Origin of the sequence: Propionivibrio sp. (assembly GCF_047602565.1) — a bacterium.
In the GTDB taxonomy this organism is placed as follows: domain Bacteria; phylum Pseudomonadota; class Gammaproteobacteria; order Burkholderiales; family Rhodocyclaceae; genus Propionivibrio.
Map to the genome: position 1 here is coordinate 4,725,311 of NZ_JASGGX010000001.1, position 112,519 is coordinate 4,837,829.

106 protein-coding genes, 2 tRNA genes, 3 pseudogenes and 1 riboswitch (2 of these 112 cut by a window edge) are annotated in these 112,519 nt (G+C 66.8%); of the genes and pseudogenes, 52 read left to right on the forward strand and 59 right to left on the reverse strand.

Going from position 1 to position 112,519, the window contains the following annotated elements:
- From QM701_RS22340 to QM701_RS22385, 10 genes and pseudogenes are all read right to left on the reverse strand, one after another.
- Positions 1-513: the start of a phage tail length tape measure family protein gene (locus QM701_RS22340; RefSeq protein ID WP_415169193.1), read on the reverse strand. 1,647 nt of this gene lie to the left of the window's left edge; the window shows 513 of its 2,160 coding nt (coding positions 1-513); it begins with the start codon at positions 511-513; its stop codon lies beyond the left edge, outside the window.
- Positions 506-739 carry a DUF1799 domain-containing protein gene (locus QM701_RS22345; protein WP_415169194.1) on the reverse strand — a complete coding sequence of 78 codons (234 nt, stop codon included), beginning with the start codon at positions 737-739 and terminating at the stop codon, positions 506-508. The genes QM701_RS22340 and QM701_RS22345 overlap by 8 nt, the downstream gene beginning before the upstream one ends.
- 71 nt (positions 740-810) lie before the next feature.
- Positions 811-1,158 (reverse strand): hypothetical protein, encoded by a 348-nt coding sequence (locus tag QM701_RS22350; RefSeq protein ID WP_415169195.1) that lies wholly within the window; start codon positions 1,156-1,158, stop codon positions 811-813.
- Between the two features lies 1 nt (position 1,159).
- A complete protein-coding gene (locus tag QM701_RS22355; protein ID WP_415169196.1) occupies positions 1,160-2,383 on the reverse strand; it encodes a phage tail tube protein in 1,224 nt (407 codons plus the stop codon).
- A gap of 3 nt (positions 2,384-2,386) precedes the next feature.
- Positions 2,387-2,614 carry a hypothetical protein gene (locus tag QM701_RS22360; RefSeq protein WP_415169197.1) on the reverse strand — a complete coding sequence of 76 codons (228 nt, stop codon included), beginning with the start codon at positions 2,612-2,614 and terminating at the stop codon, positions 2,387-2,389.
- A 10-nt stretch (positions 2,615-2,624) separates the two neighbouring features.
- A complete protein-coding gene (locus QM701_RS22365) occupies positions 2,625-2,990 on the reverse strand; it encodes a hypothetical protein (protein WP_415169198.1) in 366 nt (121 codons plus the stop codon).
- Positions 2,991-3,134: 144 nt separating this feature from the next.
- Positions 3,135-3,530 (reverse strand): hypothetical protein, encoded by a 396-nt coding sequence (locus tag QM701_RS22370; RefSeq protein WP_415169199.1) that lies wholly within the window; start codon positions 3,528-3,530, stop codon positions 3,135-3,137.
- 226 nt (positions 3,531-3,756) lie between these two features.
- Positions 3,757-4,104, reverse strand: a pseudogene (locus QM701_RS22375) (DUF5675 family protein); the annotation flags it as partial.
- 81 nt (positions 4,105-4,185) lie between these two features.
- Entirely contained in the window at positions 4,186-4,596 is a 411-nt protein-coding gene (locus QM701_RS22380; protein ID WP_415169200.1) for a hypothetical protein, read from the reverse strand.
- Complete coding sequence (locus QM701_RS22385) at positions 4,593-4,808, reverse strand: hypothetical protein (protein WP_415169201.1); 216 nt, start codon at positions 4,806-4,808, stop codon at positions 4,593-4,595. Before QM701_RS22385 ends, QM701_RS22380 begins: the two co-directional genes overlap by 4 nt.
- A gap of 64 nt (positions 4,809-4,872) precedes the next feature.
- Between QM701_RS22385 and QM701_RS22390 the strand changes: the two genes are divergently transcribed.
- The gene (locus QM701_RS22390; protein WP_415169202.1) at positions 4,873-5,109 is read left to right on the forward strand and encodes a hypothetical protein; all 237 of its coding nucleotides are present in this window, start codon (positions 4,873-4,875) and stop codon (positions 5,107-5,109) included.
- Here QM701_RS22390 and QM701_RS22395 read toward each other — a convergent pair.
- The 17 genes from QM701_RS22395 to QM701_RS22475 form a co-directional block, all read right to left on the reverse strand.
- Complete coding sequence (locus QM701_RS22395; protein WP_415169203.1) at positions 5,070-5,693, reverse strand: hypothetical protein; 624 nt, start codon at positions 5,691-5,693, stop codon at positions 5,070-5,072. The genes QM701_RS22390 and QM701_RS22395 overlap by 40 nt on opposite strands.
- Positions 5,694-5,696: 3 nt before the next feature.
- Complete coding sequence (locus QM701_RS22400) at positions 5,697-6,134, reverse strand: hypothetical protein (protein WP_415169204.1); 438 nt, start codon at positions 6,132-6,134, stop codon at positions 5,697-5,699.
- A 68-nt stretch (positions 6,135-6,202) separates the two neighbouring features.
- On the reverse strand, positions 6,203-8,725 hold the full coding sequence (locus QM701_RS22405; protein ID WP_415169205.1) for a phage protease: 2,523 nt from the start codon (positions 8,723-8,725) through the stop codon (positions 6,203-6,205).
- A 130-nt stretch (positions 8,726-8,855) separates the two neighbouring features.
- Positions 8,856-9,179 (reverse strand): hypothetical protein, encoded by a 324-nt coding sequence (locus QM701_RS22410; protein ID WP_415169206.1) that lies wholly within the window; start codon positions 9,177-9,179, stop codon positions 8,856-8,858.
- A 79-nt stretch (positions 9,180-9,258) separates the two neighbouring features.
- A complete protein-coding gene (locus QM701_RS22415; RefSeq protein ID WP_415169207.1) occupies positions 9,259-9,402 on the reverse strand; it encodes a hypothetical protein in 144 nt (47 codons plus the stop codon).
- Between the two features lie 40 nt (positions 9,403-9,442).
- Complete coding sequence (locus tag QM701_RS22420; protein ID WP_415169208.1) at positions 9,443-9,886, reverse strand: HNH endonuclease signature motif containing protein; 444 nt, start codon at positions 9,884-9,886, stop codon at positions 9,443-9,445.
- Positions 9,883-10,203 (reverse strand): zinc ribbon domain-containing protein, encoded by a 321-nt coding sequence (locus QM701_RS22425; RefSeq protein WP_415169209.1) that lies wholly within the window; start codon positions 10,201-10,203, stop codon positions 9,883-9,885. The genes QM701_RS22420 and QM701_RS22425 overlap by 4 nt, the downstream gene beginning before the upstream one ends.
- Before the next feature lie 38 nt (positions 10,204-10,241).
- Positions 10,242-10,589, reverse strand: coding sequence for a hypothetical protein (locus QM701_RS22430; RefSeq protein WP_415169210.1), 348 nt, complete (start codon positions 10,587-10,589; stop codon positions 10,242-10,244).
- Positions 10,579-12,432 (reverse strand): hypothetical protein, encoded by a 1,854-nt coding sequence (locus QM701_RS22435; RefSeq protein ID WP_415169211.1) that lies wholly within the window; start codon positions 12,430-12,432, stop codon positions 10,579-10,581. Before QM701_RS22435 ends, QM701_RS22430 begins: the two co-directional genes overlap by 11 nt.
- Positions 12,422-13,780 carry a hypothetical protein gene (locus tag QM701_RS22440; protein ID WP_415169212.1) on the reverse strand — a complete coding sequence of 453 codons (1,359 nt, stop codon included), beginning with the start codon at positions 13,778-13,780 and terminating at the stop codon, positions 12,422-12,424. Before QM701_RS22440 ends, QM701_RS22435 begins: the two co-directional genes overlap by 11 nt.
- 1 nt (position 13,781) lies before the next feature.
- Positions 13,782-14,030: a hypothetical protein gene (locus tag QM701_RS22445; protein WP_415169213.1), complete on the reverse strand. Its 249-nt coding sequence runs from the start codon at positions 14,028-14,030 to the stop codon at positions 13,782-13,784.
- A complete protein-coding gene (locus QM701_RS22450; protein WP_415169214.1) occupies positions 14,027-15,676 on the reverse strand; it encodes a hypothetical protein in 1,650 nt (549 codons plus the stop codon). Before QM701_RS22450 ends, QM701_RS22445 begins: the two co-directional genes overlap by 4 nt.
- Positions 15,677-15,678: 2 nt before the next feature.
- Positions 15,679-16,134 (reverse strand): DUF2829 domain-containing protein, encoded by a 456-nt coding sequence (locus tag QM701_RS22455; protein WP_415169215.1) that lies wholly within the window; start codon positions 16,132-16,134, stop codon positions 15,679-15,681.
- Positions 16,131-17,078, reverse strand: a complete 948-nt coding sequence (locus QM701_RS22460) for a hypothetical protein (RefSeq protein WP_415169216.1) — start codon at positions 17,076-17,078, stop codon at positions 16,131-16,133. Before QM701_RS22460 ends, QM701_RS22455 begins: the two co-directional genes overlap by 4 nt.
- Positions 17,078-17,368: a hypothetical protein gene (locus QM701_RS22465; protein ID WP_415169217.1), complete on the reverse strand. Its 291-nt coding sequence runs from the start codon at positions 17,366-17,368 to the stop codon at positions 17,078-17,080. The genes QM701_RS22460 and QM701_RS22465 overlap by 1 nt, the downstream gene beginning before the upstream one ends.
- A complete protein-coding gene (locus QM701_RS22470; protein ID WP_415169218.1) occupies positions 17,365-19,986 on the reverse strand; it encodes a hypothetical protein in 2,622 nt (873 codons plus the stop codon). Before QM701_RS22470 ends, QM701_RS22465 begins: the two co-directional genes overlap by 4 nt.
- A 27-nt stretch (positions 19,987-20,013) precedes the next feature.
- Positions 20,014-20,493, reverse strand: a complete 480-nt coding sequence (locus QM701_RS22475; protein WP_415169219.1) for a hypothetical protein — start codon at positions 20,491-20,493, stop codon at positions 20,014-20,016.
- A gap of 569 nt (positions 20,494-21,062) precedes the next feature.
- On the opposite strand from QM701_RS22475, the gene QM701_RS22480 reads away from it, so the two are divergent.
- Positions 21,063-21,527 carry a DUF1870 family protein gene (locus QM701_RS22480; RefSeq protein WP_415169220.1) on the forward strand — a complete coding sequence of 155 codons (465 nt, stop codon included), beginning with the start codon at positions 21,063-21,065 and terminating at the stop codon, positions 21,525-21,527.
- Positions 21,528-21,576: 49 nt separating this feature from the next.
- Positions 21,577-21,822, forward strand: coding sequence for a transcriptional regulator (locus tag QM701_RS22485; RefSeq protein WP_415169221.1), 246 nt, complete (start codon positions 21,577-21,579; stop codon positions 21,820-21,822).
- Positions 21,823-21,853: 31 nt separating this feature from the next.
- On the opposite strand, the gene QM701_RS22490 is transcribed toward QM701_RS22485, so the two are convergent.
- The 3 genes from QM701_RS22490 to QM701_RS22500 form a co-directional block, all read right to left on the reverse strand.
- Positions 21,854-22,546, reverse strand: a complete 693-nt coding sequence (locus QM701_RS22490) for a DUF599 domain-containing protein (RefSeq protein WP_415169222.1) — start codon at positions 22,544-22,546, stop codon at positions 21,854-21,856.
- Positions 22,547-22,587: 41 nt separating this feature from the next.
- The gene (locus tag QM701_RS22495; protein ID WP_415169223.1) at positions 22,588-23,358 is read right to left on the reverse strand and encodes a class II glutamine amidotransferase; all 771 of its coding nucleotides are present in this window, start codon (positions 23,356-23,358) and stop codon (positions 22,588-22,590) included.
- Positions 23,359-23,483: 125 nt separating this feature from the next.
- On the reverse strand, positions 23,484-24,686 hold the full coding sequence (locus QM701_RS22500; protein WP_415169224.1) for an aromatic amino acid transaminase: 1,203 nt from the start codon (positions 24,684-24,686) through the stop codon (positions 23,484-23,486).
- Between the two features lie 109 nt (positions 24,687-24,795).
- Here QM701_RS22500 and uvrB point away from each other — a divergent pair, with 109 nt between their 5' ends.
- Positions 24,796-26,892, forward strand: coding sequence for an excinuclease ABC subunit UvrB (uvrB, locus tag QM701_RS22505; protein ID WP_415169451.1), 2,097 nt, complete (start codon positions 24,796-24,798; stop codon positions 26,890-26,892).
- Positions 26,893-26,943: 51 nt separating this feature from the next.
- Here the strand turns inward: uvrB and QM701_RS22510 are convergent, their stop codons facing one another.
- Positions 26,944-29,661, reverse strand: coding sequence for an Rne/Rng family ribonuclease (locus QM701_RS22510; protein ID WP_415169225.1), 2,718 nt, complete (start codon positions 29,659-29,661; stop codon positions 26,944-26,946).
- 405 nt (positions 29,662-30,066) lie between these two features.
- On the opposite strand from QM701_RS22510, the gene QM701_RS22515 reads away from it, so the two are divergent.
- The 3 genes from QM701_RS22515 to QM701_RS22525 all read left to right on the forward strand — a co-directional run bounded on the left by QM701_RS22515 (position 30,067) and on the right by QM701_RS22525 (position 32,765).
- On the forward strand, positions 30,067-31,050 hold the full coding sequence (locus QM701_RS22515) for an RluA family pseudouridine synthase (protein WP_415169226.1): 984 nt from the start codon (positions 30,067-30,069) through the stop codon (positions 31,048-31,050).
- Complete coding sequence (locus QM701_RS22520; RefSeq protein ID WP_415169227.1) at positions 31,034-31,690, forward strand: HAD family hydrolase; 657 nt, start codon at positions 31,034-31,036, stop codon at positions 31,688-31,690. Before QM701_RS22515 ends, QM701_RS22520 begins: the two co-directional genes overlap by 17 nt.
- A 121-nt stretch (positions 31,691-31,811) precedes the next feature.
- Complete coding sequence (locus QM701_RS22525) at positions 31,812-32,765, forward strand: S49 family peptidase (RefSeq protein WP_415169228.1); 954 nt, start codon at positions 31,812-31,814, stop codon at positions 32,763-32,765.
- Positions 32,766-32,810: 45 nt separating this feature from the next.
- Here QM701_RS22525 and QM701_RS22530 read toward each other — a convergent pair whose 3' ends face one another.
- Both QM701_RS22530 and QM701_RS22535 read right to left on the reverse strand, forming a co-directional pair.
- Positions 32,811-33,092, reverse strand: coding sequence for a hypothetical protein (locus QM701_RS22530; protein ID WP_415169229.1), 282 nt, complete (start codon positions 33,090-33,092; stop codon positions 32,811-32,813).
- 65 nt (positions 33,093-33,157) lie between these two features.
- Positions 33,158-33,793 carry an MlaC/ttg2D family ABC transporter substrate-binding protein gene (locus tag QM701_RS22535; RefSeq protein WP_415169230.1) on the reverse strand — a complete coding sequence of 212 codons (636 nt, stop codon included), beginning with the start codon at positions 33,791-33,793 and terminating at the stop codon, positions 33,158-33,160.
- 224 nt (positions 33,794-34,017) lie between these two features.
- On the opposite strand from QM701_RS22535, the gene QM701_RS22540 reads away from it, so the two are divergent.
- The gene (locus QM701_RS22540; protein ID WP_415169231.1) at positions 34,018-34,653 is read left to right on the forward strand and encodes a response regulator; all 636 of its coding nucleotides are present in this window, start codon (positions 34,018-34,020) and stop codon (positions 34,651-34,653) included.
- A 9-nt stretch (positions 34,654-34,662) separates the two neighbouring features.
- Entirely contained in the window at positions 34,663-35,058 is a 396-nt protein-coding gene (locus QM701_RS22545) for a response regulator transcription factor (protein ID WP_415169232.1), read from the forward strand.
- Positions 35,059-35,128: 70 nt separating this feature from the next.
- On the opposite strand, the gene QM701_RS22550 is transcribed toward QM701_RS22545, so the two are convergent.
- Complete coding sequence (locus QM701_RS22550) at positions 35,129-36,526, reverse strand: CHASE3 domain-containing protein (RefSeq protein ID WP_415169233.1); 1,398 nt, start codon at positions 36,524-36,526, stop codon at positions 35,129-35,131.
- Between the two features lie 176 nt (positions 36,527-36,702).
- Between QM701_RS22550 and QM701_RS22555 the strand changes: the two genes are divergently transcribed.
- Entirely contained in the window at positions 36,703-36,984 is a 282-nt protein-coding gene (locus QM701_RS22555) for an EF-hand domain-containing protein (RefSeq protein ID WP_415169234.1), read from the forward strand.
- Positions 36,985-37,062: 78 nt separating this feature from the next.
- On the opposite strand, the gene QM701_RS22560 is transcribed toward QM701_RS22555, so the two are convergent.
- Positions 37,063-37,139: transfer RNA gene (locus QM701_RS22560), tRNA-Arg, on the reverse strand.
- 272 nt (positions 37,140-37,411) lie between these two features.
- Between QM701_RS22560 and hfq the strand changes: the two genes are divergently transcribed.
- The 8 genes from hfq to QM701_RS22600 all read left to right on the forward strand — a co-directional run bounded on the left by hfq (position 37,412) and on the right by QM701_RS22600 (position 44,863).
- Positions 37,412-37,651, forward strand: a complete 240-nt coding sequence (gene hfq / locus QM701_RS22565) for an RNA chaperone Hfq (protein ID WP_415169235.1) — start codon at positions 37,412-37,414, stop codon at positions 37,649-37,651.
- Positions 37,652-37,756: 105 nt separating this feature from the next.
- Positions 37,757-38,923 carry a GTPase HflX gene (hflX, locus tag QM701_RS22570; protein ID WP_415169236.1) on the forward strand — a complete coding sequence of 389 codons (1,167 nt, stop codon included), beginning with the start codon at positions 37,757-37,759 and terminating at the stop codon, positions 38,921-38,923.
- A gap of 20 nt (positions 38,924-38,943) precedes the next feature.
- Entirely contained in the window at positions 38,944-40,206 is a 1,263-nt protein-coding gene (gene hflK / locus QM701_RS22575) for an FtsH protease activity modulator HflK (RefSeq protein ID WP_415169237.1), read from the forward strand.
- Positions 40,206-41,096: a protease modulator HflC gene (gene hflC / locus QM701_RS22580; RefSeq protein ID WP_415169238.1), complete on the forward strand. Its 891-nt coding sequence runs from the start codon at positions 40,206-40,208 to the stop codon at positions 41,094-41,096. Before hflK ends, hflC begins: the two co-directional genes overlap by 1 nt.
- The gene (locus QM701_RS22585; protein WP_415169239.1) at positions 41,093-41,278 is read left to right on the forward strand and encodes a DUF2065 domain-containing protein; all 186 of its coding nucleotides are present in this window, start codon (positions 41,093-41,095) and stop codon (positions 41,276-41,278) included. The genes hflC and QM701_RS22585 overlap by 4 nt, the downstream gene beginning before the upstream one ends.
- Positions 41,275-42,429 carry an ATP phosphoribosyltransferase regulatory subunit gene (locus QM701_RS22590; RefSeq protein ID WP_415169240.1) on the forward strand — a complete coding sequence of 385 codons (1,155 nt, stop codon included), beginning with the start codon at positions 41,275-41,277 and terminating at the stop codon, positions 42,427-42,429. Before QM701_RS22585 ends, QM701_RS22590 begins: the two co-directional genes overlap by 4 nt.
- 5 nt (positions 42,430-42,434) lie before the next feature.
- A complete protein-coding gene (locus tag QM701_RS22595) occupies positions 42,435-43,742 on the forward strand; it encodes an adenylosuccinate synthase (RefSeq protein WP_415169241.1) in 1,308 nt (435 codons plus the stop codon).
- A gap of 98 nt (positions 43,743-43,840) precedes the next feature.
- Positions 43,841-44,863, forward strand: a complete 1,023-nt coding sequence (locus tag QM701_RS22600) for a hypothetical protein (RefSeq protein WP_415169242.1) — start codon at positions 43,841-43,843, stop codon at positions 44,861-44,863.
- Positions 44,864-45,137: 274 nt separating this feature from the next.
- On the opposite strand, the gene QM701_RS22605 is transcribed toward QM701_RS22600, so the two are convergent.
- Both QM701_RS22605 and QM701_RS22610 read right to left on the reverse strand, forming a co-directional pair.
- Positions 45,138-45,425, reverse strand: a complete 288-nt coding sequence (locus tag QM701_RS22605; RefSeq protein ID WP_415169243.1) for a hypothetical protein — start codon at positions 45,423-45,425, stop codon at positions 45,138-45,140.
- A gap of 55 nt (positions 45,426-45,480) precedes the next feature.
- Positions 45,481-45,567: transfer RNA gene (locus QM701_RS22610), tRNA-Leu, on the reverse strand.
- A 39-nt stretch (positions 45,568-45,606) separates the two neighbouring features.
- Here QM701_RS22610 and rnr point away from each other — a divergent pair.
- Together rnr and rlmB are read left to right on the forward strand one after the other, a co-directional pair.
- Positions 45,607-47,871 (forward strand): ribonuclease R, encoded by a 2,265-nt coding sequence (gene rnr, locus QM701_RS22615; RefSeq protein ID WP_415169244.1) that lies wholly within the window; start codon positions 45,607-45,609, stop codon positions 47,869-47,871.
- 53 nt (positions 47,872-47,924) lie between these two features.
- Positions 47,925-48,674, forward strand: coding sequence for a 23S rRNA (guanosine(2251)-2'-O)-methyltransferase RlmB (gene rlmB / locus QM701_RS22620; RefSeq protein ID WP_415169245.1), 750 nt, complete (start codon positions 47,925-47,927; stop codon positions 48,672-48,674).
- Positions 48,675-48,684: 10 nt separating this feature from the next.
- On the opposite strand, the gene QM701_RS22625 is transcribed toward rlmB, so the two are convergent.
- Positions 48,685-49,158 carry a YbaK/prolyl-tRNA synthetase associated domain-containing protein gene (locus QM701_RS22625; RefSeq protein ID WP_415169246.1) on the reverse strand — a complete coding sequence of 158 codons (474 nt, stop codon included), beginning with the start codon at positions 49,156-49,158 and terminating at the stop codon, positions 48,685-48,687.
- Positions 49,159-49,281: 123 nt separating this feature from the next.
- On the opposite strand from QM701_RS22625, the gene QM701_RS22630 reads away from it, so the two are divergent.
- Positions 49,282-49,716: a DUF1178 family protein gene (locus QM701_RS22630; RefSeq protein WP_415169247.1), complete on the forward strand. Its 435-nt coding sequence runs from the start codon at positions 49,282-49,284 to the stop codon at positions 49,714-49,716.
- 160 nt (positions 49,717-49,876) lie between these two features.
- A complete protein-coding gene (locus QM701_RS22635; RefSeq protein ID WP_415169248.1) occupies positions 49,877-50,239 on the forward strand; it encodes a cupin domain-containing protein in 363 nt (120 codons plus the stop codon).
- Positions 50,240-50,246: 7 nt separating this feature from the next.
- Here the strand turns inward: QM701_RS22635 and QM701_RS22640 are convergent, their stop codons facing one another.
- From QM701_RS22640 to tpx, 4 genes and pseudogenes are all read right to left on the reverse strand, one after another.
- Positions 50,247-51,032 carry a helix-turn-helix domain-containing protein gene (locus tag QM701_RS22640; protein WP_415169249.1) on the reverse strand — a complete coding sequence of 262 codons (786 nt, stop codon included), beginning with the start codon at positions 51,030-51,032 and terminating at the stop codon, positions 50,247-50,249.
- Positions 51,033-51,121: 89 nt separating this feature from the next.
- Positions 51,122-53,866, reverse strand: a complete 2,745-nt coding sequence (acnA, locus tag QM701_RS22645) for an aconitate hydratase AcnA (RefSeq protein WP_415169250.1) — start codon at positions 53,864-53,866, stop codon at positions 51,122-51,124.
- A 138-nt stretch (positions 53,867-54,004) separates the two neighbouring features.
- On the reverse strand, positions 54,005-54,595 hold the full coding sequence (locus tag QM701_RS22650; RefSeq protein ID WP_415169251.1) for a DOMON-like domain-containing protein: 591 nt from the start codon (positions 54,593-54,595) through the stop codon (positions 54,005-54,007).
- A gap of 49 nt (positions 54,596-54,644) precedes the next feature.
- Positions 54,645-55,149: pseudogene (gene tpx / locus QM701_RS22655) on the reverse strand (thiol peroxidase).
- Between the two features lie 185 nt (positions 55,150-55,334).
- Here tpx and pepN point away from each other — a divergent pair.
- Positions 55,335-57,959: an aminopeptidase N gene (gene pepN, locus QM701_RS22660; RefSeq protein WP_415169252.1), complete on the forward strand. Its 2,625-nt coding sequence runs from the start codon at positions 55,335-55,337 to the stop codon at positions 57,957-57,959.
- A 27-nt stretch (positions 57,960-57,986) separates the two neighbouring features.
- Here the strand turns inward: pepN and QM701_RS22665 are convergent, their stop codons facing one another.
- Together QM701_RS22665 and QM701_RS22670 are read right to left on the reverse strand one after the other, a co-directional pair.
- Complete coding sequence (locus QM701_RS22665; protein ID WP_415169253.1) at positions 57,987-59,153, reverse strand: mandelate racemase/muconate lactonizing enzyme family protein; 1,167 nt, start codon at positions 59,151-59,153, stop codon at positions 57,987-57,989.
- 22 nt (positions 59,154-59,175) lie between these two features.
- Complete coding sequence (locus QM701_RS22670; RefSeq protein WP_415169254.1) at positions 59,176-59,886, reverse strand: RraA family protein; 711 nt, start codon at positions 59,884-59,886, stop codon at positions 59,176-59,178.
- A 139-nt stretch (positions 59,887-60,025) separates the two neighbouring features.
- On the opposite strand from QM701_RS22670, the gene QM701_RS22675 reads away from it, so the two are divergent.
- The 6 genes from QM701_RS22675 (at position 60,026) to QM701_RS22700 (ending at position 71,093) form a co-directional block, all read left to right on the forward strand.
- Entirely contained in the window at positions 60,026-60,313 is a 288-nt protein-coding gene (locus QM701_RS22675) for a putative quinol monooxygenase (RefSeq protein WP_415169255.1), read from the forward strand.
- A 363-nt stretch (positions 60,314-60,676) separates the two neighbouring features.
- Complete coding sequence (ilvB, locus tag QM701_RS22680; protein WP_415169256.1) at positions 60,677-62,359, forward strand: acetolactate synthase large subunit; 1,683 nt, start codon at positions 60,677-60,679, stop codon at positions 62,357-62,359.
- A 2-nt stretch (positions 62,360-62,361) separates the two neighbouring features.
- The gene (ilvN, locus tag QM701_RS22685) at positions 62,362-62,673 is read left to right on the forward strand and encodes an acetolactate synthase small subunit (protein WP_415169257.1); all 312 of its coding nucleotides are present in this window, start codon (positions 62,362-62,364) and stop codon (positions 62,671-62,673) included.
- Positions 62,674-63,066: 393 nt separating this feature from the next.
- Positions 63,067-63,228, forward strand: a complete 162-nt coding sequence (locus tag QM701_RS22690) for a hypothetical protein (RefSeq protein ID WP_415169258.1) — start codon at positions 63,067-63,069, stop codon at positions 63,226-63,228.
- A 30-nt stretch (positions 63,229-63,258) separates the two neighbouring features.
- The gene (locus QM701_RS22695) at positions 63,259-68,250 is read left to right on the forward strand and encodes a 2-oxoacid:acceptor oxidoreductase family protein (RefSeq protein ID WP_415169259.1); all 4,992 of its coding nucleotides are present in this window, start codon (positions 63,259-63,261) and stop codon (positions 68,248-68,250) included.
- Positions 68,247-71,093 carry a sulfide/dihydroorotate dehydrogenase-like FAD/NAD-binding protein gene (locus QM701_RS22700; RefSeq protein WP_415169260.1) on the forward strand — a complete coding sequence of 949 codons (2,847 nt, stop codon included), beginning with the start codon at positions 68,247-68,249 and terminating at the stop codon, positions 71,091-71,093. The genes QM701_RS22695 and QM701_RS22700 overlap by 4 nt, the downstream gene beginning before the upstream one ends.
- Positions 71,094-71,297: 204 nt before the next feature.
- On the opposite strand, the gene QM701_RS22705 is transcribed toward QM701_RS22700, so the two are convergent.
- Positions 71,298-71,591, reverse strand: coding sequence for a hypothetical protein (locus QM701_RS22705; protein ID WP_415169261.1), 294 nt, complete (start codon positions 71,589-71,591; stop codon positions 71,298-71,300).
- Positions 71,592-71,598: 7 nt separating this feature from the next.
- Here QM701_RS22705 and QM701_RS22710 point away from each other — a divergent pair, with 7 nt between their 5' ends.
- Together QM701_RS22710 and QM701_RS22715 are read left to right on the forward strand one after the other, a co-directional pair.
- Positions 71,599-72,825 carry a C13 family peptidase gene (locus tag QM701_RS22710; RefSeq protein WP_415169262.1) on the forward strand — a complete coding sequence of 409 codons (1,227 nt, stop codon included), beginning with the start codon at positions 71,599-71,601 and terminating at the stop codon, positions 72,823-72,825.
- A gap of 21 nt (positions 72,826-72,846) precedes the next feature.
- Complete coding sequence (locus tag QM701_RS22715) at positions 72,847-73,158, forward strand: hypothetical protein (protein WP_415169263.1); 312 nt, start codon at positions 72,847-72,849, stop codon at positions 73,156-73,158.
- 54 nt (positions 73,159-73,212) lie between these two features.
- Here QM701_RS22715 and QM701_RS22720 read toward each other — a convergent pair whose 3' ends face one another.
- On the reverse strand, positions 73,213-74,355 hold the full coding sequence (locus QM701_RS22720; protein ID WP_415169264.1) for an acyltransferase family protein: 1,143 nt from the start codon (positions 74,353-74,355) through the stop codon (positions 73,213-73,215).
- A gap of 333 nt (positions 74,356-74,688) precedes the next feature.
- A riboswitch (cobalamin riboswitch) is annotated at positions 74,689-74,986 on the forward strand.
- 207 nt (positions 74,987-75,193) lie between these two features.
- Here QM701_RS22720 and QM701_RS22725 point away from each other — a divergent pair.
- Genes QM701_RS22725 through QM701_RS22740 form a run of 4 tightly spaced genes read left to right on the forward strand, consistent with a single transcriptional unit; the run spans position 75,194 to position 80,173 of the window.
- Complete coding sequence (locus tag QM701_RS22725) at positions 75,194-77,248, forward strand: TonB-dependent receptor (protein WP_415169265.1); 2,055 nt, start codon at positions 75,194-75,196, stop codon at positions 77,246-77,248.
- A gap of 52 nt (positions 77,249-77,300) precedes the next feature.
- On the forward strand, positions 77,301-78,305 hold the full coding sequence (locus tag QM701_RS22730) for an ABC transporter substrate-binding protein (RefSeq protein WP_415169266.1): 1,005 nt from the start codon (positions 77,301-77,303) through the stop codon (positions 78,303-78,305).
- Positions 78,306-78,329: 24 nt separating this feature from the next.
- Positions 78,330-79,403 (forward strand): FecCD family ABC transporter permease, encoded by a 1,074-nt coding sequence (locus QM701_RS22735; protein ID WP_415169267.1) that lies wholly within the window; start codon positions 78,330-78,332, stop codon positions 79,401-79,403.
- Positions 79,400-80,173, forward strand: a complete 774-nt coding sequence (locus QM701_RS22740; RefSeq protein ID WP_415169268.1) for an ABC transporter ATP-binding protein — start codon at positions 79,400-79,402, stop codon at positions 80,171-80,173. Before QM701_RS22735 ends, QM701_RS22740 begins: the two co-directional genes overlap by 4 nt.
- Here the strand turns inward: QM701_RS22740 and QM701_RS22745 are convergent.
- A complete protein-coding gene (locus QM701_RS22745) occupies positions 80,118-81,566 on the reverse strand; it encodes a tetratricopeptide repeat protein (protein WP_415169269.1) in 1,449 nt (482 codons plus the stop codon). The genes QM701_RS22740 and QM701_RS22745 overlap by 56 nt on opposite strands.
- A gap of 117 nt (positions 81,567-81,683) precedes the next feature.
- On the opposite strand from QM701_RS22745, the gene QM701_RS22750 reads away from it, so the two are divergent.
- Positions 81,684-82,097, forward strand: coding sequence for a cupin domain-containing protein (locus QM701_RS22750; RefSeq protein WP_415169270.1), 414 nt, complete (start codon positions 81,684-81,686; stop codon positions 82,095-82,097).
- A 62-nt stretch (positions 82,098-82,159) separates the two neighbouring features.
- Here the strand turns inward: QM701_RS22750 and QM701_RS22755 are convergent, their stop codons facing one another.
- A complete protein-coding gene (locus QM701_RS22755; protein WP_415169271.1) occupies positions 82,160-83,041 on the reverse strand; it encodes a LysR substrate-binding domain-containing protein in 882 nt (293 codons plus the stop codon).
- 92 nt (positions 83,042-83,133) lie between these two features.
- Between QM701_RS22755 and QM701_RS22760 the strand changes: the two genes are divergently transcribed.
- From QM701_RS22760 to QM701_RS22785, 6 genes are all read left to right on the forward strand, one after another.
- Positions 83,134-84,135, forward strand: coding sequence for a YeiH family protein (locus QM701_RS22760; RefSeq protein ID WP_415169272.1), 1,002 nt, complete (start codon positions 83,134-83,136; stop codon positions 84,133-84,135).
- Between the two features lie 81 nt (positions 84,136-84,216).
- On the forward strand, positions 84,217-84,879 hold the full coding sequence (locus tag QM701_RS22765) for a response regulator (RefSeq protein ID WP_415169273.1): 663 nt from the start codon (positions 84,217-84,219) through the stop codon (positions 84,877-84,879).
- Complete coding sequence (locus QM701_RS22770; protein ID WP_415169274.1) at positions 84,876-86,186, forward strand: ATP-binding protein; 1,311 nt, start codon at positions 84,876-84,878, stop codon at positions 86,184-86,186. Before QM701_RS22765 ends, QM701_RS22770 begins: the two co-directional genes overlap by 4 nt.
- A gap of 198 nt (positions 86,187-86,384) precedes the next feature.
- On the forward strand, positions 86,385-88,106 hold the full coding sequence (locus QM701_RS22775) for an ammonia-forming cytochrome c nitrite reductase subunit c552 (RefSeq protein ID WP_415169275.1): 1,722 nt from the start codon (positions 86,385-86,387) through the stop codon (positions 88,104-88,106).
- A gap of 70 nt (positions 88,107-88,176) precedes the next feature.
- The gene (locus QM701_RS22780) at positions 88,177-90,078 is read left to right on the forward strand and encodes a heme lyase CcmF/NrfE family subunit (protein WP_415169276.1); all 1,902 of its coding nucleotides are present in this window, start codon (positions 88,177-88,179) and stop codon (positions 90,076-90,078) included.
- Entirely contained in the window at positions 90,075-90,788 is a 714-nt protein-coding gene (locus QM701_RS22785; RefSeq protein WP_415169277.1) for a tetratricopeptide repeat protein, read from the forward strand. The genes QM701_RS22780 and QM701_RS22785 overlap by 4 nt, the downstream gene beginning before the upstream one ends.
- 136 nt (positions 90,789-90,924) lie before the next feature.
- Here QM701_RS22785 and QM701_RS22790 read toward each other — a convergent pair whose 3' ends face one another.
- A complete protein-coding gene (locus tag QM701_RS22790; protein WP_415169278.1) occupies positions 90,925-91,539 on the reverse strand; it encodes a c-type cytochrome in 615 nt (204 codons plus the stop codon).
- A gap of 149 nt (positions 91,540-91,688) precedes the next feature.
- Here QM701_RS22790 and QM701_RS22795 point away from each other — a divergent pair, with 149 nt between their 5' ends.
- Complete coding sequence (locus tag QM701_RS22795) at positions 91,689-93,143, forward strand: DegQ family serine endoprotease (protein ID WP_415169279.1); 1,455 nt, start codon at positions 91,689-91,691, stop codon at positions 93,141-93,143.
- Between the two features lie 135 nt (positions 93,144-93,278).
- Here QM701_RS22795 and QM701_RS22800 read toward each other — a convergent pair whose 3' ends face one another.
- Genes QM701_RS22800 through QM701_RS22820 form a run of 5 tightly spaced genes read right to left on the reverse strand, consistent with a single transcriptional unit; the run spans position 93,279 to position 99,322 of the window.
- The gene (locus QM701_RS22800; RefSeq protein ID WP_415169280.1) at positions 93,279-94,415 is read right to left on the reverse strand and encodes an ABC transporter permease; all 1,137 of its coding nucleotides are present in this window, start codon (positions 94,413-94,415) and stop codon (positions 93,279-93,281) included.
- On the reverse strand, positions 94,412-95,542 hold the full coding sequence (locus QM701_RS22805) for an ABC transporter permease (RefSeq protein WP_415169281.1): 1,131 nt from the start codon (positions 95,540-95,542) through the stop codon (positions 94,412-94,414). The genes QM701_RS22800 and QM701_RS22805 overlap by 4 nt, the downstream gene beginning before the upstream one ends.
- Positions 95,539-97,386 (reverse strand): ATP-binding cassette domain-containing protein, encoded by a 1,848-nt coding sequence (locus tag QM701_RS22810; protein WP_415169282.1) that lies wholly within the window; start codon positions 97,384-97,386, stop codon positions 95,539-95,541. Before QM701_RS22810 ends, QM701_RS22805 begins: the two co-directional genes overlap by 4 nt.
- 3 nt (positions 97,387-97,389) lie before the next feature.
- Positions 97,390-98,424 carry an efflux RND transporter periplasmic adaptor subunit gene (locus QM701_RS22815; RefSeq protein ID WP_415169283.1) on the reverse strand — a complete coding sequence of 345 codons (1,035 nt, stop codon included), beginning with the start codon at positions 98,422-98,424 and terminating at the stop codon, positions 97,390-97,392.
- 55 nt (positions 98,425-98,479) lie between these two features.
- A complete protein-coding gene (locus QM701_RS22820; protein WP_415169284.1) occupies positions 98,480-99,322 on the reverse strand; it encodes an acid phosphatase in 843 nt (280 codons plus the stop codon).
- Positions 99,323-99,686: 364 nt separating this feature from the next.
- Here QM701_RS22820 and pruA point away from each other — a divergent pair, with 364 nt between their 5' ends.
- From pruA to QM701_RS22845, 5 genes and pseudogenes are all read left to right on the forward strand, one after another.
- A complete protein-coding gene (pruA, locus tag QM701_RS22825) occupies positions 99,687-101,318 on the forward strand; it encodes an L-glutamate gamma-semialdehyde dehydrogenase (protein WP_415169285.1) in 1,632 nt (543 codons plus the stop codon).
- Between the two features lie 118 nt (positions 101,319-101,436).
- The gene (locus tag QM701_RS22830; RefSeq protein ID WP_415169286.1) at positions 101,437-102,732 is read left to right on the forward strand and encodes an MFS transporter; all 1,296 of its coding nucleotides are present in this window, start codon (positions 101,437-101,439) and stop codon (positions 102,730-102,732) included.
- 96 nt (positions 102,733-102,828) lie between these two features.
- On the forward strand, positions 102,829-103,152 hold the full coding sequence (locus QM701_RS22835) for an NAD(P)-binding domain-containing protein (RefSeq protein WP_415169287.1): 324 nt from the start codon (positions 102,829-102,831) through the stop codon (positions 103,150-103,152).
- Positions 103,153-103,227: 75 nt separating this feature from the next.
- Positions 103,228-103,275, forward strand: a pseudogene (locus tag QM701_RS22840) (hypothetical protein); the annotation flags it as partial.
- A 22-nt stretch (positions 103,276-103,297) separates the two neighbouring features.
- A complete protein-coding gene (locus QM701_RS22845; RefSeq protein ID WP_415169288.1) occupies positions 103,298-103,705 on the forward strand; it encodes an Lrp/AsnC ligand binding domain-containing protein in 408 nt (135 codons plus the stop codon).
- A gap of 101 nt (positions 103,706-103,806) precedes the next feature.
- On the opposite strand, the gene QM701_RS22850 is transcribed toward QM701_RS22845, so the two are convergent.
- The 5 genes from QM701_RS22850 to QM701_RS22870 all read right to left on the reverse strand — a co-directional run bounded on the left by QM701_RS22850 (position 103,807) and on the right by QM701_RS22870 (position 107,937).
- Complete coding sequence (locus tag QM701_RS22850; protein ID WP_415169289.1) at positions 103,807-104,646, reverse strand: metallophosphoesterase family protein; 840 nt, start codon at positions 104,644-104,646, stop codon at positions 103,807-103,809.
- Positions 104,647-104,744: 98 nt separating this feature from the next.
- Positions 104,745-105,146: a diacylglycerol kinase gene (locus tag QM701_RS22855; protein WP_415169290.1), complete on the reverse strand. Its 402-nt coding sequence runs from the start codon at positions 105,144-105,146 to the stop codon at positions 104,745-104,747.
- 66 nt (positions 105,147-105,212) lie between these two features.
- Positions 105,213-105,911 (reverse strand): class I SAM-dependent methyltransferase, encoded by a 699-nt coding sequence (locus QM701_RS22860; protein ID WP_415169291.1) that lies wholly within the window; start codon positions 105,909-105,911, stop codon positions 105,213-105,215.
- Positions 105,912-105,992: 81 nt separating this feature from the next.
- A complete protein-coding gene (locus tag QM701_RS22865) occupies positions 105,993-107,264 on the reverse strand; it encodes a sensor histidine kinase (protein WP_415169292.1) in 1,272 nt (423 codons plus the stop codon).
- On the reverse strand, positions 107,254-107,937 hold the full coding sequence (locus QM701_RS22870) for a response regulator transcription factor (protein ID WP_415169293.1): 684 nt from the start codon (positions 107,935-107,937) through the stop codon (positions 107,254-107,256). The genes QM701_RS22865 and QM701_RS22870 overlap by 11 nt, the downstream gene beginning before the upstream one ends.
- 235 nt (positions 107,938-108,172) lie before the next feature.
- On the opposite strand from QM701_RS22870, the gene QM701_RS22875 reads away from it, so the two are divergent.
- The 4 genes in view from QM701_RS22875 to QM701_RS22890 are tightly spaced (at most 47 nt apart) and all read left to right on the forward strand, a layout consistent with a single transcriptional unit that may run on beyond the window.
- Positions 108,173-109,795, forward strand: coding sequence for an ArnT family glycosyltransferase (locus QM701_RS22875; RefSeq protein WP_415169294.1), 1,623 nt, complete (start codon positions 108,173-108,175; stop codon positions 109,793-109,795).
- Complete coding sequence (locus QM701_RS22880; RefSeq protein WP_415169295.1) at positions 109,792-110,514, forward strand: glycosyltransferase family 2 protein; 723 nt, start codon at positions 109,792-109,794, stop codon at positions 110,512-110,514. Before QM701_RS22875 ends, QM701_RS22880 begins: the two co-directional genes overlap by 4 nt.
- A gap of 14 nt (positions 110,515-110,528) precedes the next feature.
- Complete coding sequence (locus QM701_RS22885) at positions 110,529-111,242, forward strand: TVP38/TMEM64 family protein (RefSeq protein ID WP_415169296.1); 714 nt, start codon at positions 110,529-110,531, stop codon at positions 111,240-111,242.
- Positions 111,243-111,289: 47 nt separating this feature from the next.
- Positions 111,290-112,519, forward strand: partial view of an ArnT family glycosyltransferase gene (locus QM701_RS22890; RefSeq protein ID WP_415169297.1) — the 5' portion only. The gene runs 303 nt beyond the window's last position; only the first 1,230 of its 1,533 coding nucleotides appear in the window; it begins with the start codon at positions 111,290-111,292; the stop codon falls past the right edge of the window.

Consider the following 112,519-nt stretch of genomic DNA (forward strand, 5'->3'; position numbering starts at 1 on the left):
CTTCAGGGTTTCCTCGGCGACGCCGCCTGCGCGCACCAGCTGGGTGAGCGCCGCGGTGGTTTCGCTCTTCGCGTCGCCGGTTGCTCGGGCGACCTCGCCGGACAGATCGTAGAGGCGGTCGACGGTCGAGCCGACGGCGTTGCCGGTCGTGATCAGGGTGTTGGAAAGCGCGACGGTCTCCTTGTTGCCGTCGTAGAACGCCTTGCCCATCACCCCGGCCGCGGCCGCCAGCGCGGCGAATGGGCTGAGCAGGCTGACGAGGCGCAGGGACAGTTCCGGCGCGGCCAGCGCCGCCTCGCCGATCGATGCCGGTATCCGGGAAAAATCTCCGTTGACCACTTCACGTCCGACCTGGCCGAGCGCCTCGGCCGCCTTGCGCGAGGCGGCGGTGATCTCGCCGCTCGATTTCGCCACCGAGGTGGCGTATTCCTGCGTGCGCTTCTCGGCGTGGTCGAAGCCCTGGTCGAGACCGGTGACGCCGGCGGTGATATCGACGCGGATCGGGTCAACCATCAGACGTCTCCCCGTCCGTCAGCTCCTGCCGTTCGACGCATTGCAGCAGTTCGAGCGCGAAGGGCAGGTTCCAGCCCAGCGCGCGGATGATGGCGATGGCCGGACCGTAGTCCAGCCCGGTGCGCCGGCCGAAGGCCGTGACGCGCCACTGCGTCTGCACGCGCAGGTACAGCCACCAGATGCCTTTTTCCCAGGCGAGCTCCGGCGGCAGATCGTCCGGGTGCACCGGGCGCCCGGACTTCCTGATGGCCTCGACGTACTCGCGTCCGCCGTTGAATTCCCAGCGGGCGCGAGCGGTCAGGCGTTTTTTCCGGCTTCGGCCTCATCGCTGAACAGGGCCGGATCGACGGCCTTTTCGATCAGGAATCCGACGATGCGCCCGAAGCGCTCGCCGAAGCGGATGCGCGCCTCCGGCGTACAGGGCGTGGCCACGCCCTTGTCGCCGACGCCGTCCCAGTCGCGGACGATGTGCTCGGCGACCAGGCCGTTGTAGGTGACGTGGTCGATCTCGCCGGTCTTCTTGTTGCGGGCAGCCTGGAGCAGACGCTGGCCGTCGCGCGGCTGCAGCGGCTGGATCAGGTAGCGCGTGCCGGTGTCCTCGTGCGTGACCCAGACCTGGGGAATGATGTCGCCGATGCTCAGCATGTCAGTACCCCGCCACGTCGTTGATCAGGGTGACCACCGGCAGGCTGCCGGCGGTGTCGCGGTGCGCCGACCAGTCGAGTTCGACGAAGAGCCCGGACTTGCCTTCCTTGGGCACGGCCTGCTCGACCAGCTCGGTGTTGGGAATGTCCCAGTACAGCGCGAAGGTGTCGGCGCCCTCGACCGATGTCGAACCCACGCGCAGACGGGTGCTGGTGCTGGTGCGCGCGAGCTGGTAGGCGCCGGCGCCGTCGAAGATGGTCTTGATCTTGCCGCCGATGTTGAGCTCGCCCTGATCGATCAGGCCGTAGCCTTCGCGGCCGTCGACCAGCGGATAGCCGGTCATGTTGTTGTTGATCTCGATGGTGCCGCTGACGATGGTGCCCAGCGTGGCGTCGACGCCGTTGCTGATCACGCCGCCCGAGCCGCAGGCGCGCACGCTGGCGTAGGCCGTGGGCGCGGCGTCGTGGACGGTGGCGTACTCGGTCTCGTCGCCAGCCAGCACGTCGAGGGTGATGTTCTGCTCGCGCGCGGTCAGGTCGTAGGACAGCTTGTTGATCTTGGCGCCGAGCGTGCGGTAGTACGTGCCGGTGTCCAGGTGCCCGAGCTCGAGCAGGGCGGACGGGCGCACGCCGAGATTGATCGGGAAGACGTGGCACTTGAGCGCGGTGCTCACCGCGATGTCGGTGTCCGACTTGTCGGCGGAAGCCAGCGCGCCGGCATTGACGGTGACGGTCAGCGCGTGCGAGCCGGTGCCGGACTGCAGCGTGAAGGTGCCGCCGGCCGAGACATCGACCGCCGTGCCGGCGGTGGCGTCGCCCTGGGCCTTCCAGGACAGCGTCTTCGCGGCGCTGACGTAGGTCAGCGTGCCGGCGCCGGCGGGCGCGGCGCTCTGCGCGTATTGCGCAGTGACGCCGGTGACGTTGGTCGGCTGCTTGGTCACCGCCTTGCCGGTGGTCGGCACGCCGAGCAGCAGGGCCAGTAGGTGGCCGATGCTGCGCAGGTCGAGGATGGACTCGATGCTGCCCTGGACGACGGCATCGCCCAGGCCCGACTTGCCGGGCAGCGGCGAGGACGAGATCGACGGGTCGCGCACTTTCTGCGGGTCGCGGCCCATGTTGTACTTGGTGAACGGCAGCTTGAACGCGGCGGCGGGCGTCGGCCGCACGCGGAAGCTGGCTTCGCGCTGCAGCAGCAGCTGCATCATCGCGCCGATGGCTTGGGCCATGTCTTACTCCTCGGAAACGGGGGCGGGGATGGCGAGCGGGTCGCCGGTGAAGGTGAAGCCGAACTGCGCGGCGTCGGGGCGCGCCTGCAGGGCGGCGAATTCGGCGTCGGACAGCGGCTGCGCACGGCCGCGCAGCCAGCGGCGGCCGACGAACTCGATCTCCGGCGGGCCGTCGTGGTAGGCCGCCTGTCCGGTGGCGGCGGCGGCGGGGGATGCGGTTTTCTTGGTCATGGGATTCCTCTCAAAAGCGCAGAGACAGCTTGATGGCGGCGAACAGGACGAGGCCGACCAGGGAGATGACGCCGGCCTTGACCCAGCCGGAGGTCTCGCGCACCGCCGGCATATCGGCTTCCAGCGAGCGCAGGCGGCGATCGATGTCCTTCTCCAGCCCCTTCATCTCGTCGCGGGTGCGGGAGATCGCGGAAAACGCCCGCTCCAGCGCTTCGCGCGTCTCGCTGTGGCGTTCCTCGAGCCGGGCGATCTTCTCCGTGGTCTCGGCGATGCTCTTCACGGCCCGACTGATTTCCTCGATCGACTTCTCGAGCGCCTGGATGCGGTACTCGACCACGTCGGCGTTGAAGGGGCAGCGCACGTCGTCGTCGTTCATGGCGCGCTCCGGTAGGCGGGCTGGCGTTCGATGTCGGCCTGCAGGTCGTTGAGCTGCAGCGTGGCGCGGGCGCAGTCGGCGACTACTCCGGGCTCGTCCGCCGCATGTCCTCCTGCAGCAGGTACTGCGTCGGCGCCGGCCGCATCAGGTCCGGCGGCGGCCGGTAGAACGGAGGGTCGGACCACAACCTCCGGCGGACACGTCGCGCACGACTGCACCGCACTTGCCAGCAGCCACACAGCGGCGATACGCGTCGCCCGCGGCAATCCGTTTTTCCAGTTCATCGCTCAACCTCCGGTGATCGTCGGCCGCTCGGCGCCGTGCGGCGTCGGCGCGCTGCGCCTCTTCCTCTTCCTGCAGGGCCAGCGCGGCCTTGAAGCGGGTGAAGGCCTGGCGCGCTTCGGCGAGGTCGTCGCGCGCCTCGTCCAGGCGTACGCCCTGGATCGACCAGGCCGCCCAGGCGCCGAACGCCGCGCCGGCCACGAGCAGGGCGATCGACAGCCAGTTGCGGCGCAGCAGGTCAAGCAGCAGGGGCAGCACGATTGGCCTCCACCTGTTTGCCGTTCGACGTAGCTGTAGCCGGCCAGCCCGGCGAGCGGCACCGAGACGGCGCCGAGCTCGCCGGCGACGGGATGGCCGAGCAGCGCCGCCACCGAGAGCACGACGACCGAGACGGACAGGGCCGCGCCGCCCATCAGCATGACGATGCGCTTGCTCGATGCCTTGCCGGTGCGGCCGTCGTTGATCGCTTCGCGCAGCCAGCCCATCAGAGCACCTCCATCCACGCATCGCGCCCGGCGGCGAGCGCCTGGGCGACGGTCTTTTCCAGGTGGGCGAGGACGTCGGCGCACAGGGCGATGCCGTCGCCCCGCCGCACGGCGCCGACGCCGATGCAGCCCCGCACGTCGCGGTCGGTGTTGGCACCGTGCACGCGGATGCCGGTGAAGCCCGGCACGTCGAGGAGGTGCAGCATCGGCCGGCCGAAGCGCGCGGAGTCGTCGATGACCACGCGGTAACGGCCGCGCGGGATGGCGGTATGTCCGGCGATCTTCCACTCCGCGACCGGCACGCCGGGCCGCTCGCGCAGCGTGTCCTCCAGCGTTTCGCAGAAGCGGCGGCCGTCGAACGTAGAGGGTGCCGAGCGTGCTGTGCGCGCCGGCCTTGTCGCGCACGAGGCGCAGTTCGAGCGGCTCGCTCATGACGGCATCTCCAGATCCACGGCGATCCAGCCGTAGGGGTGCTCGACCTGGCCGCTCTGGCGGAACGCCTTCATTTCCAGGCAGGCGAAGCCGGCCGGCAGGTCGCGCATGACGTCCTTGATCTGCTCGACCATGGCGAACTCGGCGTCCTCGACGGCCTCGGCGTCGGCCGATTCGTGCACCTGGATCTGGCCGACCAGCAGCAGCCGGTGGCGGCCGTCCATCGCGGCGCGCTCGCGCAGGTTGGCGTAGTCGGATTCGCCCAGGCTGAGCAGGGTGTAGATGCCGCGCTTGAGCTCGGCCGGCTGGCGCTCGGCGAAGTCGCGCAGCGAGCGCGTGACGCGGCGTGACGGGCAGCGTTCGGCCAGCAGCGCGGCCAGGGCCTCCATGCGTTCGGCGAGGGTCATGCCATCACCTCCCGCACGCCCTGGGCCACGGCGTAGCGCACCAGATCGACGACGCGGCTGGTCTGCGCTTCGGCGGCCGGCGCCAGGTACGGCTGCGGCTGGATGCCGCGGCGGCCGATGGCGCGGGCGATGAGGAACGTGGTGCGGTCGAGCTCGCGGCCCTGCAGCCCGGTACGGAAGCGCACCCATTCGGTGAGTCCGGCGCCGGGCATGACGCCGGGGCGGCGGCCTTCCTCGACCGGACGTGCGTAGTTCGACGCCCGGCTGCACGCGCCAGTGCAGCGGCCCGACCCGGGTCGCCAGGATCGAATTGACCAGCAGGGAAAACGCCTTGGGCGCGCGCTGGCGGGCGTCGCGCGCCACTTCCTGCGCGCCGCGCGCGAGCCCCCCGTCAACGTGCCGGTGCATCACCTCCGGCGCCTTCCTGAACGCGGCGACGGCGCGGGCGTGATCGACCTTGACCGTGATGCCGTTCATGCCGCCACCCTGAATTCGTCGAGCAGCGCCTGGTAGAGCGCCGCAGGCGTGCCGTTGCGCGGCGCGCTGTTGAGACCGTCGCGCAGCGCCACGGGCTTGCCGATGTTGCGCATGGCGAGCTCGCGCATGGCCTCGGCCTGGGCGCGCAGCAGCAGCAGGCCGCGGTCGCCGGCGTCGAGGGTGGTCTGCGCGGCCGCCTCGCCGATGAGGTGGCGGGCGAAGTAGTAGTAGCGGAAGGCGCTGCCCCAGGCGGCGATCTGTTCCCAGGTCGGCGCCGGGAAGAAGATCAGCCGCTGCACGCCGTCGATGAAGGCCACGGCGATCCGGGGCGCGGGGCCAGCGTAGTGCTTCTCCCACGGCTTGCCGGCGCGCGCGGGATCGATCCACAGGTCCGTCTTGTAGGCGTGGAAGTCGTCGGGCAGGGCGTAGTCGGCGGTGCCGGCGGCGAGCAGCACGCTGCCGATCAGCGTGCGCGGGCGCGGGCGGGCGAAGTCCAGCGCGGCGAGGTCGAGCAGCCGGGCGAAGTCCGCCCCGCCGGCGGCCGTGAACACCTCGGCGGCGTCGTGCAGCGACGCCTTGAGGTCGGCCACCAGGTCGGCGCGGCTCATCGTCCCGGACATGGCCTACTCCGCGGGGCCTTCGGGTTCGTCCGGCGGCGGCGCGGCCGGGTCCTGCGCAGCGGGATCGGCGGGGGCCGGCTCTGACGGCGGCGGTACGGCGGGGTCCTGCGCGGCATCCAGCTTCTTCGCGGCGCGGTCGAGCGTGACCGCGGCGATCTCGGCGAGCAGGGTCTTGCGCTTCTGCCCGGCTTCCTCGATGGCCTTGAGGCGCGCCAGGTCCTCGTCGGAGAGGTCGGCCAGGATCGGGATGATGACCTTGATCGCGAGGCCGGCGATTTCGGCGAGGCGGTCGGGCGGCGGCGCCTCGGGTTCGGGTGCCGGTGCCTCGCGGTGTTCGGGGGGCAGCTCGGCCTCCTCGAAGACCAGCGACTCGCCCGGGGGAATCATGCGGCCGCCCACGTACAGCGGGCCGCAGCCGTTGTTGGTGATGGTTTTTTGCATCGTGCGCTCCTGTCGGTCGGGAAAAGGCCCCGGCCTGAAGGCCGGGGCAAGCCGGGGGACGGCGGGAGTTACGCGGCGCGGGCCACGCGGCCCGTGGCGGAATACAGCACGACGCTGGTGTAGCAGCCCTTCAGCGGCGCCGGCGTGTGCAGGAAGACGAACTGGTCGCCGTACGCTTCCTTCTTGCCGGTGAAGCGGCCGTTGCTGTCGCGCTGGTCCTGCAGCTCGCCCATGGCCCAGGGCTTGGCCATGCGGTAGCGGGTGTTGGCGCGCTCGCCGATCAGCACGCGCGTGTCCGCCAGTTGCAGCCCGGGGGCGAAGCTCTTGTAGTTCGGCACGCTGCGGACCGGGCCCAGGTCGCCGGCGGCGTTGACCGCGGTCTGGCCGCGGGCGTCAGAGGCTTTGAACTGGTTGGCCAGCAGGATCATCTCGTGTATGGTGCCGGCCATCAGGCCGAAGTTGGCGCGGTAGAAGCGCTGGTCTTCCAGCACCGAGCGGCGCAGGCCGTAGCGGTAGAGGAAGTCGTCCCACTTGGCGCCGGCGGTGAGCGAGCCGAGATCGGTGTCGAACTTGTAGACGTTGGTGGTGTAGCCGTAGCCGACCACCAGCGCCCAGGCGCTGGTCGGCGCGACCGCCACGCCGGCCTCGGTGACGAAGCGCAGTTCGCCGAGGTTGTAGTCCAGCGTCCAGTAGGTGCCGGCGGCCTGCGTACCGGTGCCGTCGTACTCGAGACGCGCCACGCTGTTGAGCGTGACGGTGATCGGGTTGGCCGTGCTGCCGACCTGGTTGCCCTGCAGGTCGAAGATCTTGCGCGGCTTGACCACCGGGAAGTTGGCCAGGACGAAGACCTTGTTGGTGCCGTTGACCTGCGAGGTGAGCGTCTCGGTGGCCACGGTGGTCACCGCGAACTCGTCGCCGGCGTTGACCATTTCGTTGAGCAGCAGGCGCTCGGTGTCCTCGCCGATGATGCGCGCGGCGTTGCGCACGTTCTCGGCGACGGCCTCGAAGTCGATGCGGCCGGTGGCGGTGAGGTAGCGCAGTTCGTCCGAGACCTCGAAGGCGAGCTTCTGCGGCAGCGGGTAGGCGGTATCCATCGCCTGCTTGATGCCGGCGCGGGCGATGCCCTGGCCCTCGTACTTGCGCGTGGCGTCGCGTCCGGCGGCCGTGGTGTCGCGGTAGCTGTACGGGATCTGCAGCGAGCCGCCGAATTCGGCGGTGCCGACGTTCACGAACTGCAGGGCGACGAGCGGGTAGAGGGCCTCGCGGATCACCGTGCGCTCGAAGGCGGCCGGCACCGAGACGTCAGAGATGATGCCGTCGCCGCCGGCGAGCTGCTTGTGCTCGCGGTGCAGCTGGGCAGCGTGCTCGGCGTCGTAAAGCGCCAGCGCGGCGTCGACCAGTTCCTTGTTCGCCGAATCCTTCGGCGGCGAGAGGCGCAGGCGCTTGTCGACGGCTTCCTGCAGCGCCTTGATGGAGTTGGAGTCGTCGACCGTGATGTGCGCGGTGCCGGCGATGCGGAAACCCTGCGCGGAGAGCTGGCGGGCGACGGCGAGATCGTTGCCGACGCGCACCATGTGCTCGGCCAGACGCTTGACCTGGTCGGCGCTCATCGCGGCGGTGACGAGCTCGGCCGCGTCGGCGAGCAGCTTGGCCTTGGTGTCGGCGTCAAAACCGGTGGCGGCGTTGATCGCGTCGGCGAGGATCTTGCGGTGGCCGTCGAGCGTCTCGGCCAGTTTCTTTGCGGCATCGTCCTTCCGGGCCTCGGTTTCGGCCAGGATGCGGGTGACGTCGGTGGCGGTGAGCCCGCCGCCGGTGATGTTGATGACCGGCGCGGTGCCTTCGGCGAGCTTCACGGCGCCGTCGAGCAGCGCGTCGCACAGCGACTTCATCGTCGCGTCGTCGCTCATGCCGGTGAGCGCCTGCCGGGCGGCGGCCAGGATAGAGGTGATCGCGGCGTCGGAGAGCTTGCGGGCGCGCAGTTGTTCTTCCAGCTGCTTGAGATGTTTTTCCATGGTGTGCTTGACCTCGGAGAGAAGTTCGGTAAGGAGGGTCGGATGCAGCAGGACGGCCGCGCCCTTGGCGCCGGCGTCCGCTTCGCTCAACTGGACCGGATCGAGCCGCTTGATGCAGGGCCGGGTCACAAGCCCCGCGCCCAGGAGCACGCATCCATGGGCGGTACCGGTTTCGTTGTCGCGGAAATTCTCGTGATACTCGGCGGAGAGGTAGGCCATGCCCTTGTTCTTCACCGCGTCGATGCCGTACGGCGTCCACTCGACCTGCGCGCGCAGGCGGTCGCCTTCGACGGCCAGCCTGACGACCTTGGCCGCGGCGCCGTCCTGCGGCTTGTGCCCGACGTCGACGAAGATGTCCTGCCCGTAGGTGTTGGCCTCGAAGTTGGCGACCATCGACAGGAGCATCTCGCGCGTGATGTCGAACTTGCCATAGCGCGGATCGGTGAATGTGCCGGTGCGGGTGATGGTCACCCAGGAGCGCGTGACGCCGTCCTCCAGCTGCACATGGAGTCCGGACAGGAATCGCACTGTCCGTTCGGCCGGCGCTTCCAGCCGGATGATGCGTGATTTACATGACATGCCCGCCTCGCGTGAAAGCGCGCAGCGGGAGCAGGAGCGAACTGGACCCCCGCCGCGCCGACCTGAAAGGGTCAGGGGCGAGTTTCAGCCGGGGGGCAAGACAAAAACAGGGAGAGGTATGTCGGGGAGATTACTCGGGACGAATCCACCACTCCTGAATGAACTCGGTGATGACCGGCTCGCCGTTGACGGTGCGAGCGGAGAGCTGGCATCCGCGCAGCACGAAGCCATTGTCGCCCGGCTTGGCCCGCACCGCCACCGGGTCGGATAGCGGCGGCAGCATCGGGCGCGTGTAGCCGGGCTTGTGCTCCTTCAGCTCGGCCAAGCGTGTCCAGCGAGGCGAGCGCCGGCAGTTTTCAATGACCAAATCACCGACGAGCGGCTCGGCCGCCAGCACCTCGTGAGGATCGCGGCGGACCCCGTGAGTATAGAGTTCGACAAGACGGCATTTCATACTGTAATTTTATACAGTAATTTACCGGCAAGGGGAAATGGTGGCCAGCAAAAACCCCGCCGGAGCGGGGTTTGGTTGGTCAAGCGGCGCGCCGCTGGCAAATCCTGTCCGCGAACACGCGGTAGCGTTTTCCGTGCAGGCGTTCAGCCCCGTCCAGGAATTGGTGCACGCCGTCCAGCGCCTCGCGCTGCGAAACCGCCGCGACGACGATCTGGACGATCATATTCTCGCGGACCAACGACACTATATAGGGTTTGCGAGGGTCATCCATGGCGTGCGACCCGGCTTTGAACGACGATGCTGAACGGCGTGGTGCCGGAGAGCCGCAGGAACGCATCGGCCAAGGCGTGCCCGGCGCTACGGGCAATGGCCGAGTACCGCGTTGACCGCCCGCCCTGAGTGATTTTGACGATGAAGTGGCCCTTCGGCGGACGACACCACCGAGCCTCCCGCCGCGTCTTAGCCTTGTGTTCCTCGATCGTCAGCCACTGCATATTGTCCGGCCGATCCGGACCACCGCATTTGAGCGGCAGTACATGGTCGATCTGATACCCCGGACATTTCCTTGAGGATTTCCCTGTGGCCGGGCACGGCTGCGCTGCCTTGAACTCAGCGATTGCACGGGAACTCCGGGCAGAAGCGGCTTCAGCAGACGGCAGGAAAGCCAGTATGAGGGCAGATATCGCCAAGACACGAAAAAGCTTCACGGACGGCTTCCGTACGCCTTCTGAAAGTCCCGTTCCATCATTTCACACGTCGAGGCAATGAAACGCTTTTCCGCAGGGTCCAGGGATTTCCGTTCGTACTGCGTCCAGCACATCGCAATGGCGTCACGCGCATGCCGCTTTTCTTCTCCCTTTGGATCGGCCTTCCCAAGGAAATAGATGCCAAGGGGAACAAGAACGACCAGTACAAGAATCAGTATCCACCAATTGGACTCCAGGGGTTTTGCCCCGCATTTCGGACAGGTCTTCGCACTGTCGCTGACTTCGTTCCCACATTCCCTGCATTTTATAAGCGCCATTTTTTTCTCCCTTTGTCCCGACGCGATTATATGCTTATTTAATATATTGGACGAAACTCCGACGGCCGTTCCTGCCCGTCGCTGTCGATCTCGATCAACAGGTCGTCGCCGTCCGCGGCAGGATAGGCCGCTTGCAGGAAGTCGTCGAGCCGCCAGTCGTTGCCCAGCACGACCGCCAGTTCGGCCGGACGGCGCAGCGGGTCGGTGAGCTCGTACGGCGTCGGGTAGGGGTGGCCGAGGACCGTGCGCGCGCGCACCGCGTCTTCCGCCAGCGCGCGGACCCGGGCGGCGTCCTGGCCACGCAGGCTGCCAGAGTCCATATCCCACTCGAAGACGAGCGGCCGCTCGTGGGCGGTGAGCGGTTCGAGGCGGACGCTACGGAACATAGTGGAAGAGCACCCCCAGCACCAGGTTGAACATTTCGCGGTCGTCCCGGACCAGCTTTTCGACGACGTCGGGGCGGTTGCCGAAGACGCTTTCGAAGGCCATGGTGATGACTTCCATGGCGCCGTGCTTGCCCAGGTAGCGATTGCCGCCCGAGTAGATCTTGCCCTGGTAGACGTGGATGTACTTGTCCTCCCGGGTGACCTCATTACTAGCATAGCCGGACCCGGGGATCAAATCGCGCAGCCGTTTCAGCGGGTCGCCCGCGGTGCGCCGCTGGTGGAGATCCTGGAAATAGTCGTCGAGCGCTGGCAGCGCGTGCTGCAGCCGGTGGCTGTACTCGTGCAGGGCGGATTTATAGTCGCGGGCGGCGATCAGCCCGTCGTTGCCCTGGGCGACGAAGCGGAAACCCTTGACGGCGAAGGAGCGGCCGGCACTGGCGGAGGGCAGGGTGATGTGCCAGGCGCGGCCGGCGGTGCCGCGCACGTAGAGCGGACCGAAACGGTCGGCCGCCTGCGTCCAGTCGTCGGGGAACAGGCGGGAGACGGCGCGCACCAGGTCGGCGCCCTTGCCGCCGTTGGCGATCTTGGCCTCGGCATCGATGGTGCGGGCGGCGCGCAGGGCTTGAAGGAGGGTGCCGGGAAGCGCCTCGCCGAGCCGCCCGCTGGCGGCGGCCTGGGCGATCAGCGTCTCGGCGCGGGTGTTGCCCAGGGTGATCATCTCGTCGAGGGCGAGACGGCCTTTGGGCGGTTTTTGCACTTTCGGGACCGCCTTGGCCGCGGCCGGCGCGGGGGGCTGGCCGATGCGCTTCCGCACGGCCCGCCACGGGGCGCGGATCATGCCCTGGGTGAGCTGCCCGGCGTTGTAGACGGCGGCCTTGGCCTGGCCCAGCACGCCGGCGCGCTGCGCGGCGGTGAGGCGCGCCAGGGCCTGCAGCGGCGTTTCCTGGCCCTGGCGGTCGGCGTCGGTGATCTCGTCCTTGAACACGATCTCCAGAAACGACAGGGTGTTGGGGTGCGCGGGCCAGGGGCATTTCTCGCGCGAGGGATAGACGCCCTGGCCGAGGCCGTGCAGGTTCTGCGCGGACAGGAGGTCGCAGATGTCCGGCTCGGGGTGCGCCGGCGAGAGCAGGAAGCGCCATCCGGCGAAGTCGGGATGATCCTCGCCGGACATCATGTAGGCCTCGCCGTGCGCGCGGTTGAGTTCGGTGCGCATCAGGCGCATGGCGTTGTCGAGCGGGTTGCCCTGTCCAGTGAGCAGCTGGTCGACGGCGCCGCGGGCGAGGCGCGGGGCATTGGCCGAGTCGAGCCGGGCCTGCACGTCGAGCGGCACCGGCTGGCCGCGCGAGAGGAAATCGCGTGCGGCCTCGGCGGCGCCGTGGCCCTGGATGACGGCCTGCTCGATGGCATTCACCAGCGTGTCGCGCGCGCCGCGGTCGAGGCGCCAGATGCGGTCGGAGAGCTGCAGGCCGTCCTCGGCGACGAAGTTGCGCACGAAGCGCAGCGCCTCGTCGGCCGCGCGCATCGCGGCCGGGCTGTCGACCGAGGCGGCGAAGGGCTGGGCGCCGAGCCGGGCGGCCTGGTCGAGGCCGGCGTCGACGACGGCGTTGCGGTCCACCGACAGCTGCCGCAGGCGGGTTTCGATCTGGTCGAGCAGCGAGCGCAGTTCGTAGAGGGTCACCGTGTCGTCGCCGCCCGCGTGCGCGCGGATCTGCGCGGCGACGTCCTCGGCGGCCTGCGCGTAGATCCGCTTCAGCTCCTTCAGCGAAGCGGAATCGAGTTCCTCGACGGCGCGGTGCGCGGCCAGGGTGGCGCGCTTGATCGCCGCCTGTTCGCTATTGGCCATGCGTGCCCATGCTGGTCATGCTCTCGCCCTTCGGCGCGTTGCCGGGGGTGACCTTGACCGCCGGCGTGCCGGCGGGCTTGATCGCTGACGGGTCGGGGTACGGGTCGTAGTGCTTCTGCTCGTAGTCGCGGCGCTGGCGCACGTAGGTGGCGTCGTAGCCGAGCTCTTCCCAGACCATGCCTTCGGGCAGCCCCATGGCCTTCAGCTTGAGGCCGCGGTCGACGGTCTGATTCGGCGTCTCGGTGCGCCGCTCGGCGAAGCCGACAGTGAAATCCTCGCCGGACGGGTTGATGCCCTTGAACAGCAGTTGCAGGCGAAAAGCGTGGGCATAGGCGTAGGCCTGGGTGTCCTGCACCGAATCGACTTCCTCGTAGTAGTCGCGCTTCAGGTCTTCCAGGATGTCGCGCGCCATGTCCTTGGTGTAGCCCATCAGTCCCTTGGGCAGCGGCGAGCCGGAGAAGAAGGTGTCGAGCAGGTAGACGACGTCCTCGATCTGGTCGAGGTTGCTGTCGCCCTGCACCGCGGTGACGCCCCCCTTCTTGTTGAGGAAGAAGTCGGTAGTGATTTCGTTCTGGCGGTTCTCGATGGTTTTCTGGTAGGCGTCGAGTTCAGGACCGGAAGCGCCTTCCAGTGTGTGCGCCAGGCGCAGCGGGGCGCGGGTGCGGCGGCGGATGACGAGGTCTTCCTCGGTCATGCGGAGCTTGCGCCATACCGAGCGGTCGGCGTCGAGGAACGGCCGGCCGAGGGCGCCCATGTCGTCGAAGTTGTCCGGGTCGAAGCGGCAGAGGAACAGCTGCCACAGCGGGAAGGCGGCCAGTTCGGTGCCGGTGGCGAGGTCGAACTGGAAGTAGGCGCGGGTGACGTCCTTGAAACGGCCAGCGTCGTCGACGTTGGGCAGGATCGTTTCCGAGGGCATGCGGATCAGGTTGACAACGTTTCGAGCGTCGTCCAGCACGACCTGCAGCGGCAGGTTGCCCTCCATCACGAAGCCGCGGGCGTCGGACTTGAGCTTTTCGGCGCGGTCGAGCTGCAGGCGGCGGGAGAAGTCGTCCCACAGCTGCGCGATGCGCGGGTTGTCCCTGGTCTGCTGCAGGACCAGGCCGCCCTTGATGGTGTCGCGCGCCAGGCGGTTGTGGATGCGCTTGACCCGGCCGTCGAGGCGATCCATCTCGCGGATGTCGAGGATGGCCTGGCGCAGGTCGGGATCGACCCACAGGGTGCGGTAGAGGTACTTGAGCGAGTTCTCCGGGGTGGGGCGCTTGCCTTTTTCGCTCGAGCGGTCAGCCGGTTCGTTGGGCAGGGTGAATCCGCTTTTAAGTGCGCCGAAGGCGCGTTGCAGCAGGCCCATGTCAGGACTCCTTGAGGGGGTGGGTGTCGACGCGCACGATGGCTCGCAGGCCGTCGATCAGCCCGGCCGCGTGCAGTTCCTTGATGAACGGCCAGAACTCGGGCAGGTACGCCTTGACGGCGTCGACGTTGGCGCGGATACGCGCGTGCTCGGCTTCGTCGATCAGCGCGGCCGGGCGGGCCGGGCGGCGCACTTCCGGTTTTGCGTCGAACAATGAGGGCGTGCGGCCCTTGACCTTGGCGTAACTCATGCGGCGCGCCTCCCGAGCAGCTGCTCGCGGGTCTGGGTGCGCGCGCCGATCACTGCCGGGACGAGGTCGGCGCCGCGTGTTACCAGGCCCCAGTTGGCGGCCATGGCGGCGTCGAACAGGTCGTCGCCGAGGCGCGGCTCGGCCATCTTGAAGCTGAGATAGCCGGCCCGGGTCTCCTCGGTCTTGATGTTGCCGAGCTGGCGGCAGAAGAGGAGCCAGTCGGCGGCGGCTTCCTTGTCGCTCCAGATCTCTTTCGGCGTCCACACCACGTTGGCGTCATCGCGCACGGCGTCGGCACCGGTGTCGACGTAGGGGATGGCGGCGTTGCCGTTGTGGAAGACGGCCTTCAGCGCGCTGGCCATGCTGTGTTTGACCATGCCCTCGAAGCGCAGCGGGGCGAACGGCCATTCGCCCCAGGTGCTGGCGGTGCTCTGGCCGTCGCCGATGGTGCGCCGGTCGATGTCGGTCAGTCCGCCCTTGAACAGCCGGTCGTTGAGGCTGGTGAGCATGCCGACGCCGAACGCGTCGCCGATGGCGACGTCGGGGCGGAAGTAGTCGTACAGGGCGTAGAGGTCGTTTTCGATGATTTTGTCGTCGGTGCCGGCCGGCCAGGTGCGCACGTAGGGGAAGGTGACGAAGGCGCCGATCTGCTCGGCGACGACCAGCGCGGATTTCGACGCGGTGAGGCTTTCGCCGTGGCCGGTGTGGTCGTAGCCGAGCGAGACGAGGCCGCGCTTCTTGTAGCGTGCGCCCGGCAGCGGCCCGGCCAGCTGCAGGCCCGCCTGCAGCCCCAGGGCCAGGGCGCGGCGGATGTGCTTTTCCCAGATGAAATTCTGGCTGCCGATGTTCATGCACAGGAACTGTCGGATGAATTCGCCCTCGGGCAGTTGCGCGCGCATCTCGAGCATGAATTTCTCGTTGAGGATGCCCAACTCGATGCCGAGGTAGACGTTGACCGCCGGCAGCAGCTTGTACTGCCCCGTGTCGAGCAGCGTCTGCAGCACGTCCGCGCCCTTGAACACTCCGGTGATGCGGATCTGTGGCTTGAAGCTGGCGGCGCCCGGATCGACGCCGAGCCGGCGCGCGGCGCCGAGCATGGGCAGGAAGCGCGAGAGCAGGCGCTCGGCCGGCATGTCGTCGGTTTCCTCGAGCGAGGCGGCGGTCAGCGAATCGCCGTCGATCTGGCTCATGATGCCGTAGGCCGAGGCGCCGCTACCGTTGGCGAATTCATACTTGGTGTCGGACTTCTGCTTGCGGCCGTTCTTGTAGCCGATGTAGCTGGCCAGCATCTCGGAGCGCTGGATGGCGTCAAGGTGATAAGAGAGGTTGTTCTGCGCCTGCTGCTGCCGCGGGGCGACGACGCCGAGATCCTGGTGCGGCATGGTGGCCAGGTGCTCGAGCAGGTACATCTCCTTGCCCGCCGTCTTGCCGGTGCGCCGGCAGGAGACGTCGATGGTGTTCGGGTGCTGGTCCATCTCGACCATCTTGAGCACCTGCACGGGATCGAGCGTCACGTTGTGCACGTGCTTGTGCCAGAGGGCGTGCGGCCGCAGCCCCGTCTCCGGGTCGACGCGGGCGAACTTCATGATCGCCGCCTCGGCCCGGCTGGCGATCTGGATGCGTTCAGCGGCGGCGATTCGGGGCATCGCTACGGGACAACCATCCAGTCTTCGGACAGCATGTCCGTCTGAGAGGCTAGCCACGGCACGAATTTGTCGTCCGCCGTCTTCATGCCAATCCACGGCAAGGTATCAACGTCGTCGGGCAATGAAAGAACCATCGCCGTCGGTGCTTGTGGCGGGCGATTGCTGTGCGGAACAACCAACTGAAGCCACATGCCCTTGCCGTTCCATCCGGCTCGGCAGACCTTTTTCCCGGCCTTGAGCGCATCGAGCGCCATTCCGAAATCCATGTCGATATCGGCCTGCAGCACATGTTCAAACATTTGCTTGGCCTGTTCTGCCGTCAGTAAATTCGTGCCGACTGGCCACCCGCCGGGCTGTCCGGATAGCTTTGTTGGCTTGAACGAAATTCCAGCGTCCGGTGCGAAGTCCTTTGGTAGATCCCAGCCAAGGAAGCGGTTAACGAGATTCTTAACGTTCATGAGTTCCCTCCGTTCTGTTGCTGATACTCAATAAGGATCGGATCGGCCTTCCGGTTCTCTCTGGCCTTTTCCATCATGCTGCGCAAGGCGTCGAGCGAGGCGGCCTGCTGCTTCGAAAAATCGGAAAGCGCCTGACGGGCGTCATCCTGCGTCTGCAGGCGGCCCATTTCCTGTTCCTCTTCCTTGATGACCTTGGCGGTCATGCCCATGTCGGCGAGCGACAGGCTGTTGCGCGAGAGCAGCTCGCCGAGCGGCTTGAATAGCGGATGCGCCTCGATTTCGGTCAGCACGCGCCGCTCGCCGTTCTCGTCGATGTACTCGGCGATGATGACTCGACCCGTTTCCTTGTCGGTGTACCACTGCGGGCAGGTGATCTTGACGCCGTCGGCGATGATGGTCTGCAGGATCTGCTGCAGCACGGCCATGATGGCGCCCTGCAGGTCGGCGTAGATGCCCTTGAGGTGCTTCGGGTCGCCCGACTCGAACGCGGCGTGGTGCTGCATGAACAACTGCGTCTGTCTGGCGCACGCCGGCTGGTCGGCGCACCAGTCGCGGTCGATGTCGCAGGCCTTGCAGAAGGCGTAGCCGTCCGGCTTGGCCGGGAAATACGTCGCCGTGCGCGCGGCCAGGCCATGTTTCATGGCGTTGAAGCGGGTGCGCCGTGCTTCCTCCGGCGTCGGGTGACCTTCGAGGTTCTTGGCCGTGGCAGCCAGGCCTTCGGGGGTCTTCGGCCCGGTGGCGGACGTCCAGGCCTTGAGCAGCGCCTTTTCCCAGTAGGCTTGCCCGGCGCGCGCGTCGCACACCGGGCAAGCGGCGTAATAGTCCCAGGGATGATGCTCGCGCTCCGGCGCGTCGACGACCTCGGCCGGGCGCGCGTTGAAGACGTGCCGGCACACGCCGCAGCGGAACGTGACGTCGTCCATCGGCTGCGAGCGGCGCGCCATCAGGCCTCCACGATGATGCGGAAGGTACGCTTCGGGGCCAGCTCTTCGGCCTGGATCGTGTTGCCGATCACGTAGGTGCCGGGGCTGTTCGCCGTGATGGTGACCGAGGTCGAGATATCGTCATGGCCATCGGAAACCTTGGTCAGCCCGGACGGCACCTCCCACGTGCTCGACTGGATCGCACGGCCGGCAAGCCAGTCGCGCCAGAAAAACCCGTAGTTGACTGTCGTACCGGCCTTCACCTCGATGTAGTAGCCGTCCTGGTCGCACACAAATCCATCGCCGATCATTGGATCCTCACTCGTCGATTTTCGAAGGGGACGACGACTAGGCGCGAGCGGGGCGGGCGGACGAACTGCTGGTTTCCTGATCCGAACGCAGAACCCCCTGATCCGCTGCCGTGGCCAGTGCCCGTGCCGCCGCTGGCTACCGCATCTGCGGTACCGCCGATGGCATCGCCGCCGGACCCTGATCCATACCCAGTCCCCATGCCGCCGGACGCAACGCCGTTGATCTGTCCGGCCGCGGCGCCGCCTGATCCCGATCCGTGGCCGGTGCCCGTGCCGCCGGACGCCGTGGCCGAGCCGCCAGCCGCCCCAGCGGCGTCTCCTCCGCTGCCACTGCCGCTTCCGGTTCCAGCGCCACCCGATGCCGTGCCACTGATCTGCCCGTCCGCCCCTCCGCCGAATCCCGACCCGTGGCCGGTCCCGACGCCGCCCGATGCCGTGACCGAGCCGTCCCCCATAACCGTCGCATCACCACCGCTACCGCTGCCGACGCCGATTCCGGTGCCGCCGCTGGCCACGGCGCCGAATACCCCGGATTGGAGCAGGGAATACAGTGTCCTGACGATCCCGGAACCCTGCGTGACGATCGCAGCGTCAGACATGGGGGCGAGATCGCCGCACTCGTGCGTGAGGCCCAGCCGCGCGCCGAGGCTTTTGAAATAAAGGTTGAGGTTGCCGCCGACCGACACCCCTTCATTAACAATCGTCTGGCCGCTCAGCGACTGCAGCGTCGTACGGAACAACTCCTGCACGGCATCGCCGCTATCCACGTAGACCGACCAGGTGTTGGCGAACGTGCCGTGAAAATCTATCGTCCAATCGGGAACTATCCCTGCCCGGTCGGTAGTGAACGAGACCTTGGGTTTGTTGACGATTTCCAGACCCGAACCGGATTCGGAGAAATGCCGATTGGCATCATCAGCCCCCGACGTCCCTTGCGTCCACGATCCACGCCATCCGCCCCCGGCACGGCCGGGGGCATTGATGCAGAGGTAGATCAGGATTCGCCATTCGCTCCGGAGGGCGATGGCCGCCTCCGACGCCCCGCAGAGGTAGTCGAGCACGGCTTGCAGCACATAATTGGCGTAGTCCTCGCCGGCGTGCACCGCGCTGGTGAATACGGCAACACGCTTTGCCCCACCCGACAATGGCGTCAGCGAAGTATCGTTTATCTGCGCGGCGTAGAACGGCGTAATGGGTACAGCAGCCCCGAGGCTGTCGGTCTGCGCGGAGAATTCGTCGGCGATGAAGGCCTGGGCGGCGTAGTCCGCGACGGCGCTGCTTGGGGTATAGGCCAAGGCCGATGGCGCCGGGACGAAGAAATCAGGGTACGCGGCCGCACGGGCGGCGATCCAGTCGCCAATGAGATGTACCGAGGCCTGCCGGCTCCGTGAGATGCGGACCTTGTTTTGCGTGAACGCCGCGGAGTGGCGGAACTGTACCCACTGATTCGCAGAGTCGAGCGTGACGGCGGTGTCGAAGTAGTTCCACGTCGCGCCGTCGTCGTAGGAGTACATGGGGCGCCGAGACGCCGTCCAGGGGTAGGCATGCATTCCCCCGGCGCCGCTCTTGTAGTCGAGGAATCGGAATGTCGGGCGCAGGCCGTTGACCCCGACGACATCGACGCTCGGCTCGAGCCAGCGCGTCTCCGACGAGACGACTTCGCTTTCCTGGACCTTGGGCTTGATGGCGATGATGGCTGAATCGCCTGATCCCGAGACGCTGGAGCCGGTCAGATTGACGCTCGATCGCTCATATGCGGCGGAGAGCGTGATCGTCGATCCGACGGCATCACCGCCGGAGCCGCTGCCGACTCCAGCACCGGTACCGCCGTCCGCCGTCGCATCTCCGGAAACTGTCTCGCCGGTCGCCGAGCCGCCCGAACCTGACCCCGCGCCGGCGCCTGTGCCGCCGCTCGCCGTAGCATCCGTCGCCAAAGTCCCCAACGCCGTGTTGGTCGGGGTGCTGCCGGTCACGCGCGTCGACCGATCGGCATACGTCAGCGCATTGGTCGAGTAGTCCTGGTCGTTCGCAAAACAGAATACCAGTCCCGAGGCCACGGAAAGCGGTCCATTGGCGCGAACGGTCGCGCGGTCCGAGTCTGATAGCACGCGGTTCCACACCGCTACGTACGCGGTATCGCCAATGATTCCGCGCCCGAGGCCCGGGCGGTTGAGAACATAGACCGGATTCGCGGTGTCGCTGCTGATCGAACCGGAGCCGTCCACCGCTGAACTCGGTGTATCCGCCGCGCCGGCGTCGATGTAGATCTTGATCTGCGCAGCGAGCAGAGAGCCATTACCGGTCGCAGTCGCCTGGACATGACACCACGACGTGGTTGGAACCGCGGCCGTGCCAACAACGGAGGGGTTGATCGATCCGGCGACGGAATAGGGTGAGAACGCGATCTGCCGGGCGCTATTCAGCGCGAGGCGGAGGCCGACCCCCGCCGAATCGCACTTCCCGAAGATGTAGTTCGTCGCGCCTTGAGCCCCGGCCTTGATGTACGCAATGACCGTACATCCGCTGGGGGTGTTGGCGAGATTGGCGAGAGCAGCCTGGGTGCCGAAATTGACATACCGGCCGGTTGCACCCGCCTCGGTGCTGGTGATTTCAGCCACGGTCGGAGCCCTGTGGGGCTGTACCGATCAGAAATTGGTGTATTCGATCGTGATCGGATTGACTGTGAAGGTACCGCCCGAGCTGGAAACGTCGGCGCCGAAATCGGAGAACACGATCAGCGGATCAGCACTGGCCGTGCCCGTCAACTTATAACAGTACAACTGCCGCGCGGTGATCGTCGTCGAGCCGGTCCAGATGATCTGCGGGATACCGATGACCAGCTTGTGGTTCGTCGTGTCGTTGGTCACCGTGGGCGTCACTACTTGGCCGCCGGCGGTATAGCCGGTACCGGTGATTTCGGTGACGTCGCTGCGTTTGCTGTGCGTCGCCCGGTTGTAAACGTAGCTCGATGGCGCCAGGGCACACTTGATCGTGTCGGTGCCGAATACGATTTGGCCGAGGACGGAGTTGTAAAGGAAGCTGTCGGGGACATGGATTGTGGCGGCGTTGGCCAACCCGATCAGTCCAGCAATCAGGCCGAAGAGTGCGACACGCAGGTATTTCATGAGACCTCCAGATTTCATTCCACATTCAAACTGACACGCCGATCAAAATGACCGTACGTGTCTGATCGTCATGGGTGAGATGCTGGGGGGGCTTTGCTAACAGGCAATTGCGCATTTCGATGTTGTATTCCCCGTGCTCCGGGAATTGATCCCGATGCGCCACGAGATAATCGATAACGCTGTTCAGCGAGAACAGATCAGGGATAACAACAGACGACACACCACCCTCCGACGCACTTTCCCACGTCGGCGAGTGTTATCTGGAGGTCTAGACAGAAACAGGCAGAGGTTTGTCGCTCAAGCGGCTAAGCAGAAGCGTTTAGGCATGAATAATGTTATACTTGCGGTTCTTAGCAAGCCTCGGTCGGGGAGCCAAAGTGACACGAGGGGTTGCACTCGCTGCAGCCCCTTTTTCTTTTCTCGTTTTTGATAGTTCCTGTCAAAAATGTGTCTCCCCGGTGTTGATCCCCGGATCATATCCGATCGCAGGACCAATCTGATCGTCCGGCATCATCGCCCGGGCGCGATCATAGGGCAATGTTGCCCGGATAGCACGTGAAATCAACATCATGACCCCGACCACGCTGCAAGCCCTTCGCCGTCTCCTGTTTTTCTCCCATGGAGAAGCCGCACGCTGGGTCGCGGCGCCGGCCGTCACCGAACGGCAGTGGCAGGCGTGGGAGGACGGTTCCGAGCCGCTGCCGGAAGCCGTCGCGCAGCGCATGCGGGAACTGGTCGAATGGCGGTCGACCGCGCTGGCGGCGACGGCCGACAACATCCGCGGGCAGATCCGGGAAAAGGGCGGCGTGCCGGAGGCCATCATCATCCTGTGGTACGAGCGGGAAGAAGACTGGGCGTCCCTGCCGCACCGCGAACCGGTCATGTGGCGCATCCAGCAGTCGGTCTGCGCGGGGCTGCTGGGCATGTTCCACACCATCGTGCCGGTGCCCTTCGACGCCGCCGCCTATTCCCGCTGGCTGGACGGCAGGGAGGATGCGGAACCGCTGCGCGCCGAATGGGCGTCAACGCGCTGATCCCCGGCATTTTTGCAGAGTGCAATTCGCTCAACCGAAAGGAGACAAGATGACATCGACCGTCGTCCTTCAGCATCTGAAGAAACACGGGCAACTGCTCGACAGCGAAATTTCGGCCATGACCAAGATTCCGCTCGAAGAAATCCGCCAGGCCATCGAGGATTTGTCCCGCCGCGGCGAAATCTCCCTGTGCTCGGTCACCCGCTACAAGAACGGCACTCCGGTCGAAGGGCTGCAATGCCGCATCTCGGGGTACTACCCGCCGGCCGCGCCGGGAAGAAAACCGGCCCATTGAGCGGGGCGGGGAGCCGGCATCTCCGGCTCCTTCAGACGTCGGTCAGCGCCTTGAGGACGGGCGAGGAAAACTCCCGCCGCGCCAGCACGAAGACGATGACCAGCGTGGAGCAGATGAACAGCCACGGCGAAACCATCCACGACATGACCGCCATCCCGAAGTAATAGGCGCGCAGCCCGCGGTTGAAATCGTTGCCGGCGCACGTATTGACGGCGGCGAATTTCCGGGCGTGCCTGTCGAGGTCCTCCTCCGCCTCCTGCGGAACCGAACCCAGGGTGATCGACAGCAGGTTGAACTGGCGCAGGGACCAGGTGAACTTGAAGTAGGCCACGACGAAGACGCCGATGAGGATGAGCAGCTTGATTTCGGTGGCCTCCTTCGACATCGCCCGCGAGAACGGTAGTTCGGACGCCATGGCCATCAGTTGGTCGAGCGTTCCCAGGGCGGCGAACAGCGCGGCGATGATGTAGATCGACGTGTTGGCGTAGAACGACAGGCTCTGCAGCAGGTTGCCGATCAGCGCCACGTCAACGATGCGCTGGTTGCGGCCGAGCATGACCCGGCCCCAGGCCAGCCGCAGCTTGTGGGTCTCCTCGTGCAGCGTCCGGCGGCCGATCCAGCCGCGTTCGACGACCATTTCATAACCCAGCCAGCAGACCAGGAACCAGGATAGTCCGGCCCAGTCGAGCCAGGAGAATTTGGCAAGGTATTGTTCGAAGAACATGCGTCGGCCCGCTCCAGAAAATCGAAAAATGCCGCCGCCGGCTATCCGGCGCGGCGTTCGCCGTGGGAGAACATGACGACCCGGTCGACCGGCAATGGCGTCCATACTTCGTTGTCGGTCAGCGGCAAGGTGGCCACCAGCGCGACGCGGTCGTCGGGCGTCGTCACTTCGCTGAAATCGACCGAGACGTCCTCGTCCTTGAGATGGGCGACTGCGAACGGGGCCCGGCGGACGATGTAGTGCAGGTCCGTGGAGCGGTGGACGAACAGGCAGTCGCCGTTGGAGAGCATGAAATTGAACGGGCCGAAGCGCCGCGTCACCGCCGCGAAGTCGTCCAGCGCCTCGCGCAGGTCTTCCGGCGGCGGCGCGCCGTCCGGGAAGCGGCGCCTCAGGGTCTGCAGCAGATGGCAGAAGGCCCGCTCGCTGTCGGTCTGGCCGACCGGGACGCAACTGCCGTCGAGCGCCGGCGAGTAATCGACCAGGTTGCCGTTGTGCGCGAAGATCCAGTAGCGCCCCCACAATTCGCGGATGAAGGGATGCGTGTTCTCCAGCCCGACCGGGCCTTGCGTCGCCTTGCGGATATGCGCGATGACGTTGAGCGAGTGGATCGGATAGCGGCGTACGAGCTCGGCCACGGGCGACTGGCACGAGGGCTGCGGGTCGAGGAAGAGGCGCACGCCCTTGCCTTCGAAAAAGGCGATCCCCCAGCCGTCGCGGTGCACGTCCGTGCCGCCGCCCCGCGCCTGGAAGCCGGTGAAGGAGAAGCAAATGTCGGTGGGGACGTTGCAGTTCATCCCGAGAAGTTGGCACATCGCTTGAATTCCGCCTTGGTCGAACCGATCCGATTTTAGATCGCCCGCCACGTTGCTTCCAGAGGACGAGCCATGAAAAAAAGCGCCGGAACGTCCGGCGCTTTCGTGCAGCTTCCGCGCGGGCGCTACAGCACGGCGGCGATGGCCTCCGCCACGTAGTCGATGTTCCGGCTGTTCAGCGCGGCGATGCAGACCCGGCCGGTATTGACCGCGTACACGCCGAATTCGCTCTGCAGCCGGGCGACCTGTTCGGCGCTGAGGCCGGTGTAGGAGAACATGCCGCGCTGCTTGATGACGAACGAGAAATCCTGCGCGACGCCCTTGGCCTTGAGCTTCTCGACCAGGCTGCCGCGCATGGTCTTGATCCGCTCGCGCATGCCGACCAGTTCGGCTTCCCACATCCGGCGCAGTTCCGCGCTGGCCAGCACGGCCGCGACGACGGCGCCGCCGTGGGTCGGCGGGTTCGAGTAGTTGGAACGGATCAGGCGCTTGATCTGCGACAGCACGCGGGCCGATTCGTCCTTCGACGCGGTGACCACTGACAGGGCGCCGACGCGCTCGCCGTACAGCGAGAAGGACTTGGAATACGAGGTCGAGACGAAGAACTGCACGCCGGAGGCGACGAACAGGTTGAGCGCCAGCGCGTCCTCGGCGATGCCGTCGGCGAAGCCCTGGTAGGCCATGTCGATGAACGGCACCAGACCGCGCCCCTTGACCACCTCGATCACCTCATGCCATTGAGCTTCGCTCAGGTCGGCGCCGGTCGGGTTGTGGCAGCAGGCGTGCAGGACGACGATCGAACCGGCGGGCAGCGCGCCGAGGCGGGCGCTCATCGCCGCGAAATCGACGCCGCGCGTCGCCGCGTCGTAGTAGGGGTAGGTGTCGACCGGGAAGCCGGCGGTTTCGAAGATCGCCCGGTGGTTCTCCCAGCTCGGATCGCTGATGTAGACTGTGGCCTCCGGCAGCAGGCGCTTGAGATAGTCGGCGCCGACCTTGAGCGCGCCGGTGCCGCCCAGCGCCTGCGCGGTCACCACCTTGCCCTCGGCCAGCAACGGCGAATCCTGGCCGAACAGCATGGCCTGCACCGCCTTGTTGTACGCGGCGAGGCCGTCAATGGGCTGGTAGCCGCGGCTGGGCATGCTGGCCAGCCGCGCCTGCTCGGCCGCCTTCACGGCGTCGAGCAGCGGAATTTTCCCGGTATCGTCGAAATACACGCCGACGCCCAGGTTGACCTTGGTCGTCCGGGGGTCCGCATTGAACGATTCGGTCAACCCGAGGATCGGATCGCGTGGGGCCATTTCTACGGAGGAGAAAATCGATGAAGTCATGGAAAATCACTCGATGAAGTTGAAGGGAAAGCGGGGCGCTGAATCGGCGGTGGAATTTCAGCGGAGAGATTCGGGTTGGCGGACGGAAACGACGTAAAATTTTAGCATGATGAAAGCGACCCATCGTTCCAATCCTTCCGCAACTCATTCTGAAAACAGGGGATTCCAGGTCTTCGACGGTTCCCCGTTCCGGCTTTGCCTACCGTTCGAGCCGGCCGGCGACCAGCCGGAGGCCATCGGCCGGCTGATCGAGGGGCTGGACGACGGGCTGTCGTTCCAGACCCTGCTCGGTGTCACCGGCTCGGGCAAGACTTTCACCATGGCCAACGTCATCGCCCGCACCGGCCGGCCGGCGCTGGTGCTGGCGCCGAACAAGACGCTGGCGGCGCAGCTCTACGCCGAGTTCCGCGAGTTCCTGCCCGAGAACGCCGTCGAGTATTTCGTCTCGTACTACGATTACTACCAGCCCGAGGCCTACGTGCCGGCGCGCGACCTGTTCATCGAAAAGGACTCGGCGATCAACGAGCACATCGAGCAGATGCGCCTGTCGGCGACCAAGAGCCTGCTGGAGCGGCGCGACTGCGTGATCGTGGCGACCGTGTCGTGCATCTACGGCATCGGCGACCGCGACGAGTACCACAAGATGATCCTGACCATGCGCGTCGGCGACCGCATGGGGCAGCGCGACGTCATCAAGCGCCTCGCGGAAATGCAGTACGAGCGCAACGAGTTGGACTTCCACCGGGGCACCTTCCGCGTCCGGGGCGACGTCATCGACGTGTTTCCGGCCGAGCACGCCGAGCACGCGATCCGCATTTCGCTGTTCGACGACGAGATCGACGGACTGCAGCTGTTCGATCCGCTCACCGGGCACATGCAGTCGCGGCTGGCGCGCTTCACGGTGTTCCCGTCGTCGCACTACGTGACGCCGCGCGCCACCGTGCTGCGCGCCGTCGAGGCGATCAAGGACGAGCTCGGCCAGCGCATCGAGTATTTCAACCGCGAAGGGCGCCTCGTCGAGGCGCAGCGCATCGAGCAGCGGACGCGCTTCGACCTCGAGATGCTCGACCAGCTCGGCTTCTGCAAGGGGATCGAGAACTACTCGCGGCATCTGTCCGGGCGCAAGGCCGGCGAGCCGCCGCCGACGCTGCTCGATTACCTGCCGAACGACGCGCTGATGTTCATCGACGAGTCGCACGTGGCGATCCCGCAGATCGGCTCGATGTACAAGGGCGACCGCTCGCGCAAGGAGAATCTGGTCAACTACGGGTTCCGCCTGCCGTCGGCGCTGGACAACCGGCCGCTCAAGTTCGAGGAGTACGAGGCGTTCGCCCGGCAGACCATCTTCGTTTCGGCGACGCCGGCGGACTACGAGCGGACGCACCAAGGGCAGGTGGTCGAGCAGGTGGTGCGGCCAACCGGGCTGGTCAACCCGGCGATCATCGTGCGGCCGGCGATGACGCAGGTCGACGATCTGCTGTCGGAGATCCGCCTGCGCGGCGCGCGCAACGAGCGCGTGCTGGTGACCACGCTGACCAAGCGCATGTCGGAGGAACTGACCGACTTCCTCGGCGAGAACGGCGTCCGCGTGCGCTACCTGCACTCCGACATCGACACCGTCGAGCGGGTCGAGATCATCCGCGACCTGCGCCTCGGCGAGTTCGACGTGCTGGTCGGCATCAACCTGCTGCGCGAGGGGCTCGACATTCCGGAGGTCTCGCTGGTGGCCATCCTGGACGCCGACAAGGAAGGCTTCCTGCGTTCGGAGCGTTCGCTGATCCAGACCATCGGCCGCGCGGCCCGCCACCTCAACGGCACGGCCATCCTCTACGCCGACCAGGTGACCGACTCGATGCGGCGCGCCATGGCGGAAACCGAGCGGCGCCGCAACAAGCAGCTGCACTACAACGAAACGCACGGCATCACGCCGCGCGGCGTCTCCAAGCGCATCAAGGACATCATCGACGGCGTGTATGACGCCGAGACCTCGACGCGCGAACTCAAGGCCGCGCAGCAGCAGGCCAGCTATTCGGCCATGAGCGAGAAGCAGCTGACGCGCGAAATCAAGCGGCTGGAAAAGGAAATGGGCGAGTACGCCAGGAACCTGGAATTCGAGAAGGCCGCCACGGCGCGCGACGAGCTGTTCCGCCTCAAGGAACTCATGTTCGGCGCGGCCAAGCGGGACGAGGAGGCCGGCGAGGGCTGAAAAAAATCACGGGGCGCAGGCGCCCCGTGATCGAATGCGTCGAACCGGCGATCAGGGCTGCCGGGTTTCGACCATGACCAACGGCTCTTCCGCAGTGGCGGCTTGCGCGGCGCGGCGCCGGCGGGGACGCGGCGCGGGTTCTTCCACCGCTTCCGGCTGCCATTCCTGGACCTTTTCGCTGCGGGTCTCGATCATCACCAGGCCGCTGGTTTCCAGCGCATCGCCGAGATCGATGGCCTCCTGCGCGGGCGGCGGAACGGGTACGGTGGCGATCAGCGCCGGCGTTTCCTCGGCGGGCGCTTCCTCCTCGCCGGACGGCGCGGAAATCTCCGCCACTTGGCTCGCGGCGGCCGTTTCGTCCAGCGGAAGAACGGCGGCCTCGGCAGCGTCCTGCGTGGTTTCCACGGTCACGGGCGCCAGCTCGGCCACCGGCTCCTCGTTCGCCGCCAGCGGCATTTCCATCTGCGCACTGGCGGGCGTCGCGGCGCTGGCCGGCGCCGCGGGGATTTCCTCGGCCGGGACTGCCTCGGGCAAGGTAGCCGCCACGGTTTCGACCTCGGGCTGAACCGCGGTTTCCACGGCTGCCGGCGCGGCGGGCGCGGATTCGGCCAGTTCGGCGACGGCCGCTACCGCGACGGCGGTTTCGGCAACGGCGGTTTCTCCGCCGACCAGCTCGTTCTTCTCCGTACGCTCACGCCGGCCGCCGCGCCGACCGCGCCGGCGGGAAGCGCCGCCGTTGCCGTCTTCCCCGGCCTTCGCGCCTTCCGGCAGCGTCGGCAGCTCGGCCGCTTCGGCGGCCGCCACCGGCATCGGTTGTTCCTTCTCCTTGCGTTCCGGACGCGGCTCGCCCCGCTGGCGGCGCGGCTCGCGGGTCTTCTGCGCTTCCTCGCGCTTTTCGGCAGGCGCGGGCCTGGGCTCGCGGGCTTCCTTCGGCTCGCGCGGCGGACGCGCTTCGCGCGTGTCGCGGTCCTCGTCGCGGCGGCCGTTGCGCGGGCCGCGGCGGCCGTCCCGCTGGCTGGTGCTGCGCGGTTTCCGTTCCGGCTTGGCTTCCGGCACCGGCTCCTCGGCGCCGCGGAACCAGGACATGATCCGGGACAGGAAGCCGCCGGTGCTCTTCTCCGGTTCCTTCGTCGTTTTTTCGGGAACGATCGGCGCCGGCTGGTCGGGGGTGATGCCCTTGATCGCCGCTTCCTGGCGCGGCGCCTTGGCTTCGCCGTTGCCGGCGGCCTGCCCGTCGTTTTCCTCGGCGGGCGCGTCGACCATCTTGTACGACGGCTGCTGCAGGTCTTCCTGGTTGAGCTCGTCATGGCGCAGGCGGACGATGCTGTGCTGCGGCGTTTCCAGGTGAATGTTCGGGATCAGCAGGACATTCACCTTGTGGCGCAGTTCGATGGCCTGCACGTCCGCGCGCTTTTCGTTGAGCAGGAAGGTGGCGACGTCGACCGGCACTTGTGTATGCACGGCGGCCGTGTTGTCCTTCATCGCTTCCTCTTCGAGGATGCGCAGGATGTGCAGCGCGGCGGACTCGGCGCTGCGGATGTGGCCGGTGCCGGAGCAGCGCGGGCACGGGATGTAGCTGGTTTCGGCGAGCGCCGGGCGCAGGCGCTGGCGCGACAGCTCCATCAGGCCGAAGCGGCTGATCTTGCCGGTCTGCACGCGGGCGCGGTCGAGCTTCAGCCCGTCGCGCAGGCGGTTCTCGACTTCGCGCTGGTTGCGCTGGTTCTCCATGTCGATGAAGTCGATGATGATCAGGCCGCCGAGGTCGCGCAGGCGCAGCTGGCGGGTGATTTCCTCGGCCGCTTCCAGGTTGGTCTTGAACGCCGTTTCCTCGATGTCGGCGCCGCGCGTGGCGCGGCCGGAGTTGACGTCGATGGACACCAGCGCCTCGGTGTGGTCGATGACGATGGCGCCGCCCGACGGCAGGGTGACCTGCCGGGAATACGCCGATTCGATCTGGTGCTCGATCTGGAAGCGCGAGAACAGCGGCACGTCGTCGCGGTAGCGCTTGATGCGGTTGACCGTCGTCGGCATGACGTGCGACATGAACTGGCGCGCCTGTTCGAAGATGTCGTCCGTGTCGATGAGGATCTCGCCGATGTCCGGCTGGAAGTAGTCGCGGATCGCGCGGATGACCAGGCTGCCTTCCTGGTAGATGAGGAACGCGCCTTTCTGCTGGCTGGCCGCGCCGTCGATCGCCTTCCACAACTGCAGCAGGTAGTTGAGGTCCCACTGCAGCTCCTCGGCGTTGCGGCCGATCGCCGCGGTGCGCGCGATCAGGCTCATGCCCGACGGAACCTGCAACTGATCCATGACTTCGCGCAGCTCGGCGCGCTCGTCGCCCTCGACTCGGCGGGAGACGCCGCCGCCGCGCGGATTGTTGGGCATCAGCACGAGGTAGCGGCCGGCCAGGCTGATGAAGGTGGTCAAGGCCGCGCCCTTGTTGCCGCGCTCGTCCTTGTCGACCTGGACGATCAGCTCCTGCCCTTCGCGCAAGGCTTCCTTGATGGTCGCGCGGCTGGCTTCGACGCCCGGCTGGAAATACGCACGGGAAATCTCCTTGAACGGGAGAAAGCCGTGCCGCTCGGCGCCGTAGTCCACGAAGGCGGCTTCGAGGCTGGGCTCGATGCGGGTGATTACCGCCTTGTAGATGTTGCTTTTCTTCTGTTCCTTGGCGGCCGATTCAATGTCGAGGTCGATCAGTTTCTGACCATCGACAATGGCGACACGGAGTTCTTCGGCCTGTGTCGCATTGAACAACATTCGCTTCATTTTGGGGCTCCCGCGTGCGCATGACCGTAGGGAGCGCCTTGTGCAGGCAGCGATGGCTTGGTAGTTGTTGTCGGGAGTGGTTCGAGTCTTTCCTGAAAGGCAACTAATTGGGTCGATTCGCTGGGTTCATTCTTTTGAGCGCCTGAAAAAATCCAGGCGCCGGGAATCTGCTTGGGGCGATCCGCACGTGCTGGACGCACGCAAATCAAGTAGTATCGCTACTTTTGGTGAGCGTACTTAACCAGGCGATTTGCGCGGATCGACCCCGCACAGGTTGGTGCGGGAGAAGCTTCTGAAGCCTGCCGGAACGCAGGCCGCTACCGGATGGGTGCGGCGCCGCTTGAAGGTCTTACGGGTCAGCGCCTCTTTCAACCCGAGACGCAAATCGCAATCAGTATATTCAAAATGGCCGAACTAAGCAAAGACAACGTCACACAGGCCATCATCACCCCGGAAGACGAAGGCCAGCGCCTGGACAACTATCTGCTGCGCGTCTGCAAGGGCGTGCCCAAGAGCCACGTGTACCGGATCATCCGTTCCGGCGAGGTCCGCCTGAACGGCAGGCGCGTCGCCGCCTCGGACCGCGTGCGGACGGGCGACGCCCTGCGCATTCCGCCGATCCGGGTGGCCCGAAAACAGGAGGAGATTGCCGCCGGCGCGGAAATCAAGGCCGACCTGCCGATCGTGTATGAGGACGAGGCGATGCTGGTGGTCGACAAGCCCGCCGGACTCGCCGTGCACGGCGGCAGCGGGGTGAGCTTCGGGGTGATCGAGGCGCTGCGGCGGCAACGTCCGCAGGCCCGCTTCCTGGAGCTGGCGCATCGCCTGGACCGGGAGACGTCGGGCCTGCTGCTGGTCGGGAAGAAGCGTTCGGCGCTGACCGTCCTGCACGACATGTTCCGGGAAGGCGGGCAGGGGCGGGGCGCCGACAAGCGCTATCTGCTGCTGGTGCTGGGGCGGTGGATGGACCCGGTGCGCAACGTCCGGCTGCCGCTCCACAAGTATCTGCTGGAGTCCGGCGAGCGCCGCGTGCGCGTGGCGTCCGACGGCAAGCCGTCGCACACCATCTTCCGCCTAGTGGCGCGCTGGGAACGTTTCAGCCTGCTCGAAGCCGAATTGTGCACCGGGCGGACGCACCAGATCCGGGTGCATTGCGCGCATCTCGGCTTCCCGATCGCCGGCGACGAGAAATACGGGGATTTCACCTTGAACCGGACGCTGCCGAGGGAAGGCTTGAAGCGGATGTTCCTGCATGCGTGGAAAATGAGGCTGCCCCATCCGGCGAGCGGAGAGGTCATGGCATTGGAGGCGCCGCTTCCCGAGGCGCTGGCGGGTTTTCTGCACAAACTGTCAACGAAAGAAACGCAGGACTATGGGCAAGAGCTTTGAGTTGCTGGTCTTCGACTGGGACGGCACCCTGTTCGATTCCACGGGCAGCATCGTGCGGGCGCTGCAGGCCGCCTGCCGCGACCTCGAACTGCCGGAACCGTCCGCGACGCAGGCCAGCCACGTAATCGGCCTGGAGCTGTCGCTGGCCTTGCGCCACATCGCCCCCGATCTGCCCGGCGAACGTCTGCCGTCGCTCGTTTCCCGCTACCGGGAGCATTATCTGGCGGTCGACCGGGACATCCGCCTGTTCGCCGGCATCCACGAGCTGATCGAGGCGCTGCATGCGTCCGGCTGCCAGCTGGCGGTGGCGACAGGCAAAACCCGGAAAGGCCTCGATCGGGCGTTCGCCAACTCCGGGCTGGGCCCTTACTTCACCGCGTCGCGCTGCGCCGACGAATGTTTTTCCAAGCCGCATCCGCAGATGCTCCAGGAATTGATGGACGAATTCGCGGTGCCGGGCGAACGGACGCTGATGATCGGCGACACCACGCATGATATGCAGATGGCGGTCAACGCCGGCGTCGCCGGGCTGGCGGTGACGTACGGCGCGCATACGCGCGCCGAGCTGACCCGGCTGAAGCCGCTGGCCTGCGTGGACGACGTCGATCAACTCGCTCTGTGGCTGAAACGGAACGTCTGAGCCGGAACCGGGTCGAATCGCCTACCTTGTGCTCGGCGTTCGGCACGGGCTTGATCTATACTCCCTGCCTGCCCGGAAATTACATTGGCGTGCTCCGCCGATATTTTGATTGAGTCGAAACGTGGATACACCGGAAAAAGAACCGCATTGGGAACGGCAACTGCTCGAGAAGATCGCCCTGGAATCCCTGAAGGAAACCCGGGCCAAACGCCGCTGGGGCATTTTTTTCAAGCTCGCCGGGCTGGCGTACCTGGTCGCGGTGCTGGTTCTGGTCGTCGATTGGGACGGCTCGGAAAAACTGGCCGACGGCAAGCACACGGCGCTGGTCAACGTGCGCGGCACCATCGACGCGACCGGCGACGCCAGCGCGGAGAAGATCAACGGGGCGCTGCAGTCCGCCTTCGAGGACAAGGGCACCGCGGGCATCATCCTGCGCATCAACAGTCCGGGCGGCAGTCCGGTCCAGGCCGGCATCGTGTATGACGAGATCCAGCGGCTGCGCAAGAACCATCCGGACATCCACCTGTACGCCGTGGTCGAGGACATGTGCGCCTCCGGCGGCTACTACATCGCCTCGGCGGCGGACAAGATTTTCGTGGACAAGGCCAGCATCGTCGGTTCCATCGGGGTGCTGATGGAAGGATTCGGCTTCACGGGCGCGATGCAGCATCTCGGCATCGAGCGCCGCCTGCTCACGGCCGGCGAAAACAAGGGCTTCCTCGATCCCTTCTCGCCGCAGGACGCCAAGCAGAAGGAGCATGCCCAGACGCTCCTGGAGGAAATCCACGGCCAGTTCATCGACGTGGTGCGCAAGGGGCGCGGCGATCGCCTGAAGGAAACCCCCGAGATGTTCTCGGGCCTGATGTGGACCGGCTCGCAAAGCGTGAAGCTCGGCCTGGCCGACGATTTCGGAACGGTCGATTCCGTCGCCCGGGACGTGATCAAGGTCGAGAACGTCCTCGACTACTCGGTCAAGGAAAACATCGCCGAGCGTTTCGCCAAGCGCCTGGGCGCGGACGTCAGCCAGAGCCTGGTGCTGCGGCTGTTCAACATCGACCGGACCGCCCTGCGCTGAGCATCGCCCGGCGGTCGGCCATCCGTCCGCCGGGGCGCATCCTCGTCATTCGTTTTTCGTCGGCTCGCTCGCCGGAGCGGCGGGCTGGGCTTCGCCTGCCGGCGGCGCGGGCTGCGCGGCCGGCGCGGATTCGGTGGCCGGCGGCGAAGGCGGGATGCCGGCGGCCGGCGGCGCGCTTTCCATGGTCCTGTTGGGATCGACCGGCGCCGCGGCCTGGCTTTCCGGCGCGGGGGCGGCCGAGCTCGACATCGGTTCCTCGCCGCGGTTGCAGGCGGCCATCAGGAACGGCAGAAGAAGGGTGGCGAGAAGATAGGACTTGGTCTTCATGGGAGGCTCCTTTCGAGATGGCGGGGCACGGCTCCGTGCGGCGTTCCATGCCCCTGTGCCGCTTTTCAGGCGGCGGGAGAAGCCGTCTGGAGACGGCGGTTCTTTTCCTGCAGGCTCTTCAGCAGTCCGTCGAGCCCGCCGCTTTCCATGGCGCTGGCGAAGGTGCTGCGGTAGTTGGTCACCAGGCTGACGTTGGCGACGGACACGTCGAACACCTTCCATCCGTCATCGCTCCGGCTCAGGCTGTAGTCGAGCGGGATCGGCTGCGAACCCGGCTTGTTGATCTGGCTGCGTACCGTGATTTCGTCGCCGGTGGCCCGGTCGGCCGGCTTGAAGCTCACGCTCTGATCGCGGTAGGCGGTCAGCGCCGTGGCGTAGGTGCGCACCAGCAGGGTGCGGAATTCGCTCGTCAGCGCCTGGCGCTGGCCTTCGTCGGCCTGCTGCCAGGCCTTGCCGACCGCGAGACGGGTCATGTGCGTGAAGTCGAAGTGGGGCGCCACCTTGTTCTCGATCAGGGCGATGGCCCGCTGGCGGTTGCCCGACTGGATGTCCTTGTCCTGGCGCAGGATGCTCAGCACTTCCTCGGTGACGTTCTTGACCAGCGCCTCGGGGGCTTCGGTCTCGGCCGGAGCGGTGCCGGGCACCAGGAAAAAGACGGGCAGCAGCCAGACCAGGTATTTGCGGAAACAGTCTCGAATCATGGCGTTCTCCTCGAGTACGCATGCCTTGGTTTGCCGAAAGGGTTGAGCCCATTGTCGGCCGGCGCCCGGCCGGAAACTGTCGGACGCGGCCGATTCGCTTGTAGGAGAACTCTTGCAGGCTCCTGAACTCGGGACTCCGCCAGGAGGTCGAACCGGCATCGCCGCGCGCCGTGGACGGCCTTTCCCTGCCGGCTGGTCTGCGGTTCAATTCCATAGGGCGTGCCATGCTCCGAGTCGCCATCGTCGATGACCACGAAATCGTCCGCGCGGGATTCCGCGAAATCCTCGCCGGCGAGGTGGGCGTCACCGTCGCCTTCGAGGCGGCTTCCGGCGAAGAAGCCCTCGCCAGCCTGCGCGCGATGGAGTGCGACGTGCTGCTGCTCGATCTCGCGCTGCCGGGACAGAGCGGAGTTGACGTCCTGCGCAGCGTGCGCCAGCGCCACCCTGATCTGCGGGTCCTGGTGCTGACCGGCTATCCCGAGGAGCGCTACGCGCTGGCCATGCTGCGCAACGGCGCCGACGGCTACCTGTGCAAGGAGTGCGGCCGGGACGAGCTGCTGCACGCCGTGCGCACGGTCGCGCAGGGGCGGCGCTACCTGTCGTCGCACATGGCCGAGCTGCTGGCCGACGAGGTGGCCGGCAACGGCCCGGCGCTTCCCCATCAGCAGCTCTCCGAACGCGAACTGCAGGTTTTTCTCCGCCTGGCCCGCGGCGAGTCGGTCTCGGCGATTGGCGAGGCGCTCCATCTGAGCATCAAGACGGTGAGCACCTACCGTTCCCGCCTCCTGGAAAAACTGGGTGTGTCGAGCAACGCCGAACTCGCCGCGTATGCCCTGCGCAACGGTCTGATGGTCGAATGAGGCGCGCGCATGACGTCCGCCGCCACGAATCCGCCGCTGAAGGTGGTCCTCATCGAGGATTCGCACCTGCTGCAGGAGGCATTGGGCGCCTTGCTGGGGGATTTGGAGCGCGTCGAGGTGGTGGGCGGCGCGGCGGACGAACCGGGCGCCCTGGAACTGCTCCAGCGCCTGCGGCCCGATCTGGCCATCGTCGACCTGCAGCTGCGTGCGGGCAGCGGCCTCGGCGTGCTGCGGGCGCTCTCCAGCGAGCCGGATCGCTTCGGCCGTCCGCGCACCGTGGTGTTCTCCCACCACGACCATCTCGCGGTACGCGAGCTCTGTTTCATGCTCGGCGTCGAACGGTTCTTCGACAAGGCCACGCAGACCAACGATCTGCTCGCCTACGTGCGCCAGGCGACGCACTGACGACCATCGCATCCGCCGCGAAGGCGAGCGCCGGGCCGGCGTAATCCGGGTTACCGCCGGGCCGTACGGCCTACAGGATTTCCACCGTCCCGGCGGCGGCCGTCCGCGGCAGGCGCACGGCGATCCGGGTGCCGGCGCCGGGCCGGCTGGCGACGGTGAACCGTCCGGAACACATCTGCACGCGATGCTTCATTCCCGCCAGTCCGTGGTGCCCGCGCTGCATCGGTCCGGCCTGGAAGCCCTGGCCGTCGTCCTCGATTTCGAGCTCCAGCGCGTCCGCCGCGACGCGCAGCGCCAGTATCACCCGGCGCGCGCGGGCGTGCTTGCGGATGTTGGTCAGCGCCTCCTGGGCGATGCGGAAAAGGGCCAGCGCCGGCTCCGGGGCGACCTCCACGTCGTCGGCGGGCAGCTCCAGGCTGAGGCTTTCCCCGGCGTCATGGGCGAACTCCTCGGCCAGGGTGCGCAGCGCACTGACCAGCCCCAGCATTTCGAGCAGCGGCGGCCGCAGGTCGTCGATGATCCGCCGTTTCATGGCGATGCCGCCGTCGATGTGCCCCTGCAGGCGCGCCAGGCGCTCGCGGCACTGGTCGAAGTTGCCCGCGTTGAGCTGGCGGGCGATCGATTCCGTCTCCATCCGGGCGGCGGTCAGCAACGCCCCGAGTTCGTCGTGCAGTTCGCGCGCCAGCCGCGCCTTTTCCACTTCGCGGGCGTTGGTCAGGTAGCTCGCCAGGTCGGAGAGCTCGGCGGTGCGTTCCTGCACCAGCGCATCGAGGCGCTGGTTTTCGCTGTGCAGGAGATCGGCGATCTGCTCGCGCAATTTGAACTGCCGCTCGATCGCCAGAAACAGCACGGCCATCAGCGCCAGGGCACCGGCGGCCAGCGTGCCCACCACCCAGCGGGTGCGCTCGACATGGACGGTCGAGCGCTGGAACGAGAGTTCCCCTTCCGCCGCCAGTTGCGCCTTCAGGCCGAGGATGCGGTCGCGGATGCGATCGGTGTAGCGCTTGCCCTGGATGCGCGTCTCCTCGCCGGCGAAGCCGCGCTCGGCCGCCTGATCCAGGCTGCGCAGCTTGATCGCCACCAGCCCGGAAAGATCGGCCAGCGCGTCCTCGTTGTCGGGGTTGGCCTCGAGATCGCTGCGTATCGCTTCGAGCGTTCCGTTCGCCGTCGCCCGGCTTCTGGCATGTGGTTCCAGATGGGCGCGGTTGCCGGTCAGGAGATAGCCGCGCACGGCGTTTTCCGCGTCCATCAACTGAATCAGCAGGCTGTCCAGGTGTTCCACGCGCTCGGCCTGCCGCTGCAGCGCGCCGAGCGCGCGCAGACTGGCCGTCGCCTGCCAGTGGCTCGAGCCGAGCAGCAGCAGCACCAGGGCGCCACCGAGAGCGAGGAACAGGCGGTGCCGGTTGCGCGCGAAGCGTCCGCTGCGCAGGGCCGACGACGGCGGCGTGGGCGGGGCAGGTGCTGACATGGCGGTTCCTTTCCGGCGGGGAAGAGGGGCGTCCGGGGGAAACATGCAGGATTCGTCCTACCGGCGATTCAGCACGGTCCGACAGCCCTCATGCCGCCGGGTTCATACACTGGAATCGCCTCCCGGCGATTCGGCGCGGAGGTTTTTCCAAGAACCACCCCCAAGGAGATCGCACCATGAATCAGCACATGACCTGGCGCAAACTCACCCTTTCCATCCTGCTGCTCGGAGCCCTGCCGCTGGCCCAGGCGCAGGCTCCGGGCGGCGCCCCGCCGGCGCAGGATCAGATTCCGGCGCCGCTTTTCGAACAACTGGACGTGAATCGCGACGGCTATGTGACGCCGGAAGAAGCCAAACGCTCGGCCGAAGTCACGGCCCGCTTCAAGGAACTCGACGCCAACCGCGACGGCAGGGTCAGCATCGACGAGTTCAAGAAAGGCATGCAGGACAAGATGTAGGAAGCCGGCCGTCGCAGGGCTCCGAAAAGCAAAAAGGCCAATCAAAGATTGGCCTAAATGCTTGATTCGCAGGTAAATTGGCGCGCCCGGAGCGATTCGAACGCCCGACCCCTTGGTTCGTAGCCAAGTACTCTATCCAACTGAGCTACGGGCGCGCTGCAACCAACGAAGTGGCGCATTATATAGAGTGATGCGGCCGATCTCAAGATAAATTTGAAAATTCCGCAAACTATTTGATTGCCGGGCTGTCATTGTTCAGGTCGGCGTGTCGAACCCTTGACGGCCGGCGCATGCGGGATCGAATGATGGGCATGCATATCCCGATGGACTGGCCGGACGTCCGAATCGTGCGGTCCTGTCTGGCGAATCCTCGAAAAATCAATTAAGCTTGAACGTCGTACCAACAATTAGACATGGAGTATCGACCATGAGTAATAAAGGGCAACTTCTACAAGACCCCTTCCTGAACGTGCTGCGCCGTGAGCATGTTCCTGTTTCCATTTATCTTGTGAATGGAATCAAGCTGCAGGGCCAGGTCGAGTCCTTTGACCAGTATGTCGTTCTTTTGAAGAATACGGTCACCCAGATGGTATACAAACATGCCATTTCGACGGTCGTTCCCTCGCGGCCGATCAGTATCCAGCAGGACGCGAGTAGCGGAGATTGAGCGGTTCTCTGCGTAAACGGCTGCGGTTCGGTGCTTTCCGGGATGTCGCCCAAGGGTTGGATGCGGGGAGTTTTGACATCTTCATTTTTGGATTGAAACGCGCCGATGCTTGAGCGTCACCCCGGCGGTGAGCGTGCGGTAATAGTTCAACTCGATTTCGGCGAGAGTTCGCTCGCCGATCGGCGGGAGGAAGTGTGCCTGCTCGCCGAGTCGGCGGGCGCCTCGGTCTGCGCCACCGTCGAGGGGAAACGAAAATTTCCGGACAGCGCCACTTTCGCCGGCAAGGGCAAGGTGCAGGAGATCGGCGACGCGGTCACCCTGCACCAGGCCGACGTGGTCATCTTCAACCATGCGCTGAGCCCGGCCCAGGAACGGAACCTCGAGCAGGCGCTGCGCTGCCGGGTAATCGACCGGACGAGCCTGATTCTGGACATCTTCGCGCAGCGCGCCCAGAGTTCGGACGGGAAATTGCAGGTCGAGCTCGCGCAACTGGACCATCTGGCGACGCGCCTGGTCCGCGGCTGGACCCACCTGGAGCGCCAGAAAGGCGGGATCGGCTTGCGCGGCCCCGGCGAAACCCAGCTGGAGACCGACCGCCGGCTGCTCGGCAAGCGCGTCAAGGTCCTGCGCGAGCGCCTGCGCAAGCTGGAGCGCCAGAGAGGCGTGCAGCGCCGTTCGCGGCTGCGCAACGACGTGCTGACGGTGTCCCTGGTCGGCTACACCAATGCCGGGAAATCGACGCTGTTCAACGCGCTGACCCACGCGGACGCCTACGCCGCGAACCAGCTGTTCGCCACGCTCGACACGACCTCCCGCAAGCTCTGGGTGGGCGAGGCGGGGCACGTCGTGATTTCCGATACGGTGGGCTTCATCCGCGATCTGCCGCACGAACTGGTGGCCGCGTTCCACGCCACGCTGGAGGCGACGGCGCAGGCCGATCTCCTGTTGCACGTGGTGGATGCGGCCAGCCCGATCCGCGACGAGCAGATGCAGGAGGTGGAGAAGGTTCTCGAGGAGATCGGCGCGCGCGACGTGAGGCAGATCGTCGTGCTGAACAAGCTCGACCTGCTGGACCTGCCTCCGGCGGTCGAGCGGGACGAGTATGGTAATATTGCCCGGGTTCGGCTCAGCGCCAGACGTGGAGACGGTTTGGATCTGTTGCGGCAGGCGCTGGCCGAGGTTGCGTTAGAAAAACTACGTTACGGTGAGCGGCCGGAAGTGGCCGACGCGCCGGATATCCCTGACTCGATGGGATCAGGATCCCCGTTATGATTTCGACTATCGGAGTGCTTATGTCGCTAAATGATCCTCAGTGGGGGAACCGCGGCAACGATAACGGAGGCGGAAAACGGCCGAATCAGGGGCCGCCCGACCTCGAAGAGTTGTGGCGCGACCTGAACCAGAGGCTTTCCGGCATGTTCGGCAAGAAAGGTGGCGGGCGCGGCAACGGGGACAACAGCGGCGGCGGCCTGCCGCCCGTCGATTTCAACCCGAAGTTCCTGGGCGGCGGCATCGGCCTGCTGATCGCCGTCGTCATCCTGGTGTGGCTGGCCAGCGGCTTCTACATCGTCGACGCCTCGCAGCGCGGGCTCGTGCTCCAGTTCGGCCGGTACAAGGAGAGCACCGACTCGGGCTTGCGCTGGCGCCTGCCTTATCCGATCCAGTCGCATGAGTTGGTCAATATTTCCGGCGTGCGTACGCTCGAGGTCGGCTACCGGGGCAGCGAGAAGAACAAGGTGCTCAAGGAAGCGCTGATGCTGACCGACGACGAGAACATCATCAACATCCAGTTCGCGGTCCAGTACATTCTCAAGGACCCGGTCGATTACGTGTTCAACAACCGGGGGCCGGACGAATCGGTCATGCAGGCGGCGGAAACGGCGATCCGCGAGATCGTCGGCAAGAGCAAGATGGACTTCGTGCTCTACGAAGGGCGCGAGCAGATCGCCGTCAAGGCGGCCGAGCTCATGCAGGAGATTCTCGACCGCTACAAGACGGGCATCCTGATCTCCAAGGTGACGATGCAGAACGCGCAGCCGCCGGAACAGGTGCAGGCGGCCTTCGACGACGCGGTCAAGGCGGGGCAGGACCGCGAACGGCAGAAGAACGAAGGCCAGGCGTATGCCAACGACGTCATTCCCAAGGCCCGGGGTACGGCCGCGCGCCTGCTCCAGGAAGCGGACGGCTACCGGCAGCGGCTGATCGCCACCGCGGAGGGCGATGCCAACCGGTTCCGGCAGCTGAATGCGGAGTACGCGAAAGCGCCGGAAGTGACGCGCAATCGCCTCTATCTGGAAACGATGCAGCAGGTCTATACCAACACCACGAAGGTCATGATCGACGCCAAGGGGCAGGGGAATCTGCTCTACCTGCCGCTGGACAAGCTGATGCAGGCGGCGGGCGGGGTATTGCCGCAGACCGGCGCCGGCACGGACCCGGCGGCGTCGGCAAGATCGGGCGGCGCCGCGCCGGGCGATCTGCTGCCGCAAACCATGGACAGGGCCGATACGCGCTCGCGCGATGCCCTGCGTTCACGTGACCGGGAGGCGCGCTGATGAAAGCTCTGAACTTTGCTGCCGCGCTCGTGGCGGCGGTCATCGCCGTCCTGGCCACGTCGATTTTCACGGTCGATCAGCGCCAGCACGCCATCGTCTTCCAGCTGGGCGAAGTGCGCGAAGTCATCGCGAACCCCGGGCTGTATTTCAAATGGCCGCTGATCCAGAACGTGCGCTATTTCGACAAGCGCATCCTGACGCTCGACAGCGCCGAGCCGGAGCGCTTCATCACGTCGGAGAAGAAGAACGTGCTGGTCGACTCGTTCGTCAAGTGGCGGATCATCGATCCCCGGCTGTACTACATCTCCGTCGCGGGCGACGAAGCCCGCGCCAAGACGCGCCTGTCGCAGACCGTCAATGCCGGCCTGCGCGAAGAGTTCGGCAAGCGCACGGTGCATGACGTGGTTTCGGGCGAACGCGACAAGATCATGGAGCAGATGCGGCAGAAAGCCGATCTCGACGCGCGCAAGATCGGCGTGCAGATCATCGACGTGCGGGTCAAGCGCGTCGACCTGCCGGCGGAAGTGAGCGATTCGGTCTACCGGCGGATGGAAGCCGAGCGCAAGCGCGTGGCCAATGAGCTGCGTTCCGAAGGCGCCGCCGAGGCGGAAAAGATCCGCGCGGATGCCGACCGGCAGCGTGAAGTGGTCGTGGCGGAAGCGTATCGCGAAGCCCAGAAGGTCAAGGGCGAGGGCGACGCCAAGGCGGCGGCGACCTATGCGCAGGCGTTCAACCAGAACCCCGAGTTCTACGCCTTCTACCGCAGCCTGGAAGCCTACCGCGGCAGCTTCAAGGGCAAGTCGGACATTCTCGTGATCGAACCCAATTCGGACTTCTTCAAGTACATGAGGAGCATGGGGCACGGCAGCGACAAGTCCACCGGCAAATGACCGACACGCTGTTCGCCGCTTTCGCGCTGATGCTCGTTCTCGAAGGTGTGGTACCGTTCATCGCGCCGACGGTGTGGCGCGACACGTTTCGCCGCCTGATTCAATTCACCGACGGGCAGATCCGCTTCGTCGGCCTGGCCTCGATGCTGGCCGGAATAATTCTCTTGACGATTTTTCAATGAACTGGCTTTTACCCGAGCACATCGCCGATGCGCTGCCCCATGAGACGGCCCGGATCGAGCGGCTGAGGAGAACGATCCTCGACATGTTCTGCGCGCATGGCTACGAACACGTCATGCCGCCGATGCTGGAGTATCTCGATTCGCTGCTCACCGGCGCTGGCGGCGATCTCAAGCTGAGGACGTTCAAGCTGGTCGACCAACTGTCGGGGCGGACGCTCGGGCTGCGCGCTGACATGACGCCGCAGGTGGCGCGGATCGACGCCCATCTGCTCAACCGACAGGGCGTGACCCGCCTGTGCTATTGCGACAGCGTCCTGCACACCTTGCCGGCCTCGCTCGCCGCGAGCCGCGAGCCGATCCAGCTCGGCGCGGAGCTTTACGGCTATTCCGGCATCGAGGCCGACATCGAAGTGATCCGCCTGATGGACCGGGCGCTCAGGACGGCCGGCACGCCGGCGTCGCGGATCGACATCAGCCATGCCGGCGTCTTCCGGGCGCTGGCCAGGGCGGCGCATCTGGATGAAGACGCCGAGCTGAAGATCCTGCTGCTGTTGCAATCCAAGGACATCCCCGGCCTGCGCGAGTGCTGCGCCGCTGTCGAAGAGCCTTACCGGTCAGCACTCTTGAGCCTGCCGGAACTCTACGGCGGCATCGATCTGCTGGACGGCGCGCGCGCGCAGCTGCCGGCGCTGCCGGAAATCCTCTCGGCGCTGGAAACCTTGAAGGTGCTGCAGCAGGCGCTGCCGGATCTGCCGTTGTCGTTCGATCTCGCCGACCTGCGCGGCTACAATTATCACAACGGCGTCGTCTTTTCCGCCTACTTCCCCGGCCTGCCGGGCGCGATCGCGCAAGGCGGCCGCTACGACGGCGTGGGCAAGGCGTTCGGCCGCGCCCGGCCGGCCACCGGCTTTTCGATGGACCTGCGCGCGATCGCCCGCCTGACCGAAGGCGAGAAACCGGCCGGCGCCATCCTGGCGCCGCATGCCGCCAAGGACGAGGCGCTGGCGATGCGCATCGCCGCCTTGCGGGCCGCGGGCAACGTCGTGGTCGAACTGCTGCCGGACGAGACGCGGGTCGAAGGGCCGCTGTGCGACAGGCGGCTGGCGCTGGAGAACGGACATTGGATCATTCAGGCAATCAACGGGGATTGAAGCAAATGGCAAAGAACGTCATCGTAGTGGGCACGCAATGGGGCGACGAGGGGAAGGGCAAGATCGTCGACTGGCTGACCGATCACGCCAAGGGCGTGGTGCGCTTCCAGGGTGGGCACAACGCCGGGCACACGCTCGTCGTCGGCGACAAGGTCTACAAGCTGAACCTGGTTCCGTCCGGCATCGTGCACCAGGGCGTGGACTGCTTCATCGGCAACGGCGTGGTGCTGGACATCCATCACCTGCTCGGCGAGATCAAGGAGCTCGAGGCCGGCGGCATCGAGGTGCGTTCGCGCCTCAAGATCAGCCCGGGATGCGCCCTGATCCTCGGCTACCACTCGGCGCTCGACCGCGCGCGCGAGGCGGCGAAAAGCGCCGACGCGCGCATCGGCACCACCGGCAAGGGGATCGGGCCGGCCTACGAGGACAAGGTCGCGCGCCGCGCATTGCGGGTCTACGACCTCTTCTACCCCGAGCGTTTCGCCGAAAAGCTCAAGGAAAACCTGGACTACCACAATTTCGTGCTGACCAAGTACCTGGGCGCCGACGCCATCGACTACCAGAGCGTGCTGGCGCAGGCGATGGCCGACGCCGAGCAGATCAAGCCCATGGTGACCGACGTCTCGGCGGCGCTGCACGCCATCAACAAGGCCGGCGGCAACCTGCTCTTCGAGGGCGCGCAGGGCACCCTGCTGGACATCGATCACGGGACTTATCCGTTCGTCACCTCATCGAACTGCGTCGCCGGCCAGGCGTCCGCCGGCTCGGGCGTCGGCGCCTGCATGCTGCACTACGTGCTGGGGATCACCAAGGCCTACTGCACGCGCGTCGGCGGCGGACCATTCCCGAGCGAACTCGACATCGAGACGGCCGGCACTCCCGGCTGCCAGATGTCGCAGAAGGGGCGCGAGTTCGGCGTGGTGACCGGGCGCAAGCGCCGCTGCGGCTGGTTCGACGTGCCCGCGCTCAAGCGCTCGTCGCAGATCAACGGGGTGACCGGGCTGTGCATCACCAAGCTGGACGTGCTCGACGGCCTGCCCGAGTTGAAGATCTGCACGGGCTATCGCCTGCGCGGCCAGGTCGTCGACCTGCTGCCCATGGGCGCGGACGACGTCGCGGCGTGCGAACCCATTCTCGAAACCATGCCGGGCTGGCAGGAATCCACGGTGGGGCTGACCTCCTTCGAGGCGCTGCCCGCGGCGGCGCGCGCCTACCTGGCGAAGATCGAGACGCTCTGCGAAATCCCGATCGACATCGTTTCCACCGGTCCGGAGCGGGGCGAAACGATCCTGCGCCGGCACCCGTTCCAATGAGCGGAAACCGGAACACCGAAGTCTGAACCCGAAGAACCGGCAGCTTGCCGGTTCTTCGCTTTGACCAACGCTGTCCGTACTGGGAGTGGGGATCAATCATGGGACTTCTTGACTGGTTCAAGAACCGGCCGGCGCAGTTCGATCCGGAAGGTTTTTCCGACGCAGTCGTGGCGCAGGCCATCGACAAGGCCGTCACGCTGACCAACCCGCGCCTGAAGCTGCTCGACTCCTGCGAGGAAACACTCCGCCAGCCGGTGGAGAAATGCATCGCCTACCTGCGCGACAAGATCTCGGTGATGCCGCCGCCCATCCCGGTCTCGGAGGCCAACTGGGCGAGCGAGCCGGTGCTGCGGGCTTTCTTCGCCCGGGCGCCGGATCTGCCGGTGGTGCTCGGCCGCTCCCGCAACCTGCGGACGTTCTTCGACAAGTACGCCGACGCCGAACAGGCCTCCATCATCCTGGGCATGACCTACAACGAACGCCATGTGCAGGCGCCCTCGCTGCAGGGGGACGTGGTGCAGCGGGACATCGCGCAGACGGTCATCGACTTTTCCGTGCCGAGAGTGCGCATCTGCGGGCATACCGAACCCGAGATCCGGCGCCTGCTCGGAGTCCAGTCCTTCGAATATCTCGTGGCCCAGGCGATGACGGAAATATCGGAGACCCGGGAAGGGCTGCGCGGGCTGGAGGACAGCCGCAACCTGATCCGCGCCCGGCTGCGGCTCCTGCAGCAACAGGGGCCTGGATTGGGGTCGCTGTTCGACGCCGCTCCGGACAGCGTTGAACAACGCCAACTGGAAACCCAGCTCCTGGAAAACGAGCGGCAGATGGAAAAATACGGCAGCGCGCAATCGGTGCTCGAATACGAACTGGAATGCCTGCGCGACGTGCTGGAGAATTCGGAGAACTACCTCCGCTTCGAAACCCGGCAGATCCGCCTGAGCACGCTGAACGTCGTGCTGGATGAAAACAGCACCGACGCCGCCGCGGACGTGGCGTTCACCATGGCCATCCTGTCCGGCGTCCCGAAAGTGCAGCGCGCGTTCGTCACCGGTTGCCTGACGCGCGGCGAAATGCCACAGGTGAAACTGGATCTGGCCAATGCCGAACGCTTCCTGTAGCGGGTTGCACGCCGGCAGGGCCGAGCGGCGGGAGCGCGGTCCCCGATAGGACGCTTCGCCGAACCGGCTCCCTGGAACCTCGGGAAAAATTTCTTGCCCAAATGGCAGGCCGGGGAAAGGGGGCCGCCGTGACCAAGGAAATCACCACTTCATTCCGCAGACATCCCGTCAGACTGGCGCTGGGCGCGCTCATCGACGTCGCCGGGCTGGCCGTCATCGTCGCCTGGCTGGCGGGCCTGCTGTGATGGCAAGGGAGGCCGGCCGAACCGGCCCGCTAGATTTTGCCGGCGTCGCGGACGGTATTCTTGCTTTTTGCGCGCAGCGACCTGGCGACCAGCGCCGTATAGACCACGAAGACGCCCAGCAGGAGTGCGGCGCATAGCTTGCGGGGATCGCCGTTGCCTTCGACGAGCACCGCGAGCGCGGTGACGGCCGTGATGGCGCACACGCCCCACAGCAGCATCCTGGACAAGCCGGCAAGGATTTTCCTGCCTCGGGCCCAGAACGGCAGGCAGAGGACGGCTACGGCGATCATGCCGGCCAGCAGCTTGAGGGTAATCACGGAACGGGAATTATATACCCAACTTTTTGATTTTATTGGGTATTTGGCGTATTATTGGTGCCCAGGAGAGGACTCGAACCTCCACAGTGTTGCCACCACCAGGACCTGAACCTGGCGCGTCTACCAATTTCGCCACCTGGGCGTTTCCGAAGAAGGGCGCATTTTAATGGACTAAGGAAAAATGTCAACAAAACTGTCGAAAACACGAAAAAAAGACCCGTATTTCCAGCGCGAGGCGGCCAAGTACGAGCAACCGCTGCCGTCCCGCGAATATGTGCTGATGCTTCTGGAGAAGCAGGGCAAGCCGGTCAGCTACGATCAGCTGTGCGCCCTGCTGGACATTCACAAGGGCGAGGAGGAGATGTTCCGGCGGCGCCTCGCGGCCATGGAACGCGAAGGCGAGCTGATGCGCAACCGCAAGGGCGCCTACATCCTGCCGGAACGGGCCAGCCTCATCGCGGGACGTATCGAGGGGCACGCCGACGGTTACGGATTCCTGGTCCCGGACGACGGCGGCGAGGATCTCTATCTCGACGCCAAGCAGATGGCCAAGGTGCTGCACCGCGACCGCGCGCTGGCCCGCGTGATCGGCTTCGACCGCAAGGGGCGGCGCGAGGGCGCCATCGTCGAGGTGCTCGAACGGGCCAACAGCCGCGTCGTCGGGCGCGTGCTGATCGAGCACGGCATCACGGTCGTGGTGCCCGAGAACAAGCGCATCAGCCAGGACATCCTGATCGTCGCCGAGCGCAAGGCCGAGAAGAAGCTCAAGGCCAAGGCGGGGCAGGTGGTGGTGGTCGAGATCATCGAGCAGCCCGACCGGCACTCGCAGCCGATCGGCCAGATCGTCGAGGTCCTGGGCAACTACGCCGATCCCGGCATGGAGATCGAGATCGCGCTGCGCAAGCACGATCTGCCGTTCGAGTTCTCGGCGCAGGCGACGGCGGAAACGGAGCGCTTGCCGGACAAGGTGCGCAAGTCGGAATGGGCGGACCGCGTCGACCTGCGCGACCTGCCGCTGGTGACGATCGATGGCGAAACGGCCAGGGACTTCGACGACGCGGTGTTCGCCGAGAAGCAGGGCAAGGGCTGGCGGCTGGTGGTGGCGATCGCCGACGTCAGCCATTACGTGCAGCCCGGCATGGCGCTCGACCGCGAGGCCATGGAGCGCGGCAATTCGGTCTACTTTCCGCGGCGGGTGATCCCGATGCTGCCGGAAAAGCTGTCCAACGGCCTGTGTTCGCTCAACCCGGACGTTGACCGGCTGGCGATGGTCTGCGACATGGACATCAACACGCGCGGCACCATCAAGGAGTACCGCTTCTATCCCGCGGTCTTCCGTTCCCGGGCGCGCCTGACCTATACGCAGGTGTGGAGCTGGCTTTCCGGCGCTGCGCGGCCGGAGAGCGCGCTCCATCAGGCCGTGCAGGAGCCGCTGCAGTCGCTGTACGCGCTGTTCAAGATTCTGCTCAAGGCGCGCGACCGGCGCGGCGCGATCGACTTCGAGACGATCGAGACGATGATGCTGTTCGACGACCAGGGCAAGATCAGGGACATCGTGCCGACCACGCGCAACGACGCGCACCGCCTGATCGAGGAATGCATGCTGGCGGCCAACGTCTGCGCCTCGGCGTTCCTGCAGAAGCGCAAGCAGACCAGCCTGTACCGCATCCATGAAGGGCCGACGCCGGAAAAGCTGGAAAGCCTGCACGGCTTCCTCAAGGAATTCGGCCTGACCCTGGCCGGCGGCGAGAACCCTTCGGCCAAGGACTACGCGGCGCTGCTCGACAAGGTCAGGGACCGCCCGGACGCGCAGCTGCTGCAGACCGTGATGCTGCGCTCGCTGCGCCAGGCCATGTACAGCCCGGACAACCTCGGCCATTTCGGGCTCTCCTACGAGCACTACACGCATTTCACCTCGCCGATCCGGCGCTACCCGGACCTGCTGGTGCACCGCTCGATCAAGGCGGCGCTGGCCGGCAAGCACTATTCTCCGGGGGACTGGGAGGAAATCGGGCTGCATTGCTCGATGACCGAACGGCGCGCCGACGAGGCCACCCGCGACGTGGTCAACTGGCTGAAGTGCTACTACATGCGCGACCGCATCGGCGAGGAGTTCGACGGCACGATTGCCGCCGTCGTCCCGTTCGGCGTGTTCGTCGCACTCGACGCGGTTTACGTCGAAGGGCTGGTGCACGTGTCCGAGCTGGGCGAGGACTATTTCCAGTTCGACGCCACCAAGCACCAGATGCTGGGCGAAAGGAGCGGCCAGCGCTACCGGCTCGGCGACCGCCTGCGCGTGCGGCTGGTGCGGGCCGACCTGGAAAGCGGGCGCATCGACTTCGTGCTCGGTACGCCGCCCGAATCGGCCCCGTACGCGGCGCCGGACGCCGTTCCTCCGGCCGGGCGTCCGCGCGGCCGGCAAAAAAGCCGGGCAACGGGAAAATGAGGCGCGATCCGATTAGAATACGCGCCCTCCCTTCCATCCGATAAACGACGCCCATGTCCCAGACTAGCTTCATCCACGGGTTCCACGCGGTCATCGCCAAGCTGCGCCATCAGCCGCGGGCCGTCCTGGAAATCTTCGTCGCCGCGGACCGGCACGACGCGCGCGTGCGCGACCTGCTCAAGCATGCCGAGCTGCACGCGGTGCGGGTCGTGCCGGTCGATGCCGCCCGGCTCGAAGGCATGGCCGGAGGCGGGCATCGGCACCAGGGCGTGGTGGCGCGCGTGTCCTCCGAAGCGCGCCACGTGGCGCTGGACGACGTGCTCGACACGCTGGAGGAGCCGCCCTTCCTGCTCATCCTCGACGGCGTGCAGGACCCGCACAACCTCGGCGCCTGCCTGCGCGTCGCCGACGCGGCCGGCGCGCACGCGGTGGTGGCGCCGAAGGACCGCGCGGTCGGCCTGACCCAGACCGCGATCAAGGTGGCCAGCGGCGCGGCGGAAGCCGTGCCCTACATCACCGTGACCAACCTCGCGCGCACGCTGCGCGAGCTGAAGGAACGCGGCGTCTGGATCGTCGGCACCGACGCCGAGGCCGAGGCGGACATCTACGCCGCCGAATGGCCGCAGGGCACCGCGTGGGTGCTCGGCGCCGAGGGCGACGGAATGCGCCGGCTGACGCGCGAAACCTGCGACCAGCTGGTGACCATCCCGATGCTCGGCTCGGTGCAGAGCCTCAACGTTTCGGTGGCGGCCGGGATCTGCCTGTACGAGGCCCGGCGGCGCCTGCGCGCGGCGCGGCCCTGACGCCGCCCCGCTAGTCGTCGGCGGTGATGTCGGCCAGCAGCGGCTCGGCGATGCGCGCGTAGTCGGCGGCGTTGAGCACGATCGAGGTATCCAGCCGGCCGGCGTTGAAGGCAATTTCCTCGTGCCGGGAAAGCAGTTGCGGATCGACGACCAGCCGGATGTCGGGCGAGAACGAAAACGGCGGAATGGCGCCGATCGCGCAGCCGGTACGGTCGATGGCTTCCTCGGGCGAAGCGAAGGAGGCCTTCTTGCCGCCGACGGCCTGCGCCACCTTCCTGAAATCGACCTTCCGGTCTCCCGGCAGGATCGCCAGCACGAGCTGGCCGCGCAGCTCCTTGACGCGGCACAGCATGGCCTTGGCGCCCTGGCCGACCTGCGTGCCGCGCACCTGCGCGACCTTCTCCGAGCTGCCCTCGGCGGGGTGGCGGATCACCCGGTAGCGCGCGCCGGACTCCCGGAGCAGGGTATCGATGCGTTCGAACATGCGTTGCTTCCCCAAAAACGGAAAACTGCAATCGTAGCGCCAAATGCGGCGCCGGAACGTTCCCGACCGATCTGGTACACTTCAGCCCGCTCACAGTGACTTGCCGCGCAGCGGCGTATCCGAATGATCATTTTCGACCTGACATGCAGCAACGGCCATCGCTTCGAAGGATGGTTCCAGTCCGCCGACGCCTTCGACGCACAGCTCGCGGACGGGCTGGTCGCCTGTCCTTTCTGCGGGTCCGGGGAGATTCGCCGGGTCCCGTCGGCCGTGCATCTCGGCAAGACGCCCGAGCAGGCGCCGCCGCCCGCGAACGCGGCGGTGGTCACCCCGCAGGGCGAACTGCTGAACGCCTACCGGAAACTCGTCTCGGCGATCATCGCCAACAGCGAGGACGTCGGCACGGAATTCGCCAACGAGGCGCGCAAGATCCACTACCTCGAAGCCCCGGAACGCTCGATCCGCGGGCAGGCCAGCGAAAAGGAATTCGAAGCCCTGCGCGACGAAGGTATCGAAGTCCTCAGACTGCCCGTAGTGAAGAAGGAAGATTTAAATTAAACAAAGAGTTATTTTTATAAATTAATCCTCTTTGTTAGAAGTTGAACGCGCCCGCCACGCCGCAGACATGCGTACCCGAGTCTGCGGAAATCAAGATCGTTCAATACGCGGTCGTCGCTGTGAATCACAGTACGTTCTCCGTCAACAACAGGAGAATCGTATGACCGGCGTAAACGATGTGTTCACCTCGCTTGAGCAAAGAACGGCCGCGCCCTGGAAAGCGCATCCGAAATTCCCTGGCGTCAGCATGAAGGCCCTGGTCGACGCTCAATCGAGCAATGGCCGCCTGAGTCAATATCTTGTCCGCGTCGAGGCTGGGTGCGCGCTGGAAACACATAGCCACCCGACGCAGTGCGAGCTGCATCTGGTCATTCGTGGAGACGCCAAGGCATCGCTCGGTACCTCCGAACTGGAGTACTTCCCCGGAATGCTCGCCACGATTCAAGCCGGCTGTCCTCATTCCGTCCGCGCGGGCGAAGAGGGTGTGACGCTGCTCGCGACGTTCAGTCCGGCAAACGCCTAGGGTCTCGTTACCCTCGGTTTCTATAAACCTTGGGGGTCGTCCCAAATGCCCTCTTGAACATCCGTTGCAGATGACTCTGGTCGGCAAAGCCGGTTTCGGCGGCAATGTCGGCCAGGGAATACGCGCCATCGCGCAAATGCCTCGCGGCGGCGCGCAGCCTGTTCTGCATGAGATATTCGTAAGGCGGGAGCCCGATCGATTGGCGAAACAGTCGATTGATGGTGGCTGGGGTGCATGCGGCCAGGCTGGCCAGTTCGTTCAGGCGGACGAGCCGCGTGAAGTGCTCATCAAGATAAGCGCGAACCGCCCGGACGTTTTCCGGCATCGGCATAGCGGCTGCGGCGGTCGCCGCGGGTTCGTCGAGCGATTCGGCCAGGCGGCTCAATTTTTCCCCGAAGCTTGCCGCATCGGGAGCGCCGCGCAGGCAGGCGATGAGCCGCCTCGCCGCCAGGAGCGGCGCGCTTCCCGGTTCAAGACGACGCGCGCGAGACGGAATGCGGCCTACGGCCGCTGCCCAGAAATCGGTATGGATGCCGGCAATCCTGTAGTTGTGAAGGCCCTGGGAGACGCAGCGATGCAGGAACATGGCAGGCAGGATGAAGCCTTCGCCCGGCCGGACGTCCAGTTCCTCCCCTTCTCCGGCAATCCGCCGCCGCCCCTTCCACACCACGCCAACCAGGATGGAGCGATGCGTATGTCTGCGAAACTCAGTGCATACATCGATTCCGCGGATCAGCAGAACCCCCGGAAACATCTCGCGTTCCCATACTTTTCCCCGGCTGCGCCCCCTCATCGTCCGTTCCTGTCTCCCGTGCCCGGCGTTCCCGAGCGGAACACGCGGCAGCGTACAGGTTCATGGCGGGACGCGCCATACGCCTCGCGCTATGTTCCGGCATGCCGCCGCTCGATTGCCGGCGCGTCGGCCAGCAGCCCGCGCAGCACGTAGGGAAGTATCCCGCCGTGGCGCAGATAGTCGATCTCCACCGGCGTGTCGGCGCGCAGCTGCACGACGACCTCCTGTTTCCCGCCGTCCCGCCGCCGGATGGTGAGCGTCAGATCCTGGCGCGGCCGCAGCTCGCCGTCGAGCCCGAGGATGTCGAATTCCTCGTCGCCGGCGATGCCCAGCGTGTCGGCGCCTTCGCCATTCTTGAACTGCAGCGGCAGGATGCCCATGCCGACGAGGTTGGATCGGTGGATGCGCTCGAAACTCTTGGCCACCACGGCGCGCACGCCGAGCAGCAACGGTCCCTTGGCCGCCCAGTCGCGGCTCGAACCCGAGCCGTATTCCTCGCCGGCGAACACCACGCTCGGCGTGCCGGCCGCCATGTATTTCATCGCCGCGTCGTAGATCGGCAGGCGTTCTCCGGCGGGCTGCAGGAGGGTGAGGCCGCCTTCGGTGCGCGAGCCGTCGGCGTTGGGCGGCAGCATCAGGTTGCGGATGCGCACGTTGGCGAAGGTGCCGCGCACCATCACCTCGTGGTTGCCGCGCCGCGCGCCGTAGCTGTTGAAGTCGGCGACCGCCACGCCGTGGGCGATCAGGTATTCGCCGGCCGGCGAGGCGGCCTTGATCGACCCCGCCGGGCTGATGTGGTCGGTAGTCACCGAATCGCCGAAGATCGCCAGCGCCCGCGCCGCGCGGATGTCGGCCAGGCCGCCCGGCTGGAGGGAGAAACCGTCGAAGAACGGCGGCTCGGCGATGTAGGTCGACGGCGTCCAGGCGTAAACCTGGCCGGTGTCGGACGGGATTTCCTTCCACAGCGGATTGCGGTTGACGAAGTCGCCGTACAGCTCCCGGTAGGTTTCCGGCGAGGTGGCCTGCGCGATCGCCGCCGCGATTTCCTCGCCGCTCGGCCAGATGTCCTTGAGCAGGACCGGCCGGCCCTGCGCGTCGGCGCCCAGCGGTTCGCGGGTGAGGTCGATGTCGACCCGGCCGGCCAGCGCGAAGGCGACCACCAGCGGCGGGCTCATCAGGAAGTTGGCCTTGATCGCCGGATGGATGCGCGCCTCGAAGTTGCGGTTGCCGGAGAGCACCGACGCGCAGATCAGGTCGTGCTTGCCGATGGCTTCCTCGATCGGCGCGGCCAGCGGGCCGGCGTTGCCGATGCAGGTGGTACAGCCGTAGGCGACGACGCGGAAGCCGAGCGTTTCGAGGTCGCCGAGCAGGCCGGTCTTGCCCAGGTATTCGGTGACCACGCGCGAGCCCGGCGCCAGCGAGGTCTTGACCCGCGGCCCGACGCGCAGGCCGCGCGCCACGGCTTTCTTGGCCAGCAGCCCGGCGGCGAGCATCACGCCGGGGTTGGAGGTGTTGGTGCAGGAGGTGATGGCCGCGATCAGCACGTCGCCGTGGCCGATGTCGCCGGCCTCCGCCATCGCCGGCAGGGGATGCCGCCGCGCCAGTTCGTCGGCCGGCTTGCCGTAGCCGTCCTGGCCGGGCGGCAGGGTGAGCAGGCGGGTGAAGGTGCGCCCCAGTTCGGACAGCTCGATGTGATCCTGCGGCCGCTTGGGGCCGGCGGCGCCGGGACGCACCGCGGCGAGGTCGATCTCGATGATTTCGCTGTAGTCGATGTCGCCGCCGCGCGGCATGCCGAACATCCCCTGCGCCTTGAAGTAGCCCGCGAAGGCGGCCACTTCCTCGTCGCTGCGTCCGGTGGCGGCGAGGTAGGCGACGGTCTGCTCGTCGACGGGGAAGAAGCCCATGGTGGCGCCGTATTCCGGCGCCATGTTGGCCAGCGTCGCGCGGTCGGGCACGCTCAGGGTCGCCGCGCCCTCGCCGAAGAACTCGACGAACTTGCCGACCACGCGGGCCTTGCGCAGGCGCTCGGTGACGAGCAGCACCAGATCGGTGGCGGTGGAGCCTTCGGGCAGGCGGCCCTTGAGCTCGACGCCGACCACGTCGGGCGTCAGGAAATAGAGCGGCTGCCCGAGCATGCCGGCCTCGGCCTCGATGCCGCCGACGCCCCAGCCGACGACGCCCAGCGCGTTGATCATGGTGGTGTGCGAATCGGTGCCGACCAGCGTATCGGGGTAGGCGACGCCGTCCTTCTGGATCACGCCGCGGGCCAGATATTCGAGATTGACCTGGTGCACGATGCCGATGCCCGGCGGCACCACGCGGAAGGTGTCGAAGGCCTGCATGCCCCACTTGATGAAGCGGTAGCGTTCCAGATTGCGCTTGAACTCGATGCGCATGTTCAGATCGAGCGCGTTTTCGACGTTGTAATGGTCGACCTGCACCGAGTGGTCCACCACCAGGTTGACCGGTACCAGCGGCTCGACGATCTTCGGATTGCGGCCCTGTTGCTCGGCCACGCCGCGCATGGCGGCCAGGTCGCACAGCAGCGGCACGCCGGTGAAGTCCTGCAGGACGATGCGCGCGACGACGAAAGGAATCTCGCTGGTGCGCTCGGCCGTCGGCTGCCAGCCGGCGAGTTCGCGCACGTGCTGCTCGGTGATGCGGCGGCCGTCGCAGTTGCGCAGCAGGGATTCGAGCACGATGCGCAGGGAAACGGGGAGCCGCGAAATCTTGCCCAGTCCGGCCGCTTCGAGCGGGGCGAGCGCGTGGAACTGGGAGGTCTTCGAGGGGGAAATGCGGAATTCCCGCAGAGCGCCAAACGGGTCGTGCGACATGGTGGCCTCCGTGTCTGAGAGTTGTGCCGGTTTGACCGGGGCGATTCGGGGAACGTTCTCTTTTAGCGCGGCGACGGCCAGAGTTTAATAATTATTATATTTTATAAACAACAAATTATGGATTGTTCTTAATGTTGTTTATTCAGGGAATGAACGGCATGGATGGCGCAGCGCGAAGCCGTCGCGCAGGTGGAAATCGGGGCGTGGCGCGGAATGGCGCAAGGCCCAGTAGCTCAGGCCGTCGTTGACCGTGTTGACCGCCTCGACCACCGCCGTCAGGCCGATCTCCCAGGCTTCGCCGTCCGCGACGAAGGGCAGGGACGGCAGGGGTACGACGGCTTCCAGTTCGAGCCGTCCGTCCGTCGTCCGCATCGTGATCCGCAGCGCGGCGAGCGTCGGATCGGCCAGACGCTGCCGATAAGCGCCGAAATCGTAGGCGGCCCAGCGGCCCGAAGGCGAGAAGTTGAATTCCCGGTAGCCCGCGTCGCCTGCCCGGCCCACGAAGGCTTCGAAGCAGGTGTGCTGCCAGAGCAGGTCGCCGCGTTCCGGGGCGGCCGCCGCCGGCATCCGCAGCCGCGCCATGTCGCCGCGCAGGCGGTAGCGGAAGGCGAGGGAGCCGTCGGCCAGGGTGGCGATGTCGGCGTCGATGGCGCCGACCATCGGCGCCGGCGTGGCCGGGTGGGGCAGGAGGGCGTGGCGAAGGGTCTGGAAAGCGGCGAAGTCTGGCATGCCGGAATTCTATCGCCGCGGGCCCTTCGTCAAACGCGGGACGAGCGGATCAGCCCAGCGCCTTGATGGCCGCGTCGTAATCCGGTTCGTTCTTGATCTCGGGCACCAGCTCGCTGTGCAGCACGCGGTTCTGGTCGTCCAGCACGACCACGGCGCGCGCGGCGACGCCGACCAGCGGGCCCGAGGCGATCTCGACGCCGTAATCCTTGAGGAATTCGCGCCCGCGCATGGTTGAACAGGGTGATGACGTTGTTCAGCCCCTCGGCGCCGCAGAAGCGCTTCTGGGCGAACGGCAGGTCGACGGAGATGCACAGCACGACCGTATCCGGCAGTTCGCTGGCCCGCTTGTTGAAATTGCGCACCGAGGTCGCGCAGGTCGGCGTATCGATGCTCGGGAAGACGTTCAGGATCTTGCGCTTGCCGCTGAACTGCTTGAGCGGCACGTCGGAAAGGTCGTTGCCGACCAGCGAGAACGCGGGCGCGATATCGCCTTTCCGGGGAAAATTGCCGGCGACTTCGACGGGGTTGCCGCCGAGGGTGACTGTGCTTGCCATGAGCCTTGTCCTTTATCTGTCTGTGATGAAATGAACCCGGGAAATGACCTGTCCACGGGGCAGGTGAAGCCAACGCGGGTTTGTCAGCGGGTCATGGGAAAAGTTCGGGCGCCGCCCCGCATCCCTCGGATGCCCGCGCGTTCCGCTATCATCACGTCTTTGTTTTTCCTTGCGGAAACCTCGCCATGTCCCACACCGATTCTAGCCAAACCGTCCAGCCTATCCACCTCGAAGATTACGCGCCGCCGCCATACCTGATCGAAACGGTGCGCCTCGACGTGGACGTCCGCGCCGATGCCACTATTGTTTCCGCCCGCCTGGACTGCGTGCGCAACGCGGCCGGAACGCCGCCGCTGGTGCTCGACGGCGAGGAGCTGGAAACCCTGTCGGTCGCGCTGGACGGCCGGGAACTCACCCCGGAGGCGTACCGGATCGACGCCTCGCACCTGACCATCGACGCCGTGCCCGCGCGCTTCACGCTGGAGACGCGGGTGCGCATCCGGCCCGACGCGAACACCCAGCTGTCGGGCTTCTACCGCAGCCGCGACGGCTACTTCACCCAGTGCGAGCCCGAAGGCTTCCGGCGCATCACCTGGTTCATCGACCGGCCGGACGTGATGGCGCGCTACAGCGTGACGCTGCACGCCGACCGGGCGGCCTTCCCGGTGCTACTGGCCAACGGCAACCCAGTGGCCGCGGGCGACGAGCCGGACGGCCGCCATTACGCGACCTGGGAAGACCCGTTCCGCAAGCCGAGCTACCTATTCGCCATGGTCGCCGGCAAGCTCGACGTGCTGCGCGACACCTTCCGCACGGCGTCCGGCCGCGAGGTGCAGCTGGCGATCTACGTCGAGCCGGGCAAGCTCGACCAGTGCCCGCATGCGATGGCCGCGCTGAAGAAATCGATGCGCTGGGACGAGCGGCGCTTCGGCCTGGAATGCGACCTCGACCACTACATGATCGTGGCCATCGGCGACTTCAACATGGGGGCGATGGAGAACAAGGGCCTGAACATCTTCAACACCAAGTACGTGCTGGCGCGCGCCGACGTGGCCACCGACGCCGATTTCGAGAACATCGACCGGGTGGTGGCGCACGAGTACTTCCATAACTGGACCGGCAACCGCGTGACCTGCCGCGACTGGTTCCAGCTCTCGCTCAAGGAAGGGCTGACCGTGTTCCGCGACCAGGAATTCGGCGCCGACACGCACAGCCACGAGGTCGCCCGCATCCGCGAGGTGCGCGGCCTGCGCGCCGTGCAGTTCCCGGAGGATGCCGGGCCGATGGCGCACCCGGTGCGCCCGTCGACCTACGTCGAGATCAACAACTTCTACACGCCGACCGTCTACGAGAAGGGCGCCGAGGTGGTGCGCATGATCCACACGCTGATCGGCCGCGACGCCTTCCGCGCGGGCATGGACGAGTACTTCCGCCGCCACGACGGGCAGGCGGTGACCTGCGACGATTTCGTCGCGGCGATGGGGGCGGCGTCCGGCTTCGACTTCTCGCCGTTCATGGCCTGGTACCGCCAGGCCGGGACGCCGCGCGTGGCGGCGCGCGGCGAGTACGACGCCGCGGCGCGGCGCTACGTCCTGACGCTGCGCCAGTCGTGCCCGCCGACGCCGGGACAGGCGCAGAAGGAACCGTACCTGATCCCGGTCGCGGTCGGGCTGGTCGGCCCGGACGGCGGCGATGTCGACCTGGGCGGCGCCGCCACGCGCGTGCTGCAACTCGCGGCGCCCGAGCAGACCTTCGTGTTCGAGAACGTCCCCGCCGCGCCGGTGCCGTCGCTGCTGCGCAACTTCTCCGCGCCGGTCATCCTCGACCATCCGTACACGGACGCGGAACTGGCGCACCTGCTGGCGCACGACAGCGACCCGTTCAACCGCTGGGAGGCGGGGCAGCGGCTGTTCGGCCGGCTGATCCTGGCCAACGCGGCGCGTCTGGCGCGCGGCGAGGCGGCGGCATGGCCCGCCGGGGTCGCCGCCGCCGCGCGGGCGGTGCTGCTCGGCGGCAGCGATCCGGCGTTCATCGCCGAGGCCCTGACTCTGCCCGGCGAGGCGACGCTGGCCGAGGAAATGGAGGTGGTCGACCCCGAAGCCCTGTTCCTCGCCCGCAGCGGGCTGGCCCGCGCGCTGGCCGAGGCGCTGGCGGCGGACTTCTCGGCCGCCTACGCGCGGCTCGCGCCCGCCGGCGCGTACCGGCCGGATACCGCCGAAGCCGCCCGCCGGCGCCTGCGCAACCTGTGCCTGGACTACCTGAACCGGCTCGACGCGCCGGACTACCGGGCTTTGGCGTTCCGGCAGTTCGCCGAGGCGGACAACATGACCGACCAGTTCGGCGCCCTGGCCGTCCTCGTCCAGCACGACTGCCCGGAGCGCGCCGCCGCCCTGCGGGATTTCCACGCCCGCTGGCAGCACGAGGCGCTGGTGGTCGACAAATGGCTGGCGGTGCAGGCGGCTTCCAGCCTGCCGGGCACGCTGGATCGCGTCGAGGAACTGACCGCGCACCCCGCCTTCGATCTGCGCAACCCGAACAAGGTGTACGCGCTGCTGCGCACCTTCGGCGCCAACCACCGCCATTTCCACGCGGCGGACGGCGAAGGGTACCGTTTCCTGGCCGCGCGGATCGGCGCGCTCGATCCGCTCAATCCGCAGGTCGCCGCGCGGCTGGCGCGCAGCTTCGACCGCTGGCGCCGGTTCGACGCCGCGCGGCAGGCGCACGCCCGCGCCGTGCTGGAGAATCTGCGCCGTCAGCCGGGGTTGTCGCGCGACGTGTTCGAGGTGGTGGACAAGGCCCTGTCCGGCTAGCCGGACAGGGTGCGGCCGGCGGCCGCGTCACACATAGAAGTTTTCGCGTCCGCGCAGCTCGCGGATGCCGGGGTGCTTCGCCAGTTCGTCCTCGACCAGGTCGACGCCCAGGCCGGGACGGTCCGACAGGCGCAGCACGCCGTCCCGCACGTCCAGCGAATGGCTGATGACCGCGTCGCGCCACGGCACGTCGTTGACCATGAACTCGCAGCGGAAGAAGTTGGGGATGCTGGCGCACACGTGCGCGCTGGCCAGCGTGCTCAAGGGGCCGTTGGGGTTGTGCGGCGCCACCAGCACGCCGTAGGCCTCGGCCATGGTGGCGATGCGCTTCATCTCGCTCGGGCCGCCGCAGCGCGTGATGTCGGGCATGATCACGTCGCAGACGTGATTCTCCAGGATCGGACGGAAGGCATGCCGCGTGTAGTGGCGCTCGCCCACGCAGATGGGCACGGCGGAGGGCAGGCGCTCGCGGAAGGCGCGCAGCGTCTGCGCGCTTTCCGGGCCGGCCGGCTCCTCGTACCAGGTCACGCCCAGCGGCGCCAGGCGCTCGGCCATCTTCACCGCGACCTCGAAATTGAGCATGGCGTGCGTCTCGATCATCATGTCGAATTCGGGGCCGACGGCGTCGCGCACGGCGCGGGTCACCTCGAAGGCGAGATCCTGCTGCGCGCGGGTGAGCGTCAGGTTGGTGTGCAGGTCCTCGCCGTAGAAGTAGTTGGTGTGGGCGAACGGATCGAATTTCAGGCCGGTGAAGCCCAGGTCCTTGACCCGCTTGGCTTGCCGGGCGTAAGCGTCGGCGGAGTGGCCGCCGCCGGTGAACCAGTAGTTGGCGTAGAGCAGGATGTCCGTGCGGAAGGCGCCGCCGAGCAGCTCGTAGCAGGGCATGCCGTAGAACTTCGCTTTCAGGTCGAGCAGCGCCATGTCCAGGCCGCTGATGGCGCACAGGCTGGCGCCGTACGGCCCGATCCAGTTGAGGTCGCGGTAGAGCTTGGTCCAGATGAAGTCCGTGCGCAGCGGGTCGAGGCCGACCACGCGCTCCCCGACGTGCCGCGCGGCGGCCTCGATGATCGGGCTGCCCGGCCAGTTGGTGGCTTCGCCGACGCCGGTATGGCCGGTGTCCGTATACACCTTCATCAGGGTCCAGTTGTACTTCACGCCTTCGACGAGCCACACCTTCACGTCCGTGATTTTCATGGATTCCGTTCCTTGCTGCGGGTTACAGGATGCCGAACGTGTCCCAGGCTTCCTGGGCGCCCATGCCGCGCTTGATCGCCTCGAACACGCGCTTTTCACCGTGGGCCTTCTTCCAGGCGGCCTCGATGACCTCCTTCTCGATCTCGCGCGGGACGACGCAGACGCCGTCAAGGTCGCCGAAAAGGATGTCGCCCGGTTTCACGGTGACGCCGCCCATGCGGATCGTGCAGCGGAAATCGATCACCTTACCGCGCGGCCGCTGGTCCTTCGCATAGCGTCCGTACGAAAAGACGGGAAAGCCGAGTTCGACGATGCCGCGCGTGTCGCGCGAATAGCCGTCGACCACCGCGCCGGCCGCGCCGCGGTTGCGGGCGCAGGTGCTCATCAGTTCGCCCCACAGCGCGTAGTCGGGCGAGGCGCCCGTGCACACATAGACCTCGTTCTTCTTCAGATCGTCGAGCGCCCGCAGCATCAGGCCGAACGGCCGGTTGAACAGGTCGTTCACGCGGCCGGGGCCTTCGCCGCCGCAGTCGTCCGCCTCCAGCACCGGCATGGCCCGGCCGACCACCACCATGCCGGCGTCGAGCGGCTGGATGTGGGGCGACAGGAACTGCTCGGTATGGCCCATCAGGTCCATCACGTCGCCGATGACCGCGCTGAACAGGCCCGCGCGGCACAGCGCGAAGAGTTCGTCGTCGTCACGCCATTGCGGGCAGACAGGGGATTGGTCCATGCGTGTTTCCTCCCATTTTTTTGATGAGCGGCCATTCTAGCCAAAGCCGGCCGGCCTGTTGCACGGAAGGCGGAAGCGGTGCTGGTAAAATGGCCGGCATCGAGTTTCCCGAGACGAAGAGAGAAGGAGAGCGTTCGCCATGTACGTCGTCACCGTCAATTTCCAGATCAAGCCCGAATACGTCGCCAATTTCCAGGAAGCCATGCGCATCAACGCGCGCAGTTCCCTGCTGAACGAGCCGGGCTGCCGCCGCTTCGACGTCACCGTCAACGAGAACGATCCGGGGCATTTCTTCCTGTTCGAGGTCTACGACGACGAGGCCGCGTTCCAGAAACACACCACGATGGAGCATTTCGCCACGGTCAACCACACCATCGAACCCTGGGTTCTCGACAAGAATTTCAAGATGTTCCGCATGATCCCCTGAGCCTGCCGGAACATCCCTGCGCAGAAAAGGGTTGTTTTTTTTCCCGACCTCGTTTCTAATCCGCTCACTGTACTTTTTCCGACGCACGATTCCGAAAATGTCCTTGCCCGATCTGCTCGCTTCCATCGCTTCACCGTGGTTCGTCTCCGCCGCGATGGCGTCGCTCGCGCTGGTCATTTCCCTGCGTGTAGTACCGGTAGTACGCGTAGCCGTAGCGCGCGCGCCGTCGAGGGCCAGGAAAAGGTAAACGAAGCAACTGACCGATTTTCAAAACCCCCGCCGGTGCAGACCGGCGGGGGTTTTCGTTTTTGGCGCCTCCGATCGGAAACTGGCCGGCATCCGCCCCCTAGAAAGGAGAAGTCAATGAACGAAGACGCGACGGAAACCCTGACCGGATCGCAGATCGTCGTGCGCCTGCTGGAACGGCAGGGCATCCGCCGGATTCCCGGCATCCCCGGCGGCGCCATCCTGCCGTTTTACGATGCGCTGTCACAATCGACGCTGATCGAGCACGTGCTGGCCCGCCACGAGCAGGGCGCCGGCTTCATGGCCCAGGGCGCGGCGCGGGCGACCGGCGAGGTGGCGGTGTGCCTGGCCACCTCCGGCCCCGGCGCGACCAACCTGCTGACGGCGATCGCCGACGCCAAGCTAGACTCGATCCCGATGGTGGCGATCACCGGCCAGGTGCCGACCTCGATGATCGGCACCGACGCCTTCCAGGAAGTCGATACCTACGGCCTGAGCATCCCGATCACCAAGCACAACTTCCTGGTCGGCTCGGCGCGCGAGCTGCTGGACGTCATCCCCAGGGCGTTCCGCCTGGCGGCTTCGGGACGGCCGGGGCCGGTGCTGGTGGACATTCCCAAGGACGTGCAGAACGAGCGCATCGAGGTCGCCGAGTGGCCCGAGCCGGGACGGCCCGAGCCGGTGCCCGCGGCTGACGCGAGCGCGATCTCCGACGCGGCGGCGATGATCGACGCGGCGGCGCGGCCGATCCTCTACCTCGGCGGCGGCGTGGTGCATTCAGGCGCCGCGGCCGAGGCCGTGGAGCTGGCCGAGAAGGCCGGCCTGCCGACCGTGATGACGCTGATGGCGCTGGGCACGATGCCGGTCGACCACCCGCTGTCGCTCGGCATGCTGGGCATGCACGGCGCGCGCTGCACCAACATGGCGCTGGAGGAGTGCGATCTGCTGATCGCCGTCGGCGCGCGTTTCGACGACCGCGCCACCGGCAAGGTGTCCGCCTTCTGTCCGAACGCGAAGATCATCCACGTCGACATCGACCGTTCCGAGCTGGACAAGATCAAGACGGCCCACGTCGGCATTCGCGGCGACGTCAAGGAAGTGCTCGGCCGCCTGCTGCCGCGGGTCCATGCCGGCCGGCGCGGGGACTGGCTGGCGCGCGTCGAGGCGCTGAAGGCGGAATTTTCGCTGCAGACGCCGGGCATCGACGATCCGCGCACGCCCTACGGGCTGATCCGGGCGGTCGCCGATTGCCTGGACGACGAAGCGGTCGTCGCCACCGACGTCGGCCAGCACCAGATGTGGGTGGCACAGGCCTACCCGCTGCGCCGTCCGCACCAGTGGCTGACCTCCGGCGGCCTCGGCACCATGGGCTTCGGCCTGCCGGCGGCGATCGGCGCGGCGATGGCGCAGCCCGAGCGGACCGTAGTCTGTTTCTCCGGCGACGGCAGCTTCCTGATGAACATCCAGGAACTCGCCACGGCGGCCGAGGAGGGCGCCAACGTCAAGGTGGTGCTGATGAACAACGCCTCGCTGGGGCTCGTCTTCCAGCAGCAGACGCTGTTCTACGGCCAGCGCATCTTCTCGTCGAAGTTCAAGGGCGAACCGGATTTCGTCAGGATCGCCGAGGGCTTCGGCTGGCGGACGCTCGATCTCGACACCGCCGCCGATCCCCGCGCCGCGCTGGCCGACGCGCTTTCGACGCGCGGACCGACGTTCATCCACGCGCGCATCGATTGCCGTGAACAGGTGCTGCCGATGGTGGCCCCCGGCGGTGCCAACAAGGACATGATTGGAGGCTGACCATGAATTCGATTACCAAGAGACACTCGGAAACCGGCTTGCCGCAAACGGTCCTGGAACTGGACGTCAACAACCACGCCGGCGTGATGTCGCACATCGTCGGCCTGTTCTCGCGCCGCGCCTACAACGTCGAGGGCATCCTGTGCATGCCGGTGGGCGCCGGCCGGACCAGCCGCATCTGGCTGACGGTCAAGGAGGACGCGCGCCTCGAACAGATGATCCGCCAGATCGAGAAGCTCGAAGACGTCCTGGCCGTCCATCGCCACGGCGCCGGCCATGAGGTGTTCGAGCGGGTCGGCGAGTTCTTCCGCTGAGCCGGCCGCGTCGGCCGTAGGACGCGGGTCGGGTCGGCTGCGGAGCGTGACCCGACATCCCCCGCCGTCGTCGGCTTGCGCCCCGTGGGCCAAGCCGACCTGCCAGCAGCACGCACAGATGCACGACTCGAAGCTGGGTCGTGCATCTTGCGTTTCCCCTCGCCGATCCCAGGGTGGAATGCTGTCTGACGAACGTCGCCGGCGCCCCTCGGGCGCGGTTTTCTTCCCCGGCGACAATGGGTTAGGGTGAAAGTTCCTGAAATTTCATTTCGGCCTGCGCAATTCCGGAAGTTGGGAGTAGAATAGTTCATTCCTTAGCGTCATTTAGTTGTTCCATATTTGCACAAACGTTTGTGCCGAAAAAACTCCGAAACTCAACTATACGGAGGAGATATGGTCAGGGTGCGCTTCATGGGCTGGTCAAGCCGATTCGCCGCCGCAACGGTGGCGGATGAGCCGTTTTTCGCGGCGTTCGAAGCAGGCGAGGCGCTTCCTTTTCCTTTTTTGTGTTGTTCAGTTCCCGGCAAACAGGCGGGCATTTGCCTGCGTGGTTGAATCTCCCAACCTTCCTATGGACGTCCGACCATGAAAGTCAAGAAAGCGAAGTACCCAGGCATCCCCAGCGTCATCCACGGCAACGGTGCCGTCGCCCACGTCATGAGCAACGTGTGCGGCGGGGTGATCGGCTACCCGATCACGCCCTCGACCGAAATCGCCGAGCTCTACGAGGCGTTCCGGGCGGAAGGCGGGGTCAACGTGTGGGGCAAGCATCCGTTCTTCTTCGAGCCCGAAGGGGAGCATTCGGCGCAGAGCGGCGCGCTGGGCGCGGCCTTGACCGGCGGCCAGTTCATCTCCAACGCCTCGTCGAGCCAAGGCATTCTCTATGCGCTCGAATCGCACTACGTGACGGTCGGCAAGAAGGTCGGCGGCTTCGTGCTGCAGGTGGCGGCGCGCGTCGTTTCCAAGCATTCGCTGAACGTGATGGCCGGGCACGACGACGTGTATGCCCTGCTGTCCTCGGGCTACACCATCCTGTTCGGCGCCAACCCGCAGGAAGCCGCGGATCTGGCGGCGATCTCCTACCGCACCTCGGCGCTGTCGCTGATCCCGGTGGCCAACGCCATGGACGGCTTTGCCACCAGCCACATGATGAGCGAGGCGCTGCTGCCGGAACCGGAACTGCTGCGCGAATATCTCGGCGACCCGGCCGGGCGCATCAAGGCGCCGACGCTGGCGCAGGAAATCCTGTTCGGCTCCAAGGGCCGCGTGTTCCAGTTGAACCAGTATCTCGCCCGCCACGCGGCCGACGTCGCCGAGGCCGATCTGGCGGCGCTGAAAAAATTCCTCGACGCCAACGCGGCGAAGATCGAGAAGGACAACGACGGCGCGCTGGTCGGCAAGACGCTCGGCTGGCTGCCCGAGGAATTGCAGGGCGCGTGGCGCCGGCAGTGGCTCAACGCCTTCGAGAAGGGCACGCGCCAGCTCGTCCCGGCGCTGGTGGACATCAACAATCCCGGCCTGACCGGGCCGGTGCAGAACCAGCCCGACTTCCAGGCCGGCGCGGCCGACCACCGCACGCACTTCGCCAGCGCCGTGCCGGCGCTGGTGCGGCAGGCGATGGCCGAATACTCGGCGCTGACCGGCCGCGCGTACTCGCCGGTGCACACCTTCATGTGCGACGACGCCGAGACGGTGATGGTCGGCCTCGGCTCGGTCTGCGACGACGTCGAGGCCGTGGTGACGCATCTGCGCGGGCAGGGTAAGAAGGTTGGCCTGGTGTCGATCAAGCTGCTGCAACCGTTCCCGGAAGCGGAAGTGGTCGCCGCGCTGGCCGGCAAGAAGGCGGTGACGGTGCTCGAACGCTCCGACCAGACGGCGCTGACCACGCTGGTCACGCAGGCGCTGTTCAAGGCGCGCGAGAACGGCGACCTGAAGCGCGGCGAGGCCGAGCGCCATGCCGGCATCCCGGGCATCAAGGCGTCTCCGAAACTGACCACGGCGATCTTCGGCCTCGGCGGCCACGACCTGCAGCCGCGCCACCTGATCGCCGCGTTCAGGAACATGGAGGGCGGCGCGGGCGCCTCGCTGATCTATCTCGGCTCGCAGTTCTTCTCCAGGAACCCGAATCCGCGCATGGCCGAGCTGCAGAAAAAGCTCAAGGCCGCGTATCCGGAAACCGAGCTGATGGCGCTGGAGACCGAGCCGAATCCGCGCCTGTTGCCCGACACGGCCTTCCGCGTGCGCTTCCACTCGGTCGGCGGCTACGGCACGATCGCTTCGGGCAAGCTCTTGACCGACATCCTGGCCGGCGTGCTCGACATGCACTCCAAGGCCGCGCCGAAGTACGGCTCGGAAAAGAGCGGCGCGCCGACCAACTACTACATCACGCTCTCGCCCGAGACGATCAAGATCACCAACGCCGAGCTGGAGGACGTCGAGGTGGTCATCTCGCCGGATCATCGCTCGTTTGTGCACACCAATCCGCTCAAGGGACTGGCCGCGGGCGGCACCTTCATCCTGCAGTCGAACGCCACGCCCGAGCACGTGTGGGAGGAGCTGCCGGCGCAGGCGAGGAAGACGATCCGCGAGAAGAAGATCAATTTCTTCATCATCGACGCCTTCGCCGTCGCCAAGAAGCACGCGCCGACGCCGGAACTCGCCACGCGCATGATGGGCATCGCCTTCATCGGCGCGGTGGCCGGGCACGTCCAGCAGGTGGCGGCGGGCGCGTCGCCGAAGGCCATCCTTGAGAAGGTGCGCAAACAGATCGCCAAGAAGTTCGGCAGCAAGGGCGCCGCGGTGGTCGAGGGCAACATGGACGTCATCCAGGAGGGCATCGAGGCGACGGTGCGCGTCGATTACGACCAGCCGGCGCTCAGGAAGATCGACGCCAAGCCGGCGCCGATCGCTCTGCGCAACGTCTCGCTGTCCGCCTCGATGTGCCAGCCCGACGGCGCTTCCGCGTGCGGCCTGTTCGACCGCGAGTACTTCAACGACATGGTCGCCACACCGTTCCGCGAGGGCACCATCGCCGAGGCGCCGGTGCTGCCGGGCGCCGGGCTGTTCATGCCGGCCGGCACCGCCGGCTCGAAGGACAAGGGCCTGTTCCGCCGCAGCGTGCCGCTGTTCGACCCCGAGTCGTGCACCGGCTGCATGGAATGCACGCTGGTCTGTCCGGACGCGGCGATCCCGAACACCGTGCATGACATCCACGAACTGCTGCTGACCGGCATCCGCCGCCTCGACGTCACCGAGGCGCAGCGCGAGGCCATGCGCGGCCAGGTGTACGCGATCGCCGAGGCGGTGCGCGAGGCCTACCGGCAGGGCAAGGAAAGCCGCGCCTTCCACGAACTCGTCGCCGAGGCCGCCTCGAAGCTGCCGACGCGGCAGGCGACCCTGCTCGCCAACTTCAGCAAGCTGGTCAACGTGCTGGCCGCCTTCCCGGTCGCCCGCACGCGGCCGTTCTTCGACGCCGCCGAGAAGGCCAGCCCCGGCAGCGGCGGGCTGTACTCGGTGACGATCGATCCGTGGAAATGCACCGGCTGCCTGGAATGCGTCAACGTCTGCGGCCCCGGCGCGCTGAAGACGCACGAGCAGGACGCGGTCCTGCTGGGCACGCTGCAGGAACGCTTCGACTTCATGAGCCAGACGCCGAACACGCCGGCGCGCTTCGTCAACGGCGCCATCCAGGCCGGCGGCGAGATCAAGCGCCTGCTGCTCGACCGCGACAACTACTACGCGACGACCGGCGGCCACGGCGGCTGTCGCGGCTGCGGCGAGGTGACGGCGATCCGGCTGGTGATGGCGACCAACCGCGCGATCACCGAGAAGCGGCGGCATGACCACATCGCGGAACTGGAGAAGCTGATCGCCGAACTCGTCGCCAAGCAGTCCTCGCTCGGCAAGAACGAGGTTGAACGCAGCCGGCGCATCGGCGAACTGATCGCCACGCTGGAAAAACGCCTGTACCTGTTCGAAGGCGGCCCGACCGGCAACGGTCCGGCCGGCGCGATCATCGCCAACTCGACGGGCTGCAGCAGCGTCTACGCCTCGACCTTCCCGTTCAACGCCTATAACGACCCGTGGGTCAACAGCCTGTTCCAGGACGCCCAGCCGCTGGCCAAGGGCATCTTCGAGGGCGTCTCGGCGCAGGCCGTGCCGGACGTCAAGGCCATGCGCCTGGCGCGCCTGGAACTCGACGACGCCTACGTGCCGGAGCAGCACGACAAGGAATTCCGCTTCCTGTCGTGGAACCTGTTCACCAAGGAAGAACTCGCGCTCCTGCCGACTGTGATGACCATCGGCGGCGACGGCGCGACCTACGACATCGGCTTCGGCGCGCTCTCGCGCATCCTCGCCAGCAACACGCCGATCAAGGTGCTGGTGCTCAACACCGGCGCGTATTCCAACACCGGCGGGCAGGCCTCGACGTCGAGCTTCACCGGCCAGGATTCGGACCTCGCGCGGCACGGCGGGGCGCACAGCGGCAAGCAGGAGTCGCGCAAGGAACTGGGCCTGATCGCCTCGTTCCACCCGAACGTCTTCGTCTGCTCGACGAGCACGGCGCTGCAGGGGCACTACCTGAAGAACACCATGGAGTTCCTCTCCTACACCGACGCGCCGGCGGTGCTCGACGTGTATACGCCGTGCCAGGGCGAGCACGGCATCGCCGACAACGTTTCCGCCCGCCAGGCGCGCCTGGCCGTGGAAAGCCGCATGAACCCGGTGTTCGTGCACGATCCGCGCAAGGGCAAGACGCTGCACGAGTGGTTCTCGCTCGACGGCAACCCGGACCCGGACAAGACCTGGACCAGGGCGCCGCTGGAATACCTCGACGAGAACGGCGAGCTCAAGCTGATGGAGGTCGAGCTCACGCCGGCCAGCTTCGCGGTCGGCGAGATCCGCTTCAAGAAGCAGTTCCGCAAGCTTGGCGCCGACGCCCCCAACCTGGTGCCGATCGCCGAGTTCATCGACCTTTCGGCCGAGGCGCGGCAGGGCAGGACGCCGTTCGTCTTCTCGGTCAACGCCGACAAGCGGCTCGTTCGGCTGGGCGTTTCCGCGTCCATCGTCGAACTGGTCGAGGAGCGGCGCCGGAACTGGCAGACGCTGCAATACCTCGCCGGTTTCCACGTCGCGCGCATGGACGCCGGCCATCGCGCCAGCATCGACGCGCTGCAGGCCAAGGTCAAGGAATCCGTCCAACAGCACGACAGCTCGCTCGACGCGATCGCCCGCGCCATGTCCGAACTGGCGGCCTCCAGCAAGGCGCCGGCCGGCATCGGCAGGACCATCCCGATCGTCCCGGTCGCGGGTGCGGCGCCGGCGGCCGCGGAGGCGGCCACCGCCGTCGCCGAGGCGCTGGTGAGCATCGAGGACCCGGCCAAGTGCACCAACTGCAAGACCTGCTACCAGGACATTCCGGAGCTGTTCGAGAAGACGCGCCTCGTCGTCGACGGCGAGAGCAGGGAAGTGGCGCGCCTGATTCCGGGCGCCCTGGAGCGCGTGGCCCCGACCCCCGAGCTGAAGGCCCGCATCAAGCGGGTGTCGGCCAACTGCGACGCGGAGATCATTCGATGAGCACCGGATCGACCCAATTCAGCCAGGACGACCTGCAGCGCTACCGGGAGGCCAGCCACGCGCTGGACGCCACGCGCTCGCAGATCGAGGCGCTGGAGCAGACGGCCGCCGTCGGCACCTTCAACAAGCAGCTGGACCTGCTGCGGCGGCGGCTGCTCAACGACCCGCAGGCTTTCCGCGAGATGTTCATCTCCGATGGCGCGGCGGCCATCGTCGCGGAGTTCAAGCAGGACGAGCTTTCCCCGGAATTCATCCGCACCTTCTGGGAACTGCTGCTGCGCGACGACGACATGAGCAAGGTGCTGATGCGCTTCGTCTGGGGCGTGCCGCTGGGCTTGAAGCGCAAGTTCGTCAAGGCGCTCGACCTGCACCTTTCCGACCGCTATCCGATGTTCAAGGGCCTGTCGCAGAACTGGCCGGCGGAGAGCTTCATTCCGCCGTACATCCGCTCGCCCGAGGAGCGTTCCGTCGATTTCGGACTGGTCAACCAGGGCTATCTCGGCTACATGAACCTCGGATATTCGGCACGCGAGGTCGACCTGATCGTCTGGCTCGAAGTGCTGCGCGACAAGCAGTGCGACGAGAAACCCTGCGAAGTCGGCCTGCACGTGCCCGGCAAGTTCGAGCCCAAGGGCGGCTGCCCGGTCAAGATCCACATCCCGGAGATGCTCGACCTGCTCGGCAACGGGCGCTTCCGCGAGGCCATGGAGCTGATCGAGAACTGCAACCCGCTGCCCAACGTCACCGGCCGCGTCTGCCCGCAGGAGCTGCAATGCCAGGGCGTCTGCGCGCACGCCAAGCAGCCGATCGAGATCGGCCAGATCGAATGGTTCCTGCCGCAGCGCGAGAAGGTCGTCGATCCGGACGGCATCGCCGCGCGCTTCGCCGGCTTCCCCGATCCTTGGGAAAAGGCCGAGAAGCCGCCGATCGCCGTGGTCGGCTCCGGGCCGGCCGGGCTGATCAACGCCTACCTGCTGGCGGTCGAGGGCTTCCCGGTGACCGTCTTCGAAGCCTTCCACGCGCTCGGCGGCGTGCTGCGCTACGGCATCCCCGAGTTCCGCCTGCCCAACGAGCTGATCGACGACGTGGTCGGCAAGATCAGGCTGCTCGGCGGCAAGTTCGTCTCCAACTTCGTCGTCGGCAAGACGGCGACCTTGCAGGACCTGCGCAACGCCGGCTTCTGGAAGATCTTCGTCGGCACCGGCGCCGGCCTGCCGCGCTTCATGAACGTGCCCGGCGAGCACCTGCTCAACGTGATGTCGGCCAACGAGTTCCTGACCCGCGTCAATCTCATGCAGGGCCTGCGCGAGGACTACGAGACGCCTCTGCCGGAAACCAGGGGCAAGGAAGTCATCATCATCGGCGGCGGCAACACCGCGATGGACGCGGCGCGCACCGCGCGGCGCCTGGGCGGCAACGTCACCATCGTCTATCGCCGCACCAAGAGCGAGATGCCGGCGCGCGTCGAGGAACTGCATCACGCGCTGGAAGAGGGCATCCAGCTCAAGGTCCTGCGCTCGCCGTGCGAGTTCGTCGGCGACGACAAGACGCATTTCGTCACCGGCGCCGTGCTCGAAGTGATGGCCCTGGGCGAGCCCGACGCTTCCGGGCGCCGCAGCCCGGTCGCCACCGGCGAGAGGGAGCTGATGCGGGCCGATCTGGTGATCATGGCGCTCGGCAACGACCCGAACCCGATCATCAAGGACTCCGAGCCGAGCCTGAAGACAACCAAGTGGGGCACCATCGACCTCGGCAGCAAGGGCTCGCAGAAGACCTCGCTCGACGGCATCTATTCCGGCGGCGACGCGGCGCGCGGCGGCTCGACGGCGATCCGCGCGGCTGGCGACGGGCAGGCGGCGGCGCGCGAGATCGTCGGCGACATCGACCTGTCCACCGACGAAATCCGCGGCCGGGTCGACAAGGCCCGGGCCTACTCGCACCTCGGCGCCTCGCCGCAGACGATCCTGGAGAAGATCGAGCTGACGCCCGGCATCGTCGAATTTATCGTCCACGCGCCGCTTATCGCCCGGGCGGCGCGGGCCGGGCAGTTCGTGCGCGTGCTGGCCTGGCCGAACGGCGAGCTGATCCCGCTGACGCTCGCCGATTGGGACGCCAAGGCCGGCACCATCTGCCTGGTGGTGCAGGGCATGGGCACCAGCAGCATCGAGATCAACCGCATGCAGGTCGGCGAAGCCTTCGCCGGCATCGCGGGGCCGCTCGGCCTGCCGAGCGAGCTGCACCATTACGATGCGGAGAAGCAGACGGTGGTGTTCACGGCGGGCGGCGTCGGCCTGCCACCGGTGTATCCGATCGCCCGCGAGCACCTGCGCCTCGGCAACCATGTCACCCTGATCTCCGGCTTCCGCAGCGCCGACCTGTTGTTCTGGACGAAGGAGAACGAGCGCGTCGGCAAGCTGCAGGCCGAGTTCGGCGACCGGCTCGACGTGATCTACACCAGCAACGACGGTAGCTTCGGCGTCAAGGGCTTCGTCTCCGGCCCGCTCGAGGAAATGCTCAAGGACGGCAAGACGAGCAAGGGCCGCGAGATCGCCGAGGTGGTCACCATCGGCCCGCCGCTGATGATGCGCGCGATCAGCGACCTGACGCGCCCCTACGGCGTGAAGACCGTCGCCAGCCTCAACTCGATCATGGTCGACGCGACGGGCATGTGCGGCGCGTGCATGGTGCCGGTCAACATCGAGGGCCGGATGGTGCGCAAGCACGCCTGCGTCGACGGCCCCGAGATCGACGGCCACATCATCGACTGGGACAAGTTCCTGCCGCGCTTCAACCTGTTCAAGCCGCAGGAGCAGGCGAGCAAGGCGAAGCACGGGCTGGGGTAAACGCCGGACAGTCCCGGCATGGAAGGAACGGGGCGGGCGACCGCCCCGTTTTTTTGTTGGATGTCCGTGCTTATGGAATAATGCCCACCGGATCGTCCGAAAAGACAAGAAACGGACCGTCGCGCATCGGGCCCGTCGGCCGGCATGGCGCTTCTCCCGCGAATATGTCATTGCGAAACCGAGCCATCCCGTCCGGTTTCGTCGTCATTCATGCAAATTGGAACAGGAAGGACATTGGGTGTGGCGATGAGGTTTTCCAGTATCGACCCGATCGCGGCGGCAGCGGCGGACCATTGGCGTTCCACCGTCGCCACGCTGCTGCAGGGATGTCGCGGCGCGGCATTTCTCAAGATTCGCCATTCGGACATCCCGGCGACGTTCTCCCAGTTGATCGGCCTGACGGGGATCGGCCTCCTCCTTCAGTTCGTCCACGATTTCCTCATGGTCGGCCCGCAGGGCGAGTTGCACGCCGTTCGGGCTCCCCAGTCTGCTTTTCAAGGTGCCGGTGATCCTGTTCGCCGCGTGGGCCGTCTGCGCGCTCCTGAAAAAAACGGAAGCGACCCTGGCGCTGGCCGTCGCGATCTGTGCCATGTCCATCCCGATCGAAACAGGCTCGGCGATCCTGCTGAAGATCATGGACAGCAGGGTTCTGAGTGCAGCCTTCGGAGGGTTCGACGGGTCGTATCTTCTTTACCAGAATCTCGCACCCGCCTGGCTGGGGATGGCGGCGGCAGTCGCGGGCTGGCGCTTCTTCGCCCTGCCGCCGAAGCCGGGCCTTGCCGCGATGCTACCCGCCTTCCTGCTTGTCTGGGCGCCCCTGTCGCAGATCGGTACATGGGGCTCCCTATGGACCAAGCCGTACAACCAGGAGTCTTATGAGCAGGCGGAACTGCAACGGAATCCGCTGCGCGGCGAACGTGCGTTCTACAGTCAGCAGCGTGCCCTGGACAAGGCACTCGCGTCGCTCGTCCCCGGATCGCCGGAGGCCGCCCACGTTTATTTCGTCGGCGTGGCCGGCGATTCCCATCAGGACGTCTTCATGAAGGAAGTGCACTACGCCGCCGGCCTGTTCAAGGCGCATTTCGATACGGTGGGCCGCTCGATCATGCTCATCAACAATGCGAAGACCGTCCTCGATACGCCGATCGCCAGCGTGACCAGTCTTGGCCTGGCCCTGAAACAGATGGGCAAGGTGATGAACCCGGAAAAGGACATCCTGTTCCTCTATCTCACTGCGCACGGATCGAAGACTCACCGGCTTTCGCTGAGTTTCGGCGACATGCGCTTCGAAGCGCTGGATCCGCCGACCCTGCGCCGCCTTCTGGACGACGCGCGCATCAAACGTCGCGTGGTCGTCGTGTCGGCCTGTTACTCGGGCGGCTTCATCGAGCCGCTGAAAGATCCGGACACGCTGATAATCACCGCCTCGGCCGCCGATCGCACGTCCCACGGATGCAGCAACGAGGCCGACTTCACGTTCTTCGGCAGGGCCTATTTCCAGGACGGGCTGCGCAAGACCGATTCCTTCATAGAGGCCTTCAATATCGCCATGCCGCTGATCGCTTCCCGCGAAACGAGGGACGACTACAGCCCGGCCGATCCCCAGATATACGTTGGCACCGGGATCGGCGCCGCGATCGATCAGTACGTCGAACAGCGAAAAGCCCGCGATCGTGCCGACGAAAAGGGACTCCGGAAGCTATCCGGGCCGGCCCGGGTTTACACGCAGTAGTTATATGAGGAGGAAATCAGGATGTCGATAATGAAATCCGGCGCGCTTTTTTGCTTCAAGAGTGTTGTCTTCTCGGCCATTTTCTGGGGCTTGTGGATAGGTGTCATCCGGCCGATGACGACGGCGCCGCAGGCTGCCAACACTCAGAATACCCAGTCCAGTTCCGAGATGCAGGCGTACGAGGAGCAGTTGAATCGCACGAATCGCATGCTCGATATTTCCGAAGACCAGCAAAGAAGAATGGACCAGTACCTGACCAGCCAGGAGGAGAACGCCAAACGCCTCGATGCGGTGCTGAGGGTCTGGGAAAAGCAGGCTGGAATCGGCCGGTGATGCGTGCCGTTTTATAACTGAAGCGCGGCGGCCTCTGGCGCCGCCTCGTTCCGTCTATCGCTTGCGTGATCCGTCCTGGACGCGGACGGCCAGTCTGTCCATCCGGGCCTCCCGCGATCCCGGCGGCGTCGCCAGCATACGGGCCAGATGGCCGGCGGGGATTTCCACCCAGCGGTGGAACACCGCCGCCGCCGCGACGCTGAGCGCGACCGCCGCGCCCAGGGCGGCGACGGCGTCCTCGGGCGAGGTCCAGTCGAGGCGGATGCATGCGGTGGAAACGAGCACCAGCACGGGGAAGTGTACCAGGAACAGGCTGTAGGAAATCTTGCCGAACCAGGCGACCACCCGGCTTTTCGGCCAGCGGCTGCCCCAGCCCGTCGCTCCCGCGAAGAAGAGCGCCGCGCCGACGGCCATGGCGGCGACCAGGCGCCAGCGCCAGGCGACGCACAGGGCGGCTACGAACAGGAGCTGGTAGAGCCAGAATCCGGCGTGCCGGCCGCCCGGCCGCAAGGCGCGGTGCACCACCACGCCCATGAAGAAGTAGGGGAAGAAGTAGAGCGCCCAGGCGTCGCGGCTGGGATCGAGGTTGACGTGGAACAGCGAGACCGCGGCCAGCAGCCAGCCGAGCAGCATCCCCGCGTCGAAGCGGGAGCTTCCCGTCGAGTCGCGCACGCCGAGGATGAGCGCGTACATCAGACACAGCTGGAAGTTGATGCAGACGAACCAGAGCCCGGCGGAGAGCTGTTCCTGGCCGAGAATGTCCTGCAGGAAGACCAGATGGGTCAGCAGTTGCCAGGAGGTCACCCGGCTGCCCGTCACCTGCGGCGGGAGGTAGCCGCAGGCCAGCGAATACGCCAGCAGCACGAGCGCGATCGTGGCGAGGTAGGGAATGCCGAGCCGGCAATAGCGCTGCGCCAGGAAGGCGCCGATGCGGCGCAGGTTCCAGTGGCGCCCGGACAGGCTGCGCGCCAGCACGTAGCCGCTCACCCCGAAGAAGATCTGCGTGGTGCGGGCGTGGTCCCGCAGCCAGTCCAGGCAGGCGCCGAGCAGCGGCGCCGCCAGGTCGTTCAGCGGCGGGTAAAGCGCGAAGTGGTGCAGCATGATGGAGATCGAACCGAACGCGCGCAGGGCGTCCAGGAACAGCAAGCGCCGTTGGTCGGGCGACGCGGCGTCGGATTGGGGTGAATGAGAAAGCATGAATCGGGACATTCCGGGTTGTTTTCTCTGAGTCGGCCGAACCGGCCGTTCGCGGTCCGTTCGGTCCGCCTTTCCCGGCGGAACGGGCGCCATCGGCGCCGTGGGAACCCTTCGAAGGAGCGCGCCGGCGGGGCCGAAGCCCGCGCGGTGGGCTCGATCGCCTTGCCGCATGTTCCCGCCACGGATGAGGAAAGGTTCGACTATTACGATCCTTGCCTCGAAAATATCGAATGATACTTCACTTCACGATGTCGTGAAAGTGAGAACGATTCGTATCGAAGGGCACATCGTCGTCTTCATGCCGGCCGGGCTTCCGGTGAATCGAAAGCGATGCTAGAATCATAGGCCGCAGGCTCCTGGTGGATCGTTCTCTTTCGACCATCGGGTTAAACGGGAACAGGGTGCGCGGATTGAAATGCCGCAAAGCCCTGGCTGCCCCCGCAACGGTAAGCAAATAGGAGCTCCCCGGCCGCCCGGTCATTCAGGCGGCCAGCCACTGGTATTTCACGTGGCTTCGACAGCGAAGCGCGCGGACATATTGGGAAGGTGGAGTGTCCGGCATGGTGCCGCACGCAGAATCAGGCCCTGCCAATTGCCAGCCCGGAGACCGGCCTGCAGGGACCGCCCGGCGCTTGTCGGCTGGACGGTTGTTTTTGGCAGACCGTCTGCGGGGAGCAGGTGGCGGCAGAATTTCCTGGCTCCGGGACGGGGCTGGAAAGTGCCGCTGCGTGCATCCGGACGGTCAGAACAGGACGATCTGACCATGAAGTGCGCTAGACCTTTTCTTTTCTCACCCGCCGTCCACGCGCGGCATCCACTCTCCAAAATTTGCCTGGCCGTGCTTTGCGTTCCCCTGACTCTGGGGCACGCCCTCGCGCAGGAATCCGTGCTGCCGGAAGTCGAAGTCACGGCGAGCGCCGAAAGCGCCGGGCTGGGACTCTCCGAGCCTTCGGCGACCGGCAGCCGCACCGGCATTCGCGGCCAGGAACTGCCCGCCAGCGTCGAGAAACTCGACGCCAGGGCGCTACGCGAGCGCGGCGATTTCGCGGTGGTCGACGCCATCACGCGCACGACCGGCCTGACCTCGCAGGGCACGGGCGGCAATGGCGGCATGGCTTTCTCCAGCCGCGGCTTCGCCGGCGTGAACTCGGTCGGGGTCGCCGAGGACGGGACGCGGCTGGGCGTGGCCGCCGGCACGATCAACTATCCCAACGACAGCTGGGGCTACGAAAGCATCGAGGTGCTGCGCGGCCCGGCCTCGATCGTCTACGGCGCCGGCACGGCGGGCGCGGTCATCAACGCGGTGCGCAAGCAGCCCAGCCGCGAGAGTTCCAGCGAGGCGCTGCTGGGCGTGGGCGAATACGGCACGGCCCGCCTGGGCCTGGGGTTCACCGGTCCCATCGGCGAGATCGCCAGCTACCGCGTCGACGTCTATGGGCATTATTCGGACGGCGAGCGCGACCTCGGGCGCTCGCAGGGCGGGAAATTCATGGGGACGCTGCGCCTGCAGCCGTCCAGCGATCTGCGCTTCGAACTGCTGGCCGACGTCAGCGAGCAGAAGCCGGAGGATTACTGGGGCACGCCGATCTACAGCGGGCGCGTGGTCAAGCGCCTGCGCGACGAGAACTACAACGTCAGCGACGGCGTCATCCGCTACGAGGACAAGCGCCTGCGCGCGCGTGCCGAATGGGCGGCCAACGACTGGCTGACCCTGCGCGACGAGGTGTATTACTTCCAGTCCGACCGCCACTGGAAGAACGTCGAGAATTACGCCTACAACCCGGCGACCGGCAAGGTGACGCGCTCCTCCTACCTGGAAATCAAGCACGATCTGGATCAGCGGGGCAACCGCCTGGAAGCGGCGATCAACGCCGGCGCGCACAAGGCCGTGCTGGGCTGGGAGGTGTCCAGCGCCGACGGGAGGTTCTCCAACAACTCGCCGTACGGCGGCACCTCCGTCGTCTCGGCCGACGATCCGGTGCACGGCGTGTGGAGCAGCCCGGACGTCACCCGCGCCAAGTTCGACACCGACACCACGCAGCACGCCTTCTATTTCGAGGATGCCTGGCGTTTCGCCGAGAAGTGGCAGCTGCTGTTCGGCGCCCGCCGCGACCTGAGCGACTATTCGCGCCACGAGCTGGTGAGCGGCACGTCCTTCGACAAGGATCTGGCCGGCACCTCCTGGCGGCTGGGGCTGACCCACTTCGTCACCCCGGATCTCAGCGTCTACGGCCAGTACAGCAAGGGCTACGACCCGGTGGACAGCATGCTGACGCTCAGTCTGGCCAACAGCAGCTTCAAGCTCACCTCGGCGAAGCAGGCCGAGGCGGGGGTCAAGCAGCAGTTCGGCCAGGGGCTGGGCGAGTGGACGGCGGCGATCTACCGCATCGAGAAGGACGACATCATCACCCGCGACCCGGTGACCCCGTCGATTTCGGTGCAGGGAGGCAGCCAGCATGCCAAGGGGCTGGAACTCGCCGCCGTGCTCCGGCCGACCAAGAACTGGCGCTTCGAAGGCAATTACGCGCGGACCGACGCCGAGTTCGACGAGCTGATCGAAGCCGGCGGCGCCGACCGCGCGGGCAACCGCCCGAGCAACGTGGCGCGGAACGTCGCCAACCTGTGGGGGCATTACCTCGTGGGCAGCTGGCAAACCTCGCTCGGCGCGCGCTACGTCGGCAAGCGCTACGCCAACAACGCCAACACGCTGACCCTGCCGTCCTACACCGTGCTCGACGGCGCCGTCAGCTGGCGCTACAACCCGCGCGCCACGCTGCGCCTGCTCGGCCGCAACCTGACCAACAAGGTGTACGCCGCAGCCGCCTACGGCAGCAGCCAGTACCTCATGGGCGACGACCGCCGCGTGGAATTGATCGCCGAACTGAAGTTCTGACGTGCCGGTCTCCCGCGTCCGTTCATCTTCCCGGCGGCGGTGCCGCGCCGGGTTGCTGGCTCTCGGGCTGGGCCTGCTGGTTGCCTGTTCGCCCGAGAGCCCGCCGCCGGCCGGAAAGCCGCCGCCGGAGAAGCGTGCCGCCGCGCCCGTTGACGCAACCCCGGTACCGCCGGTCAGCGTCGAGGTCTGCGGCGAAACGGTGCGCTACGACAAGGTGCCGCGGCGGGCGGTCACGCATGACGTCAACATCACCGAAATGTTCCTGTATCTCGGCCTGGGCGATGCCCTGGTCGGGTACAGCGGCATCCGCAACAACAAGAACATCGCGCCGCAGTACCGGGAGCGCCTGGCCGGCGTGCCAGAGCTGTCCCGCCAGGGCATGAGCCTGGAAGCGATCGTCGGCGCCCAGGCCGATTTCGTGTTCGCCGGCTGGAGCTACGGCTTCCGCGAGGGCGAGGTCACGCCCGTGGCCTTGCGGGAGTTCGGCATCCAGTCCTACGTCCTGACCGAATCCTGCGTGCGCAAGACGGCACGCGCCCGCGTGTCGCTGGAAGACACCTTCGAGGACATGCTCAACCTGGGACGGATTTTCCGCGTCGAAGCGCGCGTGCGGGCGCTGGTCGAGCAGCAGCGGGCCGAGTTGCGGGCCATCGCCACGGCCCTGCAGGGCATCGAATACCGGCCCAGAGTGCTGGTTTACGACAGCGGGACCGAGGCCTTATTCACCACCTCGGGCCGCTTCGGCATGCCCAACGCCATGATCGAGGCGGCCGGCGGCCGCAACATCTTCGACGACGTGCAGAACAGCTGGGTCAAGGGCAGTTGGGAGGCCGTGGTGGAGCGCGATCCGGAATGGATCGTGATCGTCGACTACGATCGGCCGGACGCGCAGGGCAAGATCGACTTCCTGCTCGGCAAGCCGGAGCTGGCGCAGGTCACGGCGATCCGCAGGAAGAACTTCCGCGTCCTCGAATACGCGGAGGCCACGCCCGGTCCGCGCAACGTGGAGCGCACGCGCATGCTGGCGACGGCGTTCCATCCCGAACGCTTCCGCTGAGCCGGCCCCATGCGCGCGACCGCCATGCCTTGTTCCGAAGCCGCCCGGCGGCAGAGATTTTCCTGGCTGCTGGCGGCGCTGGCGGGCCTGCTGGCCGTGTCGCTCACCCTGGGCATCACGCTCGGGCCGGTGGACATCTCGGCGGCCACCGTCTGGCGGATCACCGCCCGCGAGCTGGCCGGGTTCCTGGGGTTCGAGACATCGCCCGGCGACTGGAGCCTGGCGCACCACCAGATCGTCTGGCTGATCCGCATGCCGCGCGTGCTGCTGGCGGCGGTGGTCGGCGCCGGGCTGGCCGTGGTCGGCGTGACCATGCAGGCGATGGTGCGCAACCCGCTGGCCGATCCCTATCTGCTGGGCGTCTCCTCCGGCGCCTCAGTCGGCGCGGTGAGTGTGCTGGCCTACGGCCTGTTCGGCTTCGCCGGGCGCTACGCGCTGCCGGTCGGCGCCTTCGGCGGCGCGCTCGCCGCCAGCGGCGCGGTGTACCTGCTGGCCCACGCCAACGGCCGCCTGCTGGCGCCCCGGCTGGTCCTCGGCGGCGTCGCCATCGGCTACTGCCTGAGCGGGGTGACCAGCCTGATCACTCTCACTGCGGCGCAGCGCGAACTCGCCAATTCCGTGTTGAGCTGGATTCTCGGCAGCCTGGCCGGCGCCAAGTGGCATCAGCTGGGACTGCCGGCTATGCTGCTGCTGGCGGGCATCGCGCTGCTCGTCGCCCAGGCCCGCGCGCTCAACGCCCTGCTGGTGGGCGATGAAACCGCCAGCACGCTGGGCGTGGACACCACGCGCCTGCGGCGCCGGCTGTTTCTCTTCGTCTCGCTGCTCACCGGGGTGATGGTGGCGATCAGCGGCTGCATCGGCTTCATCGGCCTGATGATTCCGCACGTCACGCGCATGCTGGTGGGCAGCGAGCACGGCCGCGTGCTGCCGGTGGCGGCGCTGATCGGCGCGATCTTCCTGGTCTGGGTGGACGCGCTGGCCCGGGTGTGCTTCGCGCCCACGGAAATTCCGGTCGGCGTCATCACCTCGCTGATCGGCGGCCCCTTCTTCGTCTGGATGCTGTACCGCGAGGGGCTGCTGGCGGGAGTCGGGCGATGAGGCTGGAAACCCGTGGCCTGAGCTGGCAGGCGGCCGCGTCCTACATCGTGGAGGAGGTCTCGCTGCGCGTCGCCGAGGGCGAGCTGGTCGGGCTGATCGGTCCCAACGGCAGCGGCAAGTCGACCCTGCTGCGCATGATCTACCGCGTGCTGCGCCCGGCCGCCGGCCACGCGCTGGTCGACGGCCGCGACGTCTGGCGGCTTTCCGCGCGCGAGAACGCGCGCCGCATGGCCGTGCTCGCGCAGGAACAGGCGGGCGAATTCGGCTTCACCGTGCGCGACATGGTGCTGATGGGCCGCACCGCCCATCGCACCGCCTTCGAACGCGACGGGCCGGACGATTTCGCGATCGTGGAAGAGGCGTTGCGGCGGGTCGGCGTGGACCACTTGGCCGGACGTGCGTTCGGCACGCTTTCCGGCGGCGAGAAGCAGCGCGTGCTGATCGCCCGGGCGCTGGCGCAGGAAGCCGGGCTGCTGGTGCTCGACGAGCCGACCAACCACCTGGACGTGCGCCATCAGTTCGAGATCATGAACCTGATCCGCGGCCTGGGCCTGACCGCGATCGCCGCGCTGCACGAGCTGCACATCGCGGCGCACTACTGCGACCGGCTGTTCCTGTTGCAGGACGGCCGCCTGGTGCACTGCGGCACGCCGGCGGAGGTGCTGACGGAACCGATCATCGCCGCAGTTTACGGCGTCTCCGCCAGGGTGCGGATCAGCCCCCGGACCGGCCGGCCGCGGATCGAACTGCTGCCGGACGAGCTTTGCTGAAACGTTCGGCCAACGCATCGCGCAATGCCTCGACCGTGCCGCCCCATTCGCCCATGCGCGTCTGCCGGAACAGCCGCACGACGCCCGGATACCATGGCGAATCCGCGCGCTCCTTCAGCCAGCGCCAGTCGGTCTGGTAGTCGGGGAGCAGAATCCAGCACGGCACGCCGAGCGCGCCAGCGAGGTGGGCGACGGCGGTGTCGACGCCGATGACCAGGTCGAGCTGGCTGACCACCGCCGCCGTGTCGGCGAAATCGGCGAGCTGCGGGCCGAGGCTGGTCAGCTGCAATCCGGCGGGCGGATGCAAGGCCTCGTCCTCGCCGGCGCCTTTCTGCAGGCCGACGAACCGGATGCCCGGAACGCCGCCGAGCGGCGCCAGGGTGGCGAGCGACGGCAGCGAGCGGTGCGCGTCGTTCTCGAAGCGCGGGTTGCCTTTCCACACCAGGCCCACTTTCAGCCCGCCGGCGGGCAGGCGGGGCTGCCAGGCGGCGATCCTCGCCGGCGCCGCGCGCAGGTAGGGGAGGCGCGCCGGAATCGTTTCGAGCGTGGTCCGGCAGTGATACGGAATGCTCAGCGGCGGCGTCCAGTAATCCCAGCCGCCGTCCGGAATCGCCTCGTCGAATCCGAAAACGCGGTCGATGCCGCATTGGCCCGCGAGCAGCGTCGTGAGCGCCGGATGGCAGACGAGGTCGATCGACCGCGGCTGCCGCTCGCGCAGCACGGCGGCGTAGCGGACGAACTGGATCATGTCACCGTGCCCGGCCTCGTAGCCGATCAGCAGCGATTTGCCGGCGAGCGGCTCGCCCTGCCAGCGCGGGCAGGGCATGCGCGCGGCGAAGGCGGCGTACCAGCGGCGTGCCTCCAGGCATGCCCAGCCTTCCTCGTAGCGGCCCTGGCGCAGCAGCAGGTAGGCGAGGTTGAAGCGCGCGGCGAGGTTGCCGGCGTCGAGCGCCATCGCGGTGCGGTGGCATTGCTCGGCTTCGGCCTCGCGCTTCAGGCCGGCGTACAGCACGCCGAGATTCGACCACGGCCGCGGCGATTCGGAGCGCAGGGCGACCGCCTTCAGGCACATCGCCTCGGCTTCCTTGAAGCGTTCGGCGGTGGTCAGCAGCGCGCCGAGGTTCAGCGCCGCCGTCGCGCAGTGCGGGTCGAGTTCGAGCGCGCGGCGCAGGTAGGCCTCGGCGGCTTCCTGCTGGCCGCGCTGGTCGAGGATGTAGCCCAGGTTGGCCGCGGCGCCGGCCAGTGCGTCGGAAAAGGACAAGGCTTCGCGGAAGCAGCGCTCGGCGGACTTCGTGTCGCCCCGTTCGAGGAATTCCACGCCGGCGAGAAAGCGCGCCTCGGCCTCGGCGTGCCGGCGTTTCGCATCGTCGCTGCTGCAAGGGTCGGTCGTCACGTCGGGTCGGCGGCACGGTTGGGGAAGGAACCGCATTGTGCCGGATTCGGTCCCTGGTTACAGCAGGGCGGCGGCGGAACGGCCGCGGCATTTCGAGGCAACCGAAAGGAGCGGTATATGGAAATCAAGCGTTGTGGTTCGCAGGCGTCGCATGCCGGGTCAGCGGAATACTTCACCGGAACGGTGCGCATCGATCCGTTGTTTTCGCCGAGGACCGATGCCCGGGCCGCCGGCGCCAGCGTCACCTTCGAGCCGGGGGCGAGAACGGCGTGGCACACGCACCCGCTCGGCCAGACGCTGATCGTCACCGCCGGCCATGGCTTCGCGCAGCGCTGGGGCGGGCCGGTCGAGGCCATCCGGCCGGGCGACGTGGTCTGGTTTCCGCCGGGCGAAAAGCACTGGCACGGCGCGTCGCCGACGACGGCCATGACGCACATCGCCATCCAGGAACAGATGGACGGCAGGACCGTCGACTGGCTGGAAAAAGTGAGCGACGAACAATACGCGGCCGTCACGGATGCCGCTGCGTGATCGGCGCGGTGCCGCATACGGCATGAGGTGAATGCGCACGGGGCGGCATATTCCCGCCGGCATCAGACCCCGTCCACCCCGCACAGCGCGAGAATCGCCCGCAGTCCGGGACTGAGGTGCTTGTCGCGATGCAGGATGACCTGGAACTGCCGCTCCAGGTTGAGGAACGGCGTGCCGACCGGCGCCAGCCAGCCGGCCTGGAACGCATCGCGCAGTTCCAGCAGCGACAGGCAGCCCAGGCCGAGGCCGTTGCGCACGCATTGGCGGATGGCCTCGGGCTGTTCGAGTTCGAAGGCGACGCGGCGCGGCAGGGCCGCGCTGGCGAGCGCCCGGTCGAAGACGTCGCGCGTGCCCGAGCCTTTCTCGCGCACGACCCAGCCCACGTCCTTCAGGTCGCCGTGGCTCGCCGTCCGCCCGGCCAGCGGGTGCTCCGGGGCGGCGAACACGCTGAGCCGGTCCTGGTGCCAGACGAAGCGCTGCAGGCGTTCGTCCTGCACCGGGCCTTCGACGAAACCCAGGTCGATGCGGTAGTTCAGCAGGTCGGCGACGACCTGCTCGGTGTTCTTCAGCGACAGGCGCACCTCGCCGTGCGGATGCCGCCGGCCGAGTTCGGCGAGCAGGCCGGGCAGCAGGTGGTTGCCGATGGTCAGGCTGGCGCCGAGGTGCAGGTCGAAGGCCGGCTCGCCGCTACGCGCCGCCGCCTCGATCTCGCGCACGCGGTCGAGCACGTCCAGCGCCTTCGGCAGCAGCTGCCGGCCGGCTTCGTTGAGCAGCAGCTGGCGGCCGATGCGGTCGAACAGCTTGGTTTCGAGCTGCTGTTCGAGCTCGGCGAGCGCCGTGCTGGCGGCCGACTGCGTCATGGCGATGGCTTCCGCGGCGCGCGTGACGTGCCGCCGCCCGGCGATGGCGGCGAAGACTTCCAGTTGGCGGAGCGTGATTTTCATCAGAAAAATAAATTGAAATTATTCAAATAATCTGTTTTACGGATTGTATCGCCAGCGATTAGCCTTCGCCATCGCTTTCAAGAACATGGGACATGGAGAACAAAAGCGGCGGTGTTTCATCCGGCATGGCGCTGGTCGCCCTGATCGCGGCGACGGCGTGGGGGCTGGCGCAATGGGAAGGTCTGCGGCGGTACGGCGCCAGCTCACTGACGCTGTCGATCCTGCTCGGGGCGGCGCTCGGCAACGCCTTTCCCGGCCTGGGGCGGGACCGCTTCCGGCCCGGGCTGGCCTTTGCGCAGCGCCGTCTCCTGCGCGCCGGGGTGGCGCTCTACGGGTTCAACCTGAGCGTCCAGCAGATCATCCAGGTCGGCAGCACGGGCATTCTGGTGGACGTGGTGATGGTCGTCTCGACCCTGCTGGTCGGCGGGTTCGTCGGCCGGCGCCTGCTCGGCATGGACCGCGAGACCGTGCTGCTGGCGTCCGCCGGCAGCGCGATCTGCGGCGCGGCGGCGGTGGTCGCGACCGTGCCGATGCTGCGTTCGGAACACGGCGCGGTGGCGGAAAAGAGCGCCGTCGCCGTGGCCACCGTGGTGCTGTTCGGCACGCTGGCGATGCTGCTCTACCCGGCGCTCCACGCCTGGCTCGGCGGCGTCCTCGATTTCGGCATCTACGTCGGTTCGACGGTGCACGAGGTCGCGCAGGTGGTGGCCATCGGCAGTTCGCTCGGCGGCCACGTCGCGGACAGCGCGGTGATCGTCAAGATGATCCGCGTGCTGCTGCTGGTGCCCTTCCTGCTTTCGCTCGGCTGGTTCCTCGGCGATCGCGGCGGGCGGCACGCCGTGCCGGTGCCGTGGTTCGCCGTTGCGTTCGCCGCGCTGGCCGGCGTCAATTCGCTGCACATCCTGCCCGCCGGCGTGGTCGATGCGCTGCGCCTCGCCGGCGCGCTGCTGCTGACGGCGGCGATGGCCTCGCTGGGCATCGACACCAACCTCGCGCGCATGCGCCAGGCGGGCGTCCGGCCGCTGCTGCTGGGCGCCGGGCTGTTCGTGCACCTGGTGGCCGTCGGCGGCCTGGTCAACTGGCTCGCCGCCTGAGCGGCCGCGCGCGGCCTCTGACGCGGGAATCCCCGCGCAGTATCATCGCGCTTCGTGGCACAACGGAGTGGAGGGCGGCGCATGCGCCTGTTGCTTGTCGAAGACGACCCGATGATCGGCGCCAGCGTCCAGCGCGGGCTGAGGCAGGAGGGCTACACCGTCGACTGGGTGCGCGATGGCGCGGCGGCCGAACTGGCGCTGGCCGACAAAGTACACGAGATGATCCTGCTCGACCTCGGCCTGCCGCGCAAGGACGGCCTCGAACTCCTCGCCGGGCTGCGCCGCCGGGGCGTGGCGATTCCCGTGCTGGTGATCACCGCGCGCGATTCGGTGGCGGACCGGGTCAAGGGGCTGGACGCCGGCGCCGACGACTACCTCGTCAAGCCCTTCGACCTCGACGAACTGTCGGCGCGCGTGCGCGCCCTGATGCGGCGGCAGGGCGGCCGCGCCGCGCCGGTGATCGAGGTCGGCCCGCTCGCACTCGATCCGGCGACGCATGCGGTGACGCTCGCCGGCGCGCCGGTCGCGCTGTCCCGGCGCGAATTCTCGCTGCTGCACGCGCTGATGAAGCAGCCCGGCGTGCCGCTCTCGCGCGCCCAGATCGAGGAAAGCCTGTACGGCTGGGAGGAGGAGATCGAGAGCAACGCCGTCGAGGTGTACATCCACTCGCTGCGCCGCAAGCTCGGCGCGGACGCGATCCGCAACGTGCGCGGCGTCGGCTACATGGTGCCGGCCGGCTCATGAACTCGATCCGCCGCAGCCTGCTGCTCGCGCTGCTGGGCACGCTGTGCGCCGCGATGCTGGTCGGCGGCTGGGCCACCTACCGGGCGGCGCGCGACGAGGCCGGCGTGCTCTTCGACTACCACCTCGAACAGATCGCCCTGTCCCTGCGCGATCAGCGTTTCCAGGGCTCCGCCGAGGCGCTGGCGAGCGACGAGAGCCTGGACTACGTGATCCGCGTGTGGAACGAATCCGGCCTGACGGTGTTCTTTTCCCGGCCGCACGACGTGCTGCCGGAACTGACCCGGCTCGGCTATTCGACGACCGAGACGGCCGAAGGCGCGTGGCGCCTCTACGCCATCCAGTACCACGGGCAGACTATTGCCGTGGCCCAGCCGATGCGCGTGCGCGACCGCCTGGCGGCGAGGTCCGCCCTGCGTACGCTGAAGCCGTTCTTCGTCCTGCTGCCGGTGCTCGGCCTGCTGATCTGGTGGCTGGTCGGGCGCGGGCTGCGGCCGCTCGGGCGGCTGGCGCAGTCGGTGCAGGCGCATACGCCCGATTCGCTGGCGCCGCTGCCGGCCGGCGACGTGCCCGAGGAAGTGCGGCCGCTGGTCGCCGCGCTCAACGACCTGCTGATCCGCCTGAAGGCCTCGCTCGACGCGCAGCGGGCGTTCGTCGCCGACGCCGCGCACGAACTGCGCACGCCGCTGACGGCGCTGCAGCTGCAGACCCAGCTCGTCGAGCGCGCCGAATCCGCCGAGGACCGGGCGGCCGCGCTCGCCGACCTGAAGGACGGGCTGCAGCGCGCCACGCACACCCTGCGGCAGATGCTGACCCTGGCCCGCCAGGAGCCCGGCGCCGCCGAATCGGTGTTCGCCGAGATCGGCCTCGCGCAGCTGCTGCGCGAAGCGATCATCGAGCACACCCGCCTGGCCGCGGCCCGCAACATCGACCTCGGACTGGCGCGGGCGGACGAGGCCGCGACGGTCGCCGGCGACCGGGGCGCGCTGCGCATCCTGCTCGCCAACCTGATCGGCAACGCGCTGCGCTACGTGCCGGCAGGCGGGCGCGTCGACGTCAGCTGCGGCGTCCGCGACGGCGCGGCCTGGCTGGAAGTCGCCGACAACGGGCCGGGCATCCCGGCCGAGGAGCGCGAGCGCGTGTTCGACCGCTTCTACCGCCGCGGCGGCGGCCCGGGCGCCGGGCTCGGCCTGGCCATCGTCAGGACGATCGCGCAGCGCCACGGCGCCGCGGTGCGCCTGCTCGACGCCGACGGGGGCGGCCTGTCGGCACGGGTCGAATTCCCCGCCAAGGGGGACGACACGGTTTGATTTTTTGATTAATATCAAATCCACCGGCGATGCCATCGTGGTAGCGTCTGGTACAGGGATTCTTCGGCAGTCCATCGGCTTCCCGGCAGAACGACAATAAGCAACACCAGGGGCTCGCCAATCAACAACAACAGGGGCTCGCTCCGCCCGGCGGATTTCTTATGCGCGCGTGCGGCAGGGAGTCGATCGGAGGCAGACATGGGAGCAAAAGCATTGATGCGTTTCGTGGCGGGCGCGGGGATCGTTTGCGCCACGATTTTCGGCGGGCCGGCGGCGCAGGCCAGACAGCCCGACCCGGCGGTGGTCAAGCAGCAGGACCAGATCACCCAGACCACCATCGACCAGATGCGCAACGCGCTGCCCAAGACGGCGCTGGCCAAGGAGAAGCCCGCCGACGTGGGCCTCTGCTATTCCTGCCACAAGGACATCAAGGAGTTCCACGCGGCGAGCAAGCACGCCGGCGTGAACTGCGCGTCGTGCCACACCAATTTCGAGGATCACGTGGCCAAGGACGGCAAGGCGCCGATCGCCACGCGCACCGACCACGCCGCCTGCGGCACCTGCCACCAGCCGCAGTACGACTCCTTCGTGATGATCAACTACGAGTCCAAGGCGCGCCTCGAGAAGGGCACCTACCGGGGCCGTTCGCCGCTGTTCGAGAAGCTGCTGGCGCCGCACGGCTTCACCAAGGAGCATGCCGAGCCGCGCAGCCACATCTTCATGCTGCTCGACCAGCTGCTGGTCGACCGCGGCTACGGCGGGCGCTTCCAGCTCAACGACTGGACGCTGCTGACCGACGGCAAGGGCGCGGAAACGCAGCTGTGGAGCGCGGTGCTCAAGGATGCCGATCCGTCGAGCAGCGACCAGAAGGTGTTCATGCCGCAGACCGCTACGGCCTCCAACCCGGTGTGCCTGAACTGCAAGACGCAGGACCACATCCTGAAGTGGAAGTACATGGGCGACCCCGATCCGAAGGCCAAGTGGGCGCGGACCTCGAAGGTGGTCGACTTCGTGCGCGATCTGAAGCATCCGCTCAACTGCTACACCTGCCACGATCCGCACTCGACCGCCCCGCGCGTGGTGCGCGACGCGCTGATCGAGGCGGTGGTCGACCGCGGCATGGGCACCTATCCGAACGACAAGGCCAAGAGCGAGAAGATCACCATGAAGAAGGTGACCTTCCGCGACGGTTTTCGCGCCATCGGCGTGCTGAGCAAGCCGGATTCGAACCTGATGTGCGCGCAATGCCACGTCGAGTACAACTGCAATCCGGGCTTCGACACGCGCACCGGCGAGTTCAGCGTGACCATGGCCGACCGCCGCACCAACCACTTCTTCTGGGCCAACGTGTATGACTACAAGGCGGCGGTCGAGAAGATCAACTTCAAGGACTTCAAGCACGCCGCCACCGGCGCGCTGCTCTCCAAGCTGCAGCATCCGGATACGGAAACGTTCTGGGGCAGCAAGCACGAGCGGGAAGGCGTCGAGTGCAAGAACTGCCACATGCCGAAGGTCAAGCAGGACGGCAAGACCTACACCTCGCACTTCCAGCGTTCGCCGCGCTACAACGTCAAGGACACCTGCGTGGCGTGCCATGCCGATCTCAACGAGCAGCAGTCGCTGTACCTGATCGACTCGATCCAGAACTACACGCGCGGCAAGATGGCCAAGGCCGAGTACTGGCTGGCGCAGCTGATCGACACCTTCGCCAGGGCCCGCGCGGCGGGCGTGCCGGAGGAGGCGATCAAGAAGGCGCAGGCGCACCACGATCAGGCGCACATCTACTGGGAATGGTGGACCGCCGAGAACTCCGACGGCTTCCACAACCCCGGCGCGGCGCGCGACACGCTGACGCGCTCGGTCGACGAATCGCAGGCCGGCATCAAGGTGCTGAACGACGCGATCGCGGCGAAGAAGTGAAGCGGGATTGATCGACACCGCGGGGCGCGGGATGCCGCGCCCCTTTTTTTGACCGTTTTCCGATGACTTGATGATTCCCGAACTCGGCCACCTCGGCCTCATCCTCGCGCTGCAGCTGGCGCTGCTGCAGAGCGTGCTGGGCTTTTCCGGCGCGGCGCGCGGCAGCGCCCGGCTGATGGCGGCGGCGCGCGGTGCGGCCGCCGGGCAGGGCCTATTCGTCGCGCTGGGCTTCGCCGCGCTGGCGTGGTCGTTTTACGTGAACGACTTTTCGGTACTCAACGTCGCCGAGCACTCCTCGCGCCATCTGCCGGCGGCGTACCGGCTCACCGCGACGTGGGGTTCGCACGAGGGGTCGATCCTGCTGTGGGCGCTGATCCTGGCCGCCTGGACCGTCGCCGTGGCGGCGTCGGCGCGCCGCACCGGCGATGCGCTGGCGGCCCGCGCGCTCGCCGTGCTGGGGCTGGTGAGCACGGGTTTCCTGGCCTTCATCCTGTTCACCTCCAATCCCTTCATGCGCCTCGACCCGCCGCCGCCCGAGGGGCTGGACCTCAACCCGCTGCTGCAGGACCCCGGCATGATCATCCACCCGCCCTTGCTGTACATGGGCTACGTCGGCTTCTCGGTGGCCTTCGCCTTCGCCGTGGCGGCCCTGCTCGCGGGCCGCCTGGACGCCGGCTGGGCGCGCCGGGCGCGGCCGTGGACGCTGGTCGCCTGGCTGTTCCTGACCCTCGGCATCATGGTCGGGTCGTGGTGGGCCTACTACGAACTGGGCTGGGGCGGCTGGTGGTTCTGGGACCCGACCGAGAACGCCTCGCTGATGCCCTGGCTGGTCGGCACGGCGCTGGTGCACTCGCTCGCCGCCACCGCGAAACGCGGCATTTTCCAGGTGTGGACGGTGTTCCTGGCGATCGGCGCGTTTGCCCTGTCGCTGATCGGCACCTTCCTGGTCCGCTCGGGCGTGCTCTCGTCGGTGCACGCCTTCGCCCAGGACCCGGCGCGCGGTTTCTTCCTGCTGCTCCTGCTCGCCGTGCTGGTCGGCGCCGCGCTGTGGGTGCTGGCGCTGCGCGCGCCGAAGGCCGGCGGCGAGGCGGGCTTCGCGCCGTGCTCGCGCGAAACGCTGCTCCTCGCCGGCAACGTGCTGCTGCTGGTGGCCACCGGCACGGTGCTGCTCGGCACGCTCTACCCGCTGGCGCTCGACGCGCTCGGCCAGGGCAAGGTGTCGGTCGGCCCGCCGTACTTCAACAGCGTCTTCGTGCCGCTGATGGCGCCCGCGCTGCTGCTGCTCGGCATCGGGCCGCGCGTGCTCTGGCAACGGGCCGATCCGCGCGAGGTGCTGGCGGGCGCGGCGTGGCCGGCGATCGGGGCGGCGATCCTCGGGCCGGCGCTGTCGTTGGCCTACGGCGAACTGCGCTGGCAGGCCGCGCTCGGCGTCGGCCTGGCCGCGTGGATCGTCCTGTCCACGCTGCCGCGGCTCGTGCGGCGGGGCGGTTCGCTGGCGCAATGGGGCATGGGCCTGGCGCATTGCGGCGTGGCGGTCGGCCTGGTCGGCATCGGCCTGGTGACGGCGTTCGAGAGCGAGCGGGCGGTGACCCTGTCCGCCGGTGAATCGGCCGTGGTGGCGGGCCACGAGTGGCTGTTCAAGGGCGTCGTGGAAGTGCCGGGGCCGAACTACTCGGCGGTGCGCGGCACGCTGGCGGTCAGCCGCGACGGCGCGGCGGTCGCCGAGTTGCACCCGGAAAAGCGCGTCTATCACGCCTCGAAGATGCCGATGACCGAATCGGCGATCCGCTACGGCCTCGCCGGCGACCTCTACGTCGTGCTCGGCGATCCGGTCAGCCACGCGACCTGGACCGTGCGCATCTTCCACAAGCCGTTCGTCGGCTGGATCTGGGCCGGCGCGATGACCATGGCGCTCGGCGCCGCGCTGGCCGCGCTGGGCCGGCGCAGGGCGCGGCAGGGAGACGGGGAATGAGCTTCTGGCTGCTGGCCGCCGCGATGGTACTGCTGGCGCTGGCCTGCGTGCTGGCGCCGCTGCTGCGCGCGGCGGAAGAGGGTGAACAGCCGGCGGGACGCCGCTGGCTGATGCTGCTGGCGGTACTCGTGCCGCTGGCCAGCTTCGGGCTGTACCGCCAGCTGGGCGCGCCGGCGGTTCTCGACGCGCAGCCGGCGCTGCAGGGCAAGAGCCACGACGTTGACGCCATGCTTACTGCATTGGAAAAGCGCCTCAAGGACAAGCCGGACGACGCCGAGGGCTGGTTCGTGCTGGGCCAGTCCTACCTGGCCTTGCAGCGCGTGGCCGACGCCGAGGCGGCGCTGGCGCGCGCCGTCAAGCTGGCGCCGGGGCAGGCGCGGATGCTGGCGCAGTACGCCGAGGCGGTGGCGCTGGCCGACCAGGGCAACCTGCAAGGCCGGGCGCGCGCCCTGATCGCCGAGGCGCTGGAGCTCGACCCGCAGGAGGAAAAGGCGCTGGAACTCGCCGGCCTCGCCGCCTACCAGCGCGAGGAATGGGCTCAGGCCGCGTACTACTGGCGCTATCTCCTCAAGCGCCTGCCGCCGGAGAGCGAGTTCTACCAGGACATCGAGAGGGCGCTGAAGGACGCGCGCGGCAAGGCCGAGCATGCCTCCGGGCTGGGCGGCCGGGCGCAGCTGGAGCCGCCGCCCAAGCGCCAGGATGTGCCCTAGTAGCTAGTCACGATGAATCAAACGGACCTTCGGAATCCGTCATTCCGGGCTTGGCCCGGAATCCAGTGGCGCACCGCTGGATCCCGGCTTGCGCCGGGATGACGTGGCTATCCTTGCGTTCAGGTGTGACCGACTGCTAAAGACCGCCGACGTACTCGGCCAGCGCCCGGATTTCCTGGGGTTTGAGGCGCCTGGCGATGTCGGCCATCTGCGGGTCGGTGGCGCGGCGCCCGCTCTTGAACTCGCCGAGCTGCTTCGCGACGTACGGCCGCTGCTGGCCCGCCAGCCGGGGGAAGCGCGCGTTGCCGGCGCCGTCGGGCTGGTGGCACGACGCGCAGGGCTGCACCGCCGGATCGCCGTTGCCGTCCTCGTAGATCTGCCGGCCGGCTTCGGCCAGCGCGGGGTCGCCGGGACTGCCGGCAGGCATCTTCCGGCCGCCGTACCAAGCCGCGACGGCCCGGATTTCGTCCTCGCTCAATGCCGCGCCCAGCTGGGCCATGTCCTCGTTGCGCCGCCGGCCGTCGGCGAATTCCTTCAATTGCCTGGCGAGGTAGGCCGGCTGCAGGCCGGCGATGCGCGGGACGTCCGGCTCGCCGCCGGCGCCGTCGTTGCCGTGGCAGGTGGCGCACTTGGCGGCGGCGATCTGGCGCCCGTCGGCCGCCCGTCCGTCCTCGGGCATGAACGCGAAAAAGCAGGCGAGGAGGGCGCCGGCGGCGATCGCCGGAGCGCCTGGCAGGTGGTGCGGACTCATGCGGGAACTCCCTGATGTTGGAGGCGACTCACTTCGCCGGAGGCATTTTTCCGGCTTTGGTCCTTTAAGTCCAATTTAAGTTTCTTTTCGCTAGGATGCTTTCGTCGCAAGGAACGTGCCTTGCCTGAATGAATTACAGGAGGACGATCATGACCACCCGAATGTTGAAGAAGACGCTGATCGTGGCCGTGCTGTCGGCGGCGCTCAGCGGCGCCTATTCGCTCGCCACCCGCCAGGGTTTGTGGGAAAGCCACGCGGCCACGGCCCCGGTCGCCGCCGCGGCGACCTCCATGGCCGGCGCGGCGCTGCCCGACATGAGCGAGATCGTCGCCCGCAACAGCCCGGCGGTGGTCAACATCAGCATGTCCGGCAAGGTCAAAGGGCAGACCGGCCTGCCCGACTTCCCCGGCCTCGATCCGAACGACCCGTTCTACGAATTCTTCCGCCACTTCCGCATTCCGCAGCAGCGCGGCGAGCAGCAGATCCGCGGGCAGGGCTCGGGCTTCATCGTGCGCGAGGACGGCCTCATCCTGACCAACGCGCACGTGATCGACGGCGCCGACGAGGTCGTGGTGCGCCTGAACGACAAGCGCGAGTTCAAGGCCAAGGTGCTCGGCGCCGACAAGGCGACCGACGTGGCGGTGCTGAAGATCGACGCGCGCAGCCTGCCGACGGTGAAGATCGGCAATTCGACCGCTACGCGCGTCGGCGAATGGGTGCTGGCGATCGGCTCGCCGTACGGCTTCGAGAGCAGCGCCACGGCCGGCATCGTCTCGGCCAAGTCGCGCTCGCTGCCGGACGACAACTACGTGCCGTTCATCCAGACCGACGTGGCGGTGAACCCCGGCAATTCCGGCGGTCCGCTGTTCAATATGGCCGGCGAGGTGATCGGCATCAATTCGCAGATCTACAGCCGCACCGGCGGCTACCAGGGCTTGTCCTTCGCCATCCCGATCGACGTGGTGGTCTCCATCCAGGACCAGATTCTCAAGCACGGCAAGGTGCAGCGCGGCCGGCTCGGCGTCTCGATCCAGGAAGTGAACCAGTCGCTGGCCGAGTCGTTCGGGCTGAACAAGCCGACCGGCGCGCTGATCAGCTCGGTCGAGAACGGCGGCCCGGCGGCCAAGGCCGGCCTGGAACCCGGCGACGTGATCCTGGCGGTCAACGGCAAGGAAATCCAGTCGTCGAGCGAGCTGCCGCCGGTGATCGCCAACATCCGTCCGGGCGATACGGCCAAGCTGCAGATCTGGCGCAAGGGCGCCAAGCGCGACATCGAGGTCAAGGTCGGCGACGTCAAGGCGGAAAAGACCGCCAGCGCCGAGAGCACGGAAGCCGCGCCGGGCAAGCTGGGCCTCGCCCTGCGGCCGCTGCGGCCCGAGGAGCGCCGCCAGCTCGACGGCAAGAACGGCCTGCTGGTCGAGAACGTCTCGGGCGCCGCGGCGCGCGCCGGCATCCGTCCGGGCGACGTGGTGCTGTCGGTCAACGGCGAGGCGGTGACTTCGGGCGAGCAGTTGCGCGCGCTGGTGACGAAGGCCTCGAAGCGCGTCGCCCTGCTGATCCAGCGCGGCGACGCGACGCTGTTCGTGCCGGTCGACCTGGGCTGACCCGGACTTAACCACGGCGACACGGCGGGCACGGCGAGAGGCAAGAACCTTTTAACCACAACGAACACGGCGGGCACGACGAGAAACGGGATTTTGCTTTTCGCCGTGCCCGCCGTGTCGCCGTGGTCAACTGCTTCAATACATGCGGTGCCGGAACAGCCAGCTGGCCAGCGCCAGCGCGGTGACGCCGATCAGCGCCATCGGCCAGAACTGGTGGGCCAGCACGTCGAAGCCGGCGCCTTCCAGGAAGACCTTGCGCAGCACGACCATGAAATAGCGCAGCGGGTCGATCAGGGTGATGGCCTGCACCGCCGGCGGCATGTTGGCGATCGGCGTGGCGAATCCGGACAGGATGATCGCCGGCACCATGAACAGGAAGGCACCGAGCAGCCCCTGCTGCTGCGTGACGGCGAGCGAGGAGATGAGCAGTCCGAAGCCGACGCCGGAAAGCAGGAACAGCGCCAGCCCGCAGTACAGCGCCGGCAGGCTGCCGAGCAGCGGCACCCTGAACCACAGCGTGACGATCAGCAGGATGACGGTGCCCTGGACCAGCCCGATCAGGAAGCCGGGCAGGGCCTTGCCGATCAGGATCTCGCCCGGCCGCAGCGGGGTGACCAGCAACTGGTCGAAGGTGCCTTGCTCGCGTTCGCGCGCCACCGTCATGGCGGTGACCAGGATGGTGGTGATCAGCGCCAGCATGCCGATGATGCCGGGGACGAAGAACCACCGGCTTTCGAGGTTCGGGTTGAACCACGCGCGCGACTCCAGCACGGCGGGCGCGCCGGCCTGTCCGCGCCCGCGCAGCCATTGCCGGTTGAACGGGTTGACGATGCCGCGCACGTAGTTCAGCGCGACCATCGCGGTGTTCGAATTGCGCCCGTCGATGATCACCTGCAGCGGCGCGTCGATGCCGGCGGGCTGGGGCGCCAGCAGCCGTTCGGAAAAGCGCGGGGCGATGTGGATCACCAGCAGGACCTCGCGGTTGTCGATCAGCGGCGCGATCTCGCGCTCGGCGGACACCGTGGCCACCCGCCGGAACGCCGGCGCGCCGGCGAACGCGGCTTCGAGCGTGCGCGAGACGGCGCCACGGTCCTCGTTGTAGACGGCGTAGGGAATGTCCTTCAGCTCGAAGGTGGCGGCGTAGCCGAAGACGATGAGCTGGATGAGCGGCGGGCCGATCAGCACGGTGCGGCTTTTCGGGTCCTTGAGCAGCGCCAGGAATTCCTTGACGATCAGGGCGAGCAGCCGGGTGAGGGCGGGGGACAGGGTCATTCCAGGCGCTTTCTCGACTTGCGCCAGGTAACGCCGAGGAAGAAGACGGCCATCAGCGTGAGCGCCAGGGCGTTGGGCAGGACGATCGGCCACACGTCGCCGGCGAGGAACAGCGTCTGCGCGATGGCCACGAAGTAGCGGGCGACGATCAGGTGGGTGACGGCCTGGATGACGGACGGCATGCTCGGGATGTCGAAGATGAAGCCGGAGAGCAGGAACGCGGGCAGGAAGGTGCCGACGATGGCGATCTGCCCGGCGACGAACTGGCTGCGCGCCAGCGTCGAGATGGTCAGCCCCATGCCCAGCGCGGCCAGCAGGAACAGCGAGGCGCACGCCCACAGCAGCCAGAACGAGCCGCGCAGGGGCACGCCGAACAACCACACGGCCATGCCGACGGTGAGCAGCATGCCGCCGGTGCCGAGCGTGAAATAGGCGACGATCTTGCCGAGCAGGATTTCGCTCATGCTCGCCGGCGTCACCAGCAGCGCCTCCAGCGTGCCGCGCTCCCATTCGCGGGCCATGACCAGCGCGGTGAGCAGGGTGCCGATCAGGGTCATGATGATCGCCACCAGGCCGGGCACCAGGAAATTGCGGCTCTTCACCTCGCTGTTGAACCAGATGCGCGGCTCCATCTCGACGGGCATGACGAGTTCCTGGCCGCTGTCGGCCGCGCGGCGCGCCAGCCAGTTGCCCCAGGCGCCTTCGAGATAGCCCAGGGTGAGGCGCGCCGTGTTGGCGTCGACGCCGTTGACGATCACCTGGATCGGCGCGCCGTCCGGGCGGCGCAGGCGTTCGGAGAAATCGGCGCGCAGGCGGACGATGGCGTTCACCGCGCCCTCGCGCATCGCCTGTTCCGCCGCGTGCATCGACGGCGCCGGCAGCACCGCGAAGTAATGGCTGCCGCGCAGGCTGGCCTCGAAGTCGCGCGTATCCGCGGTCGGCTGCTCGGCGACGAAGGCGACCGGCACGTGGTCGGCGTCGAGCGACACGCCGTAGCCGAACAGCAGCAGCAGGAACAGCGGCATCAGGAAGGCGATGGCGATGCTGCTCGGATCGCGCACGATCTGCAGGAATTCCTTGCGCACCAGGGCGGAGAGGCGCATCGCGGACAGCGGTTGCGCCGTCATGCCTCCTCCACCAGCTTGATGAACGCATCCTCCATGCTCGGCTGCGGATGCTCCGGCGAGCGGGCGGCGGCCTTGATCGCCGCGGGGTCGCCCATGCTCAGGATGCGGCCGGCGGCCATGATCACCAGCCGGTCGCAGTATTCGGCCTCTTCCATGAAATGGGTGGTGACCAGCACGGTCACGCCGGCCAGCGCCAGGGTGTTGATGCGCTGCCAGAATTCGCGCCGCGCCAGCGGATCGACGCCGGAGGTCGGCTCGTCGAGGAACAGGATGTCCGGGCCGTGCATCAGCGCGCAGGCCATGGCCAGGCGCTGCTTGTAGCCGAGTGGCAGGTCGCCGGCGAAGCGCTCGCGGTAGCGGCCCAGGTCGAACTCGTCCTCGGCCCAGGCCAGCCGGTCGTCGCGGCGCGGTCCGGCGAGGCCGTAGGCGCTGGCGAAGAATTCGAGGTTCTGCGCCACGCTGAGGTTGGTGTACTGGGAGAATTTCTGCGACATGTAGCCGATGCGCTCGCGCGCCACGGCCGCGGCGTGGCGCAGGTCGAAGCCGGCGACCTCGACGTGCCCGCTGCTGGCCGGCAGCAGGCCGCAGAGCATGCGGAAGGTGGTCGACTTGCCGGCGCCGTTGGCGCCCAGCAGGCCGAAGATCTCGCCGCGCCGGACCTCGAAGCTGACGCCGTTGACGGCGCGGAAGTCGCCGAAGCGCCGGACCAGGTCGGCGACCTTGATCACCGGCGCCGCATCGTCCGGCGGGAGGTCCTGGGATGGCCGGGTGGACGAGCTCTCCCTCCCCTTCAAGGGGAGGGCCGGGGTGGGGATGGGGTCGGTACCCCGGCTCGGCGTGCCTTGCTTCCCCGACGCTTCCCCCATCCCCCTCCCGGCCTCCCCCTTGAAGGGGGAGGAGTCGAGGGGCGCGCGCAGCATGTCCACGAAGACGTCCTCGAAGCGCGGCGCGACCGGCGCCACCGTGGCGCCGGTCATTTCCGGCAGGCGGCTCGCCGCGGCGGGAAAGGCTGGCTCCCGCGTAACCACGCGCACCTGTTCGCCCTGCACCAGGGCGTTGACCACGCCGTCCGCGCGCGCCAGCGTCATCTGCAGCGCCCGGTGGGACACGCCGTTGACGGCCACCGACCAGGTGCGCCCGGACATGCGCGCGCTCATTTCATGCGGCCGGCCTCGGTCGAGCACCTTGCCCTCGTGCAGCAGGACCACGTCGCGGCAGCGCTCGGCCTCGTCGAGATAGGCGGTGGACAGCAGCACGCTCATGCCGGCCTCGCCCACCAGCCGGTTGACGATGGCCCACAGTTCACGGCGCGAGACGGGGTTGACGCCAACCGTCGGCTCGTCAAGCAGCAAGAGGCGCGGCGGGCGCACCAGCGTGCAGGCCAGGCCGAGCTTCTGCTTCATGCCGCCGGACATACGCCCGGCCAGCCGGCCGGTGAACGGCGCGAGGCCGGTCATGTGCATCAGCTCGGCGTAGCGCTCCGCCCGGGCCGCCCTGGGCACGCCCTGCAGGTCGGCGTAGAGGTCGAGGTTCTCCTGCGCGGTGAGGTCCTCGTAGAGGCCGAAGCGCTGCGGCATGTAGCCGAGCGCCGCCTGCACCGCCAGCGATTCGCGCGTGGCGTCCAGGCCGAGCGCGCGGATCGTCCCGGCGTCGGGCACGAGCAGGCCGGCGGCGAGCCGCATCAGGGTGGTCTTGCCGGCGCCGTCGGGTCCGATCAGGCCGGTGATGACGCCCGGATCGATGGCGAAGCTGACGCCGTCCAGCGCCACGGTGTGCTGCCCGTCCGCGGCGAACGCCTTGATCAGCCCGTCGGCGACGAGCACGGGGGCGGCGGCGCCGGCCATGCGTCAGCGCGCCGGCGCGGTTTCGGGGCAGGGCGGCGTTTCCGCCGGCGGCGCCTGGTCGAGCGCGATGGTCACCGTCGCCGGCATGCCCTGGCGCAGTTCGCCGGCGCCGGCACAGGCGTAGACGCGGGTCTGATAGACCAGGCTCGAACGGATGTCGGCCGTCTCCACGGACTTGGGAGTGAACTCGGCGCTGGGGGAGACGTGGCCGATCCAGCCGGGATAATCCTTGCCGGGATGGCTGTCGGTGCGGATGGTGGCGCGCGCGCCGACCGGGACGCGCCCGAGCTGCGTCTCGGGCAACCAGACGCGCACCCACAGCGGTTCGGTCAGCGCCAGCGTGAACACCGCCTTCTGCGGCGAAGCCATGTCACCGACTTCCAGGATGCGCTTGTCGATGATGCCGTCGGACGGCGCATGCAACTCGCCGTCGGCGAGGTCGCGGCGGAGCTGGGCGGCGGCGGCCTCGTAGGCGGCCAGCGTCGCCCGCGCGGCGGCGACGTCCTCGCGGCGCGGGCCGAGTTCGGCCAGCCGCGCGGCCTCGTTGGCGGCCTGCCACTGCGCGCGTGCCTTGTCGAGCGCGAAGCGGGCGGTATCGGCTTGCTGATACGAGATGAAATTGCGCTCGACCAGGCTTTTCTGGCGCCGGTAGAAATTCTCGGCGTCTTCCATCGAAACTCGCGCGGCGTCGCGCTGCGCCCGCGCCTGGCGGATTTCCTCGGGCCGCGATCCGGCTTCCAGGCGCTTCACCGTTTCCTGCTGCGCGGCGGTCTGGGCCTCGGCCTGTTGCAGCGCCAGGCGCAGCCGCTCGGTGTCCAGCCGCGCCAGCAGCTGGCCGGCCTTGACCGCATCGCCCTCGCGCACCTCGATCCGCGAGATCCTGCCGCTGGCGTTGAAGGCCAGTTCCACCTGCCGGATGTTGACGTTGCCGTGCAGCGTCAGTTCGTTGGCGGTTTCTCCGCCGGTGCGCAGATAGAGGAAGGCACCGGCGGCGACGGCGGCGATGACGACGATCGCCGCGATTATTCTGATCTTCAAGGCGTGATTCTCCGAAATGGCGCCACCCAAAGACAGGTTGCCATGCCCCAGGCGGCTATTTCGCGGCCGGTTCCGCGGCGGGAACGGCCATGCTCAGGGCGCCGGCCTCGGCGGCGCAGTCGCGGTTCGGCGGCAGGCCGAGCGCGCGGGCGGCCGCGATCTCCTTGCGCGCCATGCGCATGTCGGCCTGGAACTCGGGGCTGGCCTGGAGGCGGGCATACGTGTACACGCCGACGAAGCGCCCCTGCACGGTGTCGCTCTGCCAGTGCATGTTGCAGATGACCCGGCTTTCGGCGAAGGCCTGCGCGCGCTTCAGGATCGGCACGGCGCGGTCGGGCGCCAGTTCGGCGAGCACCAGCGACCACGCGGTGCCGGTGGACGAATGGCCGGAGGGATACGAGCGGTCGGCGCCGAGGCGGTCCATTTCCTCCGGCGTGCATGGCACCTGTTTGTTGACCACGAACGGCCGGTTGCGCTTGTAGAGCTCCTTGGCGCCGTCGCCGGCGTAGCCCGCGTCGCTGGCGACGCGCCGCAGCAATTGATAGAGGTAGGGCGTATCCTGCTGGGTGATCGGCGCGCCCAGGGCGCAGGAGTAGACGCCGGCGGCTTCGGGGAAATTGACGTCGGCATCGCGGGTGGCGAGCTTCCACCGCTCGCTTCCCTGCAGGCGCAGCGCGGCCCGGCTGACCGCCTCGTCGGTGGCCGTCTCGGCCGGCGTCGAGGGCGGCGGCGGGAGGATGGCTTTCGAGTCGATGCGCTCGTTGATCGGCAGGTAGCCGATCAGGCGTCCCGGCTTGAGTTCCGGGACCGGCGCCGGCCGTTCCTGAGACTGGGTCGCGCAGCCGGCGAGCATGATGAAGCATGTGGCGAGCGTAAAACGCTGCAGCGGGAGACTCATGAGGAACTCCTTCGAGGTTATGACGGGATGCCGGCGATTATAGGCCGCAACGCCGGCTGGCGACGCGCTTTTCCCGAACGTCCGTCACCGGCCGCGGCATCCGGCCCGCGCCCGCAAGCGGGAATGCGCAAAAGGCTTTTGGTGTTTTATAAGATTCTTGTAAATCTAGTTAAATAAGTAGAAAACACTACTTTAAATCGTTGACTATTATGTTTTGTACTATAAAAATTATACATACCAGCACACAGTTCTGAATACGCCGCCTGCGACGGGCACCAACCGCAGCATTCGTCGATCGGGGGATCGGGCCGGTTCTGGTTCAGCTCACGGGACAAGTCGAATACACACAAGGAGAGGCAGGAACATGAACAACGCAATTTTTCAAATCAAGTTTCCCCAGAACGAGCCGGTGAAGGGCTACATGCCCGGTTCGCCGGAAACGCTTGCCTTGAAGGCCGAGCTCGAAAGGCAGCTGGCCAATCCGGTCAACGTGCCGGCGATCATCAACGGGCAGGAATTTCATCTGGAGAATACGGCAAACATCGTCTGCCCGCATGACCATCGGCAGAGCCTCGGCAAATACGCCGTCGCCGGCGAGAAGGAACTGCGCATGGCGGTCGAGGCGGCCGAAGCGGCCAAGGCGGGCTGGGAGAACATGCCCTGGGAGCAGCGGGCGACCATCTTCCTGAAAGCCGCTGATCTGCTGACCGGAAAATACCGGGCGAAGATGTCCGCGTCCTGCATGCTGGGACAAAGCAAGAACCCCTACCAGTCGGAGATCGACAGCGTCTGCGAACTGGCCGATTTCCTGCGGTTCAATCCCTATTACCTGCAGGAAATCTACAAGCAGCAGCCGATCAGCCCGGACGGTTTCTGGAACCGGGTCGAATACCGCCCGCTCGACGGGTTCGTGGCCGCGATCTCGCCGTTCAACTTCACGTCGATCGGCGCGAATCTCGTTTCCGCGCCGGCGATGGTCGGCAACACCGTCGTGTGGAAACCGTCGTTGACGGCGGTGCTGTCGAGCTACTACGTGATGCGGATCCTCATGGAAGCGGGGCTGCCTCCCGGAGTCGTCAACTTCGTGCCGTGCAAGGGGACGGATTTCGGCAGGGTCGTCGTGGATCATCCCCACATGGCCGGCTTTCATTTCACCGGTTCCACCGAAGTGTTCAACGGCATCTGGAAGCGGGTCGGGGAGAAGATCGACAAGTACGTCTCGTACCCGCGCCTGGTGGGAGAGACGGGCGGCAAGGACTTCATTTTCGCCCACCGCTCGGCGGACGTGGAGGCGCTGGTGTGCGCCATGGTGCTCGGCGCTTTCGAGTATCAGGGCCAGAAATGTTCCGCCGCGTCGCGCGCCTACGTTCCGCGGAGCCTGTGGGGCGAGGTGGAGAAGCGGCTCAGGAGCGAGATCGGCAAGGTCAGGATGGGCGACGTCCGCGATTTCTCGAATCTGATGAACGCGGTGATCGACAGGAATTCGTTCGAGAACATCCGGCGCTATATCGATTGCGCCAGGTCTTCCGACGAGGCGGAAGTCCTGATCGGCGGCAAGTGCGACGACAGCGTCGGCTATTTCGTGGAGCCCACGGTGATTCTGGCCAAAACCCCGACGTTCAAGACGATGGTGGAAGAAATCTTCGGTCCGGTGCTGACCATCTACGTTTATCCGGACGAGGCGCTGGATGAGACACTGCACGCCTGCGATACGGCCACCAGCTATGCCCTGACCGGCGCCGTGTTCGCGCAGGAGCGGGACGCCATCATCAAGATCGCGGGCGCCTTGAACCACGCCGCCGGCAATTTCTACGTCAATGACAAACCCACCGGCGCCGTGGTCGGGCAGCAGCCGTTCGGCGGCAGCCGGGGATCGGGCACCAACGACAAGGCGGGCAGCGCGGTCAACCTGTATCGCTGGATCAGCCAGCGCGCGATCAAGGAGACGATGCTGCCGCGCACGGTGGTCAATTATCCGTACATGTCGTGCGAGTGAAACCAGTGGCAAGGACTGCCCGCGCCGCCAGCGCGCGGGCGGCCGTAGCGGGAAACGCGCTTGCAAAAAACTTCGGCGCTACATGCGTTCCGACATCAATCATTAGGGGAGTGGGTCAATGATCACAATCAACAGCGAGCAAAAAAAGGCGTTGATGGCCAGCCTGTTCGGCGCCGCCATCGAATGGTTCGATTTCTTCCTGTATGGAACGGCCGCGGCCCTGGTCTTCGGCAAGTTGTTCTTTCCGAACTCCGATCCGGCCGTCGGACTGCTGCTTTCCTACGTAACCTTCTCGATTCCGTTCTTCATCAGGCCGTTCGGCGGGGTGATCTTCGCGCACATCGGCGACAAGCTCGGCAGGAGAAAATCCCTGATCCTGACCTTGAGCCTGATGGGCGGCGCGACGGTCCTGATCGGCTGCCTGCCGACCTACGCCCAGTGGGGGTTCTACGCGCCGCTGGCGCTGATGACGCTGCGCGCCATCCAGGGGCTGGGAATCGGCGGCGAATGGGGCGGCGCCTTGCTGATGGCCGTGGAGAACTCCGACAAGACGACCAAGAGCCTGTTCGGCAGCGTGCCGCAGATGGGCGTGCCGCTGGGCATGCTGTTCGGCACGGCGGCGCTGAATCTGGTCGGCCAGTACGTCAGCGAGGCGGAATTCCTGGAGTGGGGATGGCGCATCCCGTTCGTGAGCAGCGCGGTCCTGGTGGCCATCGGCTTGTGGCTGAGGTTCAGGATCAACGAGACGCCGGAGTTCGAGGAGGCGAAGAAGAAGGGCAAGCAGGTGAAGATTCCGCTGGTGGCGACGCTCAAATACCACTGGCGGGAGGTGCTGCTGGCCATCGGCCTGAAAGTGGTGGAAACCGCGCCGTTCTACATCCTGAGCACCTTCGTCATCACCTACGTGACGAAGACGCTGGAATTGCCGAAGAACGTCGTGCTGACGGCCATCACCTGGGCGACGATCACCTGCATCTTCATGATTCCCATCATGGGCCTGGTGGCGGACCGCGTGGGGCGCAGGAGGATGTACGGCTGGGGCGCCTTCATCCTGATGCTCTATGCCTTCCCCTATTTCGCCTTGCTGAACACCAGGGACCCGGTGTGGATCAGCGTCGCCACGGTCGTCGGGCTCGGCATCATCTGGACGCCGATCACCGCGGTCCTGGGCACCTTGTCCGCGGAGATCTTCGACCCGGAAGTCAGGTACACCGGCGTGACGCTCGGCTACCAGGCCGGGGCGGCGCTGGCCGGCGGCACGGCGCCGTTGATCGCCACGATGCTGATGCTGAATTACGGCGGCTCGTACATCCCCGTCGCCATTTATTTCATGATCACCTGCGTCATATCGCTGATCACGATCAACAGCGTCAGCGGCCACAAGAGCCAGGTGGAAAGCAGATCATTGGCCTGACGGCGTTTTAGGGATTGGCGGATTGAAGAGGCATCGGAGCGGCAGCCGTGCCTTTTCAATCCCTGCCGGAAGGTGACTTTTTCAGGAAGCGAAATCATGAAGATTACTTTTCTGGGCGGTGGCGAGATGGCCACGGAATTGATCGGCAATCTGTTCGGCGGCGGCTTTCCGGTGGCCGACGTGAAAGTGATCGAGACCAACGACGAGAGGCGCAGGCGGGTGGGCGAGGGGTTCGGCGTGCGCACCTTCGCCGCGCCGGTATCGGAAGCCCTCGACTGCGATATCCTGCTGCTGGCGGTCGAACCCGGGCAGATCGCCGGCCAGGAGAGGCCCGCGCACGCGCTGCGCCCGCGCGGCGCCGGCGTGTGGGCGGCGGACCAGCGCGGCTGCAAGCTGGGCGACCTGCTATGGCAATGCTAGGATGCCCGTCCGGACAAAGCGGGCGATCCGGGCAATGACGTTCGCGCGATGACCGGCACTTGAGCGGAGCCAGGAATGAGAAAACTCGACCGTATCGACCTCGACATACTTTCGACCCTGCAGGCCGACGGCAAGACGACGAACATTGCGCTGTCGAAGAAAGTCGAACCTCAGCGCGACCCCGTGTCTAGAGCGCGTCAAGGCCCTGGAAAGCGACGGTTTCATCACGGGGTATTCGGCCAATCTGTCCGCCGCGCAACTCGGCCTGAATCTGACCGTGTTCATCGAGATACTGCTCGACCGGACCTCGGAAGAGGCGTTCCAGAGCTTCCGCTCGGCGGTCCTGAAGATTCCGCAGATTCAGGCCTGCCACATGGTGGCCGGCGGCTTCGATTACCTGCTGAAGGTGCGCGTCCCCGATATGGCCGCCTACCGGAGCTTCCTGGGCGACGTTCTTTCCAAGGTGCCGGGCATCCGGGAGACGCACAGCTATCCCGTCATGGAGGAGGTCAAGGACTCCTCGACGATAAATCTCGAACATCTTCGCCCGTAGATCGATCAGGCGGATGCGGAAGACGCGGTCCCCCCGCGTTGGCGTCCGGATCGATGGCGAAGGCCGGGTGAAGCAGACAACTACAGGACCGGCTTCGCGCGTTACAACCGGCAGGTGCCGTGATCGCTGTCCTTGATTTTTCCGTCGTCGCCAAACTCTTGCCAGCGGTATGCCAGCCCGTCCAGTTCCATGCGGAGGAAACCCCATTGTCCGAACAGGCCGCGGTCGGACCGCTGATGCTTTCCCGCCCGGTAGAGACTGGCTCCGCCATTGCCGACGATGAAGGAGGGGACGCCTGACGGCGAAGGTTTGCCGTCGCCATCGAGCGCGGGAAGCGCCTCGAAATGATGATCGTGGCCATGCAGCGTGAAGGTTGCCTTGCCCTGCAAGCGGTCCCATAACGGCTTCGTGAAAACGCTGTCTCCGTGTTTTCCCGAAGACCAGCGCGGGTGATGCCAGGCGGCGATGAGGCATTCGCCCCGGCTTTTGGCCAACGCCTGATCCAGCCATTCGAGCTGCGCGTCCCAGGCTTCCTGTTTCAGGTTGCTGTCCAGCAGCAGCAGATGCCATGGCCCGCTCAGGTGAACCTTGCGCGGCACCGGTTCCGGGAAAAGGCTGAAGAATCCGGCGGCGCGAGGATCGTTCCAGTCATGGTTTCCGGGCACGGCCAGCCGTTGCCCGAATCCTCCCCAGAAGGGCTCGTGACAGGCCAGCAGACGCTCTCGCGTCGCCGTCGGGTAAGCCAGGTCTCCCACTTCGATCAGGGTTCCACGAGAAGCATCGGGCTGCCTGCGAATGGCGGCGGCTACCCGGGCGGTCCCTTCCAGTTCGCAGTTGCCCGTATCGGCGATGACGAAAAGGAGCGAGGATTGGGACGAGGCCACGCCGATCTGAAGGCAAAGGACGATTGCCGCCAGGAAATGCCGGGCAACTGCTTCCATGGTTTCATGGCTCCAATAATGTGGTTGTCGGCTGAGGGCTCGTAAAACGGCAAGACAAGGACGCCAACGGTCAGATCCGATGGAATCACGGGTCCTCGTCAAGCCAGAATGAGTCCCCACGTAAGCGCAATCAGGAGCAGGGCCAGCATCTGGGCGGCGCTGCCCATGTCCTTGGCCTGTTTCGAGAGCGGATGGATGGCCAGCGACACCCGGTCGATGGCCGCCTCGATGGCTGAATTGAACAGCTCAACGATCAGCGAGATGAGAGGCACGATGATCAGGAGCACGCGCTCGGCACGGGTCACCGCGACCAGGCAGGCGACAGGAATGAGTACGAGATTGAGGAGCAGCAGTTGGCGGAACGCCGCTTCGCCGCGATAGGCCGCCAGCAATCCGTCCAGCGAGTACTTCGCGGCATGTGCTATGCGCGCAATGCCTTCACGGCCTTTCAAGGCGTGCGCATCGAGATGAGGATTGGAAGAAGGAATGGGATTTTTCACGGTGCTGAAAATGCATGAGGAATGGTACGTGGAGGGGCTTGCGGCGGGTTCCCGGCCGGGCCCGGATCAATACTCTTTCTTGCGCAGGATATAAGTTCTCCACATGGCGTAGCCCGGCAGGAAATCCTTGTGGCCGAGGATGCGGAAGCCGGCCTGATGGAATTCCGACTCGATGTCCGCCCGCGGGACGACGAACCGGTTTTGCTCGATCCGGCCCTCCTCAGCGCGTTGTCGCTCTAGCCGCCGGCGTTTCCAGGCCTTGTAGTTGCCATCCACCCAGAGTGAAAGGATCACCGTGTCGCGCGTGACCCGGTGAAATTCCCGCAGAATCACCCGGCGGCTCTCGGCGGACTGGATGTGATGCAGCAGGCGGATGCAGAAGATGCAGTCCACCGCGTTGGCGCCCAGATCAATGGCGGATGCGGAAGTCACGAACGATTCGACGCGCGCCACGACGTCCGCGGACTGCGACGCCCTGGCCACCGCCAGCATGTCGGCGGAGGTGGCGGCCGCCAGAATCATCCGGTTCGGTTCTTCGGCCAGCACGGGCCAGAAACGCCCGGCGCCGCACGGCAGGTCCAACACCAGGCCGGGATCATCGGCCAGGCTCAACGCATGACGAGCGACCTGTTCGTCGCGCCAAAGGGAAAGACGGCGGGAAAGACGGCGCCCCCATCCTTCCTGATGCCTTTCCAGATACTGCTCCGAATGGCCGCGATCGTATTGGCGCGAGAATCCGAGTTCGACAGGAGGTGTCTTGGACATGGCGGGCGACTCAAAGTGGATACGCCCGCAACAGTAGATGGAAGTGGATTAAGCCCTTGTCAAAAAGACGTGAAAGAAACGTCAACCAGGCGGGTGAAACCTGACCTTGAAGCAACTGCCCGTCGGCAGCAGATTGTGCACGGAGATGCTCCAGCCTTGATGGGCGCAGATCCGCTTGACCAGCGACAACCCCAGCCCGAGTCCCTCGCCGCGCGCCTGGGTGCCGCGCACGAACGGCATGAAGATCGATTCGTGCTCGTCCTGCGCAATGCCCGAGCCGCTGTCCTCGACCCGGAAGCCGCCGGTTTCGAGAAACAGACGCACATGACCGTGATTGGTGTAATGCAGCGCATTGCGCAGCAGATTGGCCATCACCGTGCCGAGCAGCGTCGGGCTGTAGCGGCCGCCGTCCGGACCCTCCTCGACGCACTCGAAGCCGAGGCCTTTCTCTTTCATCAGCTCGTCCCAGTGCCTGCACTGTTGTTCCGCCACCTGTGCCAGGCTCGCGGTCGCCGCGAAGTCCGTTTCGTCCCTGTTCCCGCGCGCCAGATGCAGGAACGTCTGCACCAGTTCCTGCATCTCCCTGGATGCCCGTGCGATGCGTTGCAGCTGCTCTTGCTGGCGCGGCCCCAGGGGCGCCTGCTCCAGCAGCTCGCAGGAGGTGGCGATGACCATCAACGGCGTGCGCAGTTCATGGCTGACATCGCTGGTAAACAGCCGTTCCCGATCCAGCGACTGGCGCAACTGGCCGAGCGTGCCGTCGAAGGCTCTCGCCAGCTGCCCCACCTCGTCATCCGGGTATTCCGGGGCCAACGGGGGCGCGGACGGCAGCAGCTGATCACGATGCCGTACCTGCTGGGCCAGCCGGCTGACGGGGGCCATGACTCGTCCGGCCATCACCCGGCCGAGTCCCCATGCGCCGAGGACGGTAAAAATGAACCCGGCGAGAACCACGTTGAACAGGGCATTTTCGTGAGCTTCGAATTCGCTTTGTTCCTGAACCAGGAGATACCGGGTGCCATTGATTTCCTGCAGATACGCATAAAAGGCCTGGTCGCCGTCGACCAGTTCGGTGAAGCCCTCGTCAAGCCCGACGTAGCGTTCAGGAATGGCGTACTGCGGCAGATTCGACGCATAAAACCGCGTCTTGGCATCCAGGCGCGGGGAGCGGCCGTATTTCAGGTCCTCATGCAGAACGCTGTCCAGCTCGCGATGCATTTCCTCGGAGATGAGGCGCTGTTCGATGAGGTGGACCACCGCGACGATGCTCAGCGAGAAAACGCCGCTGACCACCACCGTCATGAGCACGAAGGCGATGACGATGCGCCGGGCAAACGGCTGCTTAGAGGTCATTGTCTTTTTCCGCCAGGCGATAGCCGACGCCATGCAGCGTATGCAGCAGCGGCGTGGCAAACGGCTTGTCGATGATCTGGCGCAGCTGGTGGATATGGCTGCGCAGGCTGTCGCTGTCGGGCCTTTCGTCGCCCCACAGCGCTTCCTCCAGCGCCTCGCGGCGCACCACGGCCGGGCTTTTCTGCATCAGGACCGCCAGCAGTCGCATCGCCAGCGGGTTGAGCCTGAGCGGCTGGCCGGCGCGGGTGATGTCCAGCGTATCCAGGTCGTAAACCAGATCGGCGACTTTGAGCTGGCGTTTCCGGCCGCCCTGGCTGCGCCGCAGGATGGCCTCGATGCGCGCCACCAGCTCGGATAGCGCGAAAGGCTTGATCAGATAGTCGTCGGCGCCGGCCCGGAGCCCGTTCAGGCGATCCTCCAGCGCGTCGCGCGCCGTCAGCATGAGGATCGGCACCTCGCTGCGGGCGTCCTCGCGCAGACGCTTGCACACCTGATACCCGTCCACGCCGGGAAGCATGATGTCCAGCACGATCAGATCGTAGTGATCCGTGGTGGCCAGATGCAGGCCGCTCAAACCGTCCTGCGCGCAATCGACGCTGTAGCCCTTGAGCTGCAGGTAATCGAGCACATTCGCCAGAATGTCCCGATTGTCTTCTATTACCAAAATACGCATATGCGAAACCCATTCGATTGAATTGACGTTTTTTTCACGTCGTATTGACGGGGGCCTCACGGGCACCTCGACAAACTCCGGCCTGCGTTCTTCGCCAGAGACATACGATGCCACAAATTCGTTGCGTTCAATTCAGGCGGCAGCGTGCCGGAGCAAGATTTTCCCGCCGCCCGGTCCGTCTGCCTCATGCCGGACGTCATGGCCAGCCGGCGCTTTGGCCGACCTCCGCAAAAGCATGAGAACGGCCGTGGGGATCGTCGTTGACGGCGCCGCGCGCGCGGAACGCAGCGCGGTGATGCTGGGCCTGTCGCTGCTGACGCTCCTGACGGTGGTCGGCAGCATTTCGCGGCCGCTGATACCGATCGACGAAACGCGGTATTTCGGAGTCGCGTGGGAAATGTGGCTGCGGGACGACTTCCTGGTGCCGTTCAAGAACGGACAGCCCTACAGCCACAAGCCGCCCCTGCTGATGTGGCTGTTCCAGGCGGGCTGGGCCGTCTTCGGCATCAATGAATGGTGGCCGCGGCTGGTCTCTCCGCTGGCCGGCGCCGGCAGCCTGTTCCTGACGGCGTCCCTGGGACGAAGACTCTGGCCGGAGCGCGCCGGCATCGCCGGGCCGGCAATGTTGATCCTGGTCAGCGGCTTGCTGTGGTCCGTCTTCTCGACGGCGGCGATGTTCGACATCGTCCTGGCTTTCTTCGTGCTGGCGGGCATGCTCGGCACGCTGCAGATGGCGGACGGGAATGCCCGGCAAGGCCTTTTGCTGCTCGGGCTGGCGCTTGGCCTCGGGCTGTTGGCGAAAGGGCCGGTCATCTGGCTGCACGTCCTGCCGGCAGCCCTTCTCGCGCCATGGTGGAATCCGGAGCTGCTCAGGGCGGGCTGGTACGGACGACTCTTCGCCGCCTTCCTGATTGGTTCGGCAATCGTGCTGGCGTGGGCGATTCCGGCTGGATTCGCAGGCGGCGAGGCGTTCCGGCGCGCGATCTTCTGGGGACAGACCGCCGACCGCATCGTCGAGTCCTTCGCCCATCGCCGTCCCTTCTGGTGGTACCTGCCATTGCTGCCGGTGATGTTGTTCCCCTGGTTCGTCTGGCCGGGATTGTGGCGCGCACTGGGGCGGTTCGTCGGCCGGAATCTAGATCGGGGAGGGCGTTTCTGCCTCGCCTGGATGCTACCGGTCCTCGCCGCCTTTTCCTGCATCAGCGGCAAGCAGATGCACTATCTGATCCCCGTTTTCCCGGCCTTTTCGTTGCTCGCCGCGCGGGCCCTGGCGGACGAGCAGGCGCTGAAAGGAATCTGGCTGCCCGCGCTGATCGCGCTGGTCATGGGGGGCGGCCTGCTGGCCGTGGGATGGTCGGGGTGGCCCGGCAGGCCCGACGCCACTCCCGGAATCCTGCCGGCCCTCCTGCTCGTGCTGGTGGCGCTGACCACTTTCCTTGTCGGCCGGGGATTGTCCAGGCCGGTCGCCACGCTTGCCGTCATGGGGGTGGCGGTGACGGCGCTCGGGCAGCTGGCGATCATGCCGGCCCTCGCGCCCGCGTACGATGTCCGCACGCTGGCGAAGGCCATCGGCGAAGCCCAGGGCCAGGGCCGGCAGGTCGTCCACGCGGGAACCTATCACGATCAATACCACTTTGCCGGACGCCTGCGCCAACCGCTCGTGGAAATCGAGAGCACGGAAAGCGTGAAGAACTGGCTGGCCGAACACCCCGACGACTACGCGGTGGTGTATGCAAAGAGTCCCGATGAGTTCCAGGCGTTCAGGCCGCTCGCCTCCCAGCGTTATCGCGGCCTCGCGGTGGCGCTGCTCGATGCGCCTTCCGCGCGGCGATTCCTGAGCGGGAGCGAGCAGCCATGAAAACCCCCCGCCTGTCCGTCATCGTCCCCGCTTACAACGAGGAGGAAAACGTCGTGCCGCTGGCCAAGGAAATCATTGCCGCGCTCGACGGACTCGCCGGCGGCTTCGAACTCATCCTGGTTGACGACGCCAGTACCGACTCGACGGCCAGCGTGATCCGCAGGATCGGCGATCCCCGCGTGCGCGGCGTCTTTCACCGGCTGAATTGCGGACAAAGCGCCGCGGTCGCCAGCGGGTTCCGGACCGCGCGGGGCGAGTGGGTCGCGACCCTCGACGGCGACGGCCAGAACGATCCGGCGGACCTGCCGGCCATGCTCGAACAGGCCGTCCGGGAGCGCGTGGACTGCGTGACCGGGGTACGCACGAAGCGGCAGGACACGTTCATCCGCCGCATGTCGTCGAAGGTGGCCAATGGCTACCGCAACTGGATCACCGGTGACCGCGTCAGCGACGCCGGCTGCGGCATTCGCGTCGTCTGCCGGGAGTCGCTGCGCGAGATCCCGGTGTTCAACGGCCTGCACCGGTTTCTGCCGACGCTGCTGCGCGGACAGGGGTTTACGGTGGCCGAGCGGCCGGTCAATCACCGCGAGCGGCTGCGCGGAAAGTCGAAATACGGCGTCCACAATCGCCTGTGGCGCGGCATCCACGATTGTTTCGGCATCCGCTGGTATCTGGCGCGCGCCGTCCGCGCGGACCGGCTGGAATTGCCGGCGCGTTGAACGGCATGGCCGAAATGCGGAAATTCGAAGACGAGGCCGGCGAGGAGGCCTTGGCGGCACCGGCCGCCGAGATCGAGCAGGTGGCGCGGACGACCTCGCGCAAACTGCTGACCCTGCTGGTCGCCGGAGGAGGCCTCCTGCTCGTGCTTCACCTCACTCCTTGGGGGCAGGAGATACGGGACTGGAACACGTTGTCGGGGTTTTTCAGGACCGATGATCCCCGTAGGGAGTTGTATTTCGTCCTGGCCAGTTCCCTGCTGATCATGGCCGGCGTGCCGCGCCTGGTGTTCTGCGCCCTGGGAGGGTTCGCCTTCGGCTTCTGGGAAGGGCTGCTGTGGTCGACGCTGGGCAGTCTGCTGGGGTCTTTCGCCGCGTTTCGCGCAGCCCGCTGGGGAGGGCGTGAATGGCTCTCGGCACGTTTCGGCGGGCGGCGTTTCTTCCAGCGCATCGTCCATGCCCGGCCGACGATCGCCTCCGTCGCCCTGGCGCGCCTGCTGCCGGTCGCCAACGGGATAATCAACGTCGGGCTGGCGCTGAGCCGGGTCAGCGATCGCGTCTTCGTGCTCGGTTCGCTTGCCGGGTTCCTGCCTCAGGGCGTCGTCGCAACGATCGTCGGCAGCGGCCTGGCGCACGATCTGCCCTGGGTGGGCGCCGCGCAGATCGCGCTCGCCGGGGCGCTGCTGCTGGCCGTCTTCGTCCGTGCCCCGAAGCGGCGCCGGCGGCGCTGACGTTTTCCGATGATTTCCACCGTTCTTTGCCACTTTCGCCCGGTTTCATGAACGACTCTCAAGACGACAGGATTTTTCGATTTCTCCTGCTCTCGACGCTGGCCGCCATGGCCGTCGTATTCTTCTGGGGGCTGGGCGACATCCCCTTGCTGAATTACAACGAAGCGCGGCGGGCCCTTCCCGCCAGGGACATGTTCTCGCATGGAGACTGGCTGCTGCCCCGCCTGAACGGCGAGCCGTATCTCGCCAAACCGCCGCTGCTGTACTGGTTGCAGGCGTCGGCGAGTCATTTGTACGGCTCCGCGAACGAGTGGGCGGTGCGGCTCCCTTCCGCGCTGGCGGCAGGCGTGGTGTCCCTGGTGGCGTATCGCTACGCGCGGCATCGGTTCGGCGCCTGGCCGGCCTTGTTTACGGTGCAGTTGCTGGTGGCCAATGCCAGCTTCGCGGTGTTCGCGCGCCGTGCGGAAATCGAATTGCTGTTGACCGCCCTGTGCTTCTGCGCGCTGCTGTCCGCGCTGAAATTCATCTACGGCGGAGGCGGGCGCGGCTGGTTGCGACTCAGCTATTTCCTGCTCGGGGCGGCCTTGCTGACGAAAGGTCCGCTGGCCCTGCTGTTCGTGACGCTGCCCCTGTTGTGCGCTGCGTTGCATGGGCGCCAGCCACGCCAATGGCTGGCCTTGCGCGACTGGCAGGGGTGGGGCATCGCCTTGGCGGTTGGCGGGGCCTGGTACCTCGTGCTCACGTGGCAGATGGGGTTCGAGGTCTGGCAGTCGGTGATACAGAAAGACATCGTGGGCAAAATGGCCAGCTCGTCGCGGGACCCCTGGTACGGATATCTGCTTTCGCTGACGGCGGATTTCTTTCCCGCCAGCCTCGTGGTTCTGTGCGTCGCGCCGGTCGCTGCCTGGCGGTGCTGGAAAGACCGCCCCGAAACGGTCGCCTTGGCCGTATCTGTCCTGGCGCCGCTGGCGATCTACTCGGTCTTCAGCAACAAGCACGCCAAATACCTGCTGCCGGCGTATCCCGTGATCGCCATTCTCCTGGGCAAGCGCCTGGGCGAATTGTATCGGGCGGCGCGGCCGTTGCCGCGGCGGGCGCTGCTGGCGGTGAGCTTGCTGCTGCCGGCCGGATATGCGGTGTTCTTTGCCGTCGCCGAATCCCGGGTGTTCGAATACCGGTACTCGGCATTCCCGGAATTCGCCCATTGGCTCGCCGGGACCGGAGGGATGCCTGTCTACGGCTATGTCGATCTGGATGAGCGGCTGATCTATTACGCC

Bases quoted from the DNA above. Each gene is read 5' to 3' on its own strand.
- QM701_RS22850 (WP_415169289.1), bottom strand. From the start codon at position 104,646: ATGGAAGCAGTTGCCCGGCATTTCCTGGCGGCAATCGTCCTTTGCCTT.
- QM701_RS22600 (WP_415169242.1), top strand. From the start codon at position 43,841: ATGGGACTTCTTGACTGGTTCAAGAACCGGCCGGCGCAGTTCGATCCG.
- pepN (WP_415169252.1), top strand. From the start codon at position 55,335: ATGTCCCACACCGATTCTAGCCAAACCGTCCAGCCTATCCACCTCGAA.
- QM701_RS22750 (WP_415169270.1), top strand. From the start codon at position 81,684: ATGGAAATCAAGCGTTGTGGTTCGCAGGCGTCGCATGCCGGGTCAGCG.
- QM701_RS22775 (WP_415169275.1), top strand. From the start codon at position 86,385: ATGGGAGCAAAAGCATTGATGCGTTTCGTGGCGGGCGCGGGGATCGTT.
- QM701_RS22690 (WP_415169258.1), top strand. From the start codon at position 63,067: ATGGTCAGGGTGCGCTTCATGGGCTGGTCAAGCCGATTCGCCGCCGCA.
- QM701_RS22765 (WP_415169273.1), top strand. From the start codon at position 84,217: ATGCGCCTGTTGCTTGTCGAAGACGACCCGATGATCGGCGCCAGCGTC.
- QM701_RS22460 (WP_415169216.1), bottom strand. From the start codon at position 17,078: ATGGCGCGCCGCTCGCAGCCGATGGACGACGTCACGTTCCGCTGCGGC.
- QM701_RS22385 (WP_415169201.1), bottom strand. From the start codon at position 4,808: ATGCCCGGCGCCGGACTCACCGAATGGGTGCGCTTCCGTACCGGGCTG.
- hfq (WP_415169235.1), top strand. From the start codon at position 37,412: ATGAGTAATAAAGGGCAACTTCTACAAGACCCCTTCCTGAACGTGCTG.
- QM701_RS22520 (WP_415169227.1), top strand. From the start codon at position 31,034: ATGGGCAAGAGCTTTGAGTTGCTGGTCTTCGACTGGGACGGCACCCTG.
- QM701_RS22810 (WP_415169282.1), bottom strand. From the start codon at position 97,386: ATGGCCGGCGCCGCCGCCCCCGTGCTCGTCGCCGACGGGCTGATCAAG.
- QM701_RS22535 (WP_415169230.1), bottom strand. From the start codon at position 33,793: ATGATTCGAGACTGTTTCCGCAAATACCTGGTCTGGCTGCTGCCCGTC.
- QM701_RS22550 (WP_415169233.1), bottom strand. From the start codon at position 36,526: ATGTCAGCACCTGCCCCGCCCACGCCGCCGTCGTCGGCCCTGCGCAGC.
- QM701_RS22410 (WP_415169206.1), bottom strand. From the start codon at position 9,179: ATGAAATGCCGTCTTGTCGAACTCTATACTCACGGGGTCCGCCGCGAT.
- ilvN (WP_415169257.1), top strand. From the start codon at position 62,362: ATGAATTCGATTACCAAGAGACACTCGGAAACCGGCTTGCCGCAAACG.
- QM701_RS22795 (WP_415169279.1), top strand. From the start codon at position 91,689: ATGACCACCCGAATGTTGAAGAAGACGCTGATCGTGGCCGTGCTGTCG.
- QM701_RS22545 (WP_415169232.1), top strand. From the start codon at position 34,663: ATGACGTCCGCCGCCACGAATCCGCCGCTGAAGGTGGTCCTCATCGAG.
- QM701_RS22430 (WP_415169210.1), bottom strand. From the start codon at position 10,589: ATGTTCCGTAGCGTCCGCCTCGAACCGCTCACCGCCCACGAGCGGCCG.
- QM701_RS22785 (WP_415169277.1), top strand. From the start codon at position 90,075: ATGAGCTTCTGGCTGCTGGCCGCCGCGATGGTACTGCTGGCGCTGGCC.
- QM701_RS22585 (WP_415169239.1), top strand. From the start codon at position 41,093: ATGACCGACACGCTGTTCGCCGCTTTCGCGCTGATGCTCGTTCTCGAA.
- QM701_RS22630 (WP_415169247.1), top strand. From the start codon at position 49,282: ATGATCATTTTCGACCTGACATGCAGCAACGGCCATCGCTTCGAAGGA.
- QM701_RS22360 (WP_415169197.1), bottom strand. From the start codon at position 2,614: ATGACCAAGAAAACCGCATCCCCCGCCGCCGCCGCCACCGGACAGGCG.
- QM701_RS22590 (WP_415169240.1), top strand. From the start codon at position 41,275: ATGAACTGGCTTTTACCCGAGCACATCGCCGATGCGCTGCCCCATGAG.
- QM701_RS22405 (WP_415169205.1), bottom strand. From the start codon at position 8,725: ATGTCATGTAAATCACGCATCATCCGGCTGGAAGCGCCGGCCGAACGG.
- QM701_RS22885 (WP_415169296.1), top strand. From the start codon at position 110,529: ATGCGGAAATTCGAAGACGAGGCCGGCGAGGAGGCCTTGGCGGCACCG.
- QM701_RS22515 (WP_415169226.1), top strand. From the start codon at position 30,067: ATGGCCGAACTAAGCAAAGACAACGTCACACAGGCCATCATCACCCCG.
- QM701_RS22695 (WP_415169259.1), top strand. From the start codon at position 63,259: ATGAAAGTCAAGAAAGCGAAGTACCCAGGCATCCCCAGCGTCATCCAC.
- QM701_RS22790 (WP_415169278.1), bottom strand. From the start codon at position 91,539: ATGAGTCCGCACCACCTGCCAGGCGCTCCGGCGATCGCCGCCGGCGCC.
- rnr (WP_415169244.1), top strand. From the start codon at position 45,607: ATGTCAACAAAACTGTCGAAAACACGAAAAAAAGACCCGTATTTCCAG.
- QM701_RS22355 (WP_415169196.1), bottom strand. From the start codon at position 2,383: ATGGCCCAAGCCATCGGCGCGATGATGCAGCTGCTGCTGCAGCGCGAA.
- ilvB (WP_415169256.1), top strand. From the start codon at position 60,677: ATGAACGAAGACGCGACGGAAACCCTGACCGGATCGCAGATCGTCGTG.
- QM701_RS22500 (WP_415169224.1), bottom strand. From the start codon at position 24,686: ATGACTTCATCGATTTTCTCCTCCGTAGAAATGGCCCCACGCGATCCG.
- QM701_RS22445 (WP_415169213.1), bottom strand. From the start codon at position 14,030: ATGAGTTACGCCAAGGTCAAGGGCCGCACGCCCTCATTGTTCGACGCA.
- QM701_RS22800 (WP_415169280.1), bottom strand. From the start codon at position 94,415: ATGACCCTGTCCCCCGCCCTCACCCGGCTGCTCGCCCTGATCGTCAAG.
- QM701_RS22780 (WP_415169276.1), top strand. From the start codon at position 88,177: ATGATTCCCGAACTCGGCCACCTCGGCCTCATCCTCGCGCTGCAGCTG.
- pruA (WP_415169285.1), top strand. From the start codon at position 99,687: ATGAACAACGCAATTTTTCAAATCAAGTTTCCCCAGAACGAGCCGGTG.
- QM701_RS22755 (WP_415169271.1), bottom strand. From the start codon at position 83,041: ATGAAAATCACGCTCCGCCAACTGGAAGTCTTCGCCGCCATCGCCGGG.
- hflC (WP_415169238.1), top strand. From the start codon at position 40,206: ATGAAAGCTCTGAACTTTGCTGCCGCGCTCGTGGCGGCGGTCATCGCC.
- acnA (WP_415169250.1), bottom strand. From the start codon at position 53,866: ATGTCGCACGACCCGTTTGGCGCTCTGCGGGAATTCCGCATTTCCCCC.
- QM701_RS22485 (WP_415169221.1), top strand. From the start codon at position 21,577: ATGACATCGACCGTCGTCCTTCAGCATCTGAAGAAACACGGGCAACTG.
- QM701_RS22865 (WP_415169292.1), bottom strand. From the start codon at position 107,264: ATGACCTCTAAGCAGCCGTTTGCCCGGCGCATCGTCATCGCCTTCGTG.
- QM701_RS22820 (WP_415169284.1), bottom strand. From the start codon at position 99,322: ATGAGTCTCCCGCTGCAGCGTTTTACGCTCGCCACATGCTTCATCATG.
- QM701_RS22625 (WP_415169246.1), bottom strand. From the start codon at position 49,158: ATGTTCGAACGCATCGATACCCTGCTCCGGGAGTCCGGCGCGCGCTAC.
- rlmB (WP_415169245.1), top strand. From the start codon at position 47,925: ATGTCCCAGACTAGCTTCATCCACGGGTTCCACGCGGTCATCGCCAAG.
- QM701_RS22555 (WP_415169234.1), top strand. From the start codon at position 36,703: ATGAATCAGCACATGACCTGGCGCAAACTCACCCTTTCCATCCTGCTG.
- QM701_RS22880 (WP_415169295.1), top strand. From the start codon at position 109,792: ATGAAAACCCCCCGCCTGTCCGTCATCGTCCCCGCTTACAACGAGGAG.
- QM701_RS22380 (WP_415169200.1), bottom strand. From the start codon at position 4,596: ATGACCCTCGCCGAACGCATGGAGGCCCTGGCCGCGCTGCTGGCCGAA.
- QM701_RS22675 (WP_415169255.1), top strand. From the start codon at position 60,026: ATGTACGTCGTCACCGTCAATTTCCAGATCAAGCCCGAATACGTCGCC.
- QM701_RS22830 (WP_415169286.1), top strand. From the start codon at position 101,437: ATGATCACAATCAACAGCGAGCAAAAAAAGGCGTTGATGGCCAGCCTG.
- QM701_RS22720 (WP_415169264.1), bottom strand. From the start codon at position 74,355: ATGCTTTCTCATTCACCCCAATCCGACGCCGCGTCGCCCGACCAACGG.
- QM701_RS22455 (WP_415169215.1), bottom strand. From the start codon at position 16,134: ATGAACGTTAAGAATCTCGTTAACCGCTTCCTTGGCTGGGATCTACCA.
- QM701_RS22640 (WP_415169249.1), bottom strand. From the start codon at position 51,032: ATGAGGGGGCGCAGCCGGGGAAAAGTATGGGAACGCGAGATGTTTCCG.
- QM701_RS22450 (WP_415169214.1), bottom strand. From the start codon at position 15,676: ATGCCCCGAATCGCCGCCGCTGAACGCATCCAGATCGCCAGCCGGGCC.
- QM701_RS22475 (WP_415169219.1), bottom strand. From the start codon at position 20,493: ATGAAATACCTGCGTGTCGCACTCTTCGGCCTGATTGCTGGACTGATC.
- QM701_RS22435 (WP_415169211.1), bottom strand. From the start codon at position 12,432: ATGGCCAATAGCGAACAGGCGGCGATCAAGCGCGCCACCCTGGCCGCG.
- QM701_RS22735 (WP_415169267.1), top strand. From the start codon at position 78,330: ATGCCTTGTTCCGAAGCCGCCCGGCGGCAGAGATTTTCCTGGCTGCTG.
- QM701_RS22400 (WP_415169204.1), bottom strand. From the start codon at position 6,134: ATGCAAAAAACCATCACCAACAACGGCTGCGGCCCGCTGTACGTGGGC.
- QM701_RS22740 (WP_415169268.1), top strand. From the start codon at position 79,400: ATGAGGCTGGAAACCCGTGGCCTGAGCTGGCAGGCGGCCGCGTCCTAC.
- QM701_RS22670 (WP_415169254.1), bottom strand. From the start codon at position 59,886: ATGGACCAATCCCCTGTCTGCCCGCAATGGCGTGACGACGACGAACTC.
- QM701_RS22540 (WP_415169231.1), top strand. From the start codon at position 34,018: ATGCTCCGAGTCGCCATCGTCGATGACCACGAAATCGTCCGCGCGGGA.
- QM701_RS22770 (WP_415169274.1), top strand. From the start codon at position 84,876: ATGAACTCGATCCGCCGCAGCCTGCTGCTCGCGCTGCTGGGCACGCTG.
- QM701_RS22465 (WP_415169217.1), bottom strand. From the start codon at position 17,368: ATGATCGGCGATGGATTTGTGTGCGACCAGGACGGCTACTACATCGAG.
- QM701_RS22860 (WP_415169291.1), bottom strand. From the start codon at position 105,911: ATGTCCAAGACACCTCCTGTCGAACTCGGATTCTCGCGCCAATACGAT.
- QM701_RS22715 (WP_415169263.1), top strand. From the start codon at position 72,847: ATGTCGATAATGAAATCCGGCGCGCTTTTTTGCTTCAAGAGTGTTGTC.
- QM701_RS22875 (WP_415169294.1), top strand. From the start codon at position 108,173: ATGAGAACGGCCGTGGGGATCGTCGTTGACGGCGCCGCGCGCGCGGAA.
- QM701_RS22510 (WP_415169225.1), bottom strand. From the start codon at position 29,661: ATGAAGCGAATGTTGTTCAATGCGACACAGGCCGAAGAACTCCGTGTC.
- QM701_RS22415 (WP_415169207.1), bottom strand. From the start codon at position 9,402: ATGATCGTCCAGATCGTCGTCGCGGCGGTTTCGCAGCGCGAGGCGCTG.
- uvrB (WP_415169451.1), top strand. From the start codon at position 24,796: ATGAAAGCGACCCATCGTTCCAATCCTTCCGCAACTCATTCTGAAAAC.
- QM701_RS22805 (WP_415169281.1), bottom strand. From the start codon at position 95,542: ATGACGGCGCAACCGCTGTCCGCGATGCGCCTCTCCGCCCTGGTGCGC.
- QM701_RS22870 (WP_415169293.1), bottom strand. From the start codon at position 107,937: ATGCGTATTTTGGTAATAGAAGACAATCGGGACATTCTGGCGAATGTG.
- QM701_RS22530 (WP_415169229.1), bottom strand. From the start codon at position 33,092: ATGAAGACCAAGTCCTATCTTCTCGCCACCCTTCTTCTGCCGTTCCTG.
- QM701_RS22650 (WP_415169251.1), bottom strand. From the start codon at position 54,595: ATGCCAGACTTCGCCGCTTTCCAGACCCTTCGCCACGCCCTCCTGCCC.
- QM701_RS22395 (WP_415169203.1), bottom strand. From the start codon at position 5,693: ATGTCCGGGACGATGAGCCGCGCCGACCTGGTGGCCGACCTCAAGGCG.
- QM701_RS22595 (WP_415169241.1), top strand. From the start codon at position 42,435: ATGGCAAAGAACGTCATCGTAGTGGGCACGCAATGGGGCGACGAGGGG.
- QM701_RS22480 (WP_415169220.1), top strand. From the start codon at position 21,063: ATGACCCCGACCACGCTGCAAGCCCTTCGCCGTCTCCTGTTTTTCTCC.
- QM701_RS22700 (WP_415169260.1), top strand. From the start codon at position 68,247: ATGAGCACCGGATCGACCCAATTCAGCCAGGACGACCTGCAGCGCTAC.
- QM701_RS22495 (WP_415169223.1), bottom strand. From the start codon at position 23,358: ATGTGCCAACTTCTCGGGATGAACTGCAACGTCCCCACCGACATTTGC.
- QM701_RS22425 (WP_415169209.1), bottom strand. From the start codon at position 10,203: ATGGCGCTTATAAAATGCAGGGAATGTGGGAACGAAGTCAGCGACAGT.
- hflK (WP_415169237.1), top strand. From the start codon at position 38,944: ATGTCGCTAAATGATCCTCAGTGGGGGAACCGCGGCAACGATAACGGA.
- hflX (WP_415169236.1), top strand. From the start codon at position 37,757: ATGCTTGAGCGTCACCCCGGCGGTGAGCGTGCGGTAATAGTTCAACTC.
- QM701_RS22635 (WP_415169248.1), top strand. From the start codon at position 49,877: ATGACCGGCGTAAACGATGTGTTCACCTCGCTTGAGCAAAGAACGGCC.
- QM701_RS22760 (WP_415169272.1), top strand. From the start codon at position 83,134: ATGGAGAACAAAAGCGGCGGTGTTTCATCCGGCATGGCGCTGGTCGCC.
- QM701_RS22365 (WP_415169198.1), bottom strand. From the start codon at position 2,990: ATGAACGACGACGACGTGCGCTGCCCCTTCAACGCCGACGTGGTCGAG.
- QM701_RS22350 (WP_415169195.1), bottom strand. From the start codon at position 1,158: ATGCTGAGCATCGGCGACATCATTCCCCAGGTCTGGGTCACGCACGAG.
- QM701_RS22665 (WP_415169253.1), bottom strand. From the start codon at position 59,153: ATGAAAATCACGGACGTGAAGGTGTGGCTCGTCGAAGGCGTGAAGTAC.
- QM701_RS22835 (WP_415169287.1), top strand. From the start codon at position 102,829: ATGAAGATTACTTTTCTGGGCGGTGGCGAGATGGCCACGGAATTGATC.
- QM701_RS22440 (WP_415169212.1), bottom strand. From the start codon at position 13,780: ATGGGCCTGCTGCAACGCGCCTTCGGCGCACTTAAAAGCGGATTCACC.
- QM701_RS22490 (WP_415169222.1), bottom strand. From the start codon at position 22,546: ATGTTCTTCGAACAATACCTTGCCAAATTCTCCTGGCTCGACTGGGCC.